The organism is Brevundimonas sp. CEF1 (assembly GCF_051353055.1).
In the GTDB taxonomy this organism is placed as follows: Bacteria; Pseudomonadota; Alphaproteobacteria; order Caulobacterales; family Caulobacteraceae; genus Brevundimonas.
Genome location: NZ_CP195593.1, coordinates 1,059,683 through 1,166,424 on the forward strand (window position 1 = coordinate 1,059,683; position 106,742 = coordinate 1,166,424).

The window sequence follows — 106,742 nt, forward strand, 5'->3', positions numbered from 1 at the left end:
CGTTCAAGATCATGGACGACCCCTTCGTCGGCTCGCTGACCTTCTGCCGCCTGTACTCGGGCAAGATGGAAACCGGCATGTCGCTGCTGAACTCGTCGCGTGACAAGAAAGAGCGCGTCGGCCGCATGCTGCAGATGCACTCGAACAACCGCGAGGACATCAAGGAAGCCTACGCCGGCGACATCGTCGCCCTGGCCGGCCTGAAGGAAACCCGCACGGGCGACACCCTGTGCGACCCGATCAAGTCGCCCATCATCCTTGAGAAGATGGAATTCCCGGCGCCGGTGATCGAGATCTCGGTGGAGCCCAAGACCAAGGCCGACCAGGAGAAGCTGGGCGTCGCCCTGGCCAAGCTGGCTTCGGAAGACCCCTCGTTCACCGTCTCGACCGACCACGAGTCGGGCCAGACGATCCTGAAGGGCATGGGCGAGCTGCACCTGGACATCAAGGTCGACATCCTGAAGCGCACCTACAAGGTGGAAGCCAACATCGGCGCGCCGCAGGTGGCCTACCGTGAATCGCTGGGCCGCAAGGTCGACATCGACTACACGCACAAGAAGCAAACCGGCGGTACGGGTCAGTTCGCCCGCGTCATGATCACTTTCGAGCCGGGTGAAGCGGGTTCGGGCTTCGTGTTCGAAAACGCCATCGTCGGCGGCGCGGTGCCCAAGGAATACATCCCGGGCGTCGAAAAGGGTCTGGAATCGGCCAAGGAAAACGGTCTGCTGGCCGGCTTCCCGATGATCGACTTCAAGGCCACCCTGACGGACGGCAAGTTCCACGACGTCGACTCCAGCGTCCTGGCCTTCGAAATCGCGTCGCGCGCCGCGTTCCGCGAACTGAAGGAAAAGGGTTCGCCCAAGCTGCTCGAGCCGATCATGGCGGTTGAGGTCGTGACCCCCGAGGAATACCTCGGCTCGGTCATCGGCGACCTGAACGGCCGTCGCGGCATGATCCAGGGCCAGGACATGCGCGGCAACGCCATCGTCATCAACGCCTTCGTCCCGCTGGCGAACATGTTCGGCTACGTGAACACCCTGCGGGGCATGTCGCAAGGCCGCGCCCAGTTCACCATGCAGTACGACCACTACGAGCCGGTGCCGCAACACGTCGCCGACGAAGTGATCAAGAAGTACGCCTAAGTCCGTCGTTTCGACGGACCCACTTGAAAACGGGGCGGTTTGATCACAAATCGCCCCTTCTATCCCCAAACCTAAATGGACCCCCGGTTCGGGGACGCTCCAGGAGCTAGAGAATGGCCAAGGAAAAGTTCGAACGCACTAAGCCGCACTGCAACATCGGCACGATCGGTCACGTTGACCACGGCAAGACGACGCTGACGGCGGCGATCACGATGACGCTGGCCAAGGCCGGCGGCGCCAAGGCGATGAACTACGCCGACATCGACGCCGCGCCGGAAGAAAAGGCCCGCGGCATCACGATCAACACGGCGCACGTCGAGTATGAGACGGAAAACCGTCACTACGCGCACGTCGACTGCCCCGGCCACGCCGACTACGTGAAGAACATGATCACGGGCGCGGCGCAGATGGACGGCGCGATCCTGGTGGTTTCGGCCGCCGACGGCCCGATGCCGCAGACGCGCGAGCACATCCTGCTGGCCCGTCAGGTCGGCGTGCCGGCCCTGGTGGTCTTCATGAACAAGGTCGACCTGGTCGACGACGCCGAGCTGCTCGAGCTGGTGGAAATGGAAGTGCGCGAGCTGCTCTCGTCCTACCAGTTCCCGGGCGACGACATCCCGGTGACCATGGGTTCGGCCAAGGCCGCGACCGACGGCGTGAACCCGGAAATCGGCGAGCAGCAAGTGCTGAAGCTGATGGAAACCGTCGACGCCTACATCCCGCAGCCGGAACGTCCGGTCGACCTGCCCTTCCTGATGCCGGTGGAAGACGTCTTCTCGATCTCGGGCCGCGGCACCGTGGTCACGGGTCGCGTCGAGAAGGGCATCATCAAGGTCGGTGAAGAAGTCGAGATCGTCGGCATCCGTCCGGTTCAAAAGACGACCTGCACGGGCGTCGAAATGTTCCGCAAGCTGCTGGACCAAGGTCAAGCCGGCGACAACGTGGGCGTGCTGCTGCGCGGCACCAAGCGTGAAGACGTCGAGCGCGGCCAGGTGCTGTGCAAGCCGGGTTCGATCACCCCGCACACCAAGTTCCAGGCCGAAGCCTACATCCTGACCAAGGAAGAAGGCGGCCGTCACACGCCGTTCTTCACGAACTATCGCCCGCAGTTCTACTTCCGCACGACGGACGTGACCGGCATCGTTCACCTGAAGGAAGGCGTCGAGATGATCATGCCCGGCGACAACGCCGAGCTGAGCGTCGAGCTGATCACCCCGATCGCCATGGATCAGGGCCTGCGCTTCGCCATCCGTGAAGGCGGCCGCACCGTCGGCGCCGGCGTGGTCGCCAAGATCGTCGAGTAATCGATAGATCCGGGTCTTCGGACCCGAACAGTAGCGTACCGGCCTCATGCAGCGCGCAAGCGCGATAGGCCAAGCGTAAAGCGTACCGGCCTCTCCCCGGAGAGACCGCAGTATCGAGTAACAGAGCGGCCCCCGGAGCGATCCGGGGGCCGTTTTGCTTTGACCTCAAGCAGCCCGAAGGGCGGTAGGTCCGCTCATAATGCTGCGGCCTCTCGGAGCAATCCGGGGGGCCGTTTTGCCGTCGGGGCGGCGGGCGCGTTCGCCCGATTGAGACAGGTCAAGGTCGGACCGCGGAAGCTTGGATCATGGGTCGTTCACCATGGCTCTCAACCGTGTCGAAACGGGCCAGGGCTAGAAGCGCGGGGCGGAATGGAAATTGCTGTCCGTTTCGCGCAAAGGGGGATCCATGGCCGGCGCACTGACTGTTGATATTCGCGATCTCGCAAGCCTGACGGCGGGCGAGCGCGCGCAATGGTCAGCCTGGGTGGCCGCCGATCCGGATCTGGCCAGCCCCTATTTTCGGGTGGAGTTCGCCGAGATAGCGGCGGGGATCAGCCCCGGCTGCGCCCTGGCCGTCTTCAAGCGGGACGGGGAGGTGGTCGGCTACTTCCCCCATCAGAAACGCGGGGCGTCCATTCTGCCGATCGCGGCGCCGATGAACGACTACCACGGGATCATCGGTCCCGTTGAGCTTCGGCCGTCGCTGGTCGAAACGGCGGATCTGCTGGGCGCGCCCCGCTTCAGCGTCAACGGCTGGGTGGGACGTGAGCCGGATCGGGTTCCGAACGAGAGCTTCCGCACCGCCATCTGTAGCCAAGGCGGCTATGAGGCCTGGTATGCGGCGCGTCGCAAGGCCTTCGGCAAATACTTCAAGGACAAGGAACGCGCCCGCCGCAGCATGGCGACCGAGTTCGGCGAGGTCGAGATCCTGATCGGCCAGCGCGACCCGGCCTTGCTGGAAGAGCTGATCGCGTTGAAGCGCGAGCAATACCGGCGCACGCGCCGCCACGACATCTTCGCCTGCGGCTGGACCCGTGACCTGCTGCACGCCCTGATGGCCCACGAGGGCGGCGACTTCGGCGCGTCTCTGGCGGTGCTGCGCGTCGGCGGACAGGTGGCCGCGCTGGAGTATTCGCTGCACGCGGGTCAGCGGTATCATTTCTGGTTCCCGGCCTATGTGCCCACGCTGGCGCGCTGTTCGCCAGGCATCCTGCTGAGCATGGAGACGATCCGGCTGGGCTCGGAGCAGGGCTTCCGCGATTTCGACTATGGCTTCGGCGGCGAGGCCTACAAGCGCTACTTCTGCGACACGGTGCAGCCGGTCGTCGAGGCGACGATCCTGCGGCCAGGACTGAGCGCGGCTCTGGGCCAGGCGGGGGCCTCGCTGCTGTCTCTGGCGGGCGCGGAGCGCGGTCGCCGGATCGGCCAGAGCGTGCGGCGGCGCTGGAACGCCATCGAAGCCTGCGAAGTTACGCCCTCCGGTCGTCTGCGCGGCGCCGCCCAGGCCGCCGGCGCGGCATTGTCCAAGGTCGCCAGCCGTGGGAAAATCTCATGATGAAGGAGGATCAGTCGATGTCCGACCGTCGCACGCGCTATCCGGGGCCCATCGCGCAGGCGGGCGTGATCGCGCATGACCTGATCGCCCAGGGCTTCGCCGAGGACGCCGCCCTGGCGGCTCTGCTGGATCGCTATCCGGCCGAGTTGTTCGACATCAACCTGTACGACTACGACGACGAAGGTCAGGTCTCGCTGCGAACCGGGGCGCGCGGGCGGCTGGACGGGGCGCAGCTTCTGGAGGCGATCCAGCAGGGCAGGCTGTGGGTCAATCTGCGCGACGTGGAGACCGGCTGGCCCGAGCTGTGGGCGGCGGCCATGGCCGAGTTCAAGAAGGTCGAGGCGGCCTATCCCGGTCTGAAGGCGGTCAAGAACGCGGGGCAGTTGATCCTGTCGTCGCCCAAGGCGCGGGTGCCCTATCATTTCGACGCCGCCGGGGTGGTCTTGTTCCACCTGCGCGGCCGCAAGCGGATCTTCGTCTATCCGGGCGATGAGAGCCATCTGCCCGAGCGCAACATGGAACAGGTCGTGGCGCGTCAGACGACCGAGGAACTGCCCTATACCCTGGCCTTCGAGGATGACGCCCATGTGGTGGACCTGGAGCCGGGGCAGGCGCTGACCTGGCCGCTGTATGCGCCACACCGGGTCGAGAACCTGGATCGGTTCTGCGTCTCCCTGTCGATGGACTTCCAGACCTGGCCGTCGCGATTCCGCAACGGGGCGCTCTACACCAATGCGGTGATGCGCAGCCGGGGCGGTTCGCCGCGCTTTACGGATCAGATGGGGCAGGGCGCGCTGGCGGCGCGCTGGGCGGCGTCCCTGGCTCTGCGCCGCGTGGGCGCGCTCAAGAGCAAGATCGCCCACTTCGAGCGCCAGTTCGAACCCGAGGTCGGCGCCGCCGACGGGGCGGGGGCGCTGAAGGCCTGAGCGACGGAAGGTCGGTTTCTTACAACGACTTCATGACCTCGATTTAAAATGACTTGGGCGGCGGGCGCGGCCAGTTTCATCTCACATCTGGAGAGGGACACCGCCATGAAGATCGCCGTTTACGCCGCCGCCTCAGCCGCCGTTCTGACCGCGCTGGCCGTCGCGCAGCCCGCCGCCGCGCAGGAGGCCGAGATCCGTAATGCCGTGGCGCGCGTCATCGTCATCCCCGAGGATCGCGCCGACATCGCCGTCGAGATCACGCCGGGCTCGGCCGACCTGCCGCAGCTGACGGTCGAGCGCCGGGGCGACAAGGTGCGCATCGACGGCGGTCTGGGCCGCCGTCGCAGCATGATGCAGTTCAGCAATGACAGCATCCGCGAATGCAACAACGGTCGGGCCGACGCGCGACAGCCGGGCGAGGGCGCGACGGTCGTGCTGTCCGGCAAGGGCCGTATCCGCCTGGAAGACGCGCCCCTGGTGGTGCTGCGCACCCCGCGCAACGTGGACGTGGAATCGGGAAGCGGCGTCTATGGCGCGGTGGGCCGTGGCGCGCGCTCGGTGGAACTGGGCGCCGGCGGCTGCGGCAACTGGACCGTGGCCAATGTCGATGCCCGCCTCGACATCGGCGTCGGCGGCTCCGGCACGGTGCGCGCGGGAACCTCGCAGTCCCTGGAGGCCTCGGTCGGCGGTTCGGGCTCGATCTTCGCCGGGGCGACCGGGGGCCTTGAAGCCAATGTCGGCGGTTCCGGCAGCATAGCCGTGGCCAGCATCAACGGGCCGGCGGACGTTTCCATCGGCGGGTCGGGCGATGTGACCATTCGGGGCGGTCGCGCCACGAGCATGGACGTGGCCGTGGCGGGTTCGGGCAATGTTCGCTTTGACGGAACCGCCGCCAGCCTGGACGCCTCGATCGCCGGATCGGGCGATGTGCGGGTGAGCGAAGTGACGGGCGTGGTGTCGCGCTCGATCGTCGGTTCGGGCGAGGTGCGCGTCGGACGCTGATCCGACCCATCTTGCTACGGAAGAAGGCCCGGGAGCGTGGAACCCCCCGGGCCTTTTTGCTGCGTGGCGTGCGGCGCCTGGATTGCGCGCAAAGAAAAGCCCCGGCGGATTGCTCCGCCGGGGCTCCTCGCTTCGACCACAGGGGCGAAGGTCGTTCGTTGGCTTAGAAGCCGCGGAGCGGCAGGCCGGCCAGGGTACGGCCCAGGTTGGCGCCGGCGCGGTCCAGCGACTGCAGCGTGCCACCGAAGTTGTAGCGAGCGCCGATCATGAAGACGTCGGCGTCGACGTCGACGTTGGCGAAGTCGCTCGAGACGCGCTGGTAGGTGCCGGTGACGCTGAACGGGCTGTTGGCGAACTGGTACTCGGCGCCGGCGCCGTAGGCCCAGACGTCGGCTTCGCCTTGGTCGGCGTCGACGTTCGAGTACGACACGCCAGCGTTCAGGCGGAACGACGGGTTGACGTAGTAGGCAGCGTCGCCGCCGACGGTCCAGGCGTCAGCGCCGTCCAGGTCCGAGTAGGAGACCAGGCCGGTCAGCGTGGCCGAGGCCAGGTACTTCTGGACTTCAGCGCCGACCGTGAAGGTCTCGTCGTCGCCCAGGTCCGTGACGCCGGCGAAGCCGCCGATGCGCAGGTCGGAACCGAAGGTCTTGGTCAGGTGGGCGGCAGCAGCGACCGTGGTGTCGTCGCCGAAGTCGCTGTCAGCATAGTTGACGGCGCCGTTGACGGTGACGGTCCATTCCGGGGCGACCTTGAAGGCGCCGACGCCGTCCAGGTTTGCGCCGTCGGTCTTGAAGCCTTCAGCGTCGGTGTGGACGTAGGCGATGCCGGCCGAGCCGACAGCGTCTTGAGCAAAGGCGGGAGCGGCGATCAGGGTCGCGGCGGCGACGGAGGCGAGGAAGACGGTTTTCATTATGATTATCCTTTTTGTGCGCCGCCGGGTTCGCACCGTGGCGGCAAGGGGAAGATAGGCCCCGCTTTGTCGTTTTGCCGTTACGAACTTGTCATATTTCAGTGGTTTGGGGCCGATGTTGCTGATGGGTGACGCATTGCGGCACGTTTGCGTCGGCACGCGGTGCGGGATTGCGGCGAACCCTTAACCGGGCCGTCATGTCGCCCAGCTTTGGTCTCAGGCGTTAAGCCGAGGGACGGATCTGGCGGCTGGCGAGCCCTATATATAGAGTGAAGGCGAGGGCGCGCTGACGGTCGGGCCGCGAGTCGCAAACCCCCGCCACGTCTCGGTTTCCGCGCTTGACGAAAAAGGAATCGAAGGGCATAAGCACCCTTCTTGTTGGACCGGCTGTGCACTCTCGGGTGCAGACGCGGTTCGCAGGGACGACCTAAGTTACTGTTCTTTGCAGCATTCTTGGGATTTTACGGCCTTCGCGGGAAACTGCGTGGGCCAATCGTTTTTGCGGATTTGCGTTCCTTGGGGCTCTGCCCGAGGCTTCGGTCTTTGAAATGGTTCACAGGGACGCGGTTCCGACCGCTTGGGAATAACAACCGATATGGATCAAAGCATCCGCATCAGGCTCAAGGCCTTCGATCATCGCGTCCTCGACTTTTCGACGCGCGAGATCGTCAACACCGCTAAGCGCACCGGGGCGACCGTTCGTGGTCCGATCCCGCTGCCGACCCTGATCGAAAAGTTCACCGTGAACCGCTCGCCGCACGTCGATAAGAAGTCGCGTGAGCAGTTTGAAATCCGCACGCACAAACGCGTGCTCGACATCATCGACCCCACCCCGCAAACCGTGGACGCGCTCATGAAGCTCGACCTGTCGGCCGGTGTGGACGTCGAGATCAAGATTTAAGAAAGAAAGAGGCGGGATCCGACATGCGTACGGGCGTGATCGCCAAGAAACTGGGAATGACGCGCGTCTTCGCTGAAGACGGCGCACATATTCCGGTCACGGTTCTGCAGCTTGATGGCTGTCAGGTCGTGGGTCAGCGCACTCAAGAGCGGGACGGCTACGTCGCCCTGCAACTGGGCGCCGGAACCAAGAAGGCAAAAAACACCAACAAGGCTCAGCGCGAAGTTTTCGCCAAGGCCGAGGTTGAACCTAAGCACTATGTGGCCGAGTTCCGCGTTGACGCGGAAGGTCTGCTGGACGTGGGCGCCGAACTGTCGGCCGATCACTTCCTGGCTGGCCAGAAGGTCGACATCCAGGGCGAAACCATCGGTAAGGGCTTCGCCGGCGCCATGAAGCGCTGGAACTTCGGCGGTCTGCGCGCCACGCACGGCGTTTCGCTGTCGCACCGCTCGCACGGCTCGACTGGCCAACGCCAGGACCCGGGCAAGACCTTCAAGGGTAAGAAGATGGCTGGCCACTACGGTCAGGAAGTCGTCACCCAGCAGAACCTGACCGTCGTCCGCGTGGACGCCGAGCGTGGCCTGATCCTGATCAAGGGCGCTGTCCCGGGTCACGACGGCAGCTACGTCAAGGTTCGCGACGCCGTTAAGAAGGCTCGCCCGGCTGACGCTCCCTTCCCGGGCGCTGTGAAGTCGGCTGCTGCTCCGGCTGCTGCTGTTCCGGCAGTGGAAGCCAATGAAGGCGGTGAAGCGTAATGAAACTCTCGGTCATCAAACTCGACGGCAAGGCTGCCGGCGACGTGGAACTGTCGGAAGCCGTCTTCGGCATCTCGGACATCCGCGGCGACCTGCTGGCCCGTTACGTCAACTGGCAGCTGGCCAAGCGCCGCGCCGGCACGCACAAGGTTCAAACCCGCAACGAGAACTCTCGTACGGGTAAGAAGATGTACAAGCAAAAGGGCACCGGCGGCGCTCGTCACGGTTCGCGCCGTGCACCGCAGTTCGTCGGCGGTTCGCGCGCCTTTGGTCCGGTTGTCCGTGACCACGGCTACTCGCTGCCGAAGAAGGTCCGCGCCCTGGCTCTGCGTCACGCTCTCAGCTCGAAGGTCAAGGCCGGCGATCTGATCGTGGTCGACAGCGTTTCGGTCAAGGAAGCCAAGACGGCCTCGCTGCGCGAGACCTTCGGCAAGCTCGGCTGGACCAAGGCTCTGATCATCGCGGGTCCGGAAGTCGAAACCAATTTCGGCCTGGCCGCTCGCAACATCCCGCACATCGACGTGCTGCCGAACGCCGGCCTGAACGTCTATGACATCCTGCGGGCCGACAAACTGGTGCTGACCAAGGCGGCTGTCGAAGCCATCGAGGCGCGCTTCGCTGAGAAGGAAGCCGCATAATGGCCGCCGCTCAACCCACCGCCAAGCACTACGACACCATCCTGGCTCCGATCATCACGGAAAAAGCCACGATCCTGTCGGAGCAGAACAAGGTTGTCTTCCGCGTCGCCGGTACGGCGACCAAGGACGAGATCGCTGCTGCGGTCGAAAGCCTGTTCAAAGTCAACGTCCTCAAGGTCAACACCCTGGTTCAAAAGGGCAAGACCAAGCGCTTCCGGGGCATCCTCGGTCGCCGCGTGGACATCAAGAAAGCGATCGTGACGCTGGCTGACGGCCAGTCGATCGACGTCACGACGGGGCTCTAAGAAGATGGCCTTGAAAACCTACAATCCGACGTCGCCGGGCCGCCGCGCCCTGGTGCTGGTCGATCGGTCCGAGCTCCACAAGGGCCGTCCCGAGAAGTCGCTGACCGAAGGCCTGACGAAGTCCGGCGGTCGTGGCGCAGGTGGTCGTATCGCTGTCCGCTTCCGCGGCGGCGGCGCCAAGACCCTGTACCGCAAGATCGACTTCAAGCGTCGCAAGTTCGACGCCATCGGTACGGTCGAGCGTCTGGAATATGACCCGAACCGCACGGCCTTCATCGCCCTGGTGACCTACGCCGACGGCGAGAAGACCTACATCATCGCGCCGCAACGCCTTAAGGCCGGCGACACGGTGATCGCGGGCGAAAAGACCGACGTGAAGCCGGGCAACGCCATGCCGCTCCGTTCGATGCCGGTGGGTACGATCATCCACAACATCGAAATGAAGCCGGGCAAGGGCGCTCAGCTGGCCCGTTCGGCCGGCGCCTATGCTCAACTGGTCGGCCGCGATCAGGGCTACGCCCAGATCCGTCTCGGCTCGGGCGAGCTGCGCATGGTCCTGGACTCCTGCATGGCCACGGTGGGCGCGGTTTCGAACCCCGACCACATGAACCAGAACCTCGGCAAGGCCGGTCGCGTTCGTCACATGGGCTGGCGTCCGCACGTTCGCGGCGTCGCCATGAACCCGATCGACCACCCGCATGGTGGTGGTGAAGGCCGGACCTCTGGTGGTCGTACCCCGGTTACGCCGTGGGGCAAGGACACCAAGGGCACCCGCACCCGCAAGAACAAGGCTACGGATAAGTTCATCATCCGTACTTGCCACGTGAAGAAGGCTCGCTAAGAATGGCCCGCTCCTCCTGGAAAGGCCCGTTTGTCGACGGGTATCTGCTCAAGAAGGCCGACGCCGTTCAAACGTCGGGCCGCAAGGATGTGATCAAGACCTGGTCGCGTCGTTCCACCATCCTGCCCCAGTTCGTCGGTCTGACCTTCGGCGTCCACAACGGCCAAAAGCACGTGCCGGTGATGGTCAACGAAGACATGGTCGGCATGAAGTTTGGCGAGTTCGCCCCGACCCGGTCGTTCCCGGGTCACGCGGCGGACAAGAAGGCCAAAAGGAAGTAACTGATGGCCAAGTCCAACAACCCCCGCCGCGTCGGCGCCACCGAGGCTCGCGCCAAGCTGGTCAACGTTCGCATCAGCCCTCAAAAGCTGAACCTGGTCGCCGCTTCGATCCGCGGTCTGCCGGTTCAGAAGGCGCTGAACGAGCTGGAATTCAGCCGCAAGCGTATCGCCACCGACGTCCGCAAGGTTCTGTATTCGGCCGTTTCGAACGCCGAGAACAACCACAACCTCGACATCGACAATCTGGTCGTCGCTGAGGCCTTCGTGGGCAAGAACCTGGTGATGAAGCGCTTCGCGAGCCGCGCTCGTGGTCGCTCGTCGCGCATCCTGAAACCGTTCAGCGAGATCACGATCGTGGTCCGTGAAGCCGGCGAGGCCGCCTGATGGGACAGAAAATCAATCCGGTCGGTCTGCGCCTCGGCGTCAACCGCACGTGGGACAGCCGCTGGTTCGCCGGCGGCGCCGACTACGCCCGCCTGCTGCACCAGGACCTGAAGCTGCGCACGTGGCTCAAGGAACGCCTGGCCGCCGCTGGCGTCTCGCGCATCATCATCGAGCGCCCGCACAAGAAGTGCCGCGTGACGATCTATGCCGCCCGTCCGGGCGTCGTGATCGGCAAGAAGGGCGCTGACATCGAGAAGCTCCGCAAGGACATCTCGGCTCGCACCGAAGGCGAAGTTCACCTGAACATCGTCGAAGTCCGCAAGCCGGAAACCGACGCGCAGCTGATCGCCGAAAACATCGCACAGCAACTGGAGCGCCGGATCGCCTTCCGCCGCGCCATGAAGCGTTCGATGCAGTCGGCGATGCGTCTGGGCGCCAAGGGCGTTCGGATCAACGTCTCGGGTCGCCTCGGCGGTGCTGAAATCGCTCGTATGGAATGGTACCGCGAAGGTCGCGTGCCGCTTCACACGCTGCGTGCCGACATCGACTACGGCTTCTACGAAGCCAAGACGACCTACGGCATCATTGGCGTGAAGGTCTGGGTCTTCAAGGGTGAAGTGCTGGAGCACGATCCCATGGCTCAGGACAAGCGTTGGGCCCTGGAAGCCTCGGGTCCGTCGTCCAACGAAGGCCGTGGCGGCCCCCGCGGTGATCGCGGTCCGCGCCGTGGTCGTGAGGGCTGATAGGTCATGTTGCAACCTAAAAAGACCAAGTACCGCAAGGCCTTCAAGGGCCGCATCCATGGCTCGGCCAAGGGTGGTTTCTCGCTGAACTTCGGCTCCTATGGCCTGAAGACGGTGGAACCCGAGCGTATCACTGCTCGCCAGATCGAAGCGGCTCGCCGCGCGATCACGCGTCAGATGAAGCGTCAGGGCCGCGTCTGGATCCGGGTCTTCCCGGATCTGCCCGTCACGGGCAAGCCGGCTGAAGTCCGGATGGGTAAGGGCAAGGGCGCCGTGGACCATTGGGCCGCACGCTGCCACCCGGGCCGCATCCTGTTCGAAATCGACGGCGTGCCGGACGATGTGGCTCGCGAAGCTCTGCGCCTCGGCGCGGCCAAGCTGCCGGTCCGCACCAAGGTGGTCACCCGCCTCGACGCCGGCATCGCTCACCTTGAGGAAGCGGCATGACCAAGATCGCCGATCTCCGGGGCCAAACCCCCGACCAACTGGCCGACGAGCTGCTGAAGCTCAAGAAGGAACAGTTCAACCTGCGCTTCCAGGCCGCCACCGGTCAGATGGAAAAGACTCACCGCGTTGGTGAAGTCCGCAAAGACATCGCTCGCATCTCCACGCTTCTGCGTGAGAAGCGCGCAGCGGTTTAAGGAAACACCTATGCCCAAACGTATTCTTGAAGGCGTGGTCGTGTCCGACAAGGGCGACAAGACGGTCGTCGTGAAGGTCGAGCGCACTCTGCTGCACCCGGTCCTGAAAAAGATCGTCCGTCTGTCCAAGAAGTACCACGCTCACGATGAGGGCAACGCCCTCAAAGTCGGCGACGTCGCACGCATCGTCGAGTGCGCCCCCAAGTCCAAGCTGAAGCGTTGGGAAGTCGTTTCCCCCGCCTCGGCTTCCTAAAGAAAAGGATCGGATCCTATGATCCAGATGCAAACTAACCTGGAGGTCGCCGATAACTCGGGCGCTCGCCGGGTCATGTGCATCAAGGTGTTGGGCGGCTCCAAGCGCCGCTACGCCTCGGTGGGCGACACCATTGTCGCCTCGGTGAAGGAAGCTATCCCGCGCGGCCGCGTGAAGAAGGGCGACGTCGTTCGCGCCATCGTCGTGCGCACCGCCAAGGACATCCAGCGCAAGGACGGCTCGGTCATTCGTTTTGACAAGTCGGCCGCCGTCATCGTCAACAAGCAGAACGAGCCGGTCGGCACGCGGATCTTTGGCCCGGTTCCTCGCGAACTGCGCGCCAAGAACCACATGAAGATCATCTCGCTGGCTCCGGAGGTCCTGTAATATGGCCGCCAAGATCAAAAAGGGCGACAAGGTCGTCGTCCTGACCGGCAAGGACAAGGGACGCACCGGCCAGGTGCTGAAGGTCCTCCCGACCGAAAACCGCGTCGTCGTGCAAGGCGTCAACATGGTTCAGCGCCACACGCGCCCGACCCAGGCTGACCCGCAAGGCGGCATCAAGCACAAGGAAGCCTCGCTTCACCTGTCGAACGTCGCGATCGCCGACGCCAACGGCAAGGCGACCCGCGTCGGCTTCAAGGTCGAAGGCGACGCCAAGGTTCGCTTCGCCAAGACCACGGGAGACGTCATCTAATGGCTGACACCAAGTACACGCCGCGTCTCAAGACCGAATATCAGGCCCGCATTCGCGCCGCCCTGAAGGAAAAGTTCGGCTACACGAACGAGATGCAGATCCCCAAGCTGGACAAGATCGTCCTGAACATGGGCGTCGGTGAAGCTGTCGCAGACTCCAAGAAGGTCAATGCGGCCCTCAAGGACCTGACGGCCATCGCTGGTCAGAAGGCTGTGCCGACCAAGGCTCGTAACTCCATCGCCGGCTTCAAGCTGCGCGAAGGCATGGTCATCGGCGGCAAGGTCACGCTGCGCGGCGCCCAGATGTACGAGTTTCTGGACCGCTTCATCACGATCGCGCTGCCGCGCGTGAAGGACTTCCGTGGTCTGAAGGGCACCTCGTTCGACGGTCGTGGCAACTACGCCACGGGTCTGAAGGAGCACATCGTGTTCCCTGAGATCAACTACGACCAGATCGATCAGATGTGGGGCATGGACATCGTCGTCTGCACCACGGCCAAGACCGATGAGGAAGCCAAGGCTCTCCTCACCGAGTTCAATTTCCCGTTCATCAAGAACTGAGCGGGAAGGGAAGAGAACAATGGCTAAGAAAAGCGCCGTAAACCGTAACGAAGCCGTCAAGGCCCTGGTTGCGAAGTATGCCGCAAAGCGGGCTGCCCTCAAGGCGACCGCCAACGACGAGAGCCTGCCGCTGGAAGAGCGTTTCGACGCTCGCCTGAAGCTGGCTGAGCTGCCGCGCAACTCGGCTCCGTCGCGCATCCGCAACCGCTGCGAAGTGACGGGCCGTCCGCGGGCCTTCTACCGCAAGCTGAAGATGAGCCGGATCGCCATGCGCGAGCTGGGCAACCTGGGGCAGATCCCCGGCCTGACCAAGTCGAGCTGGTAAGGGGAGCGAACAGATATGATGATCAACGATCCCCTGAGCGACATGATCGCTCGCATCAAGAACGCGGCGACCCGCAAGCGTTCCAAGGTGCTGACCCCGGCCTCGCGTCTGCGCCAGCGCGTCCTCGACGTGCTGCAGGACGAAGGCTACATCCGCGGCTATTCGCTGGTTCAAAACCCCGGTGAGTTCCCGCAGTTCGAGATCGAGCTGAAGTACTTTGACGGCCAGCCGGTGATCGCTGAGATCGCCCGCGTGTCGAAGCCCGGCCGTCGCGTCTATTCGGCCATCGGCGATCTGAAGCCGATCAAGAACGGCCTCGGCATCTCGATCCTTTCGACTTCGAAGGGCGTCATGTCCGACGCCAACGCCCGCGACGCTAACGTCGGCGGCGAAGTCCTCTGCAGGGTCTACTGATATGTCCCGTATTGGCAAGAAAACCATTGCTGTGCCGAAGGGCGTGACTGTCACGCTCAACGGCCAGAACGTCACCGTGAAGGGCCCCAAGGGCGAACGCTCCTGGACCGTCGCAGAAGAAATCGAAGTCAAGCAGGAAGGCGACGAACTGTCGCTGGCCCCGCGTTCGGACACGCCTCGCGCTCGCGCGATGTGGGGTCTGTCGCGGACCCTGGTCGACAACATGGTCACCGGCGTGACCACGGGCTTCGACAAGACCCTGGAACTGGTCGGCGTGGGTTACCGCGCTGCGCTGAAGGGCCAGGCTCTGTCGCTGCAGCTCGGCTTCTCGCATGAAGTCGACATCGACCCGCCGGCCGGCGTCACCTTCGCCGTGCCGAAGCAGACCGAGATCAAGATCTCGGGCTCGGACAAGCAGGCCGTTGGTGAAATCGCCGCCGTCATCCGCAAGCTGCGTCCGCCGGAACCCTATAAGGGCAAGGGCGTGCGCTATCAGGGCGAGACCGTCCGGCGCAAGGAAGGCAAGAAGAAGTAAGTCATGGCTCTTTCTCTGCAACAACAAGCCAAGCGCCGCGCCGAACGCAACCGTCGTCGCCTCAAGGCTGTCGCCAACGGCCGTCTGCGTCTGTCGGTCTTCCGTTCGGACAAGAACATCTCGGCTCAAATCATCGACGACGCCCAGGGCGTCACGGTGGCCGCCGCCTCGTCGCTGGAAGGCGGCAAGGGTTCCAAGGGTTCGGACGTCGCCGCAGCTGCTGCGATCGGCAAGCTGATCGCCGAACGCGCCAAGGAGAAGGGCGTCACCGACGTCGTCTTCGACCGCGGCGGCTACATCTATCACGGCCGCGTCAAGGCGCTGGCGGAGGCCGCGCGTGAAGCCGGCCTGAACTTCTAAGGGATCGAGAAGCATGGCTCGTGAACCCCAACGCGGACAAGGTGGTCAGAACCGCGACCGCCGCGACCGTAACGCTCCCGCTGTCGATGGCCCGGATTCGGACATCGTCGAAAAGCTGGTGCACATCAACCGCGTCGCCGCCACCGTTAAGGGCGGACGTCGTTTCTCGTTCGCAGCCCTGATGGTTGTGGGCGACGGCAAGGGCCGGGTCGGCTTCGGTCATGGCAAGGCGCGTGAAGTGCCGGAAGCCATCCGCAAGGCGACTGAAGAAGCCAAGAAGACCATGATCCGCGTTCCGCTCCGCGAGAACCGCACCCTGCACCACGACGGCAACGGCCGTTGGGGCGCTGGCAAGATCATGATGCGCGCTGCCCCTCCCGGCACGGGCGTCATCGCCGGCGGTCCGATGCGTGCGGTCCTCGAAACCCTCGGCGTCCAGGACGTCGTCGGCAAGTCGACCGGCTCGTCGAACCCCTACAACATGATCCGCGCGACCTTCGAAGCTCTGAAGGTTCAATCGTCGCCGCGTCAGGTTGCTGCAAAGCGTGGCAAGAAGGTCGCTGACCTGATGGGCCGCCGCAACGACGGCGCTTCGGCGCCTGAAGCAGTCGAGGGCTGATAGACATGGCCAAGAACGAAAAAGCCACCGTCACGATCCGCCAGACGGCCAGCCCGATCCGCCGCAAGTCGGATCAGCGCGCCACTCTGTCGGGTCTGGGTCTGAACCGCATTGGCCGTGAGTCGACGCTGGAAGACACCCCCTCGGTCCGTGGGATGATCGCCAAGGTCGCCCACATGATCGAAGTGGTCGAAAAATAAGACGATGCGCCCTCTCCCGATCCGGGGGAGGGCGTTTCTCTTTGAAGAAGCATCTTGCGATGCAGCGACGGGCCGCCTAGAAGCGGCCCTTCAATTTATCCAACGCCGAGTCAGGCGCGATCAATCCGATCGACCTGGCGCTAGCACCCGAAAGGATCAGGCACATGAAACTGAACGAAATTCGCGACAACGAAGGCGCCCACAAGAAGCGCATGCGCGTCGGCCGCGGCCCGGGTTCGGGCAAGGGCAAGACCGCCGGTCGCGGCGTCAAGGGTCAGAAGTCGCGTTCGGGCGTCGCCATCGGCGGCTTCGAAGGCGGTCAAATGCCGCTCTACATGCGTATGCCGAAGCGCGGCTTCAACAACCCGAACGCGCTGAAGCTGGCCGAAGTGAACCTGTGGCGCGTGCAAGAAGCCATCGACGCCGGCAAGCTGGACGCCAAGGCTGAAATCAACGGCGCCGCCCTGGTGGCCGCCGGCGTGATCCGTCGCGTCAAGGACGGCGTCCGCGTTCTGGGCGAAGGCGAGCTGAAGGCCAAGCTGAACCTGGTCGTGTGGTCGGCCTCGGCCGGCGCCATCAAGGCCATCGAAGCCGCTGGCGGCAAGGTCGAGCAACAACGCATCGCCGCTGAAGCCAAGGCCGCTGCTCGCGTCGAGAAGCGCAACGCCGCCAAGGGCAAGGCTCCGGCCGCCAAGGCTCCGCTGGGCGACGCCAACAAGGTCTCGGCCCGCGCCAAACGCGCTGCTGCCAAGGCCTAAATCGATATCGTCATCCCGTGCGGGCGTTGCTGATGTGACGCTCGCCGGGATTGTCCGCACCGGGATGACGAAAATCATGAAAGCGGCCCTCGCAAGACGGCCGCTTTCCGCCTATCTGACGACGGGCATAGTCGTGGGGACCGCCTAATGGCTTCGGCCGCTGAACAACTCGCCGCCAATATGAACATGGGCTCGTTCGCGAAAGCGACCGAGCTGCACAAACGCCTGCTGTTCACGCTGGGCGCGCTGCTGGTCTATCGGATCGGCACCTATGTTCCGATTCCGGGCATTAATTCCGAGGCCTTCCTGGCCTTCTTCCAGAACCCTGATGGCCAGCGCGGCATCCTGGACATGTTCAACATGTTCTCGGGCGGCGCGGTCGAGCGTATGGCCGTCTTCGCGTTGAACGTGATGCCCTACATCTCGGCCTCGATCATCGTGCAGCTGATGGGCGCGGTTTACCCGCCCTGGGAGAAGCTGAAGAAGGAAGGCGGCGAAAGCGGCCGCAAGCAGCTGAACCAGTACACCCGTTACCTGACGGTCTTCCTGGCTCTGGCCCAGTCCTTCGGCATCGCCGCCGGTCTGAACGCCCAGGCGGGTTTGATCGACCAGCCGGGCATCTTCTTCATCATCTCGACGGTCACCACCCTGACGGGCGGCACCATGTTCCTGATGTGGCTGGGCGAGCAGGTGACGGCGCGCGGCGTCGGCAACGGCATCTCGCTGATCATTTTCGCGGGTATCGTGGCGGTTCTGCCGTCCACTGTGGCGCGTCTGCTGGGCCTGGCTCAGCAAGGTCAGATGTCCGCCTTCACCCTGCTGTTCATCGCCATCATGGCCGTGGCCGTGATCGTCTTCATCGTCTTCATGGAGCGCGCCCAGCGCCGTCTTCTGATCCAGTATCCGAAGCGCCAGGAAGGCAACCGCATGACGGGCGGCGAGCGTTCGTTCCTGCCGCTGAAGGTCAACACCGCCGGCGTCATTCCCGCCATCTTCGCCTCGTCGCTGCTGATGCTGCCGACGACGGTCGCCACCTTCACCGCCCAGGCCAACCTGCCCGAGTGGATGAGCTGGCTGCCGCTGGTGACGGCGCAGCTGACGCACGGCCAGCCGCTGTTCATGATCCTGTATGCGGTCCTGATCGTCTTCTTCTGCTTCTTCTACACCTCGATCACCTTCAACCCCGAGGACACGGCCGAGAACCTTCGCAAGTACGGCGGCTTCCTGCCGGGCATCCGTCCGGGCAAGCGCACGGCCGAGTATCTGGACTATGTCCTGACGCGCCTGACGGTGATCGGCGCCGCCTACATCACCGCGGTCTGCCTGCTGCCGGAGTTCCTGGTCAGCAGCCTGGGCAACAGCCTCTACTTCGGAGGAACGTCTATCTTGATCGTTGTCTCGGTCACGATGGACACTGTCGCCCAGATCCAGTCCCAACTGCTGGCGCACCAGTACGAGGGTCTGATCAAGAAGGCCAAGCTGCGTGGTCGTGGCGGTCGGGGCGGCGCCGCCCCCGCCCGACGCTAATCGGGTAGGGGAGCCCGCAAGATGAACCTGATCCTGTTCGGGCCGCCCGCGGCCGGCAAGGGAACGCAAGCCAAGCGTCTGGTCGAGGAGCGGGGCATGATCCAGCTCTCGACCGGCGACATGCTTCGCGCCGCGATCGCTTCCGGCTCGGATCTGGGCCTCAAGGTCAAGGACGTGCTGGCGCGCGGCGATCTCGTCACCGACGAGATCGTCATCGCCCTGATCGAGGACCGTCTGCCGGAGGCCGAGGCCGCCGGCGGCGCCATCTTCGACGGCTTCCCGCGCAACGTGGCTCAGGCCGAAGCCTTGGACGCCATGCTGGCCAAGCGCGGCGCCCAGATTGACCGCGTGGTCCGCCTCAAGGTCGATGACGCCGCCCTGACCGCCCGCATCGGCAAGCGCTTCGCCGAGCAGGGCCGTCCGGACGACAACCCCGAGACGTTTAAGGACCGCCTGGCCGTCTATAACGCCCAGACCGCGCCCCTGCTTCCCTACTATCAGGCCCAGGGCAAGCTGACCGAGATCGACGGCATGGGCGACATCGCCACTGTGGCCGCCGCTATCGACGGCGCTCTGGTCTAGCCTCTGATCTGAAGCGGGTTTCGGGCGTTAGGCGTTCGGGTATCCGCTTTTATGGGGCGCACATGAGCAGAAGATCGTCGTCTCGAAGCGCCAGGTTCGCCATGGTGGGCGTGGCTGTCGGGGCGCTGCATCTGGCTCTGTTCGGACTGCTGGGGCATCTTCGGCCCGTCACGCCACCCACGCCATTGTCACGGCCGGTCGAGGTAGAACTCGTCCGGCCGTCGCCAATTCCGCCCTTGCCGGCTCCGCCGCCGCCCAAGCCGGCGCCGGCCGAGGGCGGGGGTGCTCCTGCCGCGCCCTCGCGGGTCCATCTGCCGCCGAAGAAGAGCGAACGTCCGCCCGAGGTGACGGCGCCGCCCAAGCCCGCGCCCGAGCCGCCGCCGATCGTGGGCGCGGCCCCCGACGCCGGTCCGGCGCCGGGGCAGGGGCTTGGCGGCGAGGGGACCGGGTCTGGCGCCGGGCAGGGCGCCGGCTCGGGGCCGGGGGCGGGGGACGGCCCGCCGCGTCTGATCCAGGGGCCGACGAAGGATCAACTGAGACGGCTGCATCCGCGCGAGGCCTTTCGCCAGCGCCTGAACGGCAGCGCCCGGATCGCCTGCCGCATCCGGCTCGACATGCGGCTGGAGGATTGCCGGGTCGTCGACGAGGCGCCGCCGGGCAGAGGATTCGGCCAGGCGGCTCTTGCGGCTTCGTCGTATTTCCGCTTTCGTCCTCCCACGCGCGACGGTCGCCCTGTTGAAGGACGAGAGATCACTGTGGGTGTGGAGTTCATGCCATGACGGGACGCGCTCGGCGTGCGCCCGTTGACGCACAGAGAATCCCCTGTATAAGGGCCGCTTCCGCGAAGGGCGCACACGCTCCTGGTCTGTTGACCGGAGCGGTTTCCGCGTCTGTTTAAGCGTATCTGGAGATTCTCGTGGCCCGTATCGCTGGCGTCAACATTCCGACCAACAAGCGCGTCGAAATCGCGCTTCAGTACATCCATGGCATCGGCGCGCACGCCGCCAAGGAAATCACCGCGAAGGTCGGCATTGAGCCCGCTCGCCGCGTCAACTCGCTGACCGATGCTGAAATCCTGCAGATCCGTGAAACGATCGACAAGGATCACACCGTCGAAGGCGACCTGCGTCGCGAAACCTCGATGAACATCAAGCGTCTGATGGACCTGGCCTGCTACCGCGGCCTGCGTCACCGCAAGGGCCTGCCGGTCCGCGGTCAGCGCACGCACACCAACGCCCGCACCCGCAAGGGCCCGGCCAAGCCGATCGCCGGCAAGAAGAAGTAAGAGAAAGAGCTGACCGATGGCTAAGGAACCGGGTCGCGTTAAGCGCCGCGAACGCAAGAACATCACGTCGGGCGTGGCTCACGTGAACGCCTCTTTCAACAACACCATGATCACGATCACGGACGCCCAGGGGAACGCTATTTCCTGGTCCTCGGCCGGTCACATGGGCTTCAAGGGTTCGCGCAAGTCGACCCCTTACGCCGCCCAGATGGCTGCTGAAGACGCCGGCAAGAAGGCTCAAGAGCACGGCGTGAAGACGCTGGAAGTCAACGTCTCGGGTCCGGGTTCCGGCCGTGAGTCGGCGCTCCGCGCTCTGCAGGCCGTCGGTCTGACGATCACGACCATCCGCGACGTCACGCCGATGCCGCACAATGGTTGCCGTCCGCCCAAGCGCCGCCGCGTCTAATCGCGACCGCGTTTCAGGCACCCCCAATCTCCGTCGGCTCCACCATGGCCTCGTCGACAAGGCCGGAGCCGACGAAATCCGTTCGAGGGACTCTATGATCGAAAGAAACTGGCAAGAGCTGATCCGTCCCGAGAAGCCGCAAGTCGAGGGCGGCTCCGACCCGCTGCGCAAGGCGCGTCTGGTCGCTGAGCCCCTCGAGCGTGGTTTCGGTGTGACGCTCGGCAACGCACTTCGTCGCGTTCTGCTCTCCTCGCTGCAAGGCGCGGCGGTCACGGCCATCCAGATCGACGGCGTTGTTCACGAGTTCTCGTCGCTGGAAGGCGTTCGGGAAGACGTGGTCGACATCGTCCTGAACATCAAGCAACTGGCGCTGCGCATGCACGCCGAAGGCCCCAAGCGCATGACCTTGCGCGCCACGGGCCCCGGCGTCGTGACGGCTGGCCAGATCGAAGCTCCGGCTGACATCGAGGTTCTGAACCCCGATCACATCATCTGCACTCTGGATGACGGCGCTTCGATCCGCATGGAACTGACTGTCCAGAACGGCAAGGGCTACGTCGCCGCCGAACTGAACCGTCCGGAAGATGCGCCGATCGGCCTGATCGCCGTCGACGCCCTGTACTCGCCGGTCAAGCGCGTCGCCTATCGCGTCGAGCCGACCCGTCAGGGCCAGTCGATGGATTACGACAAGCTGATCCTGGAAGTTGAAACCAACGGCGCCGTCTCGCCGGTTGACGCGGTGGCTTACGCCGCCCGCATCCTGCAAGACCAGCTGCAGATCTTCATCACCTTCGACGAGCCGACCAAGGCTGTTGAGGCGACGGACGGCAAGCCCGACCTGCCCTTCAACCCGGCCCTGCTCAAGAAGGTCGACGAACTGGAGCTGTCGGTCCGCTCGGCCAACTGCCTGAAGAACGACAACATCGTCTACATCGGCGACCTGATCCAGAAGACCGAGGGCGAAATGCTTCGCACCCCGAACTTCGGCCGCAAGTCGCTGAACGAGATCAAGGAAGTTCTCGCGACGATGGGCCTGTCGCTCGGCATGGACGTGCCGAACTGGCCGCCCGAAAACATCGAAGATCTGGCCAAAAAGTTCGACGACCAGATCTGATCATCAACCCTCCGCCCAGCGCCCCTCAGGGACGCGGTTGGGGCGGTTAGAATGAACAAGGCCCCAGGTCCCGCCCCTTTAGTTAGGCCGGAAACCAGGGTTGAGTAGGAGAGACCCCGATGCGCCACGGCGCCGCTTACCGCAAGCTCGGCCGTACGGTCAGCCACCGCCAAGCCATGTTCGCCAACATGGCCGCCTCGCTGATCAAGCACGAGCAGATCACGACCACCCTGCCGAAGGCGAAGGAACTGCGTCCCTTCGTTGAGAAGCTGGTCACGCTCGCCAAGAAGGGCGACCTGCACGCTCGTCGTCAGGCCATCAGCGCCGTCCGCGACGTGCCGCAAGTCGGCAAGCTGTTCGAAACGATCGGCCCGCGCTACGCCGAACGTTCGGGCGGTTACATCCGCATCATGAAGGCTGGCTTCCGTCACGGCGACAACGCCGCGATGGCCGTGATCGAGTTCGTCGATCGCGACGTCGAAGCCAAGGGCAAGGACTCCGGTCCGGTCTTCGTCATCGAGGGCGACGAAGCCTGATCGGCTTCTTCAACCTGAAGACATGAAAGGGCGGCTGGAGCGATCCAGCCGCCTTTTTCATTGTCCGCCGCGACGCCGGGGGCGATAGAGCGCCCATGAGCACGCTCGAAGATCGCATCGTCGCCTATAGCCCCGCCAGCCGCGCCGCCTGGAAGGCCCTGAACACGGGATGGCTGGTTGAAGGCGGGTTCGCCCTGGAGGCGAAGGACCATCTGACGCTGGATGATCCCGAAGGACAGATCCTGGCCAAGGGCGGGCATATCTTCTTCTCGGAGCGGGACGGGATTCCGGTCGGCTGTTGCGGTCTGATCCCCATGAGCGACGTCGGCTTTGAGGTCACCAAGATGACGGTGCGGCCCGAGGCGCGAGGCGGCGGGCTGGCGCTGCGGCTGCTGGAGGCCTGCGAGGCGGCGGCGCGGGACGCGGGCGCGCACCGCCTCTATCTGGAGACCAGTTCGACGCTGGGGCCCGCGCTGGGTCTCTATGCTCGCTTCGGCTTCGTGGATTTGCCGCCGCAGCCGACCCCCTATGCCCGCGCCGACGTCTGGATGGAGAAGCGGCTGTAGCGGCCGCTACTCCTTCGACAGGTCCTGACGGTTGAACCACCAGAGCGACAGACCGAAGGGCAGGAAGCTCCACAAGGCCAGGCTGGCGGCGGCCCGCCAGGCGACGCCTTCTTGCAAGACGGCCGCGGGGACCCCGCCCAGAATGACGGCCTTCAGGGTTTCATAGGCGACGCCGGGGAACAGCAACTGGGTCTGCCAGTCGACGGAGCTCCATCCCAGAAGCGGAGTGGCGGTGACCAGAAGCTCCTGGGCGACGCCGACGACCAGGGGCACGAACAGGGCGGCAAGCAGAGAGCGCGTCAGCGTCGCGGCCAGCAGGCTGAGCAGCAGGAACTGGATCGCCCGCACATAGGCCAGCAGGAATAACAGGCCGAAGCTTCGGGCTTGCTCGCCGCCGAAACCGAAGACCAGGTCCCTGTCGAGGATCAGCCCCTTGGCGGCCGCGCCGATCAGGGCGGCCGCCAGGAACAGCAGCAGGCCAGCCAGGGTCATCAGCTTGACCGCGCCGGCCTTGCCCATGATCAGGTTGGCGCGGCTGTTGCGCGCGGTGATTAGGCGCCAGGTCTCCCAGCGATAGTCGCCGGCGAAGATGGTCGCTGCGCCGATCAGCAGGAAGGCCAGCAAACCAGGATTGGCCAGTTGGCCGGCCGCCGAGACCAGTGCGGCGCCCAGGTCGAGGACGCCGTTGGCTGCCGTCAACTGGGGCGGCAACTGCTCGGCCATGCGCTCGACCCTGGAGTCGAAGACGGCGCCGCCGATGGTTCCGACCAGCATGACAACCGGCACGAAGATCAAGCTCCACGACAGGACCGTGCGGTTCCGTGTCAGGCGCCAGGATTCGGAGCGGATGGCGTCAGCCAGCATGGAGGGCCTCCCGGACCTGAGCATCGGTGCGCGCCGGGCCGGTCTCGGCCATGAAGACGCTTTCCAGATCGGCGCCGACCCAGCGGGCCTCGTCGATGTCCACGCCCTGTTCGATCAGGACGCGCAGCAGGGCGGGACCCTCGGCGCGGGGGATGGCGGCCAGGACGGCGTCGCCGTCGATCGTGCCCCTGTCGCCCAGGACACCTATGATCTTGGCCAGGGGCGTGGCGGACAGGCGCAGGCGCTCGCCCGCAGCGGTCAGGTCGCTGACCTTGCCTTCGGCGGCCAGGGTCCCGCGGTTGAAGATGGCCACGCGGTCGCAGACGCGCTGGACCTCGAGCAGTTGGTGGCTGGCCAGGATGATGGTCACGCCGTCGTCGTCGGCCAGGCTGCGGATCAGGGCGCGCATCTCCTGAATGCCGGGCGGGTCCATGCCGCTGGTCGGCTCATCCAGGATGACGAGGTCGGGCTTGGTCATCAGGGCGGCGGCGACGCCCAGGCGCTGCAACATGCCGACTGAGAAGCCGCGCACCTTGCGGTTGGCGGCCTCGGTCAGGCCGACGCGGTCCAGCCAGGCGTCGATGGCGGCGTCTTTCCCCATGCCGTGGGCGAGGGCCAGCCATTGCAGCACCTGACGCGCGGTCATGTAGGGCGGAAAACGCGGCGTCTCGATCATGGAGCCGATGCGGCGCATGGCGGCGAGATCGCCCGCGTGCTGGCCCAGGACCTGGACCTGACCCGCGGTCGGCCGGATCAGACCCAGCAGGATGCGGAACAGGGTGGACTTGCCGGCGCCGTTCGGCCCCAGAACGCCGTAAACCCCGCCGCGCGGGATGGAGAGGCTGAGCCCGTCCAGGGCGCACACCGCGCCATAGGTCTTGGTCAAGCCGGTCGTTTCGATAACAGCGGTCATGCGGTTGAGCTTGGCGCGGTGGGGATAAGCCGACAAGCCGTCTTCTGCCTGTCGCAGATTAAGCTTAGGCAATCTTCCCGAAGTTGCTTCGGAGTTTCTCATGTTGTCTCGCGTCGCGGGCCTCTGCCTGGCCCTGCTGTTGACCGCCTGCGCCACCACGCCTGTCGTCGCTCCCGAGCCGCAGGCCCCGGTCGAGCCGCCGCTGGTCATGCTGATCTCCATCGACGGCTTCCGAGCCGACTATCTGGATCGAGGCATCACGCCCAACCTGTCGCGTCTGGCGGGCGAGGGGGCTACGGGGCCGATGCGGCCGTCCTTCCCCAGCGTGACCTTCCCCAACCACTACACTCTGGTCACGGGCCTGCACCCCGATCACCACGGCATCGTCGGCAACAACATGGTCGACGCCGAGCTGGGCCGGTTCAGCCTGGGCAACAAGCAGGCCGTGACCGACCGCCGCTGGTGGGATCAGGGCGAGCCGATCTGGGTCTCGGCCGAGAAGGCGGGGATGAAGACGGCGACCATGTTCTGGCCGGGCTCGGAAGCCGACATTCGCGGCGTTCGACCGACCTACTGGACGACCTTTGATCAGGGGATGCCCGGCGACGCGCGGGTGGATCGCGTGCTGCAATGGATGGACCTGCCGGCGGATCAGCGGCCGCAGCTGACCACCCTCTATTTCGACATCGTTGACACCCAGGGCCACCACAACGGCCCCGACGCGCCCGAAACCGCCGAGGCCATCCGTTCGGTCGACGCTTCCATCGGCCGCCTGGTCGAGGGGCTGAAGGCGCGGGGCCTCTATGAGCGCACGGTGCTGGTGGTGGTGTCCGATCACGGCATGGCGGCCACCTCGCCCGAGCGAGTGACCTGGATCGACGACCTGATCGACCCGGCCGCCATCCAGATCATCTATTCCGGGGCGGTCACCTTCCTGAACCCGGCGCCCGGTCGTGAGGCCGAGGTCGAGGCGGCGCTGCTGGGCTCGCGCCCGCATCTGGACTGCTGGAGAAAGAGCGATATCCCGGCGCGGTTCGTGCTGGGTTCCAACCCGCGCGTTTCGGCCATCGTCTGCGCCTCGGAGCCGGGCTGGACCTTCACCACTCGGGCGCGGCCGGTGACCAAGCCGGGCGGGGCGCATGGCTATGACAACCTGTCGCCGGACATGGCGGCCATCTTCATCGCCCACGGACCGGGCGTGGTGCAGGGGCGGCGTCTGACCGATCTGGACAGTGTGGACGTGCAGCCCTTCCTGGCGCGTCTGCTGGGCGTGGACGCGCCGCGCGGCGACGGGCGGGCGGAGGATACGCTGGTGGTGACGACGCGCTAACCCGTCCTCGGTTTCGTCACCCTCGGGCTTGTCCCGAGGGCCCATGTCGGCGGCGAGCGGGCCGCCTGAGGATCGTGCCGCCACGCTGGCGGCTCGAACCAGGCCTCCGCCAAATCCGCCCAGTGCGGGTTCTCGCGCTCGATCAAGTTGATCTTCCAATCGCGGAGATAACGTTTGAGCGTTTTCTCGCGGCGGATCGCGTCGGTGATCGCTTCAAAGGTCTCGTACCAGACCAAATGCTTCAGCGCGTGTGCTTTGGTGAATCCTGGTAAGGTCCCATTCCGGTGTTGCTGAACGCGCTGGAGCAGATTGCTGCTGACGCCGACATATAACGTCCCAAAGGGACGGTTGGTCATCATATAGGCGGCAATGAAAGGGCGCTCGTTCGACATTGAGGTCGAGCATGGGGACGGATGGGCCCTCGGGACAAGCCCGAGGGTGACGAAAAGAGAAATACGGTCGCGGGGGAGGCTGCCGCCGTCTAGAACGACGTTCCAACTCCGCGAGCCTTCATGTCCCTGCATCATCCCAAGGTCCGCCGCGCGGCGATCGCCTTTATCCTCGTGACCGCGGTGCTGGACATCGTGGCCATGGGGATCGTCATTCCGGTCCTGCCGCATCTGATCGAGGAGTTCGTCGGATCGAACGCGAGGGCGGGGCTGCTGAACGGGGTTTTCGTGGCCCTGTGGGCGGGGATGCAGTTCCTCGCCTCGCCGGTCATCGGTTCGCTGTCGGACCAGTATGGGCGGCGGCCAGTCATCCTGATCAGCTGCGCCGGGCTGGCGGCGGACTATGTGCTGATGGCTCTGGCGCCGAGCCTGTGGTGGCTGGCGGTCGGGCGGCTGATCGCGGGCGTCACCTCGTCCAGCTTCACGACCATCTACGCCTACATGGCCGACATCACCGAGCCGGACAAACGGGCGCGGGCCTATGGCCTGATCGGCGCCGCCTTCTCGGGCGGCTTCGTGCTGGGGCCGGTGCTGGGCGGTTTCCTGGGCGAGTTCGGGCCGCGCGTGCCCTTTTGGGTCGCTGCCGCCATGTCGGGCCTGGCCTTCCTCTACGGCCTGTTCATCCTGCCTGAGAGCCTGGCGCCTGAGAAGCGGATGACGTTCAGCTGGGGCCGGGCCAATCCGGTCGGGGCCATGATGCTGCTGCGGCGTCATGCCGAGCTGACCGGGCTCGCGGTCGTGAACTTCCTGCTCTACTTCGCCCACCACGTCTTCTCGGCGGTCTTCGTCCTCTATGCCGGGCTGAGATACGACTGGGGGCCGTGGCAGGTGGGGATGCTGTTGGCCCTGGTCGGGGTGCTGGACATGATCGTCCAGGGCGTCCTGGTCGGGCCGGCAGCCAAGAAGCTGGGCGACCGCGCCACCATGGTGTTCGGCCTGTGCGGCGGGACGGTCGGCATCGCCTTGATGGGCTGGGCGCCGACGGGGGTGGCCTTCATCATCGCCATGCTGCCCAACGCCCTGTGGGGCCTGGCCATGCCGACGCTGCAGTCCCTGATGACCCGGCGCGTCAGCGAGAGCGAGCAGGGGCAACTTCAAGGGGCGAACATGAGCGTCGCCTCCATCGCGGGCGTGGCCTCGCCGCTCTTCTTCGGCTGGGTCTATTCGGTGTCTGTGGGCGAGGGCTTTGGGCCGGTGACGGCGTGGTTGAGAGGCGTCGGCGTCGACGCGAAACTGGCGTCGGCGGCGGTGGAGGCTATTTCGACGCCGGGCCTGGCCTTCTATCTGGCCGCTGTCGTCCTGGCCCTGGCGGCGCTGATCGGCTGGATCACCGCGCGGCGGGCGGAACGGGATGAGGTCACGCTCGTTTGATCGCGGCGCGGGCCTCAGGCTTGGCTGTTGGCCTTGATCCTGTCTCAAACTCGTTGCGCAATGCCTTGTAAACTCAGCCTTCCGAACGAGACCGGACGACATGAAGACTTCCAGACTGGCTATCGCCGCCGCCCTGATGCTGTCCGCCTGCGGCCAGCCGCAACCGTCCAAGGCGCAGGAAGGCGTCTTCGCCGAGCAGCCGCGCCAGGCCCCGCGCGACGCCGGGGCCATGAAGTCCAGCTTCGCCCCCGTGGTGCGCGAGGCGGCGCCCGCCGTGGTCAATATCTCGGCGCTGAGGCGTGAGCAGGCCGATCCATTCTGGACGATGTATACGGGTCAGACAGTTCGACAGTCGGGCTCAATCGGATCGGGCGTCATTGTGAGGGCCGACGGGATCGTGGTGACCAACAACCACGTCATCCAGAACATGCAGCAGATCCGCGTCACCTTGAATGATCGGCGCGAATATCCCGCCAAGGTTTTGCTGGCCGATGAGCGCTCTGACATTGCGGTGCTGCAGTTGGACGGCGTCGAGGGCGACCTGCCGGTGATGCGGATCGACGATCAGGAAGAGCAGCAGGTCGGCGACCTGGTCCTGGCCATCGGCAACCCGTTTGGGGTCGGTCAGACGGTGACGACGGGCATCGTGTCCGCCCTGAACCGCACCGAGACGGGGATCAGCGATTCCAGCTCCTTCATCCAGACCGACGCGGCCATCAACCCTGGCAACTCCGGCGGGGCGCTGGTTGACATGGACGGCGATCTAATCGGGATTAATACGGCTATCTTCTCGCGCAGCGGCTCGTCCAGCGGCGTGGGCTTTGCTGTGCCGGCGACCATGGTGAAGCGGGTGGTCGAGTCGGCTGTCGGCGGCGCCAAGGCCGTGGTGCGGCCGTGGCTGGGCGTGAAAGGGGATGCTGTAAGCGCCGATATCGCCCGCAGCCTGGGCCTGTCGCGGCCGCAGGGTCTGATTATCACCGACGTCTACCCCCAGGGGCCGGGCGCCCGCGCCGGGCTTGAGGAGGGCGACGTCATCACCGCTGTCGACGGGGCCGAGATCAACGACCAGGGCGGGTTGAACTTCCGCGTCGGCACGCGTTCGCCCAATGACACCGTGGCCGTGACCATCCTGCGCGACGGACGGACCCAGACGATCAACGCCCGCGTCGCGGCCTTGCCGGGCGACGCCGATCCGGGGCAGGGGACAAGCGTGGGGCAGGGCGCGCTGGCGGGCCTGCAGGGCGTGGCGCTGAACCCGGCCCTGGCGGATCGCCTGGGCGGCGATCCCTTCACCAGCGGCGTGGTGGTGACAGGGCTGCAGCGCAACAGCATCCCGGCGCGGATCGGTCTGCGCCCCAATGACCTGATTGTTCAGGTGGACGGCCGCGCGGCGACCTCGGTCGCGGCCCTGGGCCGGGTGCAACGCGGGTCGGAACTGACCATCGTGCGTGGCGGGCGCAAGCTGACGGGCCGGTTGCCCTGATCTATCCGGGGATAGCTTGGCCTTTTCGTTTGCGAACGGCGGTGTCTCGTGTCGAGTGGCGGGATGATCTTCCTGTCCCTTGCCGCCGCCCTCGCCCTGCTGTCTGTCGGGGGCGTCGTCCATGACGATCCGCTGACGCAGCCGATTCCTGGCAATGCCGATTGGGAGAAGCCGCAGGCGCCCCTGAAGCTTTATGGCGATACCTACTTCGTCGGGACGGGCGGGATCAGCCTGGTGCTGATCGACACCGGCGATGGTCTGATCCTGATCGACGGCGCCCTGCCTCAGACCGTGGCGGCGACGGAGGCGAGCATTCGCCAGCTGGGTTTCAAGGTGGAGGATGTCCGCTACATCCTGAACACCGAGGCGCACTATGATCATTCCGGCGGCCTGGCCGCCCTGGCGCGCGACAGCGGGGCCGAGGTGATCACCAGTCCCATCGGCGCGGCCGCGCTGCGCACGGGCCAGGCAGACGCCCATGATCCCCAGGCCGCCAGCGTTCGCGCGCATCCGCCGGTCCCCAATGCGCGCGGGATCGGGGACGGCGAAACCGTGGGTCTGGGCCATACGGCGGTGAAGGCGGTCTTCACGCCGGGGCATACGCCCGGCAGCGTCAGCTGGACGTGGAAATCCTGCGAAGGCGAGGCCTGCGTGGACGTGGTGTTTGCATCCAGTCTCAACGCCGTGGCCAGCGGGACCTTCACCTATAGGGCGCATCCTGACGCAACGGCGGCGCTGCGGGCCTCGATCGACCGGATGGAGGCTCTGCCTTGCGACCTGCTGATCTCGGCCCACCCAGACAACTCGGGCGGTGACGTCAAGATCGCCGCCCTGCAGGCGGGGGCGACGCCCAACCCCTTCCTCGATCCCTCAGCCTGCCGCGCCTACGCCGAGCGGGCGCGGGGGCGGCTTCAGGCGCGACTGGATCGCGAAGCGTCCTAGGCGCTCTTGATCGGGCCGCCGATGGACCATGTGTGGCCGAAGGGGTCGCGGACCTGACCGTAGCGGTCGCCCCAGAACTGGTCCTCCAGAGGCATGACAGGGATGGCGCCCGCCACCAGGGCGCGGTTCCACCATTCGTCGGGATCGTCGACCTGAAGATGCAGGGTGACGCCCCTGGGCGTGATGTCGGCCTCGCCGGACCATTCGGGGAATTCGTCGGCCAGCATGAGGCTGGCGCCATTGATCTTGAGGTGGGCGTGCATCAGCCGCTCGCCGTCCTCGGCGGGCATGCGCATGATCTCCTCGGCGCCGAAGGCCCGGCCGTAGAATTCGATGGCCGCCGCACCGCCGCGCGAGGGGATGGTCAGGTGGGGCGTGACGCCGCCGGTCGGGCCCTGGTTCGGCTGGGATTCGGACATGGTTCCTCCGTTCGGGCCGATAGTAGTGCGTGTGTTCGACTGAACGAACGCCTATCTAGGCTGTTCCATGAGTGACCTGTTCGAAGCCTCCGGCATCCATCCCCCTGACGCGCCCCTGGCCGACCGTCTGCGCCCGCAGACGCTGGATCAGGTCGTGGGTCAGGACCATCTGCTGGGCGAGGGCGGGCCGATCCGGCGGATGATCGAGGCCGGGCGTCTGGGCTCCATGATCCTGTGGGGGCCGCCCGGCACCGGCAAGACCACCATCGCGCGCCTGTTGGCCAAGGCGGCGGGTTATGAATATCAATCGATTAGCGCCGTATTCTCAGGCGTCGCCGACCTGAAGAAGGCGTTCGAGGCGGCCAGGATGCGCCGGGCGGCGGGCCAACAGACCCTGCTGTTCGTTGACGAGATCCACCGCTTCAACCGCGCGCAGCAGGACGGTTTCCTGCCCTTCGTCGAGGAGGGGATCGTCACCCTGGTCGGGGCCACGACCGAGAACCCCAGCTTCGAGCTGAACGGCGCCCTGCTGTCGCGCAGCCAGGTCTATGTGCTGAAGCGACTGGACGATGGGGCCTTGGATCAACTGCTGGATCGGGCGGCGGCACTGATGGAGCGGCCCCTGCCGCTGACGGCCGAGGCGCGTCAGGCCATGCTGGCCCTGGCCGACGGCGACGGGCGGTATCTGCTGACCATGTCCGAGGTCCTGTTCGACCTTCCCAGCCCTGAACAGGGGGGGGATCTGCTCGACGTGCAGGCCCTGGCGGGCGTGTTGCAGAAGCGTGCTCCCGCCTACGACAAGTCGCGCGAGGAGCATTATAACCTCATATCCGCCCTGCATAAGTCGGTCCGCGGATCGGACCCGGACGCGGCGCTTTACTGGCTGGCGCGGATGCTGAACGGGGGCGAGGACCCGCTCTATCTGGCGCGGCGCATCGTACGGATGGCGGTCGAGGACATTGGCCAGGCCGATCCCCTGTCCATCCTGGTCGCCAACGCCGCCAAGGACACCTACGACTTCCTGGGCAGTCCCGAGGGCGAACTGGCCCTGGCTCAGGCGGTGGTTCATCTGGCCACGGCGCCCAAGTCGGTCGGGGTCTATGAGGCCTTCAAGGCGGCCAAGCGCGCGGCGCACGAGACCGGCTCCCTGATGCCGCCCGCCCATATCCGCAACGCTCCGACCAAGCTGATGAAACAGCTCGGCTACGGCAAGGGTTACCAGTACGACCCGGATACGCCCGAGGGCTTTTCCGGCGCGAACTTCTTCCCCGACGAGATGGAGCGCCGCATCTTCTACAAGCCCAAGGGCGAGGGGCATGAGGAGAAGGTCAAGGCGCGGCTGGAGCGCTGGGCGGCGCTGCGGGAACGGGCGCAGAGGGAAGGCTGAGGCGCGGGCGGCGTTGAAGCGAGGCCGTGGACTTCCCAAGTCCTGCGTCCCTCAGTTGGAGCGCGTAACGCCATGAATCTCAATCAGGTCACCGTCGAAACCACGGACGTCCCGCGCGCTAAGGCCTTCTATCAGCGGCTGGGGCTGACGATGATCGTGTCCAGCGACCACTATGCCCGCTTCGTCTGTCCCGGCGACGGATCGGCGGCGCCCGCAACCTTTTCCATCCATCTGGCCGATCAGGTGACGCCCGGCGGCGCGGGCATCTATTTCGAGTGCGCCGATCTGGACGAGCGGGTGGCGGCGCTGAAGGCGGCGGGCGTGGCGTTCGACCATGACCCTGTAGATCAGACCTGGCTGTGGCGCGAAGCCTGGCTGCGCGACCCCGACGGCAATCGCCTGTGCTTCTACTGGGCTGGCGAGAACCGGATGAACCCGCCGTGGCGCGTTGTCGGTTCCTGATCACCGTTCATTGTTAAGCATGGCGGTTTGGGCATAGCCTCACGGCGATCGGCAACCTGGGGAGGGAAAATGACCGACATTATGAGAACGCAACGCACGCCCTGGCATCTGTGGGTCGTGGGCGTCGTGGCGGTTCTGTGGAACGCCTTCGGCTGCTGGGACTATGCGATGACCCATCTGAAGGGCGAGGCTCACCTGCGCGCCTTTGGCATGACCGACGCGCAGATCGCCTATTTTGACGCCATGCCTGCCTGGACGCACGCGACCTGGGCCATCGGGGTGTGGGGCGGGATGCTGGGCGCCCTGCTGCTGCTGGCGCGACGGCGGTGGGCCACGCCCGTCTTCGTCCTGTCGTTCCTCGGCTTCATCGGCGGGTTGATCTACAGCTATGGCCTGTCCGATGCGTCGAGCGTGATGGGGCCGAACGCCTGGGTGATGAACGTCGTCATCGGAGCCGGTTGCGTCTTCTTCATCTGGTACGCCTCGGCCATGGCGAAGAAGGGCGTCCTCCGCTAAAGGCTCGGCGGGTGAAAACCCGCCAGCCCGCTTCCCTGACCGAAGAAGACATCGCCGCCGTCCGTTCGTGGGTCATCCACGAGGACGCGCACATCATCGCCTTTAACAAGCCGTCGGGCCTGTCGAGCCAGGGCGGCCGCATCCAGGCCCATACGCTGGATGACCTTTTGTGGGCCTTCGCCCGCTCGAACGGCAAGCGGCCGGAACTGGTGCATCGGCTGGACCGCGACACCTCGGGCGTCATTCTGGCGGCCAAGACCAAGCCCGCCGCCGGGTTTCTGGGCAAGGCCATGCAGATGCGCCGGTTCCAGAAGACCTATCTGGCCCTGGTGTCCGCCGCTCCTGAGCCGAAGTCGGGCCGCATCACCGCCGCCCTGCGCCGCGAGGAGATCGGGCGCGAATCCTATATGCGGGTGGTCGAGTTCGATGCGCCGGGCGCGCAGGGGGCTGTCAGCGGCTATCGCACGCTTGCGTCTAGCGAGGACGGGGCTCTGGTGGAACTGTCGCCGGAGACGGGACGGATGCACCAACTGCGGGTCCATATGGCCTCGATCGGGCGGCCTCTGGTCGGCGACGTGCGCTATGGCGGGGCCTTGACGTTTGCCGGTCGCGGCGCGCCGCGTCTGATGCTGCATGCGGCCAAGCTGTCCTTCCCGCACCCTGAAGGCGGCGAGCGGGTGACGCTGGAAGCGGCGCCGCCCGAGGACTTCATGGCCTTGAAGGCGGCGGCGGGGCTGTAGGACGCTCAGATTTCCCGCCGTCATCCTCGGGCTTGACCCGAGGATCGGACTGTCCATCTGCGCGACATCTGAATGGTCGAGTGCGCCTCTGTGCTGGATCCTCGGGTCAAGCCCGAGGATGACGGCCGTGGGGGAGGCAACGACGGCGCCTCGGCTGGCCGGTTCAGCGCCTGTTCAGCTTCACGGCGGAACATCCCGGCAGGCCCGACGCTATTCGGGCAGGGAGAAACGACATGAAACGTCTGACCTTCGGCCTGATCGCAGCCTCCGCCCTGGCGCTGAGCGCCTGCGCCAGCCTGGCGCCCTATGGCCCGCAGCAGTCGGCGGGCGGGCAGGGCTTCAATGAGCAGCGTATCGAATCCAACCGTTTCCGCGTCACCTACAACGGCGTCGGTGCGCCCGGCCCGGTGGTCGATCGTGCGTTGTTCCGCGCCGCGCAACTGACGGTCGATCAGGGCTATGACTGGTTCGAGGTGACGCAGCGCTGGATCGACGGCCGCCCCGACAGCGCCGGCGGCGTGCGTCCCAGCGTCTCCATCGGGGCAGGGTCCAGCCGATATGGCGGCTATCGTTCATCGGGCGTCGGCGTCGGCCTGGGCTTCGACCTCAGCGGGCCGCAGCCGACCTCGACTACGCTCGAGGTCGTCATGGGACGCGGCGCCAAGCCGGATCGCCCCGAGGCCTATGACGCGCGCCGGGTTCAGGACGCGATCCGCAACCGGCTGTAAGACCCCGCCGACCGCTGTCATTCCCGCGGTGTCGGTGTAGAAGCCCGGCATGACGCAATTTCTTCTTGTCGCCGCCGGCGGCGCCTTGGGGGCCATGGCCCGCTATGGGCTGGGGCTGACGGTCGGGCGCCTGGCTCCCGGCGCGGCCTGGCCGTGGGCGACCCTGACCGCCAACATCACGGGCGGTCTGCTGATGGGGCTGCTGGCCGGATGGCTGGCGCTGAAGGCGGGCGCGGGGCAGGAGAGCATCCGCCTGTTCGCCGCCGTCGGCGTGCTGGGCGGCTTCACCACCTTCTCGGCCTTTTCGCTGGAAGCGGCTTTGATGATCGAACGCCGTGAACTGGCCACGGCTTTCGTCTATGCGGTGGGTTCGGTGGTCATTTCCATCGCCGCCCTGTTCGTCGGCCTGATGATCGCGCGCAAACTGTTTACCGGAGTGGGCGCATGAGCCGCGAAGTCCAGACCCTCTATGTCGCCGAAGACGAGCACGACATCCGCCTGGACCGGTGGTTCAAGCGCCGCTGGCCGCACCTGACCCATATCCAGGTCGAGAAGATGGCCCGCAAGGGCGAGATCCGTGTCGACGGCTCGCGGGTCAAGCCGCAGGACCGCCTGACCGCGGGCGCCGCCGTGCGCGTGCCGCCGCTGCCCGAGGCCAATCCGCGCAAGCCCGGCGATCTGCATGAATTGAGCGAACGCGACGTGGCCTACGCCAAGTCGCTGGTCCTCTATGAAGACGACATGGTCATCGCTCTGAACAAGCCGCACGGCCTGGCCGTGCAGGGGGGCACCAAGACGACCAAGCACGTCGACCGCCTGCTGTCGGCCTGGGGCGAAGGGATGGATCGTCCGCGCCTGGTCCACCGTCTGGACCGCGACACCTCGGGCGTCCTGCTGCTCGGCAAGGGGCCGGAGGCGGCCAAGCGTCTGGCCGGGGCCTTCGCCCGCCGTCAGGCCAAGAAGACCTATTGGGCCATCGTCATCGGCAATCCCAAGCCGACGCACGGCCAGATCGACATGGCGTTGAAGAAGACCGGCATCAACGACTTCGAGATGATGCGTCCGGCCGATCCCAAGGACCCTAGGGGCGAACCGGCCGAGACCGCCTTCGCCACCATCAGCCGCGCCGCCCATCGCGCCGCCTGGATGGCGCTGCGCCCCTTCACCGGCCGCACGCACCAGCTGCGCGCCCACATGGCCGCCATCGGCCACCCCATCCTGGGCGATCCCAAGTATGGCGACGAGAAGTCGCGTGAGTTGTCCGGCGTGCTGAAGCTGCAGCTTCACGCTCGCCGCATCGAGCTGGACCACCCGCGCGGCGGCAAGCTGATCGTCGAGGCGCCCCTCAGCCCCGAGATGAAGGCCGGCTTCGCCCACTTCGGCTTCTCCGAGGACGAGAGCGAGGTCGATCCCTTTGAAGGGGTCAAGCGCCAGCGATGAACGGAGCGGGCGTCGATCGTCAGGCCGTCGCCGACCTGATCGCGCAGGGGCGCGATGAGGAAGCCTTGGCCTTGTTGGCCCGGGCGGCTGACGCCGACGTCGTTCGCGGTCTTCAGGCGGACATTCTCAAACGTCTGGGGCGACTAGAGGAGGCCTTGAGCCTGCGGCTGCTCCACGCCGCCGCCCGTCCGGCCAGCGTGCCGGTCCAGCATAATCTGGCGGCTCTGTTGGGCGACATGGGGCGTTTCCCCGAGGCGGAAGCCGCCGTTCGCGCCGCCCAGGCATTGGGCGGCGATGCGCCTGAAACCTGGTTGATCCTGGCGCGCGCGCTTCAAGGTCAGAACCGATACGACGAGGCGGATGCGGCCTATCGCGCCGTGCTGGCGCGCCGTCCGGGCCAGCATGATGCGGTCAAGGAACTGTGCCAGTTGATCTGGATGCGGACCGGCGATCTGGAGCAGGCCCGCGTTCCGATCGAGAGTGCGATAGCGGCGGCGCCGGGCGACGCCCTCTTGCGGATGATCCGCTCGACGCTGATGGCCTATGCGGGGGTTCCAGCCGAGCAGAACTGGCGCATCCTGACCAACGGCGCGCCGCAGGATCGCGCATCGCTGGAAATGACCGCCGCCGAGTTGATCGCGGATGTCGATCCGGCGCGGGCGCTGGATCACGCGGAACGCGCCGCGCGATTGGCGCCGAACGATCCGGCCGCCTGGTTGATTCTGGCCCGGTGCCGATTGATCTCGGGACAGGCGAGCGAAGCGGCGGACATCCTGCGCCGCTTGGCGCCCGTCGCGCCGGACGAGCAGTTGCTGTGGGCCCTGGCGGCGACGGCGGAGCGCGCCGGCGCCGAGGTCGATCCCGTCCTGCGGCTGAACGATCATGAGGCGAGCGTTCGCGGCTGGATGCTGCAAGCGCCGACCGGCTGGCCCGACCTGAAGACCTATCTGGCGGACCTGGCGAAATCCTTGCGAGCCCTGCATACGGTGAAGACCCATCCGGTTGGCCAGAGCCTGCGTCACGGCACCCAGACTCAGGTGAATCTGGAGCGGTCGGACGATCCGGCGATCAGGGCCTTTTTCCAGGCGATCGACGCGCCGATCCGTCGCCATATCGAGGCCTTGGGGCAGGGGAGCGATCCGCTGCGGCGGCGCAATCGCGGCGGATATCGCCTGGCGGGGTGCTGGTCGGTGCAGTTGGCGCCCAACGGCTTTCATGCGGCCCACGTCCATCGTCAGGGCTGGCTGTCGTCCGCCTGCTACATCGACCTGCCGGCGGCGGTGGATGGGGGCGGACGCGAAGGCTGGATCAGTTTCGGGGTTCCGCCCTTTGCCTCGGCTGTTCGCGAGCCCCTGCGGGTGGAAAAGCCGGAGCCGGGCAAGCTGGTGCTGTTCCCCTCCTATATGTGGCACGAGACCCTTCCTTTTTCGGGCGATGAAACGCGCCTGACCATCGCCTTTGACGTAGTGCCCGCATGACCCGCCCGCTCGCAGTCTTCGACATTGACGGAACCCTGGTGGACAGCCGGGCGTCCATCCACCGCGCCTGCTGCGACGCCGCGCGGGACCTGGGCCTGGCCGAGCCCTCCTATGATCGGGTGCGCCAGATCGTCGGCCTGACGCTGGACAAGGCCTTGCATGTGCTGGAGCCCGGACTGACGACCGCCGAGCTGGCGGACTTCGTCGCGGCCTTTCAGGCCAGCTTCCGCGCCATGTACGAGGCGGGGCACGAGGAGCCCCTCTATCCCGGCGTCATGGACACCTTGCGGCGACTGAAGCGCGACGGCTGGCGGCTGTCGCTGGCGACGGGGCAGAACCGGCGCGGCGTGGCCCGCAATCTGGCGCGGCCGGAGTGGAGCGAGCTCTTCCTGTCCAGCCATTGCGCCGCCGACGGTCCGGGCAAGCCCGACCCCGCCATGTTGTTCGCCGCCATGAGCGCCTGCGGGGCCGATGCGGCCTCGACCGTCATGATCGGCGACACCAGCCACGACATCCTGATGGCCCGGAACGCGGGCGTGCATCCGCTGGGCGTCGGCTGGGGTTTCCATACCCATGAGGAACAGGCGGCGGCGGGCGCCCATCATGTCGCCATCGACTGTCCTGATCTGGAGGCGGCGCTGGACCGCTTCGCCTTGACCGCCATCGCTGCCTGAGACGACCCATGTCCCACATTCCCCCGCTTGATCCCAACGTCGCCGCCCGCAAGGGCTTCCGCGAGTCCGAGGAGCGCATCAAGCGCTTCTGGACGGTCGCCGACGTGTCGCAAGACGAAGGCGGCTGGACGGTGCGTCTGGACGGGCGCACGCCCAAGACGCCGGCAGGCAACACCCTGACCCTGCCGACCGAGGCCGCCGCGCGGCTGGTGGCGGATGAATGGGCGGCGCAAGGCGAGTTCCTGCTTCCGGGAACCATGCCCGCCACCCGCCTGGCCTCGACCGCCATCGACCGGGTCAGCCAGACGCGCGAGCCGGTGGCCGCAGAGATCGCCGCCTACGCCGGGTCCGATGTCCTCTGCTATCTGGCCGAACATCCGGCGGCGCTGATTGAGCGTCAGCAGGCGGCGTGGGGGCCGTGGCGCGACTGGGCGGCCAAGGAGCTGGGCATAGAGCTGCATACCGCCGAAGGCATCATCCACCGAGCCCAGACGCCCGAGGCGCTGGAGCGGGTCAAGGCCCTGGCGCTGGAGATGGACGACCACGCCCTGACCGGGTTGGCGACGGCGGTGCCACTGTTGGGCTCGGCGGTTCTGGGGCTGGCTGTGCAGCGCGGCGCCTTGTCGGGCCAGGCGGCGTTGGAGCTGTCGCGTCTGGACGAAGCCTTCACCGAGGAACGCTGGGGCGTGGACGAGGAAGCGGCCGCTCGCGTCGCTGCGCATCGTGACGAGGCCATGCTGCTGGACCGGTGGTTCCGGGCTCTGGCCCTATAACTTTCCGAGTTGGAAAATTATAACTTGCCTGAATGGAAAGTGACGGATATTCTTTCCGCATTGGAAAGTGAGGTTTCGTCATGTCGCAGGATCAGCAGACCCCTCAAGAGGCCCTCGCGTCGATAAGGGAAGCGCGCGCCAGCTTCGCGCCCTCCATGAACTACCCCATTGGATATGATCTGGCTTACGGCGCGGTGTGCGGTCTGCTGGTGGCGGGGCAGGGGATGCCGCAGCTCTGGTCGCTGTTGGTCTTGCCGGTCGCGCTGGGCGGACTGGCCGTCATGGTGATGTGGTGGCGCAGGAAGTTCGGTTGGTGGGTCAGCGGCTACTCGCCCAAACGCGCGCGCTGGGCGGCGTTCGGCTTGCTGACGGTTTTCCTGGGTCTGATCGGTCTGTCCCTTTACGGGCGGTTGGTCGGACCGTGGTGGCTGTTCATGGTGTCGGGCGTATTGGGCTTTATCGCCGCCATCGTGGGCAGCCGGGTGTGGCTGGCCGTCTGGCGTCGGGAGTTGGCGGAGGCGGTTGAATGAGCACGCCGCCCATTTTCGACCCTGTCATCCATGCGCCGGGACGGTTGCAGATCTGCGCCCTGCTGTCGGGGATCGACGACGCTGAGTTCGCCATGATCCGCGATCGGCTGGAGGTGTCCGACTCTGTCCTGTCCAAACACCTGAAACAGTTGGAGGAGGCAGGCTATGTCGCGCTGCGCAAGGCGGCGACGGCGGGCCGTCAGCGGACGTGGATCAGCCTGACCTCGGCAGGCAGGAAGGCGTTCGCCAGCCACGTGCTCGAACTGAACCGACTGGCCGGGATTGCGCTGACCTGAACGGTCAGCCCGCCGAGCCGCTGATCAGGGCCTCGCGCTCCTCGGCGCTGATCATCCGCCATTTGCCCTCGGGCAGGTTGTTCAACTGGATCGGGCCGACGCGGATGCGCAGCAGGTCGACGACCTCCAGATCGACCATTTCGCACATGCGGCGGATCTGACGGTTGCGGCCTTCGGTCAGGATGAAGCGCAGGCGGTTCTGCTCCATGCGTGAGACCTTGGCGTATTTCAGGATGCGCCCGTCCAGCATCAGGCCGCGCCGCAGCAGGGCCAGCTTCTTTTCGGTCACGTCGCCTTCGACGCGGACCAGGTATTCCTTGTCCAGATGCGATTGCGGGCCGATCACGGCCTTGGCCACGACCCCGTCCGACGACAGTAGCAGCAGGCCGCGCGAATCCTCGTCCAGACGGCCGATGGGGGGCAGGGAGGCGTCCTCGGCGGGCACGACGCCCTCGCCGACGCGGTTGACCTCGGTCAGCAGGCGCACGGCGGGGATCTTGTCCGGCTCGGGCTGGCCCGAGACATAGCCCAGCGGCTTGTGCATCAGGATGGTGACGCCGGATGCCAGGGCGGCTTCGCCCCGGTCGTTGAGGGTCAGGGTCTGGCCCGGTTCGATCTTGCGGCCTGCGTCGGTGACGCTCTCGCCGTCGATGCTGACCATGCCGGCGGCGATCAAGGCTTCGGCCTCGCGGCGCGAGCAGACGCCGGTCTGCCCCAGCCACTTGTTGATGCGGACCGGCTCGAGGCCGTCATAGGTGCGGGTGAAAGCCATGAAATCCGTCCTTGCCGATGGCGCTCTGTAGAAGGCGGGAGGGCGGGCAGGCAAGCGCTGGATCGAGCGATGTTCGCATAGATTTCGATCACCGTTTCTGAATATCGCTGAGATCAGATGATCCAGCGCCGACATTGACCCTCAGCGCTGGCGGACTATATGTTCAGTCACCCCATCGAACTGATCCAGATCGCGTCCGGCCGCGCCGTGACGCGGCGATTCCCGTTTTCAGTTCCACGTCAGGGGCGTTTCGCCTGATCCATTCTGAACTGGCGAACGAATATTGAACGACAACCTTCGAAGGAGACGTCTTGTACGCTCAACGTAACACCTCGACCGCACCCCGCCCTCGTCAGGGCTTCAACCGGCCCGCGCCCGTGCGTCTGCGCATGGCCCTGATCATGCGCAGCCGCATGGATTTCGGTCCACTGGGCGACATGGAGACGGCGCTGCGCTTTGACGGCGTGTCCCTGGCCCCGGTCTCGACCGGCGACGCCAGTCTGGTCAGCGGCGGCGTGACCGTGCTGGCGACCGCGACGGCGGACGACATCAGCGGCGGACGGGTCAAGGGCGTGGTGGCGCCGGGCGGTGCGACGGATGAGGCGGGCGTGGCTCAGGTGAAGGCGCTGCTGGCGTTGGCCAAGACGCAGGGCCTGCCGGTCCTGGCCTTTGGCGAGGGCGTGGCCTTGGCGGCAGAAGTCTATGGCGTGGCGGCGGAGGCGCCGGGCGCCGTCTTCCAGGGCGACAAGGTCGCGTTGATCAATGATCGCGCCCAACTGTCGGCGGTGGTTGCGACCATTTCCTGATCGCGGGCGCCTGCTCGAAAGGCGCTGATCAGGTTCGTCTGAAGATCAGGCTGATGTTGTTGGCGGGCATGTCCGTCCGCAACGTCAGCGTCAGGCCGTGCGACTTGGCCAGGACCGTGACCGCGTCCCGGTCGCGCAGGCCCCAGGCCGGGTCGCGCGCCTTCAGGCTGATGTCAAAGGCTTCGTTGGACGGGGCCAGAGGGACCTCGGGCTCGCGATAGGGGCCATAGAGATAGAGCAGGCCGCCGGGCCGGGGCAGGGCGCGCTCGGCCAGCTTCATCAGTCCCTCGGTCGCCGCCCAGGGGCTGATGTGGACCATGTTGATGCAGACGACGGCGTCGAACTGCGCCTCGGGCCAGGTCGCCTCGTCCTGACAATCCAGCGCCAGCGGCGCCTGAAGTCGCTCCGTCGCGACCTCGGCGGCCCAGGCGGCGATGCTGGCGCGCGCGTCCGCGCTGGGGTCGCTGGGCGTCCAGTCCAGGCCGGGCAGGGCGCCGGAGAAGAAGACCGCGTGCTGGCCTGAGCCGGAAGCGATTTCCAGAACCCGCCCGCTTTTGGGCAGATGGGCGCGCAGCAGGTGCAGGATCGGTTCGGCATTGCGAAGCGAGGCCGGGGAGGCCAGGGCTCCGTCAGGACGGGCGGTCAGGGTGTCCATGGTGCGCATCCGACTGTGGTATCGCCACTCGGCGCGACGGGCGACCGGAAAACATGCTGCGATGCAGCAATTTTATTCCGAGCAGGGTGAATTCCGGCAACGGTTGACCTTGCGTCGCCTCTGGTGGCATTGCGCCTGTAACAGGGCGTGATCGGCGCCCGACTCGCCACGACGGCGTCAGATCGTCGGGCGGCACGGTTCAGGAGACCATAGTTGTGACTGCAGACGTATCGATTCCGGGACTCTATCCCGCGCCGACCGAGCACAAGGGCCTGGTCGCCTGGGTCGCCCAGATCGCGGCCCTGACCAAGCCGGACCGGGTCCACTGGTGCGACGGTTCGGAAGCCGAAAAATCGGCCATCATCGCCGACCTGATCGGCAAGGGCACGCTGAAGGAACTGGATCAGGCCAAGCGCCCCGGCTGCTACTACGCCGCTTCTGACCCCAAGGACGTGGCCCGCGTCGAGAGCCGCACCTTCATCTGCTCGGAAGACGAGGCCGACGCCGGCCCGACCAATAACTGGGCCGATCCGATCGAGATGCGCGACCGCCTCGACGGCCTGTTCGACGGCTGCATGAAGGGCCGGACGATGTATGTCGTTCCCTTTTGCATGGGCCCGCTGGGCTCCAAGATCTCCGCCCTGGGCGTCGAGATCACCGACAGCGGCTATGTGGCCGTGTCGATGGGCGTCATGACCCGCATGGGCAAGGGCGCGCTGGACATGCTGGGCGCCGACGGCGTCTTCGTTCCCGCCGTGCACACCCTGGGCGCGCCCCTGGCTGAAGGTCAGGCCGATGTGCCGTGGCCCTGCAATGACGACAAGTGGATCGTCCACTTCCCCGAAACGCGCGAAATCTGGTCCTACGGCTCGGGCTACGGCGGCAACGCCCTGCTGGGCAAGAAGTGCTACGCCCTGCGCATCGCCTCGATCATGGCTCGTGACGAGGGGTGGCTGGCCGAGCACATGCTGATCCTCAAGCTGACCAGCCCCGAGGGCGTGTCCAAATACGTGGCCGCCGCCTTCCCGTCGGCCTGCGGCAAGACCAACCTGGCCATGCTGCAACCGGCGCTGGCGGGCTGGAAGGCCGAGACGGTCGGCGACGACATCGCCTGGATGCGTTTCGGCGACGACGGTCGTCTGTACGCCGTGAACCCGGAAGCGGGCTTCTTCGGCGTGGCTCCGGGCACCAGCCGCAACACCAACCACAATGCGCTCGAGACCCTGGCGAAGAACACCATCTTCACCAACGTCGCCCTGACCGCCGACGGCGACGTCTGGTGGGAAGGCCTGACCAAGGAAGCGCCGGCTGGCCTGACAAACTGGAAAGGTCAGCCGCACGATCCGGCCTCTGGCGAGCCCGCCGCTCACCCCAACGCCCGCTTCGCCGCCCCCGCCGGTCAGTGCCCGGCCATCGCGCCCGAGTGGGAAGACCCGGCGGGCGTGCCGATCGACGCCATCCTGTTCGGTGGTCGCCGCGCCTCGGCCGTGCCGCTGGTGACGGAAGCCTTTGATTGGGAGCACGGCGTCTTCATGGGCTCGACCGTGGCCTCGGAAGGCACCGCCGCCGCCGAGAACAAGGTCGGCGAGCTGCGCCGCGACCCCTTCGCCATGCTGCCCTTCTGCGGCTACAACATGGGTGACTATTTCGGCCACTGGCTGAAGCTGGGCGAGAAGGCCGACGCCGCCAAGCTGCCGCGCCTCTTCTTCGTCAACTGGTTCCGCAAGAACGAGGACGGCAAGTTCGTCTGGCCGGGCTTTGGCGACAACGCCCGCGTGCTGAAGTGGATCGTCGAGCGTCTGGACGGCAAGGCCGAGGCCGTGGACACCCCGGTCGGCCGTCTGCCGACCAAGGCGGCGCTGGACCTGTCGGGTCTGAGCCTGTCGGACGCCGACCTGAAGATCCTGCTGGACGTCGACGCCGAGGTCTGGACCGAGGAAGCGGCCCTGATCCCCGCCTTCTACGAGAAGTTCGGCGATCGTCTGCCCAAGGCCCTGTGGGGCCAGCACGCGGCCCTGACCAAGCGTCTGGAAGAGGCGCGCGCCGCCAAGCTGGCCGCCGAGTAAGACAAAAGCCGGGTTGAAATCGGGGCGCGGGAGGTCGAAGGACAGCCCGTGCCCCTTTTCAATTCTCAAGACATACTGGTGGTCGGCGCGGGCGTTCTAGGCCTGTGCACGGCGGCGGAACTGGCCCGGCGGGGCCATGCGGTCACCGTGGTTGATCCGGGAGGTCTGAACGCCTCGGGTGTTGCGGCGGGCATGATCGCCCCGGCGATGGAAAGCGCCGTCGACGACCTGAGCCCGGATCATGCTGAACTGCTGCGGCGCGGTCGCGACGCCTGGAGCGCGTTCGCGGCGGCGACGGGCGTCGCGCTGGATCGCGACCCGGCCGAGTGGCGCGGTGGGAATGTCGAAGCTCTGGCAGAGCGTCTGGCGGCCCTGGGCTTTACGCATGAGTACGACCGCGATGCGGGGCGGCTGACGACGCACGAAGACTGGAAGGTTGAGCCGGGACAGGCGCTGACGGCGCTGGGCCGAGGCGTTCGCTTGATCGAGGGCCGTGCAACGGGGCTGACGCGTGAGGGCGCGCGCTGGCGCGTCGAGACGACGGCGGGTCCAGTTGAGGCCGATCAGGTCGTGCTGGCGACCGGGGCGGCTGAGGCGATGGCGGGCCTGCCTGAGGATTTGGTGCGCCTGCTGGGCTTGATCACGCCGATCCGGGGGCAGATCGGTCTGGTGAGCGAGCGGCTGGTCGATCATGTCGTGCGCGGGCCCGGCGCCTATGTCGCGCCCATGGGACAGGGCTGCGTGATCGGGGCCACGATGGAGGCGGGCGAGCGGTCGTTGACGCCCGATCCCGAACGCTGCGCCCAGATGCTGGCGGCGGCCTGGGCCGTGCTGGGCCGGACGCCGCGTCCGCTTCAGATCGAGTGGCGCGCCGGGGTGCGCGGAGCCACGCCCGACGGCCTGCCCATGGCGGGGGCTGTGGGGCAGGGATTGCACCTGGCCCTGGGGCCGCGCCGCAACGGCTGGCTGCTGGGGCCGCTGGTGGCGGGCGTGGTGGCTGACGAAGTCGAGGGCCGGTCCTCGAAAGAACCGACCCTCGCCCCCCGTCGCTTTACCTAGCCGTCGAGCCTACTCGGGCAGGGTGAAGCGAATGGCCATGCTGACGCGGGCGCCGTCGACGGCCTGACCATCGACCGTGCGCGGGCTGAGACGGAAGTAGCGCGTCAGGCCCAGGGCCGCCCGCCCGAAGCCCTGATTGCCCGGCGTTTCCGAGGCGACCGAACAGCCGGTCAGGCTGCCGTCCACCTTGACCAGGCAGGACAGGTTGGCCACGCCGCTGACGCCGCGCGCCTCGGCGTTGGAGGGGTAGGCCCGCATCATCTGCTCGGCCGATGGCTTCCTGACCCAGTCGGGGTTGGTGATGACCGGCGGTGTCCGCACCGGCTCGGCGCTAACCGCCGTGCCGGTCGAAGGCTCGCTGGCGGGCGCGGTGATGTTGATGGCCGGTCCGGCGTCAATCGAGGTGACGGGTGCGATCGGAACCGGCAGCGGCGCCACGTTGGACGGAATGACCGTCTCGGGCCGGTGGATCGGCGGAGTCGGCGCCGGAGGAACCTTGGGCGTGATGGTCGGTTCCGGCGGCTTGGGCATGGGCAGGATGTCGATGCGCGTGATCGGCCCCTCGCTTTCCACGGGAATGTCCGCCAACTCGAACCGCTGATTATAGAGCCACACCCCGGCGCCGACGTGGACCAGGGCCGACACCCCGATGGCCGCCCACATCCAGCGCGGGATCGGCTTTTTCCGTTCGGCGAAATCGATAGGGCTGACCAGTCCGGGCCCGCCCGCGGTTCTCATCATCATGGCCTTCAACGCCTCCTGTCGTCGGCCCTCCCCAGCGCCCACGAGATGAAGTTCGCGCCAGGCTTGCGGCTTTATTGCGGCGCTTGTTTATTAGGCATTCATTAACCTTGGTTAGCGACCGTCAACCATATGAGCGTAGGAGCGATTCCATCGTCTGGCGGGGTTGAGGCGGCCATTCGGCGTGCGTCCAGCACGACCGGCGTGGACTTTGACTTCCTGATGAAGACGGCGCGTCGTGAAAGCGCGATGAACCCCTCCGCGCGGGCCTCGACCTCGTCCGCCTCGGGCCTGTTCCAGTTCATCGAGCAGACCTGGCTGGCCACGGTGAAGCAGCACGGCGCCAAGCACGGCTACGGCCAGTACGCCGACCTGATCCAGCGCGGCGACGACGGGCGGTGGCGGGTGCAGGGCTCGGCCCGCAACGTGGTGCTGGACCTGCGTTTCGACGCCCAGGCGGCCTCGACCATGGCGGCGGAGCTGACGGCCTCCAACGCCGCCTATCTGCGTGGTCGCACGGGACAGGAGCCGGGCGCCGGCGACCTCTACGCCGCCCACTTCCTCGGCCCGGCGGGCGCCGCCAAGCTGATGGAGGCCATGCAGTCGCGGCCGGGCGCCAGCGCGGCGTCGCTCTTCCCCGACGCGGCCTCGGCCAATCGTTCGATCTTCTATCGCAATGGCCGCCACGCCACGGTGGCCGAGGTTCACGCCAACCTGCAGCGCACAGCGGGCGAGGGCGCGCCGGCGTCGGGCGTCGGGTCGGCGCCGAAGAGCGCCATGCCGGACCTGAGCGAAAAGGACCGCATGCTGGCGGCGCGTCTGGATCGGCTGAAACAGGACCAGAGTTTGCTGGCCCTGCTGCTGGGCCAGGATGGTCAGGGCGGCAAGAGCAGCGGCTTCGGCGGGGCCTTCGCGCCGCCTGCCGAGACCTCTGTCTGAACGAACGTAGTTTCGCCTCACTCCTAACGAGGCGTTAACTATGTAAAGCTAAGCGTGACGATTGATTCTTCGCCCGCCTAGCTCATGAGCTCCTTGCATGACCGCCTACCGCGCCCGACTGACGGAAAGCGACATCCGGCGCCTGATCAAGTCTGATGCGGAAGACGAGCGCGCGGCGGCGGCGCACAAGCTGTGCCGCAGCATCGACCGGATGCCTCTGGACGAGGCGGATCGAGCGGCGGCGCAGAAAATCCTGACGGTCATGGCCAATGATACGGCTGAGTTGGTGCGCCGCGCCCTGGCGGTGACGTTGAAGTCCTCCGACCTGATGCCGCGCGAGGTGGCCCGTCGCCTGGTGGCTGACGTGGACAGCGTCGCCCTGCCCATCATCACCAGTTCGCCGGTCTTTACCGATGACGACCTGATCGAGATCGTTCGCGCCGGTTCGGCCGTGCGCCAGAACGCGGTGGCGTCGCGTCATCGCGTGCCCCGCGATGTGGCGACGGTGCTGGCCGCAGAGGGCGGCGTGTCGGCGGTGCGCGCCCTGGCGGCCAACGACAACGCCGACATTTCCGAAGCGGCCCTGGGCGTGGTGATCGACCGCTTCGGCCAGACGTCCGAGATCGTGGCCGCCATCGCCTATCGTCAGGTCCTGCCGCTGTCGGTGACCGAACGGCTGGTGGCCCTGGCCAGCGACGCCGTGCGCGAGCACCTGGTGACGCGTCATGCGGTGGCGCCCGAGACCGCCATCCAGTTCGCCCATTTCGCGCGCGAGCGGGCGACGGTCGATCTGGTGGATCAGGCGCGGGTCAGCAACGACCTGCCGGCCTTTGTCGCCGGGTTGAACGCCCGCAAGGCGTTGAATGCGTCTCTGTTGCTGCGGGCGCTGGCGCGGGGGCAGATGGCCCTGTTCGAGCACGCCCTGGCGGAACTGACCGGCACGCCGCATCATCGGGCCTGGCTGATGGTGCATGACGCCGGGCCCCTGGGGCTGAAGGCCATTTATGACCGCGCGGGGCTGCCGCCGCGTCTGTTCCAGGCCTTCCGCGCGGGCGTCGACACCTGGCGCGCCTTGCAGGCCGAAGGCGGCGACACGGCCAGCGACGACTTCCGCCAGCGGATGCTGGAGCGTTTCCTGAGTCAGCGCCCCAATACCTCGCGCGACGATCTGGCCTATCTGATGGAGCGGCTGGACCGTCCGGCGGCTCAGGGCGCGGAGGCCGCCGTCAGCGCCGCCTGATCAACTGCCAGGCATGAAAAAAGGCGCCCCCGGCATCGGCGGCGCCTTTTCCTTTGTCTGTTTTCGAACGTCAGGCCAGGTGGTCGGCGACGCGCGCTTCCAGCGTCTCGGCCAGTTCGCGGCCGACCGGGTGCTCGTCGGTCTGGATCTCGTCGCGGACTACGGCGCGGATAGCGTCGATGTGGGCGTCGAGAATGGCCATCGGGGCCTGCATTCGCTTGTCAGCGTCGTCCATCATGCGACACAGCGAACCGGCGATGCGGGTGACCAGCGGATACTGATAGGTGGCGCCCAGGCCCTTCAGGTCGTGAGCGCGGAAATAGAGGGCCTCGGCCGTCTCGGGCGTATAGCCCTTGGCGCGGATGTCGGCCTGGGCCTGATCCAGCTTGACGATCTCGTCATTCAGCCACTGGCCGAACTGGGCCGACATGGCCTTGAGGGCGGCCTCGGCCTTGGCGATGGCGTCGGCGTCGATGCCCCCGAAGCCGCCGACCTTGGCGCGCAGAGGGTTGGGCGGACGAATGACCTGGGGAGGGTTGCTCACGTGACGGGCTCCTGAACTCTTGAGGTCAGTTTACGCGACCGAGCCTTAAAAACCCGTGACGTTTCAGCTGGCGAATTGCTCGGTCATGACGCGTTCCTCGAAGGAGCGTCCGGCGTCGAACAGCATGGTCAGGCTGATGTCGCGACGCTCGCGCACCTCGACTCGGCTGACGCGGCGAACCTCGAAATTATCGGCCGTGGCGCTGACAGGCCGCTTGTCCGGCTCCAAGACCTCGAAACGCACTCGCGCCGTGTGCGACAGCAAGGCGCCGCGCCACCGTCGGGGACGGAAGGCGCTGATCGGCGTCAGGGCCAGGCTGGGGGCGTCAAGGGGGATGATCGGACCGTGCGCCGACAGGTTGTAGGCGGTCGATCCCGCAGGCGTGGCCACCATGCAGCCGTCGCAGCTCAACTCCTCCAGCCGCACCTTGTCGTTGATGCTGACGCGCAGCTTGGCGGTCTGGCGCGTCTGACGCAGCAGCGAGACCTCGTTGATGGCCAGGCCGCTATGGACCTCGCCGCCCTCGACCCAGGCGTCCATCTGCAGCGGATGGATGACGGTGCGGTCGGCCTCTGCCAGGCGGGCCGGCAGGTCGTCCTCGTCATAGTCATTCATCAGGAAGCCGACCGAGCCGCGGTTCATGCCGTAAACCGGGGTGCGGAGCTGCAGGTTGTTGTGCAGGGTCTCCAGCATGAAGCCGTCGCCGCCCAGGGCCACGATGACGTCGGCCTGGGCCACCGGAACCGAGCCGTAGCGCTCGGTCAGCCGCACCCGCGCCGCCTCGGCTTCGGGGCGGTCGCTGGCGACGAAGGTCAGGGCGAGGGGGGCGGAGGTGTTCACGCCTTCACGCAAGCTGAGCGGAGCCCCTGTGTCAAACGGAAGCGCCGTCGACATCGGCCATCAAGAGACGAAATTCATAGGCGGCTTGATCAGCGGACCGTTCGGCCAGACGCCAGGCGGAGCTGTCGGGATCGCGCGGGAAGCCTTTGTTCAGCTTGCGGATTTCGGTCAGAATCGCTGGGAAGGCGGCGCGATCCAGTCCCACCGCGATGCAGGCCAGGAAGAGGGGGCGCGCCGTATCGCCGCCGAGGGCGTGCAGAACCTGTGACACCTCGAACCGGCCCAGGGTGGCCAGGCCGTGGGCGAAGACGCCCAGCTTTTCCTCGCGCAGGGCGCGGATCAGATAGGCGGGGCGAAGCTGACCCGCGGCATGAAGCTTGGCCACCAGCCGGGCGTCGACGTCTTCGGTGGCGGGCAGGGCGGCCACGGTCTTCCACTCGACGGCCGCGCCGTGATGGGCGGCGGCCTGGACCGCCTCGGCCAGTCGTTCGGGGTTGAGGGTGAAGCGATCGCTGATCGCCTGGCGCAGCGCCTCGCCGACCCATTGATACAGGCGCAGGGCCAGGGTCTCGTCCAGTGACGGGTGGCGGGTCAGCGGCGCGCGCAGGGCGGCCAGTTGTCGCGACCGCGCGACCAGGTCGGCGAAGGCGGCGGTTTCGATGCGAGCGCTGCGGTTGGTGGCCAGGGCGGTCATCACGGCCGGGTCGCCGCCGGCGACGATGGCGCGCGCCACGGCTGCGCCGATGTCGGGGCGCAGGGCGACCTGAATCTGATGCTCGATCGAACAGTCGGCCAGAAGCTGCAACAGGTCGTCGTCCAGCAGCAGGGGGCTGGCGGCGATCACCGGGCGGGCGATGTCGATTTCGTCGGCGGCCAGCATCCGCACCAGGGCGGCGGGGGGCCAGTCGGCCTTCGCCAATCGCTGGGCCAGGGTCCGACGGATTTCACGCTCGGCGTCGCGGGTCAGGGCGATGAAGATGTCGGCCAGAGCCTCGGGCGCGCCGCCATGAGCGCCGGCGGATTCATAGAGGCCGGCGATCCCTGTCAGCAGACGGTTCTGATCGTCGGGCGAGCGCTTCTTGGCCAGGTCCAGCAACTGGTTCAGCCCGGACAGGGGAACCGCCTGCGAGGGCTTGGCCGAGTCTAGCGGAACGACTGTGGGCACCGGCGGCTCCGCGGATCAAAAAAAGGCGACCGCCTTGGCCGCGCGTCATCATCGGTCGCGGGCGTGAAAACAGGGTTAATGAAATCCTTCCGAGGCTAACGCGGGTCGCTTGACGGCGGCGCGAGGCGGGGCGACCTTCAACCGAACAATGATAAGGGAGGTCGTCATGGCGGACGGATCGACGTCGTCGCTGAAATCGCGGGTGTCCGAGGCCGAGTGGCAGGTGCGGGTCGAACTGGCGGCGCTTTACCGCCTGGTGGCCTTGCACGGGTGGGACGACATGATCTTCACCCATATCTCGGCCCGCGTGCCCGGACCGGAACACCACTTCCTGATCAATCCCTACGGCTGGTATTTCGACGAAATTACAGCCTCTTCCCTGGTGAAAGTCGATCTGGACGGCAGCATCGTCCAGGAGACGACCAACTTCATCAATCCGGCCGGATTCACCATTCACTCGGCCGTGCATGCGGCGCGTGACGACGCCAAATTCGTCATCCACCTGCACACGGTGAGCGGTGTCGGCGTGGCGGCCCAGAAGGAGGGTCTGCTGCCCGTCAGCCAGAACGCCTGCCTGCTGCAGCATCAGATCGCCTACCACGGCTATGAAGGTCTGGCGCTGAACCATGACGAGCGCGAGCGGCTGGTGGCGGACTTGGGCGACAAGCCGCTGATGCTGCTGCGCAACCACGGCACGATGGCGGTGGGCGAGACGGCGGCTCAGGCCTGGGTCGGGATCTTCTTCCTGGAGCGGGCTTGCGCCCAGCAGGTGGCGGCCCTGTCGGGCGGGCGCGAGAACGTGCTGATCGCCCCGGACGCCGCCCAGGCCGAGACCAAGGACCAGGGGCGCGGCATCGGCTTCGTCTCCGCCCTGGCCTGGCCTGGCGCCCTGCGTCAACTGGAACGAAAATCACCGGGCTACGACGTGTGAAGGCGGTCGGGGGGCTGATCGGACTGGGGTTGGCGGCGGTTGGGGCGACGCCGGCCGACGCCGGGGCCTGGAACCTGCCAAAAGGGCAGGGGCAGGCGATCCTGAAATACGAGGACATGCGCGCCGATGAGGCCTTTGGCCCGTTCGGCGGCCGCTTCGACCTGCCCGGCGGGCGGGTCGACCGCACCGCCTCCATGCTGGTCGAATATGGCGTGACCGACCGGTTGACCCTGCAGGTCAAGGGCGAGTGGCAGCAGGGGCGCGACGCCTATGTCGACTTCGACGGGCGCGGTCCGCTGGAGATCGGAGCGCGTTGGCAGGTCTATCGCGACCCAGACAATGTGGTGGCGGTCTATGCCGGCTACGCCCAGGGCGGCGAGGGGCGCAACGCAGGCTATGCGCCGCCGGGGGCCGGCGACAGCGATTGGGAACTTCGCGTGATGGGCGGCCGTAGCTGGAGCGAGCCACGCACCTTCGTCGAGGCCCAACTGGCGCGTCGCTGGCGCAGCGGCCTAACCGACGAGGTGCGAATGGACGTGACCGCGGGCGTGCATCTGGGGCAGGACTGGATGGTGATGGGGCAGATGTTCGCCGGCGTGACGGACAAGGCCCCCGACGGCGCCAGCGCGGGCTGGCTGTCGCTCGAAGGTTCGGCGGTGCGTCGGTTCGGCGACTGGAGCGTTCAGGCCGGTTGGCGACACGCGGTGGCGGGGCACGAAATCGCCATATCGCGCGGGCCGATTATTGGACTCTGGCGGCGTTTTTAGACCGCCTTGCCGCGACGGAACTCCGGCGGTTCCACGTTACAGATACTTTATTTGCGTAACGGCCATGACCCGCTAAGCGGGACCGCTTGTTGTCGGGGAGACTGCGTCGCGTGTTCAAACGCCATTTTTTCATCATAGCGGCGGCGTGTCTGGTGGGGCTGATGGTCCTGGCGGCGGTCCTGAAGATCACCCTGGCGGACGACAAGGGCGGCGCAGGCGGACCCGGTCGGGGCGGTCCCGGCGGCGGGCGGGGTCAGGCCGTGGCCGAGGCCATCGCCGCCCCGCGTGAGTTCGCCGATCAGATCCGCGTCCTAGGCGTGGCGCGCAGCAAGCGCTCGGTCAACATCACCTCCAACACGACTGAACTGATCACCCGCGTCATGTTCACCGACGGTCAACGCGTCGCGGCGGGCACGCCGCTGGTGGAACTGCAGGCGCGCGAGGAAGACGCCGACCTGATCCAGGCCCGCGCGCAGCTGGCCCAGGCCCAGCGTGAATATGATCGCTACAAGATCCTGGCCGAACGCGGCGTCGCGCCGCGCGTCACCGCCGAAACCGCCGAGACCGCGCTGCAAACCGCTCGCGCCGCCGTGGCGGCGTCGGAAGCCCGTCGCGGCGACCGCATCCTGCGCGCGCCCTTCGCCGGGGTTCTGGGCCTGACGACGGTGACGCCGGGCACCCTGATCTCGCCCGGATCGGTCATCACCACCCTGGACGACACCAGCGCCATCCGCGTCGATTTCCCCCTGCCGGAACGCTACCTGGGCGCGCTGCAGGTCGGCACGCCGCTGAGCGCCAGCGCCGACGCCTATGCAGGCGAGACCTTTGACGGCCGCATCGCCCTGTTGGATACGCGCGTCAACGAACAGACCCGCGCCGTTATCGCCCGCGCCGAGTTCGCCAACCCCGGCAATCGCATCCGCCCCGGCATGATGATGCGCGTCGCCGTGCATCAGGGCCGCCGCCAGAGCCTGTCGGTGCCCGAAGCCGCCGTTCAGTATGAGGGGCAGGGCGCCTTCGTCTATCGCATCGCGCGCGGCGAGAACGGCACGACCGCCCAGCGCGTCGAGGTGCAGACCGGCGCCGTCGAGGGCGGCTTCGTCGAGATCCTGTCGGGTCTGGACAACAATGATCACGTGGTCGCCTCGGGCCTGAACCGCATCCAGCCCGGCGCGCCTGTCACCGTCGGCGGCGCGGCCCAGCCCAAGGGCGCCGCGAACACGGCTCAGGCGGCGCGCCCATGATGCTGTCCGATGTTTCGGTCCGCCGTCCCGTCTTCGCGGCGGTCGGGGCCATCGTCCTGTGCGTCATCGGCCTGGCGGCCTTCTTCTTCCTGCCGGTGCGTGAGCTGCCGGACGTCGATCCGCCGATCGTCTCGGTCAACACCAGCTACGCCGGCGCCTCAGCCGAGGTGATCGAAAGCCGGATCACCGAGCCGATCGAGCAGCAGATCGCGGGCATCCAGGGCGTCGAGCGCATCAACTCGACGAGCCGTGACGGCCGCTCCAATGTGAACATCGAGTTTTCGCTGGATCGCAACATCGACGACGCCGCCAACGACGTTCGTGACCGCATCTCGCGCGTCGTCGGCCGTCTGCCGGATCAGGCCGACCCGCCCGAGGTGGCCAAGGCCGACTCGGACAGTCAGCCCATCATCATCATGTTCCTGCGCTCCACGACGATGAACCGTCTGGAGCTGACGGACTACGCCGACCGCTATCTGGTGGACCGCTTCGCCACCGTGCCGGGCGTGGCCCAGGTGCAGATCTACGGCGAGCAGCGCTACGCCATGCGTATCTGGCTGGACGCCGCCGCCATGGCCGCGCGCGGCCTGACCGTCAGCGACGTCGAGACGGCCCTGACCAATCAGAACGTCGAACTGCCCGCCGGCTCGCTGGAGTCGGCGCAGAAGGACTACACCGTCCGCGTGGCTCGCACCTATGCGCGGCCCGCCGACTTCGCCCAGTTGCCGATCGGCACGCGCGGTTCGGCCTCGACGGCGACGGGAGCGCAAAGCTCCGGCACGTTGGCGGCGGCGTCCACCTCCATGACCAACGGCGTGACCGGCGCCCTTGTGGGCAACGCCGCCTATGTCACGCGCCTGGGCGACATCGCCCGGATCGAAGAGGCCCCCGCCGAGGCGCGGCGCCTGTTCCGCGGCAACGGCATCGATCAGATCGGTCTAGCCGTCACCCGTCAGGCCCAGTCCAACGACCTGGCCATTTCCGAGGGCGCCCGCGCCCTGATGGAGCAGATCAAGCCGACGCTGCCGCCCGGCACCACGCTGGAGGTCGGGTCCGACAACTCGGTCTTCACCTCGCACGCCATCGACGAGGTCTGGATCACCATCGGCATCTCCATGGCCCTGGTGGCCCTGGTCAACTTCATCTTCCTGGGCAGCCTGCGGGCGGCGGTCATCCCCTCGGTGGTGGCGCCCATCTGTCTGCTGGCGACCTTCATCGTCCTGGCGCCCCTGGGTTTCTCGCTGAACCTTCTGACCCTGCTGGCCCTGGTTCTGGCCATCGGCCTGGTGGTGGATGACGCCATCGTCGTGGTCGAGAACATTCAGCGCCGTCTGGATCATGGCGAGCCGCCGCTGGTGGCCGCTGAGCGCGGCGCGCGTCAGGTCTTCTTCGCCGTGGTGGCGACGACCGTGGTCCTGCTGTCGGTGTTCGCGCCCCTACTGTTCCTGCCTGGCTATGTCGGACGTCTGTTCGTCGAACTGGCGGCGGCCATCGCGGCGGCCGTGGCCTTCTCGGCCTTCCTGGCGCTGAGCCTGTCGCCTATGCTGGCGTCCAAGATCCTGAAGCCGGCCGAGAGCAACGGCTGGCTGGCGCGCCGCGTCGATCGGGCCATGGACGCGCTCAAGAACTCCTACGCCAACTCGCTGAACGCCCTGCTGGGTCGCCGCGCCGCCGTGGGCGGGGTGGTGGGCCTGATCATCCTGGTCGCGGCGGGGGCCGGGGGCATCTTCCTGGTCCTGCCCAATGAACTGGTTCCGAACGAGGATCGCGGCCGGGTCACTTTGCGGGTGTCCGGTCCCGAAGGCGCCGGCTTTGACTACACCCGCAAGATCATGCTGGGTCTGGAGCCCATCCTGGCCGAGTATCGTGAAAGCGGCGAGGCGGCCAACTATCTGGTGTCCTCGCCCGGCTTCGGCGGCGGCAGCTACAACTCCGGCAACGGGGTGCTGAACCTGTCCGACTGGTCGGAGCGCACCCGCTCAGCCGACGAGATCGCCCAGGAACTGAACGGCAAGCTGCGCGGCCAGACCGACGCCCAGGTCAACGCCTCGACCCCCGGCGCCTTCCAGCGGGGCGGCGGCAACTCCAACTCGGTCGAGATGATCGTGACGGGCGCCGAATACGGCCCGATCTACAACTGGCTGCAGCCCATCCTGGCGGCGGCGCAGGAGAATCCCGGCTTCTCGCGCCCGCGCCTCAACTATGAGCCCAATGCGCCGCGCCTGCTGGTCGACGTCGACCCGCAGAAGGCGGCGGCCCTGGGCGTATCCTCGCAGCAGATTGGTCGTGCGCTCGAGACCATGTTCGGATCGCGTCGCGCCACCACCTACATCAAGGGGGGGCAGGAATACGACGTCATCCTGCAGACCGATCGCGACAACCGTCGCGGCGTGGCGGACCTTGAGGCCCTCTATGTCTCGACCGGGGCGGGGCAACTGGTGCCGCTGTCGGCGGTGGTCACGACCCAGACCTCGGGCGACACGCCCGACCGTCGTCGTCTGGACCGCCAGCGGGCCATCACCCTGCAGGCGGACCTGAATCCCGGCACCACCATCGACGACGCCGTGGCCTTCCTCAACGCCGAGGTGGCCAAGCAGCCTCAGGGCCTGGCGACGATCCGCTGGGGCGGCGCGGCGCGGGATCAGCAGGAGGCGGGCAGCGCCGTGGGCTGGGCTTTCGCCCTGGCTCTGCTGCTGGTCTTCCTGGTGCTGGCGGCTCAGTTCGAGAGCTGGATCACGCCGGCGGTCATCATGCTGACCGTGCCTCTGGCGGCGGCGGGCGGCCTGTTCGGCCTGTTGATGGCGGGCTCCAGCCTGAACATCTACAGCCAGATCGGTCTGATCATCCTGATCGGGGTGGCGGCCAAGAACGGCATCCTGATCGTCGAGTTCGCCAACCAACTGCGCGATCAGGGCCGGTCGATCCGCGAGGCGATCATCGAGTCGTCGAGCTTGCGTCTGCGCCCGATCATCATGACCTCGATCGCCACCGCCTTCGGCGCTTTGCCGCTGATGCTGTGGCAAGGCGCGGGCGCGGGCAGCCGCCAGACCATCGGCGTGGTCATCTTCACCGGAGCGATCTTCGCCACCATGCTGACCCTGTTCGTGGTGCCGGTGATCTATGGCGTTCTGGCGCGCTTCACCAAGTCGCCGGAATACACTGCGCGCAAGATCGAGGAATGGGAGGCCCAGGAGATCGCCGAGGGCAAGACGCCGGACATGACGCCGGGGTGAGCGTCACGGGCCAGTGAATCCTTCTCCCCTTGCGGGAGAAGGTGGCGGCCGCAGGCCGACGGATGAGGGGTTGCGCCACACGTTGATCCGAGACCCGCAGCCGCCGTCGCGCAACCCCTCATCCGACCTCGCTCCGCTCGGCCACCTTCTCCCGCAAGGGGAGAAGGGAAGGGTCACTCGCCCGTCGGCTTGTAGCCCGTCTCGACCTTCAGGAAGGCGATGACGTCGCGGCGGTCCGTGGCGTCGCGCAGGCCGGCGAAGGTCATCTTGTTGCCGGGCAGGAAGGTCTTAGGGTTTTCCAGCCAGTGGTCCAGCTTGTCGGCGTCCCAGGTGAATCCGGCCGAGCGCAGGGCGTGGGAATAGCTGTATTTGTCCAGGGCGCCGGCCTGACGACCGAAGACGCCGTACAGGTTCGGTCCCGCCATGTTCGGTCCGCCGGGCGTGATGGTGTGGCAAGAGCGGCAACGGGCGAAGGCGCGACGGCCGTTCTCCAGGTCGCCGGCGTTGTAGGGGGCGGGCAGGGCGGCCAGCATGGCGGCCTTTTCAGCCTCGGTCGGCGCGGGCGGGGGCGGAGCCTTGGGCGGCGCATCGGCGGCGGGGGCGGCGTTGTCGCCGCAGGCGGCCAGGGCCAGGGCGGCGCTCAGGACAGCGATAAGGGTCGGGGCGGTGCGCAAGGGGGACTCCATTTGAGCGAACTCCATAGGCCAGTCGCCCTTGATAGCCGATGGGCGTTTGGTCGCAACGGCGCCGGTTATCGTTACTGGACGCGGAAGGCCTGCGGCTGATAATCGCTGTCAACATATGTGAACGGCGCCGGGCGCCGTGTAATGAGCGCCATGACCGACACCATCAAACTCAGCCAGGCCCGACGCGGCGATCGCGGCGTCATTGTTCAGGTCGGCGCTCACTGCCACCATCAGGAACATGAGAGCGAGCTGGAGCGCCGTCTGCTGGAGCTGGGCTTTGTCGAGGGCGCGCGCGTCGAGCTGCTGCACGAAGGTCTGTTCGGACGCGATCCCATCGCCATGAAGGTGGACGACATGCGCGTGGCCCTGCGCCGGCACGAGGCCGCCAGCCTGACCATCCGTCTTGAAGAGGGAGGCCTCTGATGGATATGGCCGTTCGTACCGCCCGCGTCGCCCTGGTCGGCAATCCCAACAGCGGCAAGACCGCCCTGTTCAACGCCCTGACCGGCGCCCATCAGAAGGTCGCCAACTACGCCGGCGTCACGGTGGAACGCAAAGAGGGGCGCATCCACGCCGCCGACGGCCGCACCTTGTCGGTGCTGGACCTGCCGGGCACCTATTCGCTACGCGCCCGAAGCCTGGATGAGGAAGTCACGCGCGACGCCGTCCTGGGCGCCCTGCCGGGCGAGACGCCGCCGGACGTGGTGGTCTGCGTCGCCGACGCCACCAACCTGCGACTGGTCCTGCGTCTGGCGCTGGAGCTGAAACAGGTCGGCCGCCCGATGGTGCTGGCCCTCAACATGTTCGACATCGCCCAGCGCCAGGGCCTGCGCATCGACCTGGAGAAGCTGTCGGCCGAGATCGGCGCGCCGGTGGTCACCACGGTCGCCACGCGCAAGCGCGGGATCAATGAGCTGGTCGCCGCCGTCCAGGCCCAGGCCGATCAGGCGGAGGGCGAGACCCGCAGCGAATGGCACGCCCCGTCCGCCGCCGAGATTCGCGACGCCCACCGCGAGGCCGAGCGCATCATGAAGGCCTGCGTCCGTCCGCCCGAGCGACCGGACACCCTGACGGGCAAGATCGACAGTGTCCTGCTGCATCCGGTCGCCGGTCTGCTCATTCTGCTGGGCATCCTGTTCGTCATGTTCCAGGCGGTCTTCACCTGGGCCACCCCGGCGATGGACGGCATCGAGGCCTTCTTCGCCCTGGTCGGGGGCTGGGTGGCCACGGTCCTGCCGGATCAGGGTTTCACCGGCCTGTTGCAGAGCCTGATCGTCGACGGCCTGATCGGCGGGGTGGGCAGCGTCCTGGTCTTCCTGCCGCAGATCCTGATCATCTTCCTCTTCATTATCGTGCTGGAAGACTTCGGCTACATGGCCCGCGCGGCCTTCCTGATGGACAAGATCATGGGCGGGGCGGGGCTGCATGGCCGCGCCTTCATCCCCCTGCTGTCCAGCTTCGCCTGCGCCATTCCCGGCATTATGGCCACGCGGGTGATCGAGGCGAAGCGCGACCGCCTGACCACCATCCTGATCGCGCCCCTGATGACCTGCTCGGCGCGCATCCCGGTCTATACCCTGATCATCGCCGCCTTCATTCCCAACGAGACCGTCTGGGGCTGGGCCAGCCTGCAGGGCCTGGTGATGTTCGGCCTCTATGCGGCGGGCATAGTCAGCGCGCTTCTGGTCTCGCTGGTGATCCGCCGGGTCTTCTGGCGCGGCGCGGTCGAGCCCTTCATGATGGAGCTGCCGGCCTACAAGATCCCCGACATCAAGAGCGTCCTGTTCAATCTGTGGCTGCGGGCCAAGATCTTCCTGCGCCGCGCGGGCAAGATCATCCTACCGCTGATGGTCATCGTCTGGGCGCTGTCGACCTTCCCCTATCCGCCGGAAGGCGCGACGGGACCGGCCATCGACTATTCCTTCGCCGGCATGATCGGCAAGGCGCTGGAGCCGGTCTTCGCCCCTATCGGCTTCAGCTGGCAGATGGTGGTGGCCCTGGTGCCCGGCATGGCCGCGCGCGAGGTCGCCGTGGCGGTCCTGGGCACGGTCTATTCCATCGCCGGCGCCGAAGAGAACGTCGGCGCCCTGGCCTCGGTCCTGTCAGCCGACTGGTCGCTGGCCACCGGCCTGGCCTTCCTGGCCTGGTATGTCTTCGCGCCGCAGTGCCTGCCCACCCTGGGCGTGGTCCGTCGCGAGACTGGCTCGCTGAAGTGGACCATGATCATGGTCGGCTATCTGTTCGGCCTGGCCTATCTGGCGGCCTTCATCGTCTATCACGTCGCCGTGGCGCTAGGCGGCGGGTAAGGGAGAACCCTTTCCTCCCCACTTGTGGGGAGGTGGCGCGACGCGTAGCGGCGTGACGGAGGGGGCGTCTCGACGTCAGCCCTCTGTGTCGCCCCCTCCACCGCTTCGCGGTCCCCCTCCCCACGGAGTGGGGAGGAAAGGTTTGATCACCGCCCCGTCGTCAGCTTCACGACGATATGCGCGGTCGTATCGACGATGGCCTCGGGCGTGTCGGCGCGACGCATCAGGGCGAAACCGGCGGCGACGGATTCCACCAGATTGGCGGTCTCGTAGGAGGTCAGGCGCGGGCTCAGACCCTCAGGGTGCATGCCGTTGGCCTTGGCCTGGGCGATGCGGCGTTCCAGCGCCAGGTGCAGCCGCCGCATCCGCTTGATGCGGCTTTCGGCGAAGCCCGGTTCGCCCTTGTCGGCCAGCATGTGCTCGACCCGCAGCACCGGGCCGTGGTCGTTCCACAGGGCCAGGACTTCCAGCACATAGGCCCGCACGGCTTCGAAGGCGCGGTCGGCGGTCCAGTCAGCGTGGATGTGTCGGGCCAGCTTCTGGAAGTCCTCGCCCGCCTCTTCGCAGAGGATCAGCAGGCCTTCCTCGACCGATTTGAAGTAGGTGTAGAAGGTCGGGGCCGAGACGCCCGCCGCCAGGGCCACATCAGCGGCGCGGATCTCGCCGAGATGCTTGTGGTTCAGCAGGCCGCGCAGGGCGTCGAGAATCGCGCGACGGGTGCGTGCGCCGCGCGATCCGATCTTGTGTCCCAGCTTGTTGGTCGTCTCGGACATGGGGAGGAGGCGGCCGAAGAAAAAAGTCGTTGTTCAGGCAGCCTATAGCCCGCGCTCACAGCGAGACGCCAGCGCGCACACGGTTAACAAGGAAATCAGCCTAGTCGACCGACAAATTCGGATTGGTCCAGGCCGTGGCCGTCCGATCGGCGATTTCCTCGGAAAGCTGTCTGGCCAAAGCCTGTTGTGTGGCGTCGCCGCGCGCGGTGGTGCAGATCTGTCGGGTCATGATGGACCCGGTCCGCGCGCGGTTGGTGCAGGTGCGCGTTTCGCTTCGACGAGTCCGAGCCTTGGGCGCAGCCGCCGGCGCGGCGGGAGGGGCGACGGCTTCAGCGGGGGCGGCTTCGACAGGCGATGTCGCCTGAAGCACGGCGATGGCCGCTAGGGTGGCGAACATGCGGTCTCTCCTTCTTCCTGGAAGGGAGTTTTGCAGAACGTTGGTCCATAATCAATGGATGGTGCCGGTTGCAGGAATCGAACCCGCGACATCCAGTTTACAAAACTGGCGCTCTACCAACTGAGCTAAACCGGCGTTGCGCGCCTTATGCTGGTGGAATCTCTCGGACGCAAGCACAGTCCGCGCATGCCGATGACGCCCTATCTCACGCCGATCCTTCTGCTGGCCCTGTCGAACGTCTTCATGACCTTCGCCTGGTATGGTCATCTGAAATTCGGGGCCAAACCCTTGTGGATCGTGGTGATCCTGAGCTGGGGGATCGCCTTCTTCGAATACTGCCTGGCCGTGCCGGCCAACCGCATCGGCCACCAAGTCTATTCAGCGGCCGAGTTGAAGACCATGCAGGAGGTGATCACCCTGCTGGTCTTCGCCGTCTTCTCGGTGCTCTACCTCGGCGAGAAGCTGACCCTGAACCATCTGGTCGGCTTCTCGCTGATCGCGGGCGGGGCCTTCTTTATCTTCAAGGGGCCGCTCTGACCTAGTCCAGTTCGGCGGCGATCCGGGCGGCCAGGGCCTTGAGCTGTTCGGCGTCGGCCATGGGGGCGTGGCCGTGGCCCTTCATCTGACGGTCGGCCCAGCGCGGGATGATGTGGAAATGCAGGTGGAAGACGGTCTGGCCGCCGGCCTCGCCGTTGAACTGCATCAGGCTGAGGCCCTCGGGCTTCAACGCCTTCTCGACCGCGCGGGCGGTGCGTTGAACGGCGGCGGTCACCTTGGCCAGGGCGTCCGGCTCGATCTCCAGCAGGTTGCGCGCCTGGGAGGTCTTGGACACCACCAGGACATGGCCCTCGGACTGAGGAAAGACGTCCATGAAGGCCACGACGTCGTCGTCTTCCCACACCTTCACGCTGGGGATTTCGCCGCGCAGGATCTTGGCGAAGATGTTGTCGGGGTCGTAGGCGCCGTGAAGGCTCATGGGGAGGCTCCGTCAGAGGTGTCGGCGCAAGGCTAGCAGGGCAGGGCCGATTTCGCACGGGAGCGAAACGCGATCTGGCGCGCTATATGGTCAAGGTTCACGGAGATTGCGTTTCATGCTGCGTTTCATTGTTCAGGCTATCGTCACCGCCCTGGGTCTGTGGCTGTCGGCCAAGGTCGTGCCGGGGGTGGATTTCACCTCGACGGGATCTCTGGTCGCGGCGGCCGTGGTGTTGGGCCTGGTCAATGCCGTCGTGCGGCCGATCATGGTCATCCTGACCCTGCCGTTGACCATCGTGACCCTGGGGCTCTTCCTGCTGGTGGTGAATGCGGCGATGATCGGGCTGACGGCCTGGTTCCTGGGCGGGTTCGCGGTCAATGGTCTGTGGGCAGGCATCGGCGCGGCCATCGTGACCGGCGTGGTCAGCTGGATCGCGGCCGCCCTGTTCGGCGAGGGCGAACGGGGGCGTTGAATAAATCCGGGTAATATTGACGAGAATATTTTGCCCGGATAAAACGTCTCAACCTTTTCAGGGAGACGATAATGACGCCTGCAAGCTGCACCGCCTTCGCCGGAGATCGCCTGATCGCCTCGGGCGCGCCGTCTTTGGTCGTGGCGGCGGTCAAGGCGGCGCATGACGCGGGCGCGGCGGTGCTGGTCTTCGACGACGCCGACGCTCGGCCGGTGGAGTTCGACCTGCGCGGCGATCTGGCCGCTGTACTGGCGCGTCTGCCGTCCGAGTCGGTCGAGAAGCGCGGGCCGGGGCGGCCCAAGCTGGGGGTGACGGCGCGCGAAGTGACCCTGTTGCCGCGGCACTGGGATTGGCTGGCGGCCCAGCCGGGCGGGGCCTCGGTGGCGCTGAGGAAGCTGGTCGAGAACGCCCTGCGCGAGGCCGAGGGGCCGGACCGCGTGCGTCGCAGCCGCGAGGCCGCCTATCGCTTCATGACCGCCGTGGCGGGCGACCAGGCGGGTTATGAGGAGGCGACGCGGATGCTGTTCGCGGGCGACTGGGTCGCCTTCGACGCCGCGATCGAGGCCTGGCCGTCAGACGTGCGCGACTACGCCCGGCGACTGGCCGAGGGAAGCTGGCGCAACGGTCTGGGGGCGGCCTAGCTGGGGCGGATGACCATGCAGGTGACGCGACGCTCTCCCAGGGCCTCGCAGGCGGCCTCGGCCGAAGCCTGGGTCATGCCGGTGAAGCGCGAACGATACCAGCCATCGGCGTTCTGAACGTCGCGCTGCGCCTCGGTGAACTGAGTGCGGAAGCGGCGGCTGACTTCGTTGAGCCAGTTGCGGGCGACGGTTTCATCACGGAAGGCCCCGACCTGCACCGTCCAGCGGCCCGCCGGGGCGCGAGAGGCTTCACGCGTCGCATTCCGCGTTGGGGTAGCCGTGGACGAGGCTCGACGCGTGGTCGCAGACGAGCCGCCGTTGAGCGAGGCGGTCAGGTTCTCGGGCGTGCGCGGAGCCTCGGCGCGCTGAATCGGGGCCGTGGCGCGGGGCGTGGCCGCCGCGGCGCGGGCCGAGGGCGGGGGCGTCACCTCAGTCGGCAGGCTGGCGGGCGGCGGGCCGGCGACATAGGCCACGGCGGTCGACCCCATGCCTTCGCCGTCCTCGTCCGAAACCGAGGCGTACTCGACCGGCGGATTGGGGTCGGCGCTGATGCCGTAGCCGCGCTGCTCGAAGAAGGCCTGGGCTACCTGGATGCGCTCGCCCTGGCCGCGCCGACGCTGGACCTCGAAGCCGGTGTCCATCAGTTCGGCGACGTGCTCGTTGCGGCTCTTGGTCGAGCGGCCGCCCATGACGATGGTGATGATCCGCTTGCCGTCGCGCACCGAGGAGGCGGCGAGGTTGTAGCCCGAGGCGTTGGTGAAACCGGTCTTGATGCCGTCGTAGCCGCGCCCGGTGGCCAGCAGGCCGTTGGTGTTGCGGTAGTCGCGACCATTGTAGAACCAGTCGTGCAAGCCCAGGTAGCGGTAATATTGCGGATAGTCGCGCATCACCGCGCGGCTCAGGATCGACAGGTCGCGGGCGGTGGTCGCCTGGCGCGTGTCGGGCAGGCCGTTGGCGGTGGTGAAGCGGGTATGGTCCATGCCCAACTCGCGGGCCTTCGCCGTCATGCGGGCGGTGAACTGGGCCTCGGAGCCGGCGATGTGTTCAGCCAGGACCACGGCCATGTCATTGGCGCTTCGGACCGCCGTGGCGCGCATGGCGTCATCCAGGCTGATCGACTGACCGGCGGCCAGACCCAGTTTGGACGGCGGTTGAGAGGCGGCGCGGGGGGAGACCGTCAGGTTGTCGGTCAGCTTGATCTTGCCCGACTCCAGCGCCTCGAACGTCAAGTACAGGGTCATGACCTTGGTGATCGAGGCGGGATAGCGCCGTGCGTCGGCGAAGCGCGAGAACAGGACCTCGCCCGAGGCCGCATCGACCACGATCGAGGCGTAGCGCGAGTTGTCCGAGGACTGGGCGACCGGCGGCGGCGCGCCGAGGGCGGGCGTGAGGACCACGCCGCCCAGAACAAGGGCGGCCAGGAAGCGACGGCGGAATGCTGCGTTCATGGTCAATCTACTAGCCTCGTCACTGTGGCGCGAAGACGACCGAGATCACCGCGCGTTACAAATGCTAACATCGGCTGCGCGGGTTTCGAGAGGGTTAACAAGCCGTCAACAGAGTTGTGATCGCCGGGCTGTCGGACAGGTGATCGGCGTTCATATGTTGCGTCGCACAATTTTCACTTGAAGTCATTTCGCACTTGCACCATATGACCCCTGTCGCGATGGACGCCGTTCGTCGTGAGACCCTTTATCGCTTCAGGAGAGTCCCAATGGCCGACGCCGCCGAGACTGTTAAGAAGACCGTCGAACAGACCACCGCCAAGGCGAAAGCCCAGGCTGAATCCATTCAAGCCGCCGGCGCCAAGGCCTTCCGCGAAGGCGTGGACAAGTCGGTCGCCTCGCTGACCGAGCTGAACGCCCACGGCAAGAAGAACCTCGAGGCCGTCGTCGAGTCGGCCGCCGCCGCCCAGAAGGGCGCCGAGGCCCTGTCGCAGGAAGCCATCGCCTTCTCGAAGAAGTCCTGGGAAGACGGCGTCGCCGCCGCCCAGTCGATCAGCCAGGCCCGTTCGGTCCAGGAACTGGTCGAACTGCAGACCTCGTGGGCCAAGTCGGCCGCCGAGGCCTATCTGGCCCAGTTCGGCAAGACGACCGAGATCTTCACCGCCTCGGTGAAGGACAGCTTCAAGCCGATCAACGAACGCGTCACCGCGACCGTCGAGAGCTTCCAGGCCGCCCGCTAAGCGTCCCAAGTTCCAGTAAGCGTACAATCAGGCCCCGGCGGAAACGCCGGGGCCTTTTGCGTCTGGATCAGGGCGCGTCGGTTGATGCTGCGGCGTGGTCGATGCTGAAGGCGCGGGCCAGCCGCCAATGGCCGTCCTCCAATCGCCACAGCATGGAGAAACGGGCGCGACCGACCAGGGTTTCGGGCCCGTCGCCCTGACGTTCATAGAAGAGGTGGCTGGCTTCCTCGACCGCGCCGACGCCGGGGATGGCGTAGACCTTCATGGTGCCAGGCACGAGTTCGCGGCGCGAGCGCCAGGCGTCGGGGGCCTTTCGCGCCTCGCAGCCCTTGGCGTAGTCGGCGACGAATGCGGTTCGCGTCGCCGTCAGCCCGCCCCGGTCGTGGTAGAATTCCAGATCATCGGTCACCAGATCAGCCAGGAAGGCAGGATCGCAGCGGTCGAACATGGTGGCGAACAGGGCTGCATCCCGCTCGGCGATGATCAGGGCCAGCGCCGCTTCATCCGGGATGACCGCAGGGCTGGACGTCTGGGCCAGGGCCAGTGTGGCGATAAGTCCGGCGATCATGGTCATAGGGGCGTCCAGCGGGCAAAACCTAGCCGCATTGGTGCGGCGGCCTGACGCTCATGTCCCGTGAATCTTTGGTTAGCTGGGCCGCTCACGCACCCTGTGACTGGACGCCCCTACAAATCAGGCCATCATCACCTATCTGAGCTACCGACTCCCCCCGAAGACGGATGACTAATGCCTACCAGACGGCCAGGTGAACAAGGCGGAGGCGCAGGCGCCGCCGTCGTCACCGAGACAAAGCCGAAGCTTCAGCGGCCCTCGCTCTATCGAGTGCTGATCCTGAATGACGACTACACGCCGATGGAGTTCGTCATCTATGTGCTGGAACGGTTCTTTCAGAAGAGCCGGGAAGACGCGACCCGCATCATGCTGCATGTGCACCAGCATGGCGTCGGGGTCTGCGGCGTCTTCACCTACGAAGTGGCCGAAACCAAGGTCGCCCAGGTGGTCGAGACGGCGCGCCGTCACCAGCACCCTCTGCAATGCACGATGGAAAAAGACTGAGAGGATCTCCCATGCCCTCCTTTTCTCGTCCTCTCGAAGAGACCCTGCACCGCGCGGTCCACTATGCGAACGAGCGCCGGCACGAGTACGCCACGCTTGAACACCTGCTGCTGGCCCTGATCGACGACACCGACGCATCGGCGGTCATGACGGCCTGCAACGTCGATCTCGGCGCGCTGAAGACCGCGCTGACCCTCTATGTCGACAACGACCTGGCCGCCCTGGCCACGGCCGACGGCGACGACGCCAAGCCGACGGCGGGCTTCCAGCGCGTGATCCAGCGCGCGGTCATCCATGTCCAGTCGTCGGGCAGGGAAGAGGTGACGGGCGCCAATGTCCTGGTCGCTATCTTCTCCGAGCGCGAAAGCCACGCCGCCTACTTCCTGCAAGAGCAGGACATGACGCGCTATGACGCGGTCAACTTCATCGCCCACGGCATCGCCAAGAAGCCTGGCGCGGCCGAAACCCGTCCGGCCAAGGGCTCGCCCGAGGAGGCCGAGGACGCCGCCGCCGTCAAATCGGGCGGAGAGGCGCTTGAGGCCTATTGCGTCGACCTGAACGAGAAGGCCCGCCACGGCAAGATCGACCCCCTGATCGGGCGGCAGGCCGAGGTCGAGCGCTCGATCCAGATACTGTGCCGTCGGACCAAGAACAATCCGCTTCTGGTCGGCGATCCGGGCGTCGGCAAGACCGCCATCGCCGAGGGCTTGGCCCGCAAGATCGTCAACGGCGAGGTGCCTGAGGTCCTGAAGGACGCCACCATCTACTCGCTCGACATGGGGGCGCTGCTGGCCGGCACCCGCTATCGCGGTGACTTTGAGGAGCGGCTGAAACAGGTCGTCAAGGAACTGGAGACGCACGAGAATGCGGTCCTGTTCATCGACGAGATCCACACGGTGATCGGCGCCGGCGCGACGTCGGGCGGGGCGATGGACGCCTCCAACCTGCTGAAGCCGGCCCTGGCGTCCGGCAGCCTGCGCTGCATGGGCTCGACCACCTATAAGGAGTACCGCCAGCACTTCGAGAAGGACCGCGCCCTGGTGCGTCGCTTCCAGAAGATCGACGTCAACGAGCCGACGATCGAGGACACGGTGAAGATCCTCAAGGGTCTGAAGACGACCTACGAGACCCACCACAAGCTGCGCTACACCGATGCGGCCATCCGCACGGCGGTCGACCTGTCGGCGCGCTACATCACCGACCGCAAGTTGCCGGACAAGGCCATCGACGTGATCGACGAGGCGGGGGCGTCGCAGATGCTGCTGCCGGAATCCAAGCGCAAGAAGGTCATCGGTCAGAAGGAGGTCGAGGCCGTCATCGCCAAGATGGCCCGCATCCCGCCCAAGTCGGTCAGCAAGTCGGACACGGAATCCCTGCGCGAGCTGGAAGCGGATCTGAAGCGCGTCGTCTATGGCCAGGAGCAGGCCATCGACCAGGTCTCGGCGGCGATGAAGCTGGCGCGCGCGGGTCTGCGCGACCCGAACAAGCCCATCGGCGCCTTCCTGTTCAGCGGCCCGACCGGCGTCGGCAAGACCGAGGTGGCCAAGCAGCTCGCGGCCACCCTGGGCATCGAGATGCAGCGCTTCGACATGTCGGAATACATGGAGCGCCACACGGTCAGCCGCCTGATCGGCGCCCCTCCGGGCTATGTCGGGCATGACCAGGGCGGCCTGCTGACCGACGCCGTCGATCAGCATCCGCACTCGGTGGTGCTGCTGGACGAGATCGAGAAGGCGCACCCCGACGTCTACAACATCCTGTTGCAGGTGATGGACAACGGGACGCTGACCGACGCCATCGGCAAGAAGGTCGATTTCAGGAACGTCATCCTGATCATGACCACCAACGCCGGGGCCGCCGACAACGCCCGCGCCTCCATCGGCTTCGGTCGGGGCAAGGTCGAGGGCGAGGACGACAAGGCCATCCAGCGCCTGTTCGCGCCGGAGTTCCGTAACCGTCTGGACGCCATCGTGGCCTTCAAGCCGCTGGGTGCCGAGACGATCCGTTCGGTGGTCGGCAAGTTCATGATGCAACTGGACGCCCAACTGGCGGACCGCAACATCACCATCGAACTGACCGACGAGGCCACCGACTGGCTGGCCAAGAACGGCTTCGACGAACTGTATGGCGCGCGTCCCCTGGCCCGCGTCATTCAGGAACACATCAAGAAGCCGCTGGCCGACGACATCCTGTTCGGCCGCCTGACCCGCGGCGGACACGTCAAGGTCGAGCTGAAGGACGGCAAGATCGCCTTCGACATCACCCCGGCCAAGGGCGCGGCGGTGAAGCAAGAGGAAGAAGAAACGGCCTGATTTTCTTCAGGTTTGTGGTTGAAGGCCCGGGCGGAAACGTCCGGGCCTTTTTCTTTGCAGGTTCACCACAATCCGCTCATCCCCGCGGAGGCGGGGACCCAGTGCTTTGGCTTCGGGCGCAAACCTGGCCGTGATGCGCGTGGCTCTTACTGGGTCCCCGCTTCCGCGGGGATGAGCGGGAGAGGGTAGCCGTCCGCTGCGTGAAACGGCATGGTCCGTTCAAGTGGAGGGCAGGACATGACCGCAGTGCTGACCGAGCGGCAGAAGAAGTGGTTCGCCACGGTCCAGGCCAATCTGGAGAAGAAGACCGGAAAGCCGCTGGCCGACTGGGTCGCCATTATGAAGGCTTGCCCTGAGACCGCGCCGCGCGCTCAGGCGGCCTGGTTGAAGGCCGAGCATGGCGTGGGCCAGAACCACGCGGCGCAGATCCTCGACGCCTGTCGCCCCGCTGACGGCCCCGGCTGGGATGACCCTGAGGCCTTGCGCGCGGCCCTGTGGAAGGACCCGGCTTCGCTGGCGATCCTGGAAGCGGTCGAGCATGTCGCGGACGGCGTCGAGGGCGTCATCTCGGGCCAGCGCAAGGGCTACACATCCTTCTCGCGCAGTGTGCAGTTCGCGGCCATGCGCCCGCTGAAGGGCGGTCGGGCCTTGCTGGGATTGAAGCTGTCGCCGGAGGTTTCGCCGCGCCTGTCGCCGTCGGCGCGACGCGAGAGCTGGTCTGAACGACTGACGGCGACGGTCGAACTGGACGCCGCCGATCAGGTGGACGCCGAGATCAGCCGCCTGTTCGCACAGGCGGCTGACAAGGGCTGATTGTGTCCTTCTCCCCTTGCGGGAGAAGGTGGCGACCGAAGGTCGACGGATGAGGGGTTTTGCTGTCGGTTGAAAGACCCCTCATCCGACCTCGCTCCGCTCGGCCACCTTCTCCCGCAAGGGGAGAAGGATTTTTGTAGCGCTACGCCTTCGGCTGCTTGAGCGCCTTTCCTCGCCAGGGGAGAAGGATATTTAGCGCTTGCGGCCCAGCGCGCCGAGGAGCACCGCCGCGCCGGCCAGGATGCCGGTGGTCAGCAGGGGCTTGCGGCGAGCGAAGTCCAGACCCTTGCGCGCCGGTTCGCGCAGATCGGCGGGAGCTTTTTCGACCATGCCGTCCAGACCGTCGATGACGCGGCCATAGGCGTCCAGCGCCTTGCCCTTCACCTCGTTCAGCTTGCCTTCGACCTGCAGCTTGCTGTCGCCGGTCAGGCGACCGAACCCGCCCTGGGCCTTGCCCTTCAGTTCCGTCGCGACGCCTTCGATACGTTGATCGGTCATGATGATCCCTGGATGTGAGGAGGAGACTCACATTGGTAGCGTATCGCGGCGCCGCAAGTTCCGCAGCATGCCGCGATGCGACATCAGGTGCGGCGATAGGGCGACAGGTCGGTCGTCATGGCTTCCATTTCCGCCTCGACCGCCGGGCGTTCATTGTCGAGGTAGCGGGCGACCGGATCGCGCAGGGCCGGATCGGCGATCCAGTGGGCGCTGTAGACGGGGGAGGGCAGGTAGCCGCGGGCGATCTTGTGCTCGCCCTGGGCGCCCGCCTCGACGCGGGCCAGGCCGCGCGAAATAGCGAAGTCGATGGCCTGATAGTAGCAGAGCTCGAAATGCAGGAAGGGGACCTCCTCCAGCGCGCCCCACTGACGACCATAGAGGGCGTCGCGGCCGATGAAGTTCAGCGCGCCGGCGATGGGCGTCTCGTCCCGGAAGGCCATGACCAGGGCGATGCGGTCGGCCATGCTGGCCCCGACGCGGGCGAAGAAGTCGCGCGTCAGATAGGGCCGGCCCCATTTGCGGTCGCCGGTGTCCATGTAGAAGGCGAAGAAGGCGTCCCAGTGGGCCTCGGTGATGTCGCCGCCCGTCAGAACGCGGATGTCGAGGCCAACCTGGGCCTCGCGCCGTTCGCGACGGATGGTCTTCCTCCGATTGGACGACAGGGCGGCCAGGAAGTCGTCGAAGCCGCCGTAGCCCTCATTGCGCCAGATGAACTGGATGTCGCGGCGCGGCAGCAGGCCCGCCTCGGTCATGGCGCGCCATTCCGGCTCGGTCGGGAAGTTGACGTGCAGGGATGAGACGCCCAGCCGCTCGACCAGTGTCAGAGCGCCTTGCAGCAGGGCCTCGCGCACGGTCGCGGCGTCCGCTCCAGGTGCGTGCAGAAAGCGCGGCCCGGTCGCGGGCGTGAAGGGCACGGCGCCCAAAAGCTTGGGGTAGTAGCGGCCGCCGGCGCGCTGATAGGCGTCGGCCCAACTGTGGTCGAAGACGTATTCGCCCTGGCTGTGCCCCTTCAGATAAAGGGGCATGACGCCGATCACGGCGCCGTCTTCGTCATGCAGGGAAAGGTGGCGCGCCGCCCAGCCCTGGGACGGGACGGCGCTGCCGGACGCCTCGCAGGCGTCAAGGAAGTCGTAGGAGACGAAGGGATCGCCGGTCGGGGCCGCGCAGGCGTCCCACGCGTCCCGGCCTATCGAGGCGATCCCGTCGTTGACCTGGAGCGTGAAGCTCACTTCACCTCGATGATGGCGTCGATTTCCACGGCGAAGCCGAGCGGCAGCTTGTAGACGCCGACGGCCGAACGGGCGTGCTTGCCTGCGTCGCCGAAGACTTCGACCATCAGGTCCGAGCAACCGTTGATGACGGCGGGGATGGCGATGAAGTCCGGGCCAGCCTGGACGAAGGCGCCCAGCTTGACGATGCGGACGACGCGGTCCAGGTCGCCGTCGACGGCGGCGTTGATCTGGGCCAGCAGGTTGATGCCGCACAGGCGGGCGGCCTCGGCGGCCTGCTCGGGGGTCACGTCCACGCCGACGGTGCCCTTGATGCCGCCGTTGGCGTCGTTCGACAGCTGGCCCGAGATCAGGACCTGATTGCCCGACTGGACGTAGGAGACGTAGCTGGCGACGGGCTTGGCCGGCTCGGGCAGGGTGATGCCGAGTTCGGCGATGCGGGCGTGGATGCTCATGTCGGGACTCCGTTGAGGGGTTCGAGCGGGGGTGTAGCGCGCCAGACGGGCGGCGTCATCCTGGCTTCTTGAGGGCGCGGCCCGCGACCACGGCGGCGGCCCCGAACTTGGCGCGCAGGGCGTCGATGGCGGTCTCGGTCTTCAGGGCGCGGGTCTCGTCGGTGGCGAACAGACCGGCGGAGGCGGCGCCGGCCTCGGCGATCTCGGCCAGGCCGATGCCGATCAGGCGATAGGGCTCGCCCAGTTCGGGTTTCAGCAGGTCGCGCCCGGCCGAAAACAGCACCCGCGCCGTCTGCACCGGCTCGGCCAGGGTGATGCGGCGGGTGACGATCCTGAAGTCGGCCTTACGCAGTTTCAGCACCACCACCCGGCTGGCGACGCCGTCGCGCCGCGCCTTGGACGCCAGCTTTTCGCACAGGGGCCAGAGCTCGGCCTCCAAATCCTCGGCGCTGGTCAGGTCGTCGTTGAAGGTGGTCTCGGCGCTCATGCCGCGCCGGTCGTGGTCGGGGCGGACCGGGCGTGCGTCGCGAGCGTGGCTGAGGTCGTAGAGACGCAGGCCTGTCTCGCCATAGCGCCGGATCAGGTCCTTGACGTCGGCGGCGGCGAGATCGCCCACCGTGGCGAAACCGTCGGAGCGCAGGGTGCGCCCGAACACCGGCCCGACGCCGGGCAGGATGTTGACCGGGCGGGGCGCCAACAGGTCTTTCGCCTCAGTCGCGCCGATGACGGAAAAGCCGCGCGGCTTGTCCAGTTCGGAGGCGATCTTGGCCAGGAAGCGGTTGGGAGCCAGGCCGATGGAGACGGTCAGGCCGGTCTCGTCCTCGATCCATTTCTGCAGGCGGATCAGCTGAAAGGCGGGCGGGCCGCCGTTCAGACGTTCAGTGCCCGATAGGTCGATCCAGGCCTCGTCCAGAGACAGGGTCTGGACGAGGGGCGTCAGCTTGCCGACCGCGCCGAAGATGCGCTCGCTCTCGGCCACGTATTTGCGAAAGTCAGGCTTGATGACGACGGCGTCGGGACAGGCCTTCAGCGCCTTGAACATGGGCATGGCCGAGCCGACGCCGTGCAGGCGGGCGACGTAGCAGGCGGTCGAGACCACGCCGCGCTTGCCGCCGCCGATGATGACCGGCTTGTCGCGCAACTCTGGCCGGTCGCGCTTCTCGACCGAGGCGTAGAAGGCGTCGCAGTCCAGGTGGGCGATGGTCAGGTCGCCCAGTTCATCATGAGCGATCACCCGACGCGAGGCGCACGAAGAGCACCGCTCGACCTTGCGGTCGCCGGTCCACAGGCAGTCGCGGCAGATGGCCTTTAGACCCAAGTGAGACTCCGTTCGCGCTCAAGCGCAAAGAAAAAGCGGCTTCACCTCAACTTAAGACTGCATGGGCCAGTGTGCATCCGAAGAAGGCGAAAAGCCCTGCGCAACAGCGCGAATTATTGGCGAAAGAGCCGGGTGGCGGATGTCCAAGAAAGTCCTCATCGTCGAGGATAACGAGCTGAACATGAAGCTTTTTCATGATCTGCTCGATTCCCAGGGCTATCAGACCCTGCAGACCCGCGAAGGGCTGCAGGCGCTCGCCATTGCGCGCGAGCATCGCCCCGATCTGATCCTGATGGACATTCAGTTGCCGGAGATTTCCGGCCTGGAAGTGACCAAATGGCTCAAGGACGACGAAGAGCTGAACCATATCCCCGTCATCGCCGTTACAGCCTTTGCCATGAAGGGTGATGAGGAACGGATCAGACAGGGCGGCTGCGAGGCCTATATCTCCAAGCCTATTTCGGTGGTGTCGTTCCTTGAGACGATCCGCAAGCATCTGGGGTAGGGCCTCATGAGCGCGCGCATCCTGGTGGTTGACGACGTCGAGACCAATGTCCGATTGCTCGAAGCCAAGCTGACGATCGAGTATTTCGACGCCCTGACCTGCGGTGACGGGCTGACGGCCATCGCCCTGGCGACTTCGGAACAGCCGGACCTGATCCTTCTCGACGTCATGATGCCCGGCATGGATGGGTTCGAGACCTGCCGTCGGCTGAAGGACGATCCGAAGACGCGACATATCCCGGTGGTGCTGGTGACGGCGCTGGACGGACGCCAGGATCGGATCAGGGGCTTGGAGGCCGGGGCCGACGACTTCCTGACCAAGCCGCTGGACGATGTGATTCTGATGGCGCGGGTCAGGAGCCTGACCCGGCTGAAGATGGTCATGGACGAACTGCGCGAGCGCGAGGAGAGCGGACGGCGCGTCGGCGTCGACACCGCCGGCGTGGCGCGGCTGAAGGGCTCGGGCGGGCGCGTCCTGGTGGTGGACGACAACGCCCTGCAGGCCGCCAAGGTGGCCCAGGAACTGGCGGTCGAGCATCGCCCCCTGATCGAGGCGGACCCGGCGGCGGCGCTGGAGGCGGCGCGTGGTCCCGTCGATCTGATGATCGTCAATGTGACCTCGGACGGCTTTGACGGTCTGCGCCTGATCGCCCAGGCGCGGTCCAAGGAGCCGACGCGGCGTCTGCCGATCCTGGCCCTGGTGGATTCGCAGGACCGGCCTCGGCTGCTGAAGGCGCTGGAACTGGGCGCCAATGATCTTCTGACGCGGCCGGTGGACCCCGAGGAGCTGTCGGCGCGGGTGCGGACCCAGGTGCGGCGCAAGCGCTATGGCGACTTCCTGCGCGAGAAGCTGGATCACAGCCTGGAGATGGCCGTCACCGACGCTCTGACCGGCCTGCACAACCGGCGCTACATGACGAATCAGCTTCAGGCCCTGGTGGCGCGCACCAACCGCGGCGGCGAGCCGGTGGCGGTGCTGGTTCTGGACATCGACCACTTCAAGGCCGTCAACGACGGCTTCGGCCACGACGCCGGCGACGAGGTGCTGCGCGAGTTTTCGGTGCGGCTGGCGACCAATGTGCGGGCGGTGGATCTGCCGTGCCGATTCGGCGGCGAGGAGTTCGTGGTGGTCATGCCCGGCACGACGCTGGAGGACGCCCATCGTATTGCTGAGCGTATCCGTCGTGACGTGGGCTCGGCGCCCTTCCGCGTCATGGACGGCAAGGCCCATCTGAACGTCACCGTCTCGGTCGGCGTGGCCGCCACCATGGGCGCGGACGATACGCCCGAGGCCCTGCTGAAGCGGGCGGACGAGGGGGTCTATGAGGCGAAGGCCTCGGGGCGGAACAAGGTCGTCGCCCGCGCGGCCTGAGCCTTTTCAGCGGTTGATCCCACAACGAAAAACGCCCGGCTGAAAAGCCGGGCGTTTTGAATTCTGCAGTCAAGCAAGCCCTGAGGCTCGGGGCGGTTAGGCCCTTACTTGATCTTGCCTTCCTTGAACTCGACGTGCTTGCGGACGACGGGGTCGTACTTCTTGACGACCATCTTTTCGGTCATCGTACGAGCGTTCTTCTTGGTGACGTAGAAGAAGCCGGTGTCAGCGGTGGAGTTCAGGCGGATCTTGATGGAAGCCGGTTTGGCCATCGGAATTACCTTTGCGACGGCGAAAGCCGCATGAAACGAGAGGCGCGGAACATACTCAGGCGGAGATCAAAGTCAACGCCCGCGATGTCACGTTGAGGATTGGCTTCTAGCGACTAGGCTGTCGGAATGAAAGCCATGACCTCGATCGCCCTTGCGGCCGCCGCCCTGACCCTGTCGTCCCTGCCGGCCTCGGCGCGCGCGGACACGCCCCAGGACGCCTTCTTCAAGAACCTGAGCGCCCTGTGCGGCCAAAGGTTCGAGGGCAGGGTCGTCACCACCGACGCCGCCGATTCGGACTTCGCCAGCCAGAGACTCTTGATGCACGTGCGCGATTGCACGGCCGAGGAGATTCGCATTCCTTTCTGGGTCGGCGCGGACCGCTCGCGGACCTGGGTGGTGACGCGCACGGCGACGGGGCTAAGGTTGAAGCATGATCACCGCCACGACGACGGCACGACGGACACCCTGCACTGGTACGGCGGCGACACGGCCGGCGCCGGCACGGCCGAGCGGCAGGAGTTTCCGGTGGATCAGGAATCCATCGACCTGTTCAACGCCAATAACGCCTCGGTCTCGACCACAAACGTATGGGCGATGGAGATCCACCCCCGGCACATGTTCGCCTATGAGCTGCGTCGCCCCAGCCGCCATTTCCGCGTCGAGTTCGACCTGACCAAGCCGGTCGCCCAATAGGGGCCTAGAGGGCCTTCCACCGCTCCAGCGGGCGGACGGTGGCGCAGGCGGGGCCGCCGTCCTTGGCCCGGCCGGGCAGGCGAACCTCCAGAACGCGACCCTGGCGGGCGGCCTCTAGCAGATCAGCAGGGATGTCGTGGACGTTGATCTTGGCGCGGCGGCTCCAGGTGGGGCCGGCAAAGCCCGCATGGGTTCCGATGCCGATATAGACGAAGCGACGCTCTGGCCCCTCGCGCCGCACGAAGGGGCCGGTCAGGCGGTTGTCGTCGTTGAGGGTGACCGGCGCGTCCAGCGACAGCGGGGCCTCGGTCGCGGTCACGGCGTTGACCGGCTCGCCCTCCTTGCCCTGCAGGCTGTAGCAGACGCCCGGAACCGGGTCGTGGATGGTCAGGCGCAGGGTGATGGTCTGCTTGGCCACGGTTTCAGTCCTGATGTTCGACCACGTGACGCCCGCGCACCATGCGCACGAAGGGCAGGGGGCGGTCGGGATGGCTCAGCCGCTCGGCCACCTCGCCCAGGACGAAGCGGGTGATGGCGGGCAGGTCCAGGGCCTGCGCCTGATCCAGCGGCAGCCAGGCGATCTCGTCCAGTTCGCCTGAGCCCTCGATGCGGTCGGGATCGCGCAGGGCCTCGACCGGGGCCATGAAGAAGCGGGCGTCGAAGCGGCGCGTGCGGCCCGGCGGGGTGATGGCGCGGGCTACGTAGGACAGGACCGACAGATCGGGCAGGGCGCCCGCCTGACGATATTCGCGCCACGGTCCGGCGACCGAGGCGGGCGGGGCCGGGCGGCCCAGGATCAGGCCGGTCTCCTCGAAGGTCTCGCGCACGGCGGTCAGGGCCAGGGCGCGGGCGCGGCGGGCGGGCATTTCCGCCTCCAGCCGCCGGGCCACGTCGGACGACAGTTCGCCGGTCGAGGCGGCGGTGAAGTCGGCGCGGTCGATACGTCCGCCGGGGAAGACCCATTTGGAGGCCATGAAGACGTGGCCGGGCGCGCGACGGCCCATCAGGACTTCGGGAGGCGACCCAGGCTGGGCGCCGCCGCGCGTCAGGATGAGGGTGGCGGCGTCCTTGGGCTTCTGGCCGCCGCCCGTGCGTGGGGCGTCGGCCAGGTCCTGGGCGGCGTCGAAGGGTTGAGGTTTCACCGTCGCTTGCCCTTGCGAACCCCCTTCAGCCCGCCGGAGGGCTTGGCGCCGTTGCGGGGCTTGGGACCGCCGGGACGGCCTTTGCCGCGCTTGGGCGGGCCGTCGCCGCCGCGTCCGCGGATGCCGTAGCGCGGGGCCGGGGCGTTGGGATCGCGCGGGTCAGGCTCGGACACCATTTCCAGCACCAGACCGCCGGTGACGGGGGTGGCCTCCATCAGCTTGACCTCGACGCGACGGCCCAAGGTGAAGCGCTTTCCGGTGCGTTCGCCAACCAGGGCGTGGGCGCGATCATCGTGGGTGAAATACTCGCTGCCCAGGGTCGAAACCGGCACCAGGCCGTCGGCGCCCGTCTCGTCCAGCCGCACGAACAGGCCGAAGCGGGTGACGCCGGTGATGCGCCCGCTGAAGGTCGCGCCGACATGGTCTTCCAGGAAGGCGGCGATGTAGCGGTCCATGGCGTCGCGCTCGGCGGCCATCGAGCGGCGCTCGGTCGACGTCACCTGTTCGGCGATGGCCGTCAGTTCGGCGATCTCGCGGTCCGTCAGGCCGTCCGAACCCAGGTTCAGGCCGCGGATCAGGCCGCGGTGCACGATCAGATCGGAATAGCGCCGGATCGGCGAGGTGAAGTGGGCGTAGCGGTCCAGGTGCAGACCGAAGTGGCCGACGTTGTCCGGCGAATAGACCGCCTGCATCTGAGTGCGCAGGACCACCTCGTTGACCACCTCGGCGTGAGGCGTGTCGCGCATCTCGTCTAGCAGCTTGTTGAACCGCTTGGTGGTCGGCGCCTCGCCCTTGTTCCAGGGCTTGGCGATGGTGTGCAGGAAGTCAGCCAGGTTGAAGATCTTCTCCTGGCTGGGGGCCTCGTGGACGCGATAGATCAGCGGCGTGCGCGTCTTCTCCAGCGTCTCGGCGGCGCAGACGTTGGCCTGGATCATCATCTCTTCGATCAGGCGGTGGGCCTCCAGCGACTTGCGCGGCTCGATGGCCGCGATGCCGCCGTCGGGGGCCATGATGATGCGCCGCTCGGGGCTTTCGATGGCCAGGGGGCTGCGGCGCTCGCGGCCCTTCAGCATGGTCGAATAGGCGTTCCACAAAGGATAGAGGATGGCGTCCATGATCGGACCCGTCGTGTCATCCTGCTGGCCGTCGATAGCCGACTGCGCCTGCTCATAGGACAGCTTGGCCTGCGACCGCATCAGGCCGCGCATGAATTTGTGCCCGGTCTTCTTGCCGTCCTTGTCGAAGATCATGCGCACGGCCATGCAGGCGCGGTTCTCGCCCTGTTTCAGGCTGCACAGGCCATTGGACAGGATTTCCGGCAGCATCGGCTCGACGCGGTCGGGGAAGTAGGTCGAGTTGCCCTTGTCGCGCGCTTCGCGGTCCAGGGCCGAGTTGGGGCGGACATAGGCGGCGACGTCGGCGATGGCGACCCAGACGATCCAGCCGTCGGGGTTCTTGGGGTCCGTGTCGCGCTCGGCATAGACGGCGTCGTCGTGGTCGCGCGCATCGGCCGGGTCGATGGTGATGAAGGGCACCTCGCGCAGGTCCTCGCGGCCCTTCAGCGTCGGCAGGGCCTGATCCTCGGCTTCGCGCTCGACCAGGTCCGAGAAGCCGGTGGGCAGGCCGTGGGCGTGGATGGCGATGATGGAGGCGGCGCGCGGATCATCCTCGCGGCCGATGGACTCCAGGATCTTGCCGCGCTTGGGGCCGTAGCGGTGGTCGCCCTTTTCGATCGAGGCCAGGACCAGATCGCCGTCGCGCAGGTCGCCCGCCTGGGCCGAGGGGATCAGCAGGACGTCCTTGGAGCGCTTGTCGACGGGCTCGACGCGGGTTTCGCGCGCCGACTTGCGGATCACGCCCAGGACGCGGTTGGTCCCGGCATCCAGTCGCTTGACCAGACGGGCCTCCCAGCCCTCGGCGCCGCGCGAGAACTTGACCAGCAGACGGTCGCCCAGGCCGGGCGCGGGCGTCTTGCCCTCGCGGTCGGGCAGCAGCAGGGCGCGCGGCGCGTCCTCGCCGCCCTTGACCAGTTCGACATAAAGCTCGCCGTCGGCGTCGCGATCCACCACGTCGGCCACGCCGACGGGGGGCAGGGCGCCGGCCTCGGAAAAGCCCTTGCGGCCGCGCTTGCCCAGTGCGCCTTCGGCCTCCAGCGTCTTCAGCATTTCGCGCAGCTGGCGGCGTTCGATGCCCTTCAAACCGAAGGCGCGGGCGATGTCGGCCTTCTCGGCCTCGCCGGCTTCACGCAGGAAGGCGATCAGGGTGTCTTTGTCGGGCAGGCCCGCGGCGGGGCGTTTCGGCGTCTTGGTCATTGCGTCCTATGTAATGCGCTTCGGCCCAAATAGGTGAAAACTTGCGTGAGTTGACCGCGAAGCCTGCGACGCCCAGCTTCCGCCCCTGAACACGCCTCTTTCGGAGCCTTTTCGCATGTCGATGTCCGACGCCCCCGTCCTGACCCGCCCCGTGGGCTCGCTGCTGGACCTGATCGGCAAGACGCCGATGGTCGAGGTGACGCGGATCGACACCGGCCCCTGCCGTCTGTTCCTGAAGCTGGAGAGCCAGAACCCCGGCGGCTCCATCAAGGATCGCATCGCCCTGTCGATGATCGAGGCGGCGGAAAACGCGGGCTGGCTGAAGCCTGGCGGCACCATCGTCGAGGCGACGGCGGGCAACACCGGTCTGGCCCTGACCCTGGTCGGCAAGCAGAAGGGCTATAACGTCCTGCTGGTCATCCCCGACAAGATGTCGAAGGAGAAGATCCAGCACCTGCGCGCCATGGGCGCCGATGTGCGCCTGACCCGTTCGGACGTGCCGCACGGCCACCCCGAATACTATACCGACATGGCCGAGCGCCTGGCCCAGCAGATTCCGGGCGGCTACTTCGTCAACCAGTTCGCCAACGACGCCAATACCGCCGCCCACTTCAAGACGACCGGCCCCGAAATCTTCGAGCAGATGGAGGGTCAGATCGACGCCTTCGTCGCCGGGATCGGCTCGGGCGGGACGATCACGGGCAATGCGCAATACTTCAAGTCGCAGGGCTCGAACGCCAAGATCATCCTGGCCGACCCGGTCGGCTCGGCCCTGGCGGGTCTGATCAACGAGGGCGTGGCCGGGCCGGACGGCAGCTATTCGGTCGAAGGCATCGGCCAGAATTTCATGCCGGACACCGCCGACGCCGACCTGATCGACGTGGCCTATTCCATCCCGGACAGCGAAGCGATCGCCACCGTGCGCGACCTGCTGCTGAAGGAAGGCATCCTGGCGGGCTCGTCGTCGGGCACCCTGATCGCCACGGCCCTGCGCTGGTGCCGCGAGCAGACCGAGCCGAAGCGGGTCGTGACCTTCGTCTGCGACACCGGCGCCAAGTATCTGTCCAAGGTCTACAACGACGCCTGGCTGGCCGATCAGGGCCTGACCCAGCGGGAACTGCACGGCGACCTGTCGGACCTGATCACCCGCAAATACGCCAACGGCGACGTGGTGGTGATCGGCCCCGACGACACCCTGGACACCGCCTTTAAGCGGATGAAGGGCGACGGCGTGTCGCAACTGCCGGTCATTCAGGACGGCCGTCTGGTCGGCATCCTGGACGAGAGCGACATCGTCCACATCATGAACACCGATGAGATCACCCGGAAGGAGCGCTTCGCCAAGCCGGTGTCCTCGGCCATGACGCGCGATCTGGACACCCTGCAGGTGTCGGAATCCCTGGACGCCCTGATCCCCATCTTCGACCGCGACCGCGTGGCCATTGTGCTGGACGGCGAGACCTTCGTCGGCCTGATCGCCCGCACCGACCTGATCAACCACCTCAGCCTGAACCGGTAAGACCATGGCAGACCTGAAGAACAGCCAGGGTTTCTCGACCCGCGCCATCCACGCCGGCCAGAAGCCCGACCCGACCACGGGCGCGGTGATGACGCCGATCTACGCCACCTCGACCTATGCCCAGGAAAGCCCGGGCGTGAACAAGGGCTATGAATACGCACGCGGCAAGAACCCGACGCGCGAGGCCTTCGAGGCCTGCATCGCTGATCTGGAGGGCGGAGTTCAGGCCTTCGGCTTCGGCTCGGGCATGGCCGCGACCTCGACGGCGCTGGAACTGCTGGACGCCGCTTCGCATATCGTCACCGGCGATGATCTGTATGGCGGCTCGTGGCGGCTGTTCGAGCGGGTGCGGCGTCGCTCGATGGGGCTGGACTTCAGCTACATCGACCTGACCGACCTGACGGCGGTCGAGCCGGCCATCACGGACAAGACGCGGATGCTGTGGGTCGAGACCCCCACCAATCCGTTGATGAAGCTGGCCGACATCGAGGCCCTGTCCAAGATCGCCAAGGCCTACAAGCTGATCCTGGTCGTGGACAACACCTTCGCCACGCCGTGGAGCCAGCAGCCGTTGGCCCTGGGCGCCGACGTGGTCATGCATTCGGCGACCAAGTATCTGAACGGCCACTCCGACATCGTCGGCGGGGTTCTGGTCGCCAAGGACGCCGAGATGGCGGCCCAGCTGAAGTTCCTGCAGAACTCCATCGGCGGCGTCATGGGGCCGTTCGACGCCTTCCTGGCCAACCGGGGGCTGAAGACCCTGGGCCTGCGCATGAAGGCGCACAACGAGAACGCCATGGCCGTGGCGCGTTGGCTGGAAGACAGAGCTGGCGTCGCCAAGGTCATCTATCCGGGCCTGATCAGCCACCCGCAGCACGAACTTGCCGCGCGTCAGATGAACGGGCGCTTCGGCGGCATGGTCACGGTGCTGATCGACGGTGACCTGGAGCGCACCAAGCGTGTGCTGGAACGGGTGCAGGTCTTCACCCTGGCCGAGTCGCTGGGCGGGGTCGAAAGCCTTGTGAACCACCCGGCCATCATGACCCACGCCTCCGTGCCCAAGGACGTGCGCGAGGCCGGCGGCGTCACCGAGAACCTGATCCGCCTGTCGGTCGGGGTCGAGGACATCGACGACCTGATCGCCGATCTGGATCAGGCGCTTTCCTGACCCGACACGAAAAAGGGGCGCTCCGGCTGACCGGAGCGCCCCTTCGATTTCTTCGCCTGGGCTAGAGCCCTGACGAGGCCGAAATCAGCCTTCGGTCTTCAGTTGACCGGCCGATTCCTTGCCCGAGCGACGGTCGCGCTCGATTTCGTACGAGACCTTTTGGTTCTCGTCGAGGCCACGCAGGCCGGCAGCTTCGACAGCCGAGATGTGCACGAACACGTCTTTGCCGCCGTCATCCGGTTGGATGAAGCCGTAGCCCTTGGTGGAGTTGAACCATTTCACAGTGCCGGTAGCCATTTTCAGGACCTCCGCTAGTCGTTGGCCTCAGGGAACAGCCCCTTTGGCCTGTCGGGTCTGAATGGATCGGCCTAGTCCTCGGTGCGCAGAGCAAAGGGGCAGCAGCGTTACGCAGAGAGATCGACACCGATAAAATGGACGGCAATCGTGTCCAGCGCAAGACCCTTGGTGTCAGGCGTCTTCTTCTTGCTCGGCAGGAGCGGCGGCGTCGCCGACATAACTCGCCTGACAGCGCTTGCGCAGGGCGGCGGTGATGGTGCCGCCGTAGAGGCTGTCCTGAATACGGTCATAGCCCTCGCTCTGTAGCGCCTGCTTGACCTCGCTGACGGTGCGGCAGGCGCCGCTTTCAGCTAATTGATACGCACGTTCCAGGGTAGTGGGGCGGAAAGTCATGGCCTTAACCTAAGGACTTTCCGCCGATTGGCTACCGCTGATCGGCCACAAGATCAGAACGAGAAGTTGATCCCGGCCACCAGGGCGCCCTTGTACTGTTCGCCAGGAACGTCGGCGTCGGTGTCGTGCCAGCGCAGTTCCAGCTCGGTCTTGGGCGTCAGGGCGTAGGAGCCGCCGACGTTCCAGCCGGTGTAGTCGACGCTGTTGTCCTGATCGCGACGGCCGATTTCGGCCGAGACGTTCAGCTTGTTGGTGAAGTCCCAGCCGCCGCGCAGGGCGACCCAGGTCCAGGCCTCGGTCGAGCCCGTGCCGTCGGGCGAGTGCTGCAGGCGAATCCGGGCGCTGGCCGGGCCGATCGAGCGCTTCATGTCGGCGGTGAATTCCCAAGCGTCGTCGTCATAGCCGGGGTTGGCGTCGAAGCGATACTTGTGGGCGACGTTCAGGTCGAAGTCGAAGCCGGCGAACTCGGGGCGGACGCCCACGACCAGTTCGTTCTCCAGCTTGGAGCCGCCCGCGTCGATGGTTTCCAGACCGGCCGAGCCATAGACGAGGCCGCTGGCGCTCTCCCATTCCGCCGCGCCATAGACGAAGGGATCGCCGTCCGTCTTGGACAGGTCCTTGGAGCGGTTGTCGGTCGCGGCGCCGGCCGAGAAGGACCATTTGCCCGCATCCTGGGCGTGGGCCCCGGTGGCCAGCAGGACCAGGGGGGCGGCGGCGAGAAGGGCGGCGTTCGTCAGGGTGCGGAGCATGAAGAGCCTCGTTAAGCGACGAGGCCGCTCCTAGAGACGCTTCTTGTCGAATTTATCACAGGCCTGTGAAAACTCGTCCGCCAACCGCGCCACAAGCTGAGCCGTAGTGGGGCTGTCGTGGATCGAGCCGGAGCCCTGGCCGGCCGACCAGATGGTTTTCCACGCCTTGGCTTCCTCGCCCATGTCCAGCTTGTGTTCGGGCAGGGACTTGGGATCGATCTTGTTCTCGACCAGGGACGGGGTCAGGAAGTTGGCGGGGATGCCCGAGACGGCGGGCGTATAGGTGATGTCGGCCGAACCGGAGGCGACGATCAGGTCCTTGTAGTGGGGCTGAGCCTCGCTCTCGGTCGTGGCGATGAAGCGGGTGCCCATATAGGCGAAGTCGGCGCCCATCATCAGGGCGGCGGCCACGTCCTGACCCGTGGACAGGCAGCCCGCCAGGATGATGGTCCCGTCATAGAAGCTGCGGACCTCGTTGATCAGGGCGAAGGGGTTCACGACCCCCGCGTGACCGCCCGCGCCGTTGGCGACCAGGATCAGGCCGTCGACGCCGGCCTCGGCGGCCTTCCTCGCATGGCGGACATTGGCGATGTCGTGGAAGACCACGCCGCCGTAGCCGTGGACCGCGTCCACCACGTCGCGCACCGCGCCCAGGGAGGTGATGATCAGCGGCACTTTCTCTTCGACCGAGACCATCATGTCGGCCATCAGGCGCGGATTGGTCGGGTGGACGATGTGGTTGACGCCAAAGGCGGCGGCGTCAGGCGTCAGCCGCGACTTGATCTCCTGAACCCAGTCCCGATAGCCTTCGGTCGTGCGCTGGTTCAGCGAGGGAAAGGTGCCGATCACGCCCGCATTGCAGGCCTCGACCACCAGATCCGGGCCGGACACCAGGAACATGGGCGAGGCGATGACCGGCAGCTTCAGGCCGGACTGCAGGGAAGCGGGAATGGCCACGGATCGTTTCCTGGAATGGTTTCTGCGGGTTGTTTTAAGGGACGCTAACCGGGTGTCGCGGGGGAAGGCAATGCGGTTCACTACCGCTCATCCCCGCGGAGGCGGGGATCCAGTAAGAGCCTCACGCGCCGCGTTCGGAAGAGCGCCCTTTGATTTCCGCGCGGCGCTTGCTGCCAAAGCACTGGGTCCCCGCCTCCGCGGGGATGAGCGGATTTTGGGGCTGCGGTGCAGAAACAGGCCGTCGAAAAACAGAGTCCAATTCGTCTGAATCGTCTGAAGTCCCCCTCAGGCCCATCCGTCCGCGAGCCGCATTCTACCACGGCCAGAAGGGGCGCCAGGTCGATTGTCGAAATGCCCGCGCGGCGGCAGGATTTTCTTTGGCGGGCCAAAGGCCTAAATGGCGGGCATGACGCACTATACCGACAGCCTGTCCCAGCTCGGCGCCCAGACCGCCGCCCCGACCAATCCCGAAGAGGCGGTGCTGGAACGCGTGCCCAATCCGCACGCTGACGCCCTCTATGTGGCGCGCTTCACCGCGCCCGAGTTCACCAGCCTGTGCCCGGTGACGGGCCAGCCTGACTTTGCTCACATCGTCATCGACTATGTGCCCGGCGACTGGCTGGTCGAAAGCAAGAGCCTGAAGATGTACCTGACCAGCTTCCGCAACCACGGCGCCTTCCACGAGGACTGCACTCTGGCCATCGGCAAGCGCCTGGCCGACCTGCTGCAACCGAAATGGCTGCGTATCGGCGGCTACTGGTACCCGCGCGGCGGCATCCCCATCGACGTCTTCTGGCAAACCGGCGCGCCCATCGAAGGCGTCTGGCTGCCCGATCAGGGCGTGGCGACCTATCGCGGGCGGGGCTGACTACAGCTTCTCTCTGAAGAAGCGGACCACCTCACGGTTCAGGGTTTCGTGGAAGGCCGCGCGGTCGAAGCCGGGCGTGGGCGTGCAGATCATCGGGGCCGCAGCGGCTAGTTGGGGGGCGCAGGGCGGCAGGAAGTCGAAGTGGGCGGCGCCCTCGACGCGTCGGTACTCCGGCGCGACGGGCAGGGCGTCGCGGACCGGCTCGACATAGTAGGGCGCGGGCAGGATCTGGTCGGCGCCAGCCTGCCATAGCTGAACCGGCTGGGTGACCTTGCTGAGGCCCTCTTTGGTGAAGGTGAAGCCCAGGGCCGGGGCGGCGACGGCCAGGGCCTTGATGCGGGCGTCGTGCGGCAGGCGGGGGGCGGCGACGCCCTCCTTCATGGTTCCGGCGTGCTGGCCGATCAGGCGGCAGTCATAGAAGCCGGGGTTGGCGCGGCAGTGATCGGCCAGTCGGCCGAGGTCGGGATCGCCGCCCGCCGCCGCCAGAACCGTGAACCCTCCGGCGGAAAAGCCGAAGGCGCCGATGCGTTCCGCGTCGATCCCGGCGCGCGCGCTCCAGTCCTGGGTCATGTAGTCGATCACCACCGACAACTGACGTGTGCGGTCGACGAGGTCGGTGGCGCGGCTCTGATCGCGCCAGTTGTCGCCGGTATGGGTCAGGGCGACGACGACGAAGCCGGCCCTGGCCAGGGCCGTGGCCGTGTCGTGGTGACTGCGGAAGTCGCCGCCGTTGCCGTGGGAGATGACGATCAGGGGGCGCGGTTCTGCCGCTTCATCAGTCGGAACCCAGAAGCCCGCCTCGATGGCCGGCTGATCGCCGTCGGGAATGCTCAGGCGCGCGGCGATCACGCCGTCGCGGATCATGGGATCGGCGGCTTGCGGCGGGACGACCGGGGCTGGCGCGGCGGTCGCAGCGCAGGCGCCCAGCAGGACGGAGGCGGCGGCGATCAGGGCGGCGGTGTTCATGTCTTTGGGGCCTCTTGGCGGGAAGTGATGAGGCTGTGTGAGGCCCCGAGACGCCGCCGCACCAGCGGATATGGGCGAACGGGCGAACGGGTTCGTGGCCCGGCGAACGGCTGTCATCGGCGGCGGCGCTTGCTAGTCTGAGCGAATGGATTCGTGGGGACTGAAGGACAGGCGATGGCGGACGGCGGCCGTGGGCTTCGCCGTCTCGACCGCCGTGGGACTGGCGCTGGGGATCATCGGTCCCTTCGGCAGCTATCTAAGCGGAACCCTGCCGGTGCGGACGGCCTATTGGGTGGTCTGTCTGTGGGCGGGTTGGCTGGCCTTCGGCGTCAGCCTGCCGCTCCTGGCGCGCTGGGCCGAGGCGCGGAGGATTTCGGCTTGGATCTGGACGCCGCCGGCGGTGGCCGTGCTGACCCTGCTGCCGGTCTTGCTAAGTCGGACCCTGGCGGTGCGGCTGTGGCCGGTGGTGGGGCAGGTCGGTTGGCTGGAATGGTACGGGCAGGGGCTGGTGATCAGCGTCCTGGCCACCGTTGGCATGACCTGGGCGACGCGGCCGCGAGACGCGACGGCGGGCAAGACCGACGCTGAATCCGCGGATCCACGTGACCGCCTGCCGTCCAGGCTGGGGCGGACCGTCCTGTGCCTGCAGATGGAGGATCACTATGTCCGGGTGCATACGCCGCAGGGCTCGGCCCTGGTGCTGATGTCCCTGTCGCAGGCCATGGCGGGCTTGAAGGATGTGGACGGGACCCAAACCCATCGCTCATGGTGGGTGGCCCGCGCGGGCGTGGTCGGGGTGGTCGAGGACGGGCGCAACATGCGGCTGCGCCTGACCGGGGGCCTGGAGGCGCCGGTGTCACGCGCCCGGGTCGGCGCCCTGCGTGAAGAAGGCTGGCTGACGACATGACCCCATCCCCCCGTCTCCCGCTCGAAGCCTGGGGCCGTCGTCTGATGACCCGCGCGGAGGCGTGGGCGGATCGGGGGCGGTGGCGGGGCTATGCCTATGAGTTCCTGTGGTTCGGGCTGAAGCAGGGGTGGGCCTGTCTGTTCGGCGGGGCCATGCTGGGGCTGCTGGTGGGGACGCATCTGCTGTGGCCGGTCATCTGGCCTGAGGGCGGGGCGCCGGTGTCGCGCTACGACTTTCTGGTGATCGGGGCGCTGGCCATTCAGGGGCTGATGCTGGCCTTCCGGCTGGAGAGCTGGGAGGAGGCGCGGGTCATCTTCCTGTTCCATGTCGCCGGGACGATCATGGAGCTGTTCAAGACCTATCACGGGTCGTGGATCTATCCCGAGGACTCGCTGTTGCGGATCGGGGCTGTGCCGCTGTTCTCGGGCTTCATGTATGCGGCGGTGGGCAGCTATATCGCGCGGGTGCAGCGCATCTTCCATATCCGGGTGCGGAACTATCCGCCGCAGTGGACGACCTGGGTTCTGGCGGCGGCCATATACGTCAACTTCTTCGCCCATCACTGGCTGCCGGACGTGCGGATCGCGCTGTTTGCGGCGACGGTGCTGCTGTTCGGGCGGGGCTGGTTTTACTTCACCGCAGATCGGAGGCGGCGGTCGATGCCGCTGCTGCTGGGCTATTTCCTGGTGGCCCTGTTCATCTGGTTCGCCGAGAACCTGGGGACGTTCGCGCGGGCTTGGGTCTATCCGGGGCAGGCGGACGGCTGGGAGATGGTCAGCCTGAACAAGCTGGGGGCGTGGTTCCTGCTGATGATCATCTCGGTGGTGCTGGTGTCGCTGGTGCACCGGCCGGAGGAGGAGGGGCGGTAGGGCGCTCAGCTTCCGTCATCCTCCGACGAGCGGAGCGAGATCGGGGACCCAGCGGCGCCCGTGAGGGCGAAAGCTGCACGCTCGACGCCTGCTTTAAAGATCGCCTTCGGCGCCGCTGGGTCCCCCGGTCTGCGCCGCTGCGCCGCTGCGCGGCTTGCCGGAGGATGACGGAAGAGGCGGGCGTTAGGGCCGCCGTTCCACCTTGTGCGCCATGTTGGGGCGGGGGCGTTCCAGCGGGGGCTCGGCAACGGTTCCGAGGTGGATGAAGCCGGCGATGGTCTCGCCGTCCTTGACGCCGAACAGGGCGACGGCGGCGGGGTCGTAGGAATACCAGTCGGTGATCCAGCTGGCCGAATAGCCCAGGGCGTCGGCGGCGTGTTCGATGTTCATGCAGACGGCGCCGGCGGACAACTGTTGCTCCCAGACGGGGACCTTGTGGCCCTGAATCGGGGTCGAGACCACCATGATGGTCAGGGGCGGATTGGCCAGTTTGGCCAGGACGGCCAGGTCCTTGTCGACGCGGCCTTGCGTTTCGGCCAGGGCGGCGAGGGCCTCGGACAGGTCGGCGCGGCTCTGCGGGCCCAGGACGACAAAGCGCCAGGGGAAGAGCTTGCCGTGGTCGGGGGTGCGGGCGCCGAGATGCAGGATCTGCTCGATCTCGGCCTCGGACGGGCCGGGGGCGATCAGAAGCTGGGCCGAGGCCGAGCGGCGCACGGCCAGACGGGCCAGAACTTCGTCGGAGCGGACGGGCAGGGGCAGGGCGGCGTTCAGATCGGTCATGCCGTCTAGCTAGGATTTCATCGCGTCCGGCGCCATAGCGGAAACATGCACGATATTCCCGACATCAAGCCCCGCTGGGCCGAGGGCCTGCCCGAGACGCCGAAATGGATCAGCCACGGCGACAGCGTCCTGATCGACACGCCGTGGATGACGGTGACGCGGCATCCGGCGACGGCCCCGACCGGGGCGCCCGCCGACTATGTGGCCATGCGGCCCAAGAATGTCGGGACGGGGGTGTTGCCGCTGCATGAGGACGGGACGGTGACCCTCGTGGGGCAGCATCGCTTCACCCTGATGCGCTATTCCTGGGAAATGCCCGAGGGCGGGGCGCCGATGGACGAGGACCCGTTCGACGCCGTGCGCCGCGAACTGGCCGAGGAGGCAGGGCTGGCGGCGGAACACTGGCGCGCGGCGCTGGATATGGACCTGTCGAACTCGATCACCGACGAGCGCGCCATGACCTGGGTCGCCTGGGGGCTGAGCGCGGTTCCGGTCGACCCGGACCCGACCGAGGTGATCGTGTCGGCGCGCGTGCCCTTCCGCGACCTGCTGACCGAGATCGAGCGGGGTGCCGTGCGCGACAGCCTGACGGTGGCGACGGCCTACAAGGCCTACCATATGGCGCGCGAAGGCGAGCTGCCCGCCGCGCTGGCGCAGGCCATGCTGGGGGCGTAGGATCGCGTGATGGAAACGGGAGGCCCGATGGCCAAGCTGGAAATCGTGCCGCAACAGCCGGACCTGTGGGCGCAACTGCGCGCCGCGGCCGAGGACGCCGCGCGCGAGGAGCCGCGGTTGGCGTCGCAGCTGAACGCCGTGGTGCTGGCGCACGACGATCTGGCGGGGGCGCTGAGCTTCCAGATCGCACGCAAGCTGGGCGACGCCGAATTGGGGGCCATGTCGCTGCGTGAGGTGGCGCTGGCGGCCTTTGCGGCGGACCCTGGCATCCTGGCGGCGGCGGAAGCCGACCTGAAGGCGGTGCAGGATCGCGATCCGGCGATCCGGTCCCTGTTGCAGCCCTTCATGTATTTCAAGGGCTTCCAGGCGCTGCAGGCGTGGCGTGTGGCCCATTGGCTGTGGGGACAGGGGCGCGATACCCTGGCGTTTCACTTCCAGAGCCGGATTTCGGAACTGTTCCAGCTGGACATCCATCCGGCGGCGCGGATCGGCTCGGGCGTCTTTGTCGACCACGGCACCGGCATCGTCATCGGCGAGACGGCGGTAGTCGGGGACGAGGTGTCGATGCTGCACGCCGTGACCCTGGGCGGGACCGGGGCCGAGCGCGGCGACCGTCATCCCAAGATCGGACGCGGCGTCCTGCTGGGCGCGGGGGCCAAGGTGCTGGGCAATATCGTGGTCGGCGACTACGCCAAGGTGGCCTCGGGCTCGGTGGTGCTGAAGCCGGTGCCGGCGGGTTGCACGGTCGCCGGTGTGCCGGCAAGGGTGGTGTCCTGTCCGACCGACGCGACGCCCGCCCGGACCATGGATCATACCCTGGCCGACATCGCCTATGATTTCGTGATCTGAAGCGGCTGCCTGTGGACGCCCGACACGCGGGCTTCCCATGAGGGGGCGGCTTCTTTAGGTTCCGCCGTCAACGACACCAACGAGGCTACCCCCGTGAAAGAATCTGATCTGAAGCGCGTCGAGACGCACCTGAAGCGCACCTTCAACCACGGCGGCATCAAGGTGAAGGCCCGCAAGGTCGCCGACTCCGCCGAAGTCTATGTCGATGACGAGTTCATCGGCGTGGTGTTCGAGGACGAAGACGAGGCCGGCTCGTTCATGTTCGAGATGGCGATCCTGGCCGAAGACCTGCCGCAGGACTAAGGCCGCGCCTCCAGAGGCTTCCTCTGGAAAGCACGCATGAAAAAGGCCGGAGGGGCGAACCCTCCGGCCTTTTGTCGTTTCAGGCGATCACCAGCCGAACAGGCGGGCGAAGAAGCCCTTCTTCTTTTCAGGCTGGGGCGCAGCGGCGGCGGGCGGTTGCGGGGCCGGTGCGGGCTTGGGCGCTTCGACCGGCTTGGGGGCCGGGGCAGGCGCGGCGGCGGCCGGTGCAGGGGCCGGAGCAGCGGCGACCGGAGCGACGGCGGGCTTGGGCGCCTCGACCGGCTTCGGAGCGGCGGCGGCCTTCGGCGCAGCAGCCTTGGGGGCAGCAGCCTTCTTCGGCGCGGCGGGCTTGGCGGCGGCCTTCGGAGCAGCGGGCTTCGCTGCCGCCTTGGGCGCGGCGGCCTTTGCAGCCGGAGCCTTCGTCGCCGGGGCCTTGGCGGCGGCGGGTTTCGCAGCGGCCTTCGGAGCGGCCTTGGCGGCGGGCTTGGCGGTCGCCTTGGGCGCAGCGGCCTTCACGGAAGGCTTGGCGGCAGCGGCCTTGGGCGCGGCGGTTTTCGGCGCGGCCTTCGGTTTTGCAGCGGCCTTGGGCGCCGCAGCGCTCGACTTTGCCGCCGGTTTCGGCTTGGAAGCGGCAGGCGCCGCTTTCGGCGTAGAAGATTTCGACTCAGACGGTGCTTTAGCCATGGATACCCCGACCCCTAGATGGACACGGGCATTCCGTACGCCCGCACGCGTTGCGATTCGTCATAATAACGGTGTTTGAGAAATGTCCGAGTCCGCAGTTCAGGTGATCGCCCGCGGTGATCGCGCCCCGGCCGAAGCCGCCGCCGCCGCCATCGACGCCAACCCCATGCTGGAAAACGCGACCTACTCGATCCTGGAAGAGGACGAGGACAAGGGAATCTGGCGTATCGACGCCTTCCCGACGACCGACGAGGAGGCCGAGGGCATCGCCGAGACCCTGCGCGCGACGCCGGGTTTGGAGGTCATTGTCGAGAAGCTGGCCGACGCCGACTGGCTGGCCATGAGCTTGTCGGGCCTGCCGCCGGTCGAGGCCGGGCGCTTCTTCGTCTATGGCGCCCATGACCAGGGCAAGATCCCCGAGGGCCGGGTCAATCTGAAGATCGACGCGGGCGCGGCCTTCGGCACCGGCCACCACGGCACGACGGTCGGTTGCCTGGAAGCCTTCGACAATCTGCTGGCGACCGAGAGCTTCGAGAAGGTTCTGGACGTCGGTTGCGGCACGGGCGTGCTGGCCATCGCGGCGGCCAAGACGGGTTCGCCCATCGCCGTCGGCACCGACATCGACGAGCCCTCGGCCCGCATCGCCAACGAAAACGCCCTGATCAACGACGCCAAGTGCGAGTTCTATTTCGCCGACGGCCTGAGCGATGCGCGCATCGCCCAGCACGCGCCCTATGACCTGGTCTTCGCCAACATCCTGGCCGCGCCGCTGGTGTTTCTGGCCCCCGAGATCGGTCAGGCGCTGAAGTCGGGCGGGGTCGCCATCCTGTCGGGCCTGCTGCGCACCCAGGAAGAGCGGGTGCTGGAAGCCTATCTGCCGCTGGGCTTCGTGGTCGAGCAGATCATCCACCATGATGCGTGGACGGCGCTGCAACTGCGCAAGAAGTAATCGCGAATTCCCTTCTCCCCTTGCGGGAGAAGGTGGCTCGCGGAGCGAGACGGATGAGGGGTTGCGGGACATCAAAGTCTCGCAGCCCCTTTTGCGTCGCGAGACCCCTCATCCGGCCCTGACGGGCCACCTTCTCCCGCAAGGGGAGAAGGGATAAGAGACCCTCATGCGCCAGACATTCGACGAAACCACCGATCCGTCCTTCGGGGCCAAGCACCTGCCTCTGCTGCGGGCCAAGATGGCCGAGCAGGGCCTGGACGGCCTGCTGGTCCCGCACGAGGACGAGCATCAGAACGAATACCTGCCCGACGCCAGCGAGCGTCTGGCCTGGGTCAGCGGCTTCACCGGCTCGGCCGGGGCGGGCGTGGTGCTGATGGATCGGGCGGCGGTCTTCGTCGACGGCCGCTATACGGTGCAGGCCAAGGCCCAGACGGATGCATCTCTGTTTGAGCGGGTTGAGCTGGGCAAGCTGGCCGCTTGGCTTGAGGGCCTGAGCGCCGGTTCGGTCATCGGCTATGACCCGCGCCTGCACAGCCCGGATGCGCTCGCGACCCTGCGCGCGGCGGTCGAGAAGGCCGGGGCGACGCTGAAGGCCGTTGAACCCAATCCCATCGACCTGGCCTGGGGCGACGCCCGCCCGGCCCAGCCGCAGGCGCCCGTGGTTCCGCACGAGGATCGCTATACCGGCGAGAACGCCGCCTCCAAGCGCGCCCGCATCGGCAAGGCCATCGCCGCCAAGGGCGCGGACGTCGCGGTGCTGACCTCGCCGTCGTCGCTGGCCTGGCTGTTCAACATTCGCGGCGGCGACGTGATCCGCACGCCCCTGCCGCTGGGGCAGGCGGTGGTGAAGGCCGACGGGTCGGCCAAGGTCTTCCTCGACCCCGCCAAGGTCACCAACGAACTGCCGGGCTGGCTGGGCGACGCCGTGACGCTGGAGGCGCCCGAGGCGCTGCCCGCCGCGCTCGACGCCCTGTTGGGCTGCAAGGTGCTGATCGATCCGGCTGTGTCCTCGGCCTGGTATTTCGACCGGCTCGAAACGGCGGGCGCCAGCATTGTTCGCGGCATGGACCCCTGCGCCCTGCCGCGCGCCCAGAAGAACGCCGTCGAGATCGAGGGCAGCCGTCAGGCGCATATCCGCGACGGCGCGGCCCTGACCCGCTTCCTGCACTGGGTCGATACGGTGGCTCAGGTCGAACTGCCCAACGAGCGGGCGGTAGTCGAGGCGCTGGAGGGCTTCCGCGAGGCGACCGGGATGCTGAAGGACCTGTCCTTCGACACCATCGCCGGGGTCGGTCCGAACGGCGCCCTGCCGCACTACAAGCCGGTCGGGGCCAAGATCCGTCCGATGGAGGCGGGCTCGCTGCTGCTGGTGGACGGCGGCGGTCAGTATCTGGACGGGACCACGGACGTGACCCGCACCATGGCCATCGGCGAGGGCACGGCCGATCAGCGCCGCATGTTCACCCTGGTCCTGAAGGGCCATATCGCCATGGCGGTGATCCGGTTCCCCGCCGGGACGACGGGACACCAACTGGATGCGGTCGCGCGCCAGCCGTTGTGGAACGCAGGCTTCGACTTCGATCACGGCACCGGCCACGGCGTCGGGTCGTATCTGGGCGTGCATGAGGGGCCGCAGCGCATCGCGCCCTACGTCAACACCCAGCCGCTGCTGACCGGCATGATCCTGTCGAACGAGCCGGGCTATTACCGTGAAGGCGAGTGGGGCATCCGCATCGAGACGTTGCAGGTCGTGACGGCGCCGACGCAGGTTCCGGGCGGCGAGCGGCCGATGCACGGCTTCGAGCAGCTGACGCTGGCCCCGCTGGATCGTCGTCTGATCGATGTGGCGCTGCTGACCGCGGATGAACGGGCCTATGTGGACGCCTATCACGCCGAGGTCCTGGCCAAGGTCGGGCCTCTGTTGGCGGACGGCGTGCAGAAGGACGAGGCGGCGCTGGAATGGCTGAAGGCGCAGACGGCGCCGCTCTGATCCGATGATCGGCGCCATCGCCCTGCTGCTCGTCTGCCAGTTGGCGGGCGAGGTGATCCACCGGCTGACGGGCCTGCCCCTGCCGGGGTCGGTGATCGGCATGGTGCTGCTGCTGGCCTGGCTGGCCCTTGTGCCGAGAGAACGGCTGACGCTGACCCAGGTGACGGGCTGGCTGACGGCGCACCTGTCGATCATGTTCGTGCCGGCGGCTGTAGGCGTGATGCAGGAGGGCGCGATCCTGTCGCGCTATGGCCTCGGCATTGTCGTGGCCGTGGTGGTCTCGACCCTGCTGACCCTGGCGGTGACGGCCCTGGTGTTCCGCGCCGTGGCGGGACGCGAGCCGGAACCTGAGGGCGAGGAGAGCGCGTCGTGAGCGATCTGATCGCGACGCCCCTGTTGTGGCTGGCGGTGACGTTGGTGGTGTTCGAGGCGGCGGATATGCTGTCGCGGCGCAGCGGGCGCCATCCGCTGTGCCATCCGGTGCTGCTGGCGACGCCGGTGCTGATCGGCGTCTTGCTGGCGACCCGCACGCCCTATGCGAACTACGCCGAGGCGACACAGGTGCTGGGCTTCCTGCTGGGACCGGCGGTGGTGGGGCTGGCCGTGCCGATCTGGGCGCAGCGGGCGACGATCCGGCGGCTGGCCAGGCCCCTGACCTGCGCCTTGCTGGCCGGGGCTGTGACGGCCATGGTCAGCGCGGTGGGCATTGTCTGGCTGTTCGGCGCGCCCGCCGAGATCATGGCCTCCATCGCCCCGCGCGCCACGACCACGCCAGTCGGCATGGCGGTGGCCTCGCAACTGGGCGGCATACCGGCCCTGGCGGCGGTGATCGTGCTGATGTCGGGCGTGATCGGGGCGATGACGGCGACGCCCCTGCTCAACCTGCTGAAGATCAGGGATTATCGGGCCAGGGGCTTTGCGGTCGGGGTATCGGCGCACGGCTTTGGCGCGGCGCGGGCCTTTCAGGTGGATCAGACGGCGGGCGCCTTCGCCAGCCTGGGCATGGCGCTGAACGCGGTGGCGACGGCGACCATTCTGTCGATCGTGGCCAGTTTGCTCTGAACCATCCGCTCATCCCGGCGGACGCCGGGACCCAGTGCTTTGGCTTCAAGTCCATCGGCCGGTTGTGGAGCGCGGGGCTCTTACTGGATCCCGGCGTCCGCCGGGATGAGCGGGCAAGGGTGAAGGCGCGCCCCTTGAAATGGGGCCATACGGCGCCCATCTGATGTCGGCTGGCGGATGCGTCGCCGGCCCCCTCACATCAGAAGGAATGCGCGGATGAAGATGCGCAAGCTGGGCCTTGGCGGCCCTGAAGTCTCGGCCGTCGGCCTGGGATGCATGGGCATGAGCGCCTTTTACGGCGCGGCGGACGAGGCCCAGTCCATTGCGGTGATCCACCGCGCGCTGGACCTGGGCGTCACCCTGTTCGACACGGCTGAAATGTACGGTCCCCACACCAATGAGACCTTGCTGGGCAAGGCGCTGAAGGGACGGCGCAACGAGGCTTTCATCGCCACCAAGTTCGGCATCAACCGCCAGCCGGACGGATCGGCCGTCACCGACGGCTCGCCCGCCAATGTGCGCCGCGCGGTCGAGGGCAGCCTGAGCCGTCTCGGCGTCGATCACATCGACCTCTACTACCAGCATCGCATCGACCCCAATACGCCGATCGAGGAGACGGTCGGGGCCATGGGCGAACTGGTGAAGGAGGGCAAGGTCCGCTTCATCGGCCTGTCCGAGGCGGCGCCCGCCACCCTGAGGCGCGGTCATGCCGAGCATCCGATCACGGCGCTTCAGACCGAATATTCGCTGTGGAGCCGCGACCCGGAGGACGAACTGCTGGCCACGGTGCGCGAACTGGGCATCGGCTTCGTGCCCTACAGCCCGCTGGGCCGAGGCTTCCTGTCGGGGGAGATCAAGTCGGTCGACGACCTGGCCCCCGATGACTTCCGCCGCACCAATCCGCGTTTCAGCGGCGAGAACTTCCAGAAGAACCTGGATCTGGTCGCGGCGGTCGGGGCCATTGCGGCCGACAAGGGCGTGACGGCGGCGCAACTGGCCCTGGCCTGGGTGCTGGCTCAAGGCGAGGACCTGGTCCCCATCCCCGGCACGCGCCGGATCGCGACGCTGGAGCAGAACGCGGCGGCGGCGGACATCGTCCTGACGCCGGAAGACATGGCGCGGATCGAGGCCGTCTTCCCGCGCGGGGCGACGGCGGGCGAGCGCTATGCGCCCGGCGGCATGACGTCGCTGAACCGCTGATGTGAAAACGCCTCCCTTGCGATCGCGAGGGAGGCGTCTTTCATTTGGGCTGTGCGCCGCGACTACTGGATGCGGGTCCAGGTCTGGGTCTTGCACAGGGGGGCGACGATGCAGCCGCGCAGGCGCAGGCTGTTGTCGTTGGTCATGGTGATGGTGCCGCGATAGGTGCCGCCGTCCGCCGGATTATAGACCGAGCCGCCGCGCCATTCGGTCGGGCCGCCGGTGAAACCGCTGAGCATGGGCAGGCCGCGCAGGGTGCGGCTGCGCTGGGCCTCGTTCTTGTTGTGCTCGTCACGGGCGTTGGGCTCGGCGCGGATGTGGTCCGAGGTGATCAGGGTGCCGCACAGGGCCTGGCCGCAGCGAGCGATGCGGACCTGACCGCCGTTGGTCGGGGTCTGCCACAGGCCGGTCGGGTCGCCGGCCAGGGCGGGCGATGCCAGGGCGCCGGCGAGGACGGCGGCGGCCGCCAGGATGGAGAGCTTCATCGGGCGTATTCCTTCACACGGATCGTTGAGCCGATCCTTTGCGCGAAGGGTGATCCCGGTTTCGGTCCGAAACAAGGCCCAAATTTGTGACGTTCGATCAATGAATACATGACCTTAGGTCAATATATGAGTGCGGTGGGCAACTAAGGTGATGGATTTGGCCGGCTTTTCCTCCCCATTCCATGGGGAGGTGGATCGGCGGCGAAGCCGACGAGACGGAGGGGGCGACTCTGCGTCATCCATTTGCGTCGCCCCCTCCACCGCTACGCGGTCCCCCTCCCCACAGAGTGGGGAGGAAGTAGCATTGCGCTCAGCTGCGCGGACGGCGCGGGCGCGATCCAGCCGAGGAGCAAGGGCTGTAGCCGCCTGTGTGCAGCCGTCCGAGGCTGATGCCTGTCGCGCTCGCCAGAGAGGCGGCGCAGGTCGCCTCATGCATCCGCAGCGTCTCCAGCGCCACCGAGGCGCAGGCGAAGGCGTCTTCGGCGGCGTCGTGGTGTTTGAACTGGATGCCCAGCTCGGCGCAGACATTGTTCAGCTTGTGCGAGGCGAACTCGGGCCAGGTGATCTGGGCCAGCTTGACGGTGCAGAGGTAGTCGAATTCGGGATAGGCGAGGCCGTAGTGGTCACAGGTGCCGCGAATGACGCTGACGTCGAAGGCGGCGTTGTGGGCCAGCACAGTGCGGCCCTGCAGGCGCGGGGCGATGGCGGCCAGGACCGCCGGGAACTCCTCGGCGTCCTCGACCTGCTCCGGGCCGATGCCGTGGAAGGCGATGTTGAAGCTGGCGAAGCGCATGCCCGGCGGGCGGATGTAGTGGTGCTCGACGGATTCGATGACGCCGTCGTTGATCCAGGCGAGGCCGATGGAGCAGGGGCTGGCGCGCTGCTCGTTGGCGGTTTCGAAGTCGATGGCGACGGCGTGCATCAGGAAATCAGAGCCAACCATTCGTCCTCGGTCAGGACGGCGACGCCGTGTTTCTCGGCGTCCTTCAGCTTGGACCCGGCGCCGGGGCCGGCGACGACGTAGTCGGTTTTTTTCGACACCGAGCCCGAGACCTTGGCGCCCAGGCTTTCAGCGCGGGCCTTGGCTTCGTCGCGGGTGAAGCGTTCGAGAGAGCCGGTGAAGACCACGGTCTTGCCTGCCACCGGGCTGTCGGTCGTGGGGGCGGCGACGTCCTCGACCTGCGTCAGCTCGGCCAGCAGAGCGTCCATGACGGCCTGGTTGTGCGGCTCGTGGAAGAAGTGGGCCAGGGCTTCGGCGGCGACGGGGCCGACGCCGGAGACGCCCGCGATCTGGTTCAGGATCTCGGACGGGCCTTCGTTGCGCGCTACAGCAGCCCAGCGGGTCAGGTCGGCCCAGCCGTTTGAGATTTCCGCCAGCGAGCGGCGCGCGGGGGCGGCCATGCCGGGGAAGGCGAGGGCGATCTTCTGATCCATAGGCGCTTCCGGCCAGGGATCGTCGGTGGGCGGTGTCGCCTCGGCCATCAGGCCAAGAACGCGGGTCGAGATAGCGTGAGTGGCCGCCAACCTCTTCCAGTCGTCGCTGGCCAGACCCTCCGACGCGGCCATGCAGGCGTCGCGGAAGGCGGTCCAGCTGCCGAAGGCGCGCGACAGGACCAGCGAGGTCTGTTCGCCGATGTCAGGCACGCCCAGGCCGAAGATCAGGCGGTCGAGGCTGATGACGCGGCGGGCGTCGATCCCGGCGATCAGGTTGCGGACGCTGGTCTCGCCATAGCCGTCCTCGGCGCGCAGCAGGGCCAGTTTCTGCTCGTCGCGGGCGAGGCGGAAGATGTCCGCCGGTTCCTTGATCCAGCCGCGCGCGTGGAAGGCGATCAGCTGCTTTTCTCCAAGCCCTTCAATGTCGAAAGCGCGGCGGCTGACGAAGTGCTTTAACCGCTCGACGATCTGGGCGTCGCAGATCAGGCCGCCGGTGCAGCGGCGTTTGACCTCGTCGCCCTCGCGCACGGCCTCCGACCCACAGACGGGGCAGACGTGGGGGAAGGCGAAGGGGGCGGCGTCTGCGGGGCGCAGGTTTTCGACTACGCCGACGATCTGCGGGATGACGTCGCCGGCGCGTTGCAGGATGACCGTGTCGCCGATGCGCACGTCCTTGCGGGCGATCTCGTCCTCGTTGTGCAGGGTGGCGTTGCGGACCACGACGCCGCCGACGGTGACGGGGTGCAGGCGGGCGACGGGGGTCAGGGAGCCGGTGCGGCCGACCTGGATGTCGATACCTTCCAGCACGGTCGTGGCTTGCTGGGCCGGGAACTTGTGGGCGATGGCCCATCGGGGGCTGCGAGCGATGAAGCCGAGGCGCTGCTGCCAGTCCAGCCGGTCGACCTTATAGACCACGCCGTCGATGTCGTAGCCGAGGCGGGCGCGGTCGGTCTCCAGCCCGCGATAGACCGCGATCAACCCTTCCGCGCCCTCGACGCGGGTCGAGCGGTCGTTGACCTGAAAACCCCAGCTGCGGAAGGCCTCCAGCGCGCCGTGTTGCGTCTCCGCGAACGGGGCCGAGGTCTCGCCCCAGGCGTAGGCGAAGAAGGTCAGGGGGCGCTGGGCCGTGATCTTCGGGTCCTTCTGGCGCAGCGACCCAGCGGCGAAGTTGCGCGGGTTGGCGTAGGTGCGGCGGCCTTCCGTCTCGGCGGCGGCGTTGAAGGCGTCGAAGGCGTCGTTGGGGGCATAGACCTCGCCCCGGATTTCGATGACGTCGGGCCAGCCCGAGCCGGTCAGGGTCTGGGGGATGCTGTCGAGCGTGCGCAGGTTGGCGGTCACGTCCTCGCCGCTCTTGCCGTCGCCGCGCGTGGCCCCCTGGACCAGAACGCCCTTTTCATAGCGCAGGCTGGCGGAGAGGCCGTCGATCTTGGGTTCGGCGACGAAGGCGATGGGCTCGTCGCCCGGAAGTTTCAGGAAACGGGCGATGCGGGCTGCGAAGTCGCGCACCTCGCCCTCGTCGAAGGCGTTGTCCAGCGACAGCATGGGAACGCCGTGGCGGACCTCGGCGAACTGCGCTGAGACCGGCGCGCCGACGCGCTGGGATGGGGAGATGGGGCTGGTCAGAGTCGGGAAGGCGGCCTCGATGGCCAGGGCGCGTTGCTTGAGCTCGTCATAGTCGGCGTCGGAAATCTCGGGCGCGGCGTCGGCGTAGTAGAGGGCGTCGTGACGGGCCAGTTCGGCGGACAGGTGCGCCAACTCCTCGCGGGCCTGGTCATCGGTCAGGGTTTCGACGGGAGTTTCAAACATGGGAATCGCGCGGCCAGCCTTCATCAGTCGCGCTGTTTAGCACCGCCGGGGGCGCGATCGCAGCGTCCATGACAGAAACGTAATCTGACGCCGGGCCCGACGCCCGCTAGCGTCCCGCCGACCTACCTGCCCGGAGCCCTCCATGCGTCCTGTTTTCGCCAGCCTGTCCGTGATCGCCGCCGCCTTGACGCTGGCCGCGTGCGAGACCACGACGCCTGAGGCCACAGAGGCGTCCGTTGCGGTTTCGCCCGCCGACTACACCCAGCTGATGGACGACCTGCGCATCCTGTCGGCGGACGACATGCAGGGGCGCGACACTGGATCGGAAGGCGGGGCCAGGGCGCGCGAGTACATCGTCGGGCGACTGGAGGCCCTGGGCGTCCAGCCGTCGCCGATGGGGCGGTTGCAGCCGTGGGAGATGCAGGGCCGGACGCGCGAGGGGACCAAGACCTTCAACGGCACCAACATCATCGGCGTCATTCCGGGCACACGTGTGTCGGACAAATACATCGTGGTGACGGCCCACTATGACCACGTCGGCGTCAACAACGGCCAGATCTACAATGGCGCCGACGACAACGCCTCGGGCGTGGCGACCATGCTGGAGCTGGCCAAGCGGCTGAAGGCCAACCCGCCGGAGCACAGCGTCCTGATCGTCGCCCTGGACGGCGAGGAGCGCAGCCTGTTGGGCGCCAAGCACTTCGTCGAGGCGCCGCCGGTGCCGCTGTCGTCGATCTCGATGAACCTGAATTTCGACATGACGGCGCGCGCCGACAGCGACGGCAAGCTGTGGGTCACCGGCACATATCAGCACCCCTATTTCCGCCCGGTGCTGGAGCGGATCGCGCCGCGCGGAACGGTGTCCCTGGCCTTCGGCAAGGACACGCCCGAGGACAAGGGCGCCGACAACTGGGTCGAGGCGTCGGACCACGCCGCCTTCCACCGCGCGGGCCTGCCGTTCCTGTATTTCGGCGTGAACTATCATGACGACTATCACCGCCCCACCGACGATTTCGAGAAGGTGATCCCGGCCACCTTCCAGTCCTCGACCGAGCTGGCGATCGAGGGTTTCCACGCCCTGGATCAATGGCTGGACCAGTAGGGGCTGCTGCAAAAGCTTCGCAAACATAGGCCTTGAAACCGCCTTCGGAGCGGCGTTCTGTCGCACCCTCATCAGTCGAGGAAATACGCATGTCGGCGGTTCAGGGTTTCGATCTTCAAAGGGTGCAGAAGCTGCGCAAGCTGGCGTTGCTGGGCGGCTTGCTCGGCGTCGTCGGCCTGGCCTTCGTCACCCGCTCGATGGGCGGCGAGACGGCGCTGCATGAGGGACTGGAAGCCTTCGGTCTGGCCCTGATCGCGATCTGCATCGTCGGTCGGGCCTGGTGCTCGCTCTATATCGGCGGGCGCAAGAAGGCCGAGATCGTGGATCGCGGCCCCTATTCGATCAGCCGCAACCCGCTCTATGTCTTCAGCTTCATGGGGGCGTTCGGCGTGGGGGCGCAGACGGGCAGCGTGACCCTGGCCACGATCTTCCTGCTGCTGACGGTCGCGGTCTTCTACGCCACGGTGAAGCGCGAGGAGGCCTGGCTGACGGGCGCCTTTGGTCAGACCTATCTGGACTATTGCGCGCGGACGCCGCGTTTCGGGCCGGACTTTTCCAAGTGGCGGGACACTGAGTCGCTGGACGTGCGGCCGCGCTTCTTCCTGACGACCCTGCGCGACGGTCTGGTCTTCCTGCTGGCCGTGCCGCTGTTCGAGTCGGTCGAGCGCCTGCAGGACATCGGCTGGCTGTCCGCCCTGATCCACCTGCCCTGATCCATCTGCTGAGAGCCGAGGTTTCGTGAACAGAACGCGTTTCGCCGTCGTCGCGGCCCTGACTCTGATGGCGCTGGCGGCCTGTGACCGGCCGGCGACCTCGCCTGAGGCGCCAGGGGCTTTCAAGGCGGGGGCCTTCAAGCACGACCTGCCCGAGGACGTGTCCGGTTACTACATCCCGACCGAGACTGTGCGGGTCGACGGCTGGCGGCTGCACCACGTCTTCATGGGCCAGGTCCCCGACTTCATCGCCTGGGAAGGCGGTGAGCGGTCGGCGAGCTTCGCGCCCGTGATGATGGAGTTCGAGGGGCAGGGCGCACGGCGGACGCGGTTGATCCCGACGCAGTACGACGTGACCGAGGATCGCCTTCGCTTCGAGGCGCGTTCACGTGAATTGGGCGCGGTGTCGTTCGATGGAAAGCTCGACCAGGGCGCGCTGTCGACGGCGCGGCGTAATCTGGGAGACGAGGGCGTCGTTCTGAAGGGGACGCTCAAGGTCGCAAATCGGACCTTCAACAACGTATCGATGCGGTGGTGGGCGGGGGACTGAGGTCCGATGCCCTTTCCTCCCTGTCGCGTAGCGATGGGGAGGTGGCGCGGCCGCTAAAGCGGCCGTGACGGAGGGGGCGTCTCAACGGCTGACGTTTGCGCCGCCCCCTCCACCACTTCGTGGTCCCCCTCCCCACAAAGTGGGGAGGAAAGCCATTTAGGCGACGGTCGCCTTGACGATCTTGCCCGGAGCGCGGGGCGGCTCGCCCTTGGGCAGGGCGTCGACGTGGTCCATGCCTTCGATCACTTCGCCCCAGACGGTGTACTGCTTGTCCAGGAAGCGGGCGTCGTCGAAGCAGATGAAGAACTGCGAGTTGGCGCTGTCCGGGTTGGCGGTGCGGGCCATCGAGCAGACGCCGCGGACGTGCGGTTCGGCGCTGAATTCCTGCTTCAGGTTCGGCTTCTTGGAGCCCGAGGTGCCGGTGCCGGTCGGGTCGCCGCCCTGGGCCATGAAGCCCGGAATCACGCGGTGGAAGACCACGCCGTCATAGAAGCCTTCCGAGGCCAGGTCGGTGATCTGCTTGACGTGGTTCGGCGCCAGGTCGGGACGCAGCTTGATCACGACGTTGCGCTCTTCGCCGTCGCCGGTGTCGAGGGTGAAGGTCAGGGTTTGGTCGGCCATGAGGCTCTCCTTGGGGTGTGCGGACTAGAATTGTGCGCGGGTCATAGCGGCTGAACGCTGTCACGGCTATGTGGGAAGCATGAGTGACGACGAAAAGCCCTCCGACAAGCCGCCGGAACGCCGCCGGATGGTTCGCCCGCCCACGGGCGGCACCGCCGCTGGGCGCGGCTTGGGCCAGAAGATGAAGACGGCCGACACCAAGTCCATGTCGAGCCAGCAGTGGATCAAGCGCCAGTTGTCGGACAAGTGGTCCGAGCGCGCGCGGGCCGAGGGCTGGCGCAGCCGCGCGGCCTTCAAGCTGATCGAGATCGACGACCGATTCCGCCTGATCAAGAAGGGCTCGCGGGTCATCGACCTGGGTGCGGCGCCGGGCGGCTGGGTGCAGGTGGCCCTGGATCGCGGCGCGGCGGCGGTGGCGGGCGTGGACCTGCTGATGATCGAGCCGGTCCCCGGCGCGACCCTGATTCAGGCCGACTTCACCCACCCCGGCGTGGACCAGCAGTTGATCGACGCCATCGGCGGACGGCCGGACCTGGTGCTGTCGGACATGGCGCACAACACCGTGGGACACCGCAAGACGGACCACCTGAAGATCATCGCCCTGATCGAGATCGCCGCCGACTTCGCCATTCGCACGCTGAAGCCGGGCGGGAATTTCGTCTCCAAGAACTTCCAGGGCGGCGACGCCGGCGGGGTTCTGGCCCGTCTGCGCGAGGAGTTCGAAACGGTGAAATACGTGAAGCCGGAATCGAGCCGCAAGGGCAGCGCCGAGGTGTTTCTGGTGGCGCTGAACAAGAAGTAGGGCTCTCTCGTCCGCTGAACTTTCATCGTCATCCTCGGGCTTGACCCGAGGATCGAGGGGAGCGGCGCGCTCGACCTGTCCAAGGTTTCGCAGGCGGACAATCCGATCCTCGGGTCAAGCCCGAGGATGACGGAGCGGGGGGGCAGGTGTTGAGGAGCTCAGGCGACCGCCGCCTCCGCCGCCCGTTGCGCTTTCTTGGCCTCGATCCGCGTCCAGATGCGGTCGTGCAGGGTGAAGAAGACCGTCTGCACCAGGGGTTCGACCGTGCCGATGGCCAGGGCGATGCGCCAGTCGCGGGTCAGGGCGAAGGCCACCAGAACCGCCACGGTGAAGTGCATGGCGCCATAGGTCACGGTCTTCAAAGCCACCTGCTTCAGGCTGCGGGGCAGGGCGTGGCTGTGGCCGTGATGGCCGTGGTGGTTGTGCGCCCGGTTCTGTTCGCGAGCGTTCATCAGCTCCAGACGGGCGGTGAAGGCCTCGGCTGTTTCTTCGACGCCCGACAGCATCTTACGGCGTTCGATCCGGTGCCAGACCCGGTCATGGATCGAATAGGCCACGGTCTGGAAGATGGGCTCGACCACGCCGACCGCCAAGGCGATGCGCCAGTCGCGAGTCAGGGCGAAGGCCGTCAGGATCGCCACGATCAGGTGCATGACGCCATAGCTCGCGATCTTGAGCGCGAGGCGACGGGCGGTGCTGATCAAGATGCGAACCATTATCGAAACATGTGGCGGGCGCGGCTCAGGTTCAAGGCAATTCCTCTTATTCTCAGCATAGCTCCTGCCTGGGGTTGCGGTTCCCCGGCCTGGGGCGTTATACGCGGCCCGCAAAACGGAGACTCCCCATGGAGATACGCGAAGGCCTTACCTTCGATGATGTTTTGCTCGAGCCCGGCCCGTCCGAGATCATGCCTGCGATGGCGGATGTCTCGACCCAGCTGACGCGCAGCATCAAACTGAACATCCCGCTGCTGTCGTCCGCCATGGACACGGTGACGGAAAGCCGTCTGGCCATCGCCATGGCCCAGGCCGGCGGTCTGGGCGTGCTTCACCGCAACATGACCATCGAGGAGCAGGCCGAGCAGGTCCGCACCGTCAAGCGCTATGAAAGCGGCATGGTCATCAACCCGGTGACCGTCTCGCCCGACACGACCCTGGGCGAGGTTCGCCAGATCGTCGCCGCCAAGAAGATCACCGGCTTCCCGGTGGTGGACCCGGCGACGGGCCAGTTGGTCGGCATGCTGACCAACCGCGACATGCGCTTCGAGAGCGATCCCTCGATCAAGGCCTCGGCCCTGATGACCACGGGCGATCTGATCACCGTGCGCGAAGGCGCTGGTCGTGAAGAGGCGCGCAATCTGCTGCGCACCCGCAAGATCGAACGCGTCATCGTCGTCGACGATCAGAACCGCGCTGTCGGCTTGATCACCATGAAGGACATCGAGAAGGCCCAGGCCTTCCCGAACGCCGCCAAGGATGAGCAGGGCCGCCTGCTGGTCGGCGCGGCTTCGACCGTCGGCGACGCCGGTTACGAGCGCGCCATGGCCCTGGCTGAAGCGGGCTGCGACGTGGTGGTGATCGACACCGCTCACGGTCACTCGGCCTCGGTGGCTCAGGTGGTCGAGCGCATCAAGCGCGAGAACAACCGTCTGCAGATCATCGCCGGCAACGTCGCCACCTATGACGCCACCCGCGCCCTTATCGACGCGGGCGCCGACGCCGTGAAGGTCGGCATTGGTCCGGGCTCGATCTGCACCACCCGCATCGTGGCGGGCGTGGGCGTCCCGCAACTGACGGCCATCATGGATTCGGCCCGCGCCGCCAAGGGCACGGGCGCCACGGTCATCGCCGACGGCGGCATCAAGTATTCGGGCGACATGGCCAAGGCCATCGCGGCCGGCGCCAATGTCGCCATGATGGGCTCGATGTTCGCTGGCACCGACGAAAGCCCCGGCGAGGTCTTCCTGTATCAAGGGCGCAGCTACAAGTCGTATCGCGGCATGGGCTCGGTCGGCGCCATGGGCGCGGGCTCTGCGGACCGCTACTTCCAGAAGGAAGTCTCGTCCGAGAAGCTGGTGCCGGAAGGCATCGAGGGCCAGACCGCCTACAAGGGTCCGATCGCCCCGGTCATCCACCAGATGGTCGGCGGCCTGCGCGCCTCCATGGGCTATGTCGGCGGGGCCACCATTCCTGACTTCCAGGATCGCGCCCGCTTTGTGCGCATCACCAATGCGGGTCTGCGCGAAAGCCATGTCCACGACGTGATGATCACGCGTGAGGCGCCGAACTATCGTCAGGGCTGATCCCCTGATCCGCTCCCGGTCCCCGGATCGGGAGCGGTTTCGTATTGAACAGAGGCGGGGCAGGGCGTGACGACGGAACTGATTTATCTGGCGGCGACGCTGATCCTGGCCCTGGTGCAGGTCGTGGCCCCGGCAGCGATCAAGGATCTGGAGTTCGGACTGGCCTGGGGCGCCGGCGCTCGTGATCACACGCCGGTTTCGGCGAACCCCGTCGTCGGCCGCCTCGAAAGGGCCAAGGCCAACCTCTATGAGACCCTGCCGCTGTTCATCGGCGCTGTCCTGATCGCCCACGTCACGGGTGCGGAGAGCGCCCTGACCCTGTGGGGCGCCGCCCTCTATTTCTGGGCGCGCCTCGCCTATATTCCGCTCTACGCCCTGGGCGTGCCCGTTGTCCGGTCGCTGGTCTGGATGGTCTCGCTTGCGGGGCTGATCATGATCCTTGTGGCCCT

Annotated in this window: 127 protein-coding genes and 1 tRNA gene (2 of these 128 running past the window's edge); 90 read left to right on the forward strand and 38 right to left on the reverse strand. The window is 66.9% G+C overall.

Annotated elements, in window-relative coordinates; genetic code table 11:
* The 5 genes from fusA to ACR9FL_RS05475 all read left to right on the forward strand — a co-directional run.
* A protein-coding gene (gene fusA / locus ACR9FL_RS05455; protein ID WP_436357586.1) for an elongation factor G crosses the window boundary here: on the forward strand, positions 1-1,142 show its 3' portion. 937 nt of this gene lie to the left of the window's left edge; the window shows 1,142 of its 2,079 coding nt (coding positions 938-2,079); the start codon falls outside the window, past its left edge; it ends in the stop codon at positions 1,140-1,142.
* Positions 1,143-1,255: 113 nt separating this feature from the next.
* Positions 1,256-2,446, forward strand: coding sequence for an elongation factor Tu (gene tuf / locus ACR9FL_RS05460; protein ID WP_436357555.1), 1,191 nt, complete (start codon positions 1,256-1,258; stop codon positions 2,444-2,446).
* 406 nt (positions 2,447-2,852) lie between these two features.
* On the forward strand, positions 2,853-4,001 hold the full coding sequence (locus ACR9FL_RS05465; protein WP_436357587.1) for a GNAT family N-acetyltransferase: 1,149 nt from the start codon (positions 2,853-2,855) through the stop codon (positions 3,999-4,001).
* A gap of 17 nt (positions 4,002-4,018) precedes the next feature.
* Complete coding sequence (locus tag ACR9FL_RS05470; RefSeq protein ID WP_436357589.1) at positions 4,019-4,927, forward strand: cupin-like domain-containing protein; 909 nt, start codon at positions 4,019-4,021, stop codon at positions 4,925-4,927.
* A gap of 105 nt (positions 4,928-5,032) precedes the next feature.
* Positions 5,033-5,929 (forward strand): GIN domain-containing protein, encoded by an 897-nt coding sequence (locus ACR9FL_RS05475; RefSeq protein ID WP_436357591.1) that lies wholly within the window; start codon positions 5,033-5,035, stop codon positions 5,927-5,929.
* Positions 5,930-6,092: 163 nt separating this feature from the next.
* On the opposite strand, the gene ACR9FL_RS05480 is transcribed toward ACR9FL_RS05475, so the two are convergent.
* On the reverse strand, positions 6,093-6,839 hold the full coding sequence (locus tag ACR9FL_RS05480; RefSeq protein ID WP_105563629.1) for a porin: 747 nt from the start codon (positions 6,837-6,839) through the stop codon (positions 6,093-6,095).
* Between the two features lie 595 nt (positions 6,840-7,434).
* Between ACR9FL_RS05480 and rpsJ the strand changes: the two genes are divergently transcribed.
* The 29 genes from rpsJ (at position 7,435) to ACR9FL_RS05625 (ending at position 23,065) form a co-directional block, all read left to right on the forward strand.
* Entirely contained in the window at positions 7,435-7,740 is a 306-nt protein-coding gene (gene rpsJ, locus ACR9FL_RS05485) for a 30S ribosomal protein S10 (RefSeq protein WP_105563630.1), read from the forward strand.
* Positions 7,741-7,763: 23 nt separating this feature from the next.
* Positions 7,764-8,495 carry a 50S ribosomal protein L3 gene (rplC, locus tag ACR9FL_RS05490; RefSeq protein ID WP_436357593.1) on the forward strand — a complete coding sequence of 244 codons (732 nt, stop codon included), beginning with the start codon at positions 7,764-7,766 and terminating at the stop codon, positions 8,493-8,495.
* The gene (gene rplD / locus ACR9FL_RS05495; protein ID WP_105563632.1) at positions 8,495-9,133 is read left to right on the forward strand and encodes a 50S ribosomal protein L4; all 639 of its coding nucleotides are present in this window, start codon (positions 8,495-8,497) and stop codon (positions 9,131-9,133) included. Before rplC ends, rplD begins: the two co-directional genes overlap by 1 nt.
* On the forward strand, positions 9,133-9,438 hold the full coding sequence (locus ACR9FL_RS05500) for a 50S ribosomal protein L23 (protein WP_105563633.1): 306 nt from the start codon (positions 9,133-9,135) through the stop codon (positions 9,436-9,438). The genes rplD and ACR9FL_RS05500 overlap by 1 nt, the downstream gene beginning before the upstream one ends.
* Positions 9,439-9,442: 4 nt before the next feature.
* Positions 9,443-10,279 (forward strand): 50S ribosomal protein L2, encoded by an 837-nt coding sequence (gene rplB / locus ACR9FL_RS05505; protein ID WP_436357595.1) that lies wholly within the window; start codon positions 9,443-9,445, stop codon positions 10,277-10,279.
* Positions 10,280-10,281: 2 nt separating this feature from the next.
* Complete coding sequence (gene rpsS, locus ACR9FL_RS05510) at positions 10,282-10,560, forward strand: 30S ribosomal protein S19 (protein ID WP_105563635.1); 279 nt, start codon at positions 10,282-10,284, stop codon at positions 10,558-10,560.
* Positions 10,561-10,563: 3 nt separating this feature from the next.
* Complete coding sequence (gene rplV / locus ACR9FL_RS05515; RefSeq protein WP_105563636.1) at positions 10,564-10,944, forward strand: 50S ribosomal protein L22; 381 nt, start codon at positions 10,564-10,566, stop codon at positions 10,942-10,944.
* The gene (gene rpsC / locus ACR9FL_RS05520) at positions 10,944-11,687 is read left to right on the forward strand and encodes a 30S ribosomal protein S3 (RefSeq protein WP_296175988.1); all 744 of its coding nucleotides are present in this window, start codon (positions 10,944-10,946) and stop codon (positions 11,685-11,687) included. The genes rplV and rpsC overlap by 1 nt, the downstream gene beginning before the upstream one ends.
* A gap of 6 nt (positions 11,688-11,693) precedes the next feature.
* Positions 11,694-12,134 carry a 50S ribosomal protein L16 gene (rplP, locus tag ACR9FL_RS05525; protein WP_105563638.1) on the forward strand — a complete coding sequence of 147 codons (441 nt, stop codon included), beginning with the start codon at positions 11,694-11,696 and terminating at the stop codon, positions 12,132-12,134.
* The gene (gene rpmC, locus ACR9FL_RS05530; RefSeq protein WP_105563639.1) at positions 12,131-12,328 is read left to right on the forward strand and encodes a 50S ribosomal protein L29; all 198 of its coding nucleotides are present in this window, start codon (positions 12,131-12,133) and stop codon (positions 12,326-12,328) included. Before rplP ends, rpmC begins: the two co-directional genes overlap by 4 nt.
* Positions 12,329-12,338: 10 nt before the next feature.
* The gene (gene rpsQ / locus ACR9FL_RS05535; RefSeq protein ID WP_105563640.1) at positions 12,339-12,581 is read left to right on the forward strand and encodes a 30S ribosomal protein S17; all 243 of its coding nucleotides are present in this window, start codon (positions 12,339-12,341) and stop codon (positions 12,579-12,581) included.
* An 18-nt stretch (positions 12,582-12,599) separates the two neighbouring features.
* Positions 12,600-12,968, forward strand: coding sequence for a 50S ribosomal protein L14 (gene rplN / locus ACR9FL_RS05540; RefSeq protein ID WP_021698481.1), 369 nt, complete (start codon positions 12,600-12,602; stop codon positions 12,966-12,968).
* A gap of 1 nt (position 12,969) precedes the next feature.
* Positions 12,970-13,278: a 50S ribosomal protein L24 gene (rplX, locus tag ACR9FL_RS05545; RefSeq protein WP_105563641.1), complete on the forward strand. Its 309-nt coding sequence runs from the start codon at positions 12,970-12,972 to the stop codon at positions 13,276-13,278.
* Positions 13,278-13,838 carry a 50S ribosomal protein L5 gene (gene rplE, locus ACR9FL_RS05550; RefSeq protein WP_296175993.1) on the forward strand — a complete coding sequence of 187 codons (561 nt, stop codon included), beginning with the start codon at positions 13,278-13,280 and terminating at the stop codon, positions 13,836-13,838. The genes rplX and rplE overlap by 1 nt, the downstream gene beginning before the upstream one ends.
* Positions 13,839-13,857: 19 nt before the next feature.
* Positions 13,858-14,163 carry a 30S ribosomal protein S14 gene (rpsN, locus tag ACR9FL_RS05555; RefSeq protein WP_105563643.1) on the forward strand — a complete coding sequence of 102 codons (306 nt, stop codon included), beginning with the start codon at positions 13,858-13,860 and terminating at the stop codon, positions 14,161-14,163.
* Positions 14,164-14,178: 15 nt separating this feature from the next.
* The gene (rpsH, locus tag ACR9FL_RS05560; RefSeq protein ID WP_105563644.1) at positions 14,179-14,577 is read left to right on the forward strand and encodes a 30S ribosomal protein S8; all 399 of its coding nucleotides are present in this window, start codon (positions 14,179-14,181) and stop codon (positions 14,575-14,577) included.
* Between the two features lies 1 nt (position 14,578).
* A complete protein-coding gene (gene rplF / locus ACR9FL_RS05565; RefSeq protein WP_296175994.1) occupies positions 14,579-15,112 on the forward strand; it encodes a 50S ribosomal protein L6 in 534 nt (177 codons plus the stop codon).
* 3 nt (positions 15,113-15,115) lie between these two features.
* Positions 15,116-15,472, forward strand: coding sequence for a 50S ribosomal protein L18 (gene rplR, locus ACR9FL_RS05570; protein WP_105563646.1), 357 nt, complete (start codon positions 15,116-15,118; stop codon positions 15,470-15,472).
* A 13-nt stretch (positions 15,473-15,485) separates the two neighbouring features.
* Positions 15,486-16,091 carry a 30S ribosomal protein S5 gene (rpsE, locus tag ACR9FL_RS05575; protein WP_105563647.1) on the forward strand — a complete coding sequence of 202 codons (606 nt, stop codon included), beginning with the start codon at positions 15,486-15,488 and terminating at the stop codon, positions 16,089-16,091.
* 5 nt (positions 16,092-16,096) lie between these two features.
* Positions 16,097-16,291, forward strand: a complete 195-nt coding sequence (gene rpmD / locus ACR9FL_RS05580) for a 50S ribosomal protein L30 (RefSeq protein WP_296175996.1) — start codon at positions 16,097-16,099, stop codon at positions 16,289-16,291.
* 164 nt (positions 16,292-16,455) lie between these two features.
* Positions 16,456-17,049: a 50S ribosomal protein L15 gene (rplO, locus tag ACR9FL_RS05585; protein WP_436357601.1), complete on the forward strand. Its 594-nt coding sequence runs from the start codon at positions 16,456-16,458 to the stop codon at positions 17,047-17,049.
* A 147-nt stretch (positions 17,050-17,196) separates the two neighbouring features.
* Entirely contained in the window at positions 17,197-18,576 is a 1,380-nt protein-coding gene (gene secY, locus ACR9FL_RS05590) for a preprotein translocase subunit SecY (protein ID WP_296175998.1), read from the forward strand.
* A 21-nt stretch (positions 18,577-18,597) separates the two neighbouring features.
* The gene (locus tag ACR9FL_RS05595; RefSeq protein ID WP_296176000.1) at positions 18,598-19,158 is read left to right on the forward strand and encodes an adenylate kinase; all 561 of its coding nucleotides are present in this window, start codon (positions 18,598-18,600) and stop codon (positions 19,156-19,158) included.
* 62 nt (positions 19,159-19,220) lie between these two features.
* The gene (locus tag ACR9FL_RS05600; RefSeq protein WP_436357603.1) at positions 19,221-19,937 is read left to right on the forward strand and encodes an energy transducer TonB; all 717 of its coding nucleotides are present in this window, start codon (positions 19,221-19,223) and stop codon (positions 19,935-19,937) included.
* 137 nt (positions 19,938-20,074) lie between these two features.
* Positions 20,075-20,443 (forward strand): 30S ribosomal protein S13, encoded by a 369-nt coding sequence (gene rpsM, locus ACR9FL_RS05605; protein WP_105563653.1) that lies wholly within the window; start codon positions 20,075-20,077, stop codon positions 20,441-20,443.
* Positions 20,444-20,459: 16 nt separating this feature from the next.
* Complete coding sequence (rpsK, locus tag ACR9FL_RS05610) at positions 20,460-20,849, forward strand: 30S ribosomal protein S11 (RefSeq protein WP_105563654.1); 390 nt, start codon at positions 20,460-20,462, stop codon at positions 20,847-20,849.
* 94 nt (positions 20,850-20,943) lie between these two features.
* Positions 20,944-21,963 carry a DNA-directed RNA polymerase subunit alpha gene (locus tag ACR9FL_RS05615; protein WP_297932698.1) on the forward strand — a complete coding sequence of 340 codons (1,020 nt, stop codon included), beginning with the start codon at positions 20,944-20,946 and terminating at the stop codon, positions 21,961-21,963.
* 119 nt (positions 21,964-22,082) lie between these two features.
* Complete coding sequence (gene rplQ, locus ACR9FL_RS05620; RefSeq protein ID WP_436357605.1) at positions 22,083-22,499, forward strand: 50S ribosomal protein L17; 417 nt, start codon at positions 22,083-22,085, stop codon at positions 22,497-22,499.
* Between the two features lie 95 nt (positions 22,500-22,594).
* Positions 22,595-23,065 (forward strand): GNAT family N-acetyltransferase, encoded by a 471-nt coding sequence (locus ACR9FL_RS05625; RefSeq protein WP_436357607.1) that lies wholly within the window; start codon positions 22,595-22,597, stop codon positions 23,063-23,065.
* 6 nt (positions 23,066-23,071) lie between these two features.
* Here the strand turns inward: ACR9FL_RS05625 and ACR9FL_RS05630 are convergent, their stop codons facing one another.
* Together ACR9FL_RS05630 and ACR9FL_RS05635 are read right to left on the reverse strand one after the other, a co-directional pair.
* On the reverse strand, positions 23,072-23,929 hold the full coding sequence (locus ACR9FL_RS05630) for an ABC transporter permease subunit (protein WP_436357608.1): 858 nt from the start codon (positions 23,927-23,929) through the stop codon (positions 23,072-23,074).
* On the reverse strand, positions 23,919-24,842 hold the full coding sequence (locus tag ACR9FL_RS05635; protein WP_436358122.1) for an ABC transporter ATP-binding protein: 924 nt from the start codon (positions 24,840-24,842) through the stop codon (positions 23,919-23,921). The genes ACR9FL_RS05630 and ACR9FL_RS05635 overlap by 11 nt, the downstream gene beginning before the upstream one ends.
* Positions 24,843-24,942: 100 nt before the next feature.
* Here ACR9FL_RS05635 and ACR9FL_RS05640 point away from each other — a divergent pair, with 100 nt between their 5' ends.
* Positions 24,943-26,172 (forward strand): ectonucleotide pyrophosphatase/phosphodiesterase, encoded by a 1,230-nt coding sequence (locus ACR9FL_RS05640; RefSeq protein WP_436357610.1) that lies wholly within the window; start codon positions 24,943-24,945, stop codon positions 26,170-26,172.
* Here the strand turns inward: ACR9FL_RS05640 and ACR9FL_RS05645 are convergent.
* A complete protein-coding gene (locus ACR9FL_RS05645; RefSeq protein WP_436357611.1) occupies positions 26,169-26,564 on the reverse strand; it encodes a GIY-YIG nuclease family protein in 396 nt (131 codons plus the stop codon). The two genes, ACR9FL_RS05640 and ACR9FL_RS05645, sit on opposite strands and share 4 nt — an antisense overlap.
* A 120-nt stretch (positions 26,565-26,684) precedes the next feature.
* Here ACR9FL_RS05645 and ACR9FL_RS05650 point away from each other — a divergent pair, with 120 nt between their 5' ends.
* The 3 genes from ACR9FL_RS05650 (at position 26,685) to bla (ending at position 30,417) form a co-directional block, all read left to right on the forward strand.
* On the forward strand, positions 26,685-27,992 hold the full coding sequence (locus tag ACR9FL_RS05650; protein ID WP_297932692.1) for a TCR/Tet family MFS transporter: 1,308 nt from the start codon (positions 26,685-26,687) through the stop codon (positions 27,990-27,992).
* A gap of 100 nt (positions 27,993-28,092) precedes the next feature.
* Positions 28,093-29,475, forward strand: coding sequence for a trypsin-like peptidase domain-containing protein (locus ACR9FL_RS05655; protein ID WP_436357613.1), 1,383 nt, complete (start codon positions 28,093-28,095; stop codon positions 29,473-29,475).
* 63 nt (positions 29,476-29,538) lie between these two features.
* On the forward strand, positions 29,539-30,417 hold the full coding sequence (gene bla / locus ACR9FL_RS05660; RefSeq protein ID WP_436357615.1) for a subclass B3 metallo-beta-lactamase: 879 nt from the start codon (positions 29,539-29,541) through the stop codon (positions 30,415-30,417).
* On the opposite strand, the gene ACR9FL_RS05665 is transcribed toward bla, so the two are convergent.
* Positions 30,414-30,836 carry a VOC family protein gene (locus ACR9FL_RS05665; protein ID WP_296174985.1) on the reverse strand — a complete coding sequence of 141 codons (423 nt, stop codon included), beginning with the start codon at positions 30,834-30,836 and terminating at the stop codon, positions 30,414-30,416. The genes bla and ACR9FL_RS05665 overlap by 4 nt on opposite strands.
* A 67-nt stretch (positions 30,837-30,903) precedes the next feature.
* On the opposite strand from ACR9FL_RS05665, the gene ACR9FL_RS05670 reads away from it, so the two are divergent.
* The 12 genes from ACR9FL_RS05670 (at position 30,904) to ACR9FL_RS05725 (ending at position 39,860) form a co-directional block, all read left to right on the forward strand.
* Positions 30,904-32,223, forward strand: coding sequence for a replication-associated recombination protein A (locus tag ACR9FL_RS05670; RefSeq protein ID WP_436357617.1), 1,320 nt, complete (start codon positions 30,904-30,906; stop codon positions 32,221-32,223).
* Positions 32,224-32,295: 72 nt separating this feature from the next.
* Positions 32,296-32,685, forward strand: coding sequence for a VOC family protein (locus ACR9FL_RS05675; RefSeq protein WP_436357619.1), 390 nt, complete (start codon positions 32,296-32,298; stop codon positions 32,683-32,685).
* 69 nt (positions 32,686-32,754) lie between these two features.
* The gene (locus ACR9FL_RS05680) at positions 32,755-33,201 is read left to right on the forward strand and encodes a hypothetical protein (protein ID WP_436357620.1); all 447 of its coding nucleotides are present in this window, start codon (positions 32,755-32,757) and stop codon (positions 33,199-33,201) included.
* Positions 33,202-33,212: 11 nt separating this feature from the next.
* Positions 33,213-33,941 (forward strand): RluA family pseudouridine synthase, encoded by a 729-nt coding sequence (locus tag ACR9FL_RS05685; protein WP_436357622.1) that lies wholly within the window; start codon positions 33,213-33,215, stop codon positions 33,939-33,941.
* A 233-nt stretch (positions 33,942-34,174) separates the two neighbouring features.
* Positions 34,175-34,669, forward strand: coding sequence for a CC0125/CC1285 family lipoprotein (locus ACR9FL_RS05690; protein ID WP_296174977.1), 495 nt, complete (start codon positions 34,175-34,177; stop codon positions 34,667-34,669).
* A gap of 49 nt (positions 34,670-34,718) precedes the next feature.
* Positions 34,719-35,117 carry a fluoride efflux transporter CrcB gene (gene crcB / locus ACR9FL_RS05695; protein ID WP_436357624.1) on the forward strand — a complete coding sequence of 133 codons (399 nt, stop codon included), beginning with the start codon at positions 34,719-34,721 and terminating at the stop codon, positions 35,115-35,117.
* Positions 35,114-36,109 carry an RluA family pseudouridine synthase gene (locus tag ACR9FL_RS05700; protein WP_296174973.1) on the forward strand — a complete coding sequence of 332 codons (996 nt, stop codon included), beginning with the start codon at positions 35,114-35,116 and terminating at the stop codon, positions 36,107-36,109. Before crcB ends, ACR9FL_RS05700 begins: the two co-directional genes overlap by 4 nt.
* Entirely contained in the window at positions 36,106-37,587 is a 1,482-nt protein-coding gene (locus tag ACR9FL_RS05705; protein WP_436357626.1) for a putative 2OG-Fe(II) oxygenase, read from the forward strand. The genes ACR9FL_RS05700 and ACR9FL_RS05705 overlap by 4 nt, the downstream gene beginning before the upstream one ends.
* Positions 37,584-38,261 (forward strand): HAD-IA family hydrolase, encoded by a 678-nt coding sequence (locus ACR9FL_RS05710; protein ID WP_436357628.1) that lies wholly within the window; start codon positions 37,584-37,586, stop codon positions 38,259-38,261. Before ACR9FL_RS05705 ends, ACR9FL_RS05710 begins: the two co-directional genes overlap by 4 nt.
* 8 nt (positions 38,262-38,269) lie before the next feature.
* Entirely contained in the window at positions 38,270-39,034 is a 765-nt protein-coding gene (locus ACR9FL_RS05715; RefSeq protein WP_436357629.1) for an ATP12 family chaperone protein, read from the forward strand.
* 155 nt (positions 39,035-39,189) lie between these two features.
* Positions 39,190-39,564, forward strand: coding sequence for a hypothetical protein (locus ACR9FL_RS05720; protein WP_436357631.1), 375 nt, complete (start codon positions 39,190-39,192; stop codon positions 39,562-39,564).
* A complete protein-coding gene (locus ACR9FL_RS05725) occupies positions 39,561-39,860 on the forward strand; it encodes a transcriptional regulator (protein WP_296174960.1) in 300 nt (99 codons plus the stop codon). The genes ACR9FL_RS05720 and ACR9FL_RS05725 overlap by 4 nt, the downstream gene beginning before the upstream one ends.
* Before the next feature lie 4 nt (positions 39,861-39,864).
* Here the strand turns inward: ACR9FL_RS05725 and ACR9FL_RS05730 are convergent, their stop codons facing one another.
* A complete protein-coding gene (locus ACR9FL_RS05730) occupies positions 39,865-40,632 on the reverse strand; it encodes a pseudouridine synthase (RefSeq protein ID WP_436357633.1) in 768 nt (255 codons plus the stop codon).
* Between the two features lie 311 nt (positions 40,633-40,943).
* Between ACR9FL_RS05730 and ACR9FL_RS05735 the strand changes: the two genes are divergently transcribed.
* Complete coding sequence (locus ACR9FL_RS05735) at positions 40,944-41,438, forward strand: hypothetical protein (RefSeq protein WP_436357635.1); 495 nt, start codon at positions 40,944-40,946, stop codon at positions 41,436-41,438.
* Positions 41,439-41,466: 28 nt separating this feature from the next.
* On the opposite strand, the gene ACR9FL_RS05740 is transcribed toward ACR9FL_RS05735, so the two are convergent.
* Positions 41,467-42,093: a DUF938 domain-containing protein gene (locus ACR9FL_RS05740; protein ID WP_436357636.1), complete on the reverse strand. Its 627-nt coding sequence runs from the start codon at positions 42,091-42,093 to the stop codon at positions 41,467-41,469.
* A 215-nt stretch (positions 42,094-42,308) separates the two neighbouring features.
* On the opposite strand from ACR9FL_RS05740, the gene ACR9FL_RS05745 reads away from it, so the two are divergent.
* On the forward strand, positions 42,309-44,159 hold the full coding sequence (locus ACR9FL_RS05745; protein WP_436357638.1) for a phosphoenolpyruvate carboxykinase (GTP): 1,851 nt from the start codon (positions 42,309-42,311) through the stop codon (positions 44,157-44,159).
* A 48-nt stretch (positions 44,160-44,207) separates the two neighbouring features.
* Entirely contained in the window at positions 44,208-45,218 is a 1,011-nt protein-coding gene (locus ACR9FL_RS05750) for an NAD(P)/FAD-dependent oxidoreductase (protein ID WP_436357640.1), read from the forward strand.
* A 9-nt stretch (positions 45,219-45,227) separates the two neighbouring features.
* Here the strand turns inward: ACR9FL_RS05750 and ACR9FL_RS05755 are convergent, their stop codons facing one another.
* A complete protein-coding gene (locus ACR9FL_RS05755; protein ID WP_436357642.1) occupies positions 45,228-45,962 on the reverse strand; it encodes a TonB family protein in 735 nt (244 codons plus the stop codon).
* Positions 45,963-46,091: 129 nt separating this feature from the next.
* Between ACR9FL_RS05755 and ACR9FL_RS05760 the strand changes: the two genes are divergently transcribed.
* On the forward strand, positions 46,092-46,898 hold the full coding sequence (locus ACR9FL_RS05760; RefSeq protein WP_436357644.1) for a transglycosylase SLT domain-containing protein: 807 nt from the start codon (positions 46,092-46,094) through the stop codon (positions 46,896-46,898).
* A gap of 97 nt (positions 46,899-46,995) precedes the next feature.
* Positions 46,996-48,138, forward strand: a complete 1,143-nt coding sequence (locus ACR9FL_RS05765; RefSeq protein WP_436357645.1) for a DUF2336 domain-containing protein — start codon at positions 46,996-46,998, stop codon at positions 48,136-48,138.
* 70 nt (positions 48,139-48,208) lie between these two features.
* On the opposite strand, the gene ACR9FL_RS05770 is transcribed toward ACR9FL_RS05765, so the two are convergent.
* The 3 genes from ACR9FL_RS05770 to ACR9FL_RS05780 form a co-directional block, all read right to left on the reverse strand.
* Positions 48,209-48,682 (reverse strand): Hpt domain-containing protein, encoded by a 474-nt coding sequence (locus ACR9FL_RS05770; RefSeq protein ID WP_436357647.1) that lies wholly within the window; start codon positions 48,680-48,682, stop codon positions 48,209-48,211.
* Positions 48,683-48,745: 63 nt separating this feature from the next.
* Positions 48,746-49,522 carry an NAD kinase gene (locus ACR9FL_RS05775; protein ID WP_436357649.1) on the reverse strand — a complete coding sequence of 259 codons (777 nt, stop codon included), beginning with the start codon at positions 49,520-49,522 and terminating at the stop codon, positions 48,746-48,748.
* Positions 49,523-49,553: 31 nt separating this feature from the next.
* A complete protein-coding gene (locus ACR9FL_RS05780; RefSeq protein ID WP_436357651.1) occupies positions 49,554-50,687 on the reverse strand; it encodes a DUF2336 domain-containing protein in 1,134 nt (377 codons plus the stop codon).
* 166 nt (positions 50,688-50,853) lie between these two features.
* On the opposite strand from ACR9FL_RS05780, the gene ACR9FL_RS05785 reads away from it, so the two are divergent.
* From ACR9FL_RS05785 to ACR9FL_RS05800, 4 genes are all read left to right on the forward strand, one after another.
* Entirely contained in the window at positions 50,854-51,618 is a 765-nt protein-coding gene (locus ACR9FL_RS05785) for a class II aldolase/adducin family protein (protein ID WP_436357653.1), read from the forward strand.
* The gene (locus ACR9FL_RS05790; protein WP_436357655.1) at positions 51,615-52,385 is read left to right on the forward strand and encodes a hypothetical protein; all 771 of its coding nucleotides are present in this window, start codon (positions 51,615-51,617) and stop codon (positions 52,383-52,385) included. Before ACR9FL_RS05785 ends, ACR9FL_RS05790 begins: the two co-directional genes overlap by 4 nt.
* 110 nt (positions 52,386-52,495) lie before the next feature.
* Positions 52,496-53,629, forward strand: a complete 1,134-nt coding sequence (locus tag ACR9FL_RS05795) for an efflux RND transporter periplasmic adaptor subunit (protein WP_436357657.1) — start codon at positions 52,496-52,498, stop codon at positions 53,627-53,629.
* Complete coding sequence (locus tag ACR9FL_RS05800; RefSeq protein WP_296174992.1) at positions 53,629-56,862, forward strand: efflux RND transporter permease subunit; 3,234 nt, start codon at positions 53,629-53,631, stop codon at positions 56,860-56,862. Before ACR9FL_RS05795 ends, ACR9FL_RS05800 begins: the two co-directional genes overlap by 1 nt.
* A 173-nt stretch (positions 56,863-57,035) precedes the next feature.
* Here the strand turns inward: ACR9FL_RS05800 and ACR9FL_RS05805 are convergent, their stop codons facing one another.
* A complete protein-coding gene (locus ACR9FL_RS05805; protein WP_436357659.1) occupies positions 57,036-57,548 on the reverse strand; it encodes a c-type cytochrome in 513 nt (170 codons plus the stop codon).
* A gap of 150 nt (positions 57,549-57,698) precedes the next feature.
* Here ACR9FL_RS05805 and ACR9FL_RS05810 point away from each other — a divergent pair, with 150 nt between their 5' ends.
* Together ACR9FL_RS05810 and feoB are read left to right on the forward strand one after the other, a co-directional pair.
* The gene (locus tag ACR9FL_RS05810; protein ID WP_296177599.1) at positions 57,699-57,971 is read left to right on the forward strand and encodes a FeoA family protein; all 273 of its coding nucleotides are present in this window, start codon (positions 57,699-57,701) and stop codon (positions 57,969-57,971) included.
* The gene (gene feoB, locus ACR9FL_RS05815; protein ID WP_436357661.1) at positions 57,971-59,854 is read left to right on the forward strand and encodes a ferrous iron transporter B; all 1,884 of its coding nucleotides are present in this window, start codon (positions 57,971-57,973) and stop codon (positions 59,852-59,854) included. Before ACR9FL_RS05810 ends, feoB begins: the two co-directional genes overlap by 1 nt.
* Positions 59,855-60,000: 146 nt before the next feature.
* On the opposite strand, the gene ACR9FL_RS05820 is transcribed toward feoB, so the two are convergent.
* From ACR9FL_RS05820 to ACR9FL_RS05830, 3 genes are all read right to left on the reverse strand, one after another.
* Positions 60,001-60,627 (reverse strand): TetR/AcrR family transcriptional regulator, encoded by a 627-nt coding sequence (locus tag ACR9FL_RS05820; RefSeq protein ID WP_296177597.1) that lies wholly within the window; start codon positions 60,625-60,627, stop codon positions 60,001-60,003.
* A gap of 100 nt (positions 60,628-60,727) precedes the next feature.
* The gene (locus ACR9FL_RS05825) at positions 60,728-61,024 is read right to left on the reverse strand and encodes a hypothetical protein (RefSeq protein ID WP_296177596.1); all 297 of its coding nucleotides are present in this window, start codon (positions 61,022-61,024) and stop codon (positions 60,728-60,730) included.
* A 59-nt stretch (positions 61,025-61,083) separates the two neighbouring features.
* Positions 61,084-61,159 (reverse strand) — tRNA-Thr (locus tag ACR9FL_RS05830).
* Between the two features lie 51 nt (positions 61,160-61,210).
* Here ACR9FL_RS05830 and ACR9FL_RS05835 point away from each other — a divergent pair.
* Positions 61,211-61,561 (forward strand): DMT family protein, encoded by a 351-nt coding sequence (locus ACR9FL_RS05835; RefSeq protein ID WP_105564781.1) that lies wholly within the window; start codon positions 61,211-61,213, stop codon positions 61,559-61,561.
* Between the two features lies 1 nt (position 61,562).
* Here ACR9FL_RS05835 and ACR9FL_RS05840 read toward each other — a convergent pair whose 3' ends face one another.
* The gene (locus ACR9FL_RS05840) at positions 61,563-62,000 is read right to left on the reverse strand and encodes an HIT family protein (RefSeq protein WP_436357664.1); all 438 of its coding nucleotides are present in this window, start codon (positions 61,998-62,000) and stop codon (positions 61,563-61,565) included.
* A gap of 115 nt (positions 62,001-62,115) precedes the next feature.
* Between ACR9FL_RS05840 and ACR9FL_RS05845 the strand changes: the two genes are divergently transcribed.
* Complete coding sequence (locus ACR9FL_RS05845) at positions 62,116-62,472, forward strand: phage holin family protein (protein WP_296177592.1); 357 nt, start codon at positions 62,116-62,118, stop codon at positions 62,470-62,472.
* A 71-nt stretch (positions 62,473-62,543) separates the two neighbouring features.
* Complete coding sequence (locus tag ACR9FL_RS05850; RefSeq protein WP_436357666.1) at positions 62,544-63,113, forward strand: DUF2239 family protein; 570 nt, start codon at positions 62,544-62,546, stop codon at positions 63,111-63,113.
* On the opposite strand, the gene ACR9FL_RS05855 is transcribed toward ACR9FL_RS05850, so the two are convergent.
* Positions 63,110-64,561 (reverse strand): D-alanyl-D-alanine carboxypeptidase, encoded by a 1,452-nt coding sequence (locus ACR9FL_RS05855; protein WP_436357668.1) that lies wholly within the window; start codon positions 64,559-64,561, stop codon positions 63,110-63,112. The genes ACR9FL_RS05850 and ACR9FL_RS05855 overlap by 4 nt on opposite strands.
* A gap of 266 nt (positions 64,562-64,827) precedes the next feature.
* Between ACR9FL_RS05855 and ACR9FL_RS05860 the strand changes: the two genes are divergently transcribed.
* On the forward strand, positions 64,828-65,298 hold the full coding sequence (locus tag ACR9FL_RS05860) for a phasin family protein (RefSeq protein WP_207826524.1): 471 nt from the start codon (positions 64,828-64,830) through the stop codon (positions 65,296-65,298).
* A gap of 67 nt (positions 65,299-65,365) precedes the next feature.
* Here ACR9FL_RS05860 and ACR9FL_RS05865 read toward each other — a convergent pair whose 3' ends face one another.
* Complete coding sequence (locus tag ACR9FL_RS05865) at positions 65,366-65,872, reverse strand: nuclear transport factor 2 family protein (RefSeq protein ID WP_436357671.1); 507 nt, start codon at positions 65,870-65,872, stop codon at positions 65,366-65,368.
* 171 nt (positions 65,873-66,043) lie between these two features.
* Between ACR9FL_RS05865 and clpS the strand changes: the two genes are divergently transcribed.
* The 3 genes from clpS to ACR9FL_RS05880 all read left to right on the forward strand — a co-directional run bounded on the left by clpS (position 66,044) and on the right by ACR9FL_RS05880 (position 69,498).
* The gene (gene clpS, locus ACR9FL_RS05870; protein ID WP_105564763.1) at positions 66,044-66,373 is read left to right on the forward strand and encodes an ATP-dependent Clp protease adapter ClpS; all 330 of its coding nucleotides are present in this window, start codon (positions 66,044-66,046) and stop codon (positions 66,371-66,373) included.
* 11 nt (positions 66,374-66,384) lie between these two features.
* Positions 66,385-68,685, forward strand: coding sequence for an ATP-dependent Clp protease ATP-binding subunit ClpA (gene clpA / locus ACR9FL_RS05875; protein WP_436357673.1), 2,301 nt, complete (start codon positions 66,385-66,387; stop codon positions 68,683-68,685).
* A 237-nt stretch (positions 68,686-68,922) separates the two neighbouring features.
* Positions 68,923-69,498, forward strand: a complete 576-nt coding sequence (locus ACR9FL_RS05880) for a DUF4287 domain-containing protein (protein WP_436357674.1) — start codon at positions 68,923-68,925, stop codon at positions 69,496-69,498.
* A gap of 192 nt (positions 69,499-69,690) precedes the next feature.
* Here ACR9FL_RS05880 and ACR9FL_RS05885 read toward each other — a convergent pair whose 3' ends face one another.
* From ACR9FL_RS05885 to ACR9FL_RS05900, 4 genes are all read right to left on the reverse strand, one after another.
* Positions 69,691-69,996: a CsbD family protein gene (locus ACR9FL_RS05885; RefSeq protein ID WP_436357676.1), complete on the reverse strand. Its 306-nt coding sequence runs from the start codon at positions 69,994-69,996 to the stop codon at positions 69,691-69,693.
* A gap of 83 nt (positions 69,997-70,079) precedes the next feature.
* Positions 70,080-71,225 (reverse strand): GNAT family N-acetyltransferase, encoded by a 1,146-nt coding sequence (locus ACR9FL_RS05890; RefSeq protein ID WP_436357677.1) that lies wholly within the window; start codon positions 71,223-71,225, stop codon positions 70,080-70,082.
* Positions 71,222-71,680 carry a RidA family protein gene (locus ACR9FL_RS05895; protein ID WP_296174744.1) on the reverse strand — a complete coding sequence of 153 codons (459 nt, stop codon included), beginning with the start codon at positions 71,678-71,680 and terminating at the stop codon, positions 71,222-71,224. The genes ACR9FL_RS05890 and ACR9FL_RS05895 overlap by 4 nt, the downstream gene beginning before the upstream one ends.
* A 55-nt stretch (positions 71,681-71,735) precedes the next feature.
* Positions 71,736-72,998, reverse strand: coding sequence for a DNA polymerase IV (locus ACR9FL_RS05900; protein WP_436357679.1), 1,263 nt, complete (start codon positions 72,996-72,998; stop codon positions 71,736-71,738).
* A 139-nt stretch (positions 72,999-73,137) separates the two neighbouring features.
* On the opposite strand from ACR9FL_RS05900, the gene ACR9FL_RS05905 reads away from it, so the two are divergent.
* Both ACR9FL_RS05905 and ACR9FL_RS05910 read left to right on the forward strand, forming a co-directional pair.
* A complete protein-coding gene (locus tag ACR9FL_RS05905; RefSeq protein WP_105564770.1) occupies positions 73,138-73,503 on the forward strand; it encodes a response regulator in 366 nt (121 codons plus the stop codon).
* A 6-nt stretch (positions 73,504-73,509) separates the two neighbouring features.
* Positions 73,510-74,874 (forward strand): PleD family two-component system response regulator, encoded by a 1,365-nt coding sequence (locus ACR9FL_RS05910; protein ID WP_296174739.1) that lies wholly within the window; start codon positions 73,510-73,512, stop codon positions 74,872-74,874.
* A gap of 104 nt (positions 74,875-74,978) precedes the next feature.
* On the opposite strand, the gene rpmG is transcribed toward ACR9FL_RS05910, so the two are convergent.
* Positions 74,979-75,146, reverse strand: a complete 168-nt coding sequence (rpmG, locus tag ACR9FL_RS05915; protein WP_003164451.1) for a 50S ribosomal protein L33 — start codon at positions 75,144-75,146, stop codon at positions 74,979-74,981.
* A gap of 135 nt (positions 75,147-75,281) precedes the next feature.
* Between rpmG and ACR9FL_RS05920 the strand changes: the two genes are divergently transcribed.
* Positions 75,282-75,839, forward strand: a complete 558-nt coding sequence (locus tag ACR9FL_RS05920) for a hypothetical protein (RefSeq protein ID WP_296174736.1) — start codon at positions 75,282-75,284, stop codon at positions 75,837-75,839.
* A 4-nt stretch (positions 75,840-75,843) separates the two neighbouring features.
* Here ACR9FL_RS05920 and ACR9FL_RS05925 read toward each other — a convergent pair whose 3' ends face one another.
* The 3 genes from ACR9FL_RS05925 to rnr are packed head-to-tail and all read right to left on the reverse strand — an operon-like array spanning position 75,844 to position 79,293.
* Positions 75,844-76,257 carry a DUF5990 family protein gene (locus ACR9FL_RS05925; RefSeq protein WP_296174732.1) on the reverse strand — a complete coding sequence of 138 codons (414 nt, stop codon included), beginning with the start codon at positions 76,255-76,257 and terminating at the stop codon, positions 75,844-75,846.
* A gap of 4 nt (positions 76,258-76,261) precedes the next feature.
* Positions 76,262-76,981 carry an NUDIX hydrolase gene (locus tag ACR9FL_RS05930; protein WP_436357682.1) on the reverse strand — a complete coding sequence of 240 codons (720 nt, stop codon included), beginning with the start codon at positions 76,979-76,981 and terminating at the stop codon, positions 76,262-76,264.
* Positions 76,978-79,293, reverse strand: a complete 2,316-nt coding sequence (rnr, locus tag ACR9FL_RS05935) for a ribonuclease R (protein ID WP_296174727.1) — start codon at positions 79,291-79,293, stop codon at positions 76,978-76,980. The genes ACR9FL_RS05930 and rnr overlap by 4 nt, the downstream gene beginning before the upstream one ends.
* 115 nt (positions 79,294-79,408) lie before the next feature.
* On the opposite strand from rnr, the gene ACR9FL_RS05940 reads away from it, so the two are divergent.
* On the forward strand, positions 79,409-80,812 hold the full coding sequence (locus ACR9FL_RS05940) for a pyridoxal-phosphate dependent enzyme (RefSeq protein ID WP_436357684.1): 1,404 nt from the start codon (positions 79,409-79,411) through the stop codon (positions 80,810-80,812).
* A 4-nt stretch (positions 80,813-80,816) separates the two neighbouring features.
* Entirely contained in the window at positions 80,817-81,980 is a 1,164-nt protein-coding gene (locus tag ACR9FL_RS05945) for a cystathionine gamma-synthase (protein WP_436357686.1), read from the forward strand.
* Between the two features lie 84 nt (positions 81,981-82,064).
* Here ACR9FL_RS05945 and ACR9FL_RS05950 read toward each other — a convergent pair whose 3' ends face one another.
* The 4 genes from ACR9FL_RS05950 to ACR9FL_RS05965 all read right to left on the reverse strand — a co-directional run bounded on the left by ACR9FL_RS05950 (position 82,065) and on the right by ACR9FL_RS05965 (position 84,376).
* Entirely contained in the window at positions 82,065-82,277 is a 213-nt protein-coding gene (locus tag ACR9FL_RS05950; RefSeq protein WP_003167329.1) for a cold-shock protein, read from the reverse strand.
* 171 nt (positions 82,278-82,448) lie between these two features.
* A complete protein-coding gene (locus ACR9FL_RS05955) occupies positions 82,449-82,670 on the reverse strand; it encodes a hypothetical protein (RefSeq protein ID WP_436357688.1) in 222 nt (73 codons plus the stop codon).
* 53 nt (positions 82,671-82,723) lie between these two features.
* The gene (locus ACR9FL_RS05960; protein ID WP_436357689.1) at positions 82,724-83,419 is read right to left on the reverse strand and encodes a TorF family putative porin; all 696 of its coding nucleotides are present in this window, start codon (positions 83,417-83,419) and stop codon (positions 82,724-82,726) included.
* 30 nt (positions 83,420-83,449) lie between these two features.
* The gene (locus ACR9FL_RS05965; RefSeq protein WP_436357690.1) at positions 83,450-84,376 is read right to left on the reverse strand and encodes an NAD(P)H-dependent flavin oxidoreductase; all 927 of its coding nucleotides are present in this window, start codon (positions 84,374-84,376) and stop codon (positions 83,450-83,452) included.
* A 406-nt stretch (positions 84,377-84,782) separates the two neighbouring features.
* Here ACR9FL_RS05965 and queF point away from each other — a divergent pair, with 406 nt between their 5' ends.
* A complete protein-coding gene (gene queF / locus ACR9FL_RS05970) occupies positions 84,783-85,244 on the forward strand; it encodes a preQ(1) synthase (protein WP_436358123.1) in 462 nt (153 codons plus the stop codon).
* Here queF and ACR9FL_RS05975 read toward each other — a convergent pair whose 3' ends face one another.
* A complete protein-coding gene (locus ACR9FL_RS05975; RefSeq protein WP_436357691.1) occupies positions 85,245-86,210 on the reverse strand; it encodes an alpha/beta hydrolase family protein in 966 nt (321 codons plus the stop codon).
* Positions 86,211-86,355: 145 nt separating this feature from the next.
* Between ACR9FL_RS05975 and ACR9FL_RS05980 the strand changes: the two genes are divergently transcribed.
* Positions 86,356-87,117 (forward strand): LytTR family DNA-binding domain-containing protein, encoded by a 762-nt coding sequence (locus ACR9FL_RS05980; RefSeq protein WP_436357692.1) that lies wholly within the window; start codon positions 86,356-86,358, stop codon positions 87,115-87,117.
* On the forward strand, positions 87,114-87,986 hold the full coding sequence (locus ACR9FL_RS05985) for a DUF817 domain-containing protein (protein WP_436357693.1): 873 nt from the start codon (positions 87,114-87,116) through the stop codon (positions 87,984-87,986). The genes ACR9FL_RS05980 and ACR9FL_RS05985 overlap by 4 nt, the downstream gene beginning before the upstream one ends.
* Positions 87,987-88,169: 183 nt before the next feature.
* On the opposite strand, the gene ACR9FL_RS05990 is transcribed toward ACR9FL_RS05985, so the two are convergent.
* The gene (locus ACR9FL_RS05990; protein ID WP_436357694.1) at positions 88,170-88,766 is read right to left on the reverse strand and encodes a nitroreductase family protein; all 597 of its coding nucleotides are present in this window, start codon (positions 88,764-88,766) and stop codon (positions 88,170-88,172) included.
* A gap of 45 nt (positions 88,767-88,811) precedes the next feature.
* Between ACR9FL_RS05990 and ACR9FL_RS05995 the strand changes: the two genes are divergently transcribed.
* The 3 genes from ACR9FL_RS05995 to ACR9FL_RS06005 all read left to right on the forward strand — a co-directional run bounded on the left by ACR9FL_RS05995 (position 88,812) and on the right by ACR9FL_RS06005 (position 90,593).
* A complete protein-coding gene (locus ACR9FL_RS05995; protein ID WP_436357695.1) occupies positions 88,812-89,441 on the forward strand; it encodes an NUDIX domain-containing protein in 630 nt (209 codons plus the stop codon).
* A 27-nt stretch (positions 89,442-89,468) separates the two neighbouring features.
* On the forward strand, positions 89,469-90,290 hold the full coding sequence (cysE, locus tag ACR9FL_RS06000; RefSeq protein WP_436358124.1) for a serine O-acetyltransferase: 822 nt from the start codon (positions 89,469-89,471) through the stop codon (positions 90,288-90,290).
* A 93-nt stretch (positions 90,291-90,383) separates the two neighbouring features.
* A complete protein-coding gene (locus ACR9FL_RS06005; RefSeq protein ID WP_105564438.1) occupies positions 90,384-90,593 on the forward strand; it encodes a DUF3126 family protein in 210 nt (69 codons plus the stop codon).
* An 87-nt stretch (positions 90,594-90,680) separates the two neighbouring features.
* Here the strand turns inward: ACR9FL_RS06005 and ACR9FL_RS06010 are convergent, their stop codons facing one another.
* The gene (locus tag ACR9FL_RS06010) at positions 90,681-91,277 is read right to left on the reverse strand and encodes a hypothetical protein (protein WP_436357696.1); all 597 of its coding nucleotides are present in this window, start codon (positions 91,275-91,277) and stop codon (positions 90,681-90,683) included.
* 82 nt (positions 91,278-91,359) lie between these two features.
* Between ACR9FL_RS06010 and ACR9FL_RS06015 the strand changes: the two genes are divergently transcribed.
* The 5 genes from ACR9FL_RS06015 to ACR9FL_RS06035 all read left to right on the forward strand — a co-directional run bounded on the left by ACR9FL_RS06015 (position 91,360) and on the right by ACR9FL_RS06035 (position 96,478).
* Entirely contained in the window at positions 91,360-92,226 is an 867-nt protein-coding gene (locus tag ACR9FL_RS06015; protein WP_436357698.1) for a 50S ribosomal protein L11 methyltransferase, read from the forward strand.
* A 166-nt stretch (positions 92,227-92,392) separates the two neighbouring features.
* Positions 92,393-94,216, forward strand: coding sequence for an aminopeptidase P family protein (locus ACR9FL_RS06020; protein ID WP_436357699.1), 1,824 nt, complete (start codon positions 92,393-92,395; stop codon positions 94,214-94,216).
* A 4-nt stretch (positions 94,217-94,220) separates the two neighbouring features.
* Positions 94,221-94,589, forward strand: a complete 369-nt coding sequence (locus ACR9FL_RS06025; protein ID WP_436357700.1) for a CidA/LrgA family protein — start codon at positions 94,221-94,223, stop codon at positions 94,587-94,589.
* Positions 94,586-95,278, forward strand: coding sequence for an LrgB family protein (locus ACR9FL_RS06030; RefSeq protein WP_436357701.1), 693 nt, complete (start codon positions 94,586-94,588; stop codon positions 95,276-95,278). Before ACR9FL_RS06025 ends, ACR9FL_RS06030 begins: the two co-directional genes overlap by 4 nt.
* Positions 95,279-95,494: 216 nt before the next feature.
* Positions 95,495-96,478 (forward strand): aldo/keto reductase, encoded by a 984-nt coding sequence (locus ACR9FL_RS06035; RefSeq protein WP_436357702.1) that lies wholly within the window; start codon positions 95,495-95,497, stop codon positions 96,476-96,478.
* Positions 96,479-96,540: 62 nt separating this feature from the next.
* Here the strand turns inward: ACR9FL_RS06035 and ACR9FL_RS06040 are convergent, their stop codons facing one another.
* The 3 genes from ACR9FL_RS06040 to ligA all read right to left on the reverse strand — a co-directional run bounded on the left by ACR9FL_RS06040 (position 96,541) and on the right by ligA (position 100,203).
* Complete coding sequence (locus ACR9FL_RS06040; RefSeq protein ID WP_436357703.1) at positions 96,541-96,963, reverse strand: DUF2147 domain-containing protein; 423 nt, start codon at positions 96,961-96,963, stop codon at positions 96,541-96,543.
* Between the two features lie 310 nt (positions 96,964-97,273).
* Positions 97,274-97,906 carry a 3'-5' exonuclease gene (locus tag ACR9FL_RS06045; RefSeq protein WP_436357704.1) on the reverse strand — a complete coding sequence of 211 codons (633 nt, stop codon included), beginning with the start codon at positions 97,904-97,906 and terminating at the stop codon, positions 97,274-97,276.
* Entirely contained in the window at positions 97,885-100,203 is a 2,319-nt protein-coding gene (ligA, locus tag ACR9FL_RS06050; RefSeq protein WP_436357705.1) for an NAD-dependent DNA ligase LigA, read from the reverse strand. The genes ACR9FL_RS06045 and ligA overlap by 22 nt, the downstream gene beginning before the upstream one ends.
* 142 nt (positions 100,204-100,345) lie before the next feature.
* Between ligA and ACR9FL_RS06055 the strand changes: the two genes are divergently transcribed.
* The 3 genes from ACR9FL_RS06055 (at position 100,346) to ACR9FL_RS06065 (ending at position 102,568) form a co-directional block, all read left to right on the forward strand.
* A complete protein-coding gene (locus ACR9FL_RS06055) occupies positions 100,346-101,305 on the forward strand; it encodes a M28 family peptidase (RefSeq protein ID WP_296174689.1) in 960 nt (319 codons plus the stop codon).
* An 89-nt stretch (positions 101,306-101,394) separates the two neighbouring features.
* On the forward strand, positions 101,395-102,018 hold the full coding sequence (locus ACR9FL_RS06060) for a methyltransferase family protein (protein WP_436357706.1): 624 nt from the start codon (positions 101,395-101,397) through the stop codon (positions 102,016-102,018).
* A gap of 25 nt (positions 102,019-102,043) precedes the next feature.
* Positions 102,044-102,568: a hypothetical protein gene (locus tag ACR9FL_RS06065; protein WP_296174685.1), complete on the forward strand. Its 525-nt coding sequence runs from the start codon at positions 102,044-102,046 to the stop codon at positions 102,566-102,568.
* 156 nt (positions 102,569-102,724) lie between these two features.
* On the opposite strand, the gene ACR9FL_RS06070 is transcribed toward ACR9FL_RS06065, so the two are convergent.
* Complete coding sequence (locus tag ACR9FL_RS06070; protein ID WP_105564427.1) at positions 102,725-103,189, reverse strand: peptidylprolyl isomerase; 465 nt, start codon at positions 103,187-103,189, stop codon at positions 102,725-102,727.
* Positions 103,190-103,268: 79 nt separating this feature from the next.
* Between ACR9FL_RS06070 and ACR9FL_RS06075 the strand changes: the two genes are divergently transcribed.
* Positions 103,269-103,991 carry an RlmE family RNA methyltransferase gene (locus ACR9FL_RS06075; RefSeq protein ID WP_296177851.1) on the forward strand — a complete coding sequence of 241 codons (723 nt, stop codon included), beginning with the start codon at positions 103,269-103,271 and terminating at the stop codon, positions 103,989-103,991.
* 158 nt (positions 103,992-104,149) lie between these two features.
* Here ACR9FL_RS06075 and ACR9FL_RS06080 read toward each other — a convergent pair whose 3' ends face one another.
* Positions 104,150-104,695, reverse strand: a complete 546-nt coding sequence (locus ACR9FL_RS06080) for a DUF2061 domain-containing protein (protein ID WP_296177849.1) — start codon at positions 104,693-104,695, stop codon at positions 104,150-104,152.
* Between the two features lie 140 nt (positions 104,696-104,835).
* Between ACR9FL_RS06080 and guaB the strand changes: the two genes are divergently transcribed.
* Positions 104,836-106,293: an IMP dehydrogenase gene (guaB, locus tag ACR9FL_RS06085; protein WP_436357707.1), complete on the forward strand. Its 1,458-nt coding sequence runs from the start codon at positions 104,836-104,838 to the stop codon at positions 106,291-106,293.
* Positions 106,294-106,359: 66 nt separating this feature from the next.
* Positions 106,360-106,742, forward strand: partial view of an MAPEG family protein gene (locus ACR9FL_RS06090; RefSeq protein ID WP_436357708.1) — the 5' portion only. It continues 10 nt past the right edge of the window; 383 of the gene's 393 nt are visible here — the first part of the coding sequence; it begins with the start codon at positions 106,360-106,362; its stop codon lies beyond the right edge, outside the window.

Bases quoted from the DNA above. Each gene is read 5' to 3' on its own strand.
- ligA (WP_436357705.1), bottom strand. From the start codon at position 100,203: ATGTTTGAAACTCCCGTCGAAACCCTGACCGATGACCAGGCCCGCGAG.
- ACR9FL_RS05865 (WP_436357671.1), bottom strand. From the start codon at position 65,872: ATGACCATGATCGCCGGACTTATCGCCACACTGGCCCTGGCCCAGACG.
- rpsS (WP_105563635.1), top strand. From the start codon at position 10,282: ATGGCCCGCTCCTCCTGGAAAGGCCCGTTTGTCGACGGGTATCTGCTC.
- rpmC (WP_105563639.1), top strand. From the start codon at position 12,131: ATGACCAAGATCGCCGATCTCCGGGGCCAAACCCCCGACCAACTGGCC.
- rplD (WP_105563632.1), top strand. From the start codon at position 8,495: ATGAAACTCTCGGTCATCAAACTCGACGGCAAGGCTGCCGGCGACGTG.
- ACR9FL_RS05690 (WP_296174977.1), top strand. From the start codon at position 34,175: ATGAAACGTCTGACCTTCGGCCTGATCGCAGCCTCCGCCCTGGCGCTG.
- rplQ (WP_436357605.1), top strand. From the start codon at position 22,083: ATGCGCCACGGCGCCGCTTACCGCAAGCTCGGCCGTACGGTCAGCCAC.
- ACR9FL_RS05755 (WP_436357642.1), bottom strand. From the start codon at position 45,962: ATGATGATGAGAACCGCGGGCGGGCCCGGACTGGTCAGCCCTATCGAT.
- ACR9FL_RS05650 (WP_297932692.1), top strand. From the start codon at position 26,685: ATGTCCCTGCATCATCCCAAGGTCCGCCGCGCGGCGATCGCCTTTATC.
- ACR9FL_RS06020 (WP_436357699.1), top strand. From the start codon at position 92,393: ATGCGCCAGACATTCGACGAAACCACCGATCCGTCCTTCGGGGCCAAG.
- rpmD (WP_296175996.1), top strand. From the start codon at position 16,097: ATGGCCAAGAACGAAAAAGCCACCGTCACGATCCGCCAGACGGCCAGC.
- ACR9FL_RS06070 (WP_105564427.1), bottom strand. From the start codon at position 103,189: ATGGCCGACCAAACCCTGACCTTCACCCTCGACACCGGCGACGGCGAA.
- ACR9FL_RS05945 (WP_436357686.1), top strand. From the start codon at position 80,817: ATGGCAGACCTGAAGAACAGCCAGGGTTTCTCGACCCGCGCCATCCAC.
- ACR9FL_RS05840 (WP_436357664.1), bottom strand. From the start codon at position 62,000: ATGAGCCTTCACGGCGCCTACGACCCCGACAACATCTTCGCCAAGATC.
- clpA (WP_436357673.1), top strand. From the start codon at position 66,385: ATGCCCTCCTTTTCTCGTCCTCTCGAAGAGACCCTGCACCGCGCGGTC.
- ACR9FL_RS05615 (WP_297932698.1), top strand. From the start codon at position 20,944: ATGATCGAAAGAAACTGGCAAGAGCTGATCCGTCCCGAGAAGCCGCAA.
- bla (WP_436357615.1), top strand. From the start codon at position 29,539: ATGATCTTCCTGTCCCTTGCCGCCGCCCTCGCCCTGCTGTCTGTCGGG.
- ACR9FL_RS05760 (WP_436357644.1), top strand. From the start codon at position 46,092: ATGAGCGTAGGAGCGATTCCATCGTCTGGCGGGGTTGAGGCGGCCATT.
- rpsE (WP_105563647.1), top strand. From the start codon at position 15,486: ATGGCTCGTGAACCCCAACGCGGACAAGGTGGTCAGAACCGCGACCGC.
- rpsC (WP_296175988.1), top strand. From the start codon at position 10,944: ATGGGACAGAAAATCAATCCGGTCGGTCTGCGCCTCGGCGTCAACCGC.
- ACR9FL_RS05480 (WP_105563629.1), bottom strand. From the start codon at position 6,839: ATGAAAACCGTCTTCCTCGCCTCCGTCGCCGCCGCGACCCTGATCGCC.
- ACR9FL_RS05740 (WP_436357636.1), bottom strand. From the start codon at position 42,093: ATGGACACCCTGACCGCCCGTCCTGACGGAGCCCTGGCCTCCCCGGCC.
- feoB (WP_436357661.1), top strand. From the start codon at position 57,971: ATGGATATGGCCGTTCGTACCGCCCGCGTCGCCCTGGTCGGCAATCCC.
- ACR9FL_RS05855 (WP_436357668.1), bottom strand. From the start codon at position 64,561: ATGAACGCAGCATTCCGCCGTCGCTTCCTGGCCGCCCTTGTTCTGGGC.
- rnr (WP_296174727.1), bottom strand. From the start codon at position 79,293: ATGACCAAGACGCCGAAACGCCCCGCCGCGGGCCTGCCCGACAAAGAC.
- ACR9FL_RS05715 (WP_436357629.1), top strand. From the start codon at position 38,270: ATGTCCCACATTCCCCCGCTTGATCCCAACGTCGCCGCCCGCAAGGGC.
- ACR9FL_RS05625 (WP_436357607.1), top strand. From the start codon at position 22,595: ATGAGCACGCTCGAAGATCGCATCGTCGCCTATAGCCCCGCCAGCCGC.
- rplB (WP_436357595.1), top strand. From the start codon at position 9,443: ATGGCCTTGAAAACCTACAATCCGACGTCGCCGGGCCGCCGCGCCCTG.
- ACR9FL_RS05800 (WP_296174992.1), top strand. From the start codon at position 53,629: ATGCTGTCCGATGTTTCGGTCCGCCGTCCCGTCTTCGCGGCGGTCGGG.
- ACR9FL_RS05975 (WP_436357691.1), bottom strand. From the start codon at position 86,210: ATGAACACCGCCGCCCTGATCGCCGCCGCCTCCGTCCTGCTGGGCGCC.
- ACR9FL_RS05820 (WP_296177597.1), bottom strand. From the start codon at position 60,627: ATGTCCGAGACGACCAACAAGCTGGGACACAAGATCGGATCGCGCGGC.
- rpmG (WP_003164451.1), bottom strand. From the start codon at position 75,146: ATGGCCAAACCGGCTTCCATCAAGATCCGCCTGAACTCCACCGCTGAC.
- ACR9FL_RS05845 (WP_296177592.1), top strand. From the start codon at position 62,116: ATGCTGCGTTTCATTGTTCAGGCTATCGTCACCGCCCTGGGTCTGTGG.
- ACR9FL_RS05850 (WP_436357666.1), top strand. From the start codon at position 62,544: ATGACGCCTGCAAGCTGCACCGCCTTCGCCGGAGATCGCCTGATCGCC.
- rplP (WP_105563638.1), top strand. From the start codon at position 11,694: ATGTTGCAACCTAAAAAGACCAAGTACCGCAAGGCCTTCAAGGGCCGC.
- ACR9FL_RS05940 (WP_436357684.1), top strand. From the start codon at position 79,409: ATGTCGATGTCCGACGCCCCCGTCCTGACCCGCCCCGTGGGCTCGCTG.
- ACR9FL_RS05475 (WP_436357591.1), top strand. From the start codon at position 5,033: ATGAAGATCGCCGTTTACGCCGCCGCCTCAGCCGCCGTTCTGACCGCG.
- ACR9FL_RS06015 (WP_436357698.1), top strand. From the start codon at position 91,360: ATGTCCGAGTCCGCAGTTCAGGTGATCGCCCGCGGTGATCGCGCCCCG.
- rpsJ (WP_105563630.1), top strand. From the start codon at position 7,435: ATGGATCAAAGCATCCGCATCAGGCTCAAGGCCTTCGATCATCGCGTC.
- ACR9FL_RS05710 (WP_436357628.1), top strand. From the start codon at position 37,584: ATGACCCGCCCGCTCGCAGTCTTCGACATTGACGGAACCCTGGTGGAC.
- ACR9FL_RS05980 (WP_436357692.1), top strand. From the start codon at position 86,356: ATGGATTCGTGGGGACTGAAGGACAGGCGATGGCGGACGGCGGCCGTG.
- ACR9FL_RS05705 (WP_436357626.1), top strand. From the start codon at position 36,106: ATGAACGGAGCGGGCGTCGATCGTCAGGCCGTCGCCGACCTGATCGCG.
- ACR9FL_RS05895 (WP_296174744.1), bottom strand. From the start codon at position 71,680: ATGAGCATCCACGCCCGCATCGCCGAACTCGGCATCACCCTGCCCGAG.
- ACR9FL_RS05665 (WP_296174985.1), bottom strand. From the start codon at position 30,836: ATGTCCGAATCCCAGCCGAACCAGGGCCCGACCGGCGGCGTCACGCCC.
- rplC (WP_436357593.1), top strand. From the start codon at position 7,764: ATGCGTACGGGCGTGATCGCCAAGAAACTGGGAATGACGCGCGTCTTC.
- rplV (WP_105563636.1), top strand. From the start codon at position 10,564: ATGGCCAAGTCCAACAACCCCCGCCGCGTCGGCGCCACCGAGGCTCGC.
- ACR9FL_RS05785 (WP_436357653.1), top strand. From the start codon at position 50,854: ATGGCGGACGGATCGACGTCGTCGCTGAAATCGCGGGTGTCCGAGGCC.
- ACR9FL_RS06025 (WP_436357700.1), top strand. From the start codon at position 94,221: ATGATCGGCGCCATCGCCCTGCTGCTCGTCTGCCAGTTGGCGGGCGAG.
- ACR9FL_RS05465 (WP_436357587.1), top strand. From the start codon at position 2,853: ATGGCCGGCGCACTGACTGTTGATATTCGCGATCTCGCAAGCCTGACG.
- ACR9FL_RS05985 (WP_436357693.1), top strand. From the start codon at position 87,114: ATGACCCCATCCCCCCGTCTCCCGCTCGAAGCCTGGGGCCGTCGTCTG.
- ACR9FL_RS05920 (WP_296174736.1), top strand. From the start codon at position 75,282: ATGACCTCGATCGCCCTTGCGGCCGCCGCCCTGACCCTGTCGTCCCTG.
- ACR9FL_RS05860 (WP_207826524.1), top strand. From the start codon at position 64,828: ATGGCCGACGCCGCCGAGACTGTTAAGAAGACCGTCGAACAGACCACC.
- ACR9FL_RS05990 (WP_436357694.1), bottom strand. From the start codon at position 88,766: ATGACCGATCTGAACGCCGCCCTGCCCCTGCCCGTCCGCTCCGACGAA.
- ACR9FL_RS05805 (WP_436357659.1), bottom strand. From the start codon at position 57,548: ATGGAGTCCCCCTTGCGCACCGCCCCGACCCTTATCGCTGTCCTGAGC.
- cysE (WP_436358124.1), top strand. From the start codon at position 89,469: ATGGCCAAGCTGGAAATCGTGCCGCAACAGCCGGACCTGTGGGCGCAA.
- rpsK (WP_105563654.1), top strand. From the start codon at position 20,460: ATGGCTAAGGAACCGGGTCGCGTTAAGCGCCGCGAACGCAAGAACATC.
- ACR9FL_RS05700 (WP_296174973.1), top strand. From the start codon at position 35,114: ATGAGCCGCGAAGTCCAGACCCTCTATGTCGCCGAAGACGAGCACGAC.
- ACR9FL_RS05950 (WP_003167329.1), bottom strand. From the start codon at position 82,277: ATGGCTACCGGCACTGTGAAATGGTTCAACTCCACCAAGGGCTACGGC.
- crcB (WP_436357624.1), top strand. From the start codon at position 34,719: ATGACGCAATTTCTTCTTGTCGCCGCCGGCGGCGCCTTGGGGGCCATG.
- ACR9FL_RS05630 (WP_436357608.1), bottom strand. From the start codon at position 23,929: ATGCTGGCTGACGCCATCCGCTCCGAATCCTGGCGCCTGACACGGAAC.
- ACR9FL_RS05725 (WP_296174960.1), top strand. From the start codon at position 39,561: ATGAGCACGCCGCCCATTTTCGACCCTGTCATCCATGCGCCGGGACGG.
- ACR9FL_RS06060 (WP_436357706.1), top strand. From the start codon at position 101,395: ATGTCGGCGGTTCAGGGTTTCGATCTTCAAAGGGTGCAGAAGCTGCGC.
- queF (WP_436358123.1), top strand. From the start codon at position 84,783: ATGACGCACTATACCGACAGCCTGTCCCAGCTCGGCGCCCAGACCGCC.
- ACR9FL_RS05595 (WP_296176000.1), top strand. From the start codon at position 18,598: ATGAACCTGATCCTGTTCGGGCCGCCCGCGGCCGGCAAGGGAACGCAA.
- ACR9FL_RS05880 (WP_436357674.1), top strand. From the start codon at position 68,923: ATGACCGCAGTGCTGACCGAGCGGCAGAAGAAGTGGTTCGCCACGGTC.
- clpS (WP_105564763.1), top strand. From the start codon at position 66,044: ATGCCTACCAGACGGCCAGGTGAACAAGGCGGAGGCGCAGGCGCCGCC.
- secY (WP_296175998.1), top strand. From the start codon at position 17,197: ATGGCTTCGGCCGCTGAACAACTCGCCGCCAATATGAACATGGGCTCG.
- ACR9FL_RS05995 (WP_436357695.1), top strand. From the start codon at position 88,812: ATGCACGATATTCCCGACATCAAGCCCCGCTGGGCCGAGGGCCTGCCC.
- ACR9FL_RS05600 (WP_436357603.1), top strand. From the start codon at position 19,221: ATGAGCAGAAGATCGTCGTCTCGAAGCGCCAGGTTCGCCATGGTGGGC.
- ACR9FL_RS05640 (WP_436357610.1), top strand. From the start codon at position 24,943: ATGTTGTCTCGCGTCGCGGGCCTCTGCCTGGCCCTGCTGTTGACCGCC.
- rplR (WP_105563646.1), top strand. From the start codon at position 15,116: ATGGCTCTTTCTCTGCAACAACAAGCCAAGCGCCGCGCCGAACGCAAC.
- ACR9FL_RS05500 (WP_105563633.1), top strand. From the start codon at position 9,133: ATGGCCGCCGCTCAACCCACCGCCAAGCACTACGACACCATCCTGGCT.
- rpsN (WP_105563643.1), top strand. From the start codon at position 13,858: ATGGCTAAGAAAAGCGCCGTAAACCGTAACGAAGCCGTCAAGGCCCTG.
- ACR9FL_RS05730 (WP_436357633.1), bottom strand. From the start codon at position 40,632: ATGGCTTTCACCCGCACCTATGACGGCCTCGAGCCGGTCCGCATCAAC.
- ACR9FL_RS05720 (WP_436357631.1), top strand. From the start codon at position 39,190: ATGAACTACCCCATTGGATATGATCTGGCTTACGGCGCGGTGTGCGGT.
- ACR9FL_RS05960 (WP_436357689.1), bottom strand. From the start codon at position 83,419: ATGCTCCGCACCCTGACGAACGCCGCCCTTCTCGCCGCCGCCCCCCTG.
- ACR9FL_RS05910 (WP_296174739.1), top strand. From the start codon at position 73,510: ATGAGCGCGCGCATCCTGGTGGTTGACGACGTCGAGACCAATGTCCGA.
- ACR9FL_RS06055 (WP_296174689.1), top strand. From the start codon at position 100,346: ATGCGTCCTGTTTTCGCCAGCCTGTCCGTGATCGCCGCCGCCTTGACG.
- ACR9FL_RS05680 (WP_436357620.1), top strand. From the start codon at position 32,755: ATGACCGACATTATGAGAACGCAACGCACGCCCTGGCATCTGTGGGTC.
- rplF (WP_296175994.1), top strand. From the start codon at position 14,579: ATGTCCCGTATTGGCAAGAAAACCATTGCTGTGCCGAAGGGCGTGACT.
- ACR9FL_RS05905 (WP_105564770.1), top strand. From the start codon at position 73,138: ATGTCCAAGAAAGTCCTCATCGTCGAGGATAACGAGCTGAACATGAAG.
- rplO (WP_436357601.1), top strand. From the start codon at position 16,456: ATGAAACTGAACGAAATTCGCGACAACGAAGGCGCCCACAAGAAGCGC.
- ACR9FL_RS05470 (WP_436357589.1), top strand. From the start codon at position 4,019: ATGTCCGACCGTCGCACGCGCTATCCGGGGCCCATCGCGCAGGCGGGC.
- ACR9FL_RS05825 (WP_296177596.1), bottom strand. From the start codon at position 61,024: ATGTTCGCCACCCTAGCGGCCATCGCCGTGCTTCAGGCGACATCGCCT.
- rplN (WP_021698481.1), top strand. From the start codon at position 12,600: ATGATCCAGATGCAAACTAACCTGGAGGTCGCCGATAACTCGGGCGCT.
- ACR9FL_RS06045 (WP_436357704.1), bottom strand. From the start codon at position 97,906: ATGGTTGGCTCTGATTTCCTGATGCACGCCGTCGCCATCGACTTCGAA.
- ACR9FL_RS06010 (WP_436357696.1), bottom strand. From the start codon at position 91,277: ATGGCTAAAGCACCGTCTGAGTCGAAATCTTCTACGCCGAAAGCGGCG.
- ACR9FL_RS05655 (WP_436357613.1), top strand. From the start codon at position 28,093: ATGAAGACTTCCAGACTGGCTATCGCCGCCGCCCTGATGCTGTCCGCC.
- ACR9FL_RS06035 (WP_436357702.1), top strand. From the start codon at position 95,495: ATGAAGATGCGCAAGCTGGGCCTTGGCGGCCCTGAAGTCTCGGCCGTC.
- ACR9FL_RS06075 (WP_296177851.1), top strand. From the start codon at position 103,269: ATGAGTGACGACGAAAAGCCCTCCGACAAGCCGCCGGAACGCCGCCGG.
- ACR9FL_RS05955 (WP_436357688.1), bottom strand. From the start codon at position 82,670: ATGACTTTCCGCCCCACTACCCTGGAACGTGCGTATCAATTAGCTGAA.
- ACR9FL_RS05645 (WP_436357611.1), bottom strand. From the start codon at position 26,564: ATGTCGAACGAGCGCCCTTTCATTGCCGCCTATATGATGACCAACCGT.
- ACR9FL_RS05675 (WP_436357619.1), top strand. From the start codon at position 32,296: ATGAATCTCAATCAGGTCACCGTCGAAACCACGGACGTCCCGCGCGCT.
- tuf (WP_436357555.1), top strand. From the start codon at position 1,256: ATGGCCAAGGAAAAGTTCGAACGCACTAAGCCGCACTGCAACATCGGC.
- ACR9FL_RS05885 (WP_436357676.1), bottom strand. From the start codon at position 69,996: ATGACCGATCAACGTATCGAAGGCGTCGCGACGGAACTGAAGGGCAAG.
- rplE (WP_296175993.1), top strand. From the start codon at position 13,278: ATGGCTGACACCAAGTACACGCCGCGTCTCAAGACCGAATATCAGGCC.
- ACR9FL_RS05670 (WP_436357617.1), top strand. From the start codon at position 30,904: ATGAGTGACCTGTTCGAAGCCTCCGGCATCCATCCCCCTGACGCGCCC.
- guaB (WP_436357707.1), top strand. From the start codon at position 104,836: ATGGAGATACGCGAAGGCCTTACCTTCGATGATGTTTTGCTCGAGCCC.
- ACR9FL_RS05635 (WP_436358122.1), bottom strand. From the start codon at position 24,842: ATGACCGCTGTTATCGAAACGACCGGCTTGACCAAGACCTATGGCGCG.
- rpsH (WP_105563644.1), top strand. From the start codon at position 14,179: ATGATGATCAACGATCCCCTGAGCGACATGATCGCTCGCATCAAGAAC.
- rplX (WP_105563641.1), top strand. From the start codon at position 12,970: ATGGCCGCCAAGATCAAAAAGGGCGACAAGGTCGTCGTCCTGACCGGC.
- ACR9FL_RS05835 (WP_105564781.1), top strand. From the start codon at position 61,211: ATGCCGATGACGCCCTATCTCACGCCGATCCTTCTGCTGGCCCTGTCG.
- ACR9FL_RS05765 (WP_436357645.1), top strand. From the start codon at position 46,996: ATGACCGCCTACCGCGCCCGACTGACGGAAAGCGACATCCGGCGCCTG.
- ACR9FL_RS05810 (WP_296177599.1), top strand. From the start codon at position 57,699: ATGACCGACACCATCAAACTCAGCCAGGCCCGACGCGGCGATCGCGGC.
- rpsQ (WP_105563640.1), top strand. From the start codon at position 12,339: ATGCCCAAACGTATTCTTGAAGGCGTGGTCGTGTCCGACAAGGGCGAC.
- ACR9FL_RS06040 (WP_436357703.1), bottom strand. From the start codon at position 96,963: ATGAAGCTCTCCATCCTGGCGGCCGCCGCCGTCCTCGCCGGCGCCCTG.